Origin of the sequence: Microvirga lenta (genome assembly GCF_020532555.1) — a bacterium.
Lineage (GTDB): Bacteria > Pseudomonadota > Alphaproteobacteria > Rhizobiales > Beijerinckiaceae > Microvirga > Microvirga lenta.
In genome coordinates this window covers 1-114186 of record NZ_JAJBBR010000013.1, presented here as the reverse complement: position 1 = coordinate 114186, position 114186 = coordinate 1, and the positions used below count along the sequence as shown (strand labels likewise).

Sequence of the window (114186 nt, the reverse complement as noted above, 5' to 3'; positions counted from 1 at the left end):
TCGGGACAGCTGCAGGCGGGCCTGCTCCAGGTGGTTCAGGTAGAGATGGGCGTCGCCGAAGGAATGGACGAAGTCGCCGGGCTGCAGCCCGGAGGCCTGGGCCATCATGTGCGTGAGCAGCGCATAGGACGCGATGTTGAACGGCACGCCGAGGAACACGTCCGCCGAGCGTTGATAGAGCTGGCAGGACAGGCGTCCCTCGGCCACGTAGAATTGGAACAGGCAGTGGCAGGGTGCGAGGGCCATCTTGTCGAGATCGGCCGGGTTCCAGGCGGAGACGATCAGGCGCCGGGAATCCGGATTGCGGCGGATCTCGTCGAGCACCCACTGGATCTGGTCGACCGTGCCGCCATCGGGCTTCGCCCAGGAGCGCCACTGCTTGCCGTAGACCGGCCCGAGGTCGCCGTTCTCGTCGGCCCATTCGTCCCAGATCGAGACGCCGTTCTCCTTCAGGTATCCGATATTCGTATCGCCCTTCAGGAACCAGAGAAGCTCGTGAACGATGGATCTCAGATGCAGCTTCTTGGTGGTGACGAGAGGAAAGCCCTCGCTCAGATCGAAACGCATCTGATGGCCGAAGACGGAGATCGTCCCGGTTCCCGTCCGGTCGTCCTTGCGGACGCCTTCGTCCAAGATGCGGCGTAACAGATCGTGATAGGCTTGCATGACAGGCTCCTCGCCCCATCATAATGTGGTGGGCACTCCCGTTCCGAGAGGCAATATCGCTGTTTCGCGAACTTGTCCCCGGTCTTTCAAATTCCGTCGGCCTTTCCTATACTGTCGCGGCCGGCCGCAAGGCTGGAAATGTCCATGCTGCTCCGGCGTCGGGACCTGCCTCGGCAGGGCTTGAAACCGGATCAAGACCCTGGCAGTTGACTGCCGGGCGGGTTCGGAGGCCTCTGGCGACAGAAGTCTCCATTTTTCTTTTTTCAAGGGCTTTCATATGGCCGTCAAAGACCTGATCCGTTACGATCTCCTGGTTCAGGACGCCCTCCGGGGCGTCGTGCGCAAGGTTTTGGTCGATACCGCGAAGGACGGCCTTCCGGGCGAGCATCACTTCTACATCTCTTTCCGCACCGACTTCCCCGGCGTGCGCCTGTCGAACCGCCTGCGCGAAAAGTATCCGCAGGAGATGACGATCGTCCTCCAGCATCAGTTCTGGGATCTCGGGGTGACCGAACATGCCTTCGAGATCGGGTTGTCGTTTTCCGGCGTTCCCGAGCGCCTGCTCGTCCCGTTCGATTCTCTCACGGGCTTCTTCGATCCCTCGGTCCAGTTCGGATTGAAATTCGACAGCCCGGACGACGAGGAGGAGGAAATCGTGGAGGCCCCGCCCGCTCCGGTGCCGGCCCGCAGCAGCGACTCGCCTCCCGTCGAACTCAAGCAGCCTCGCAAGCCTGCGGCCGAGAAGAAGCCCGCCGCCGACAAGCCTGAACCGGGCGCCCCGCAGGAGCAGCCTGCGGCACAGGGGCAGACGGGCGAGGCTCAGAAGGAAGCGACCGAGCCCGGCCAGACCGGCAGCGCCGAAGTGGTCAGCCTCGACGCCTTCCGGAAGAAGAGCTGATCCCTTCCGACCGACCGCTCCCGCCGTTCCGGCATGTCAGCCTTTGCGCCTCGTCAGGCGCATCGGCAGGCCGTCGCGCGGCCTGAGGGTGATTCGGTGCAGCGGCACCACCTCGTGGCCCTCCACGAGATCGAGCCTGACGGTCCGGACGATGCTCGCCAGCACGATCACCGCCTCCTGCAACGAAAAGCTCGCGCCGATGCAGACCCGGGGACCCGCCCCGAAGGGAAGATAGGCGAAGCGGTCGATGCGTCCGCGCTCCTCAGGCAGGAAGCGCTCGGGGCGGAAAGCGTCGGGGTGGTCCCACAAGGTTCGGTGCCGGTGGAGGACGTAGGGCGCGACCGTCACGATGGATCCGGCAGGAATATGCAGATCCCCGATCTGGTCGTCCTCGACGGCCGCGCGGCTCAGGAACGGCGCGGGAGGGTAGAGGCGCATCGCCTCGTCGAGAACCGCGCGGGTATAGACCAGCCCTTCCAGATGGTGCGGTTCGAAGGGCCCCTCCCCCAGGACCTCGTCCACCTCCTGCTCGATCCGGCTGCGGGCCCGCTCGTCCTGGGACAGCAGATAGAGCGACCATGACAGGGCATTGGCGGTGGTCTCGTGCCCGGCGCCGATGAAGGTGACGATGTTGGCGCGCAGCTCGATATCGCTCAACCCCTTGCCGGTCTCCGGGTCCGCCGCCTCCAGGAGGAGCGTCAGCAGGTCCCGCGGTGCCGGATCGCCCCGGGCGAGCAGCGCCCGTCTTCCTTCGATCAGTTCCCCGACCAGCTCCTCGAAGAAACGGATGGCCGGCTTTGCCCGCCAGCGCCCGACACGGGGAATCCAGGCGGGAAGCCCGAAGATGTCCACGGGATCGACCCGCCCCAGTCCTTCGAAGTAGCGGGTAATGGCGCGTCCGAGGGCATCGGGATCGCGGGCGACGCCCTGGGTGAAGATCGTCCGCTCCAGCACGTCCAGGGTCACGCGGGTCATCTCGACGGAGGCGTCGACGATTCTGCCGTCGGGCCGCCGCAGCCAGCGCCGGATGAGCCGCTCGGCCGATCCGACCATGGCGGGGAAGAAGCTGCCCACGGTGCGCGGCGTGAACAGGGGCGAGATGGTGCGGCGCTGGAGCTTCCACTCATCCCCTTCCGCCGTGAGGAGCCCGCGGCCGAGGCCCGGAGCCAAAACCCGCAACTGGAGATCGTCTTTTCGGTAGTTGGCTGCGTTATCCAGGAGGATGTGGCGAATGACGGCGGGGTCGTTCACCACCGTGATGCGGCCCAGGACACCCTCTCCGGACAGGACCGGCTCTTCGAAATGCCGTTCGGTCCAGGTGGTGAGCGGATTGCGGCGCAGGGCCAGCAGGAAGGACAGAAGGCCGGGCGGTTCGGAGAGCGGCGTCGGCGCCGGCGGGCGGAAAAGAGGCACTTCGAGGGTTCCGGTCATCGGATTTTGCAAGGCCTCCATGCTGGTTCGCTGTTGCGGGCGCACAACTTTGAGATAAGAACACGAAACTCCATCGAAAGAGGTCAGGATGTCGCCCGCTACCCGTATCGAAACAGATACCTTCGGCCCCATCGAAGTTCCCGCCGACAAGCTCTGGGGTGCCCAGACGCAGCGTTCGATCCAGAATTTCCGCATCGGCGCCGACCGCATGCCCCTTCCCCTGGTCCATGCTCTGGCCATCGTGAAGCAGGCCGCGGCCCTGGTGAACAAGGATCTCGGCAAGCTCGATCCCCGCCTGGCCGATGCCATCGCGGATGCTGCGGCCGACGTGGTTCAGGGCAAGCACGACGACGAGTTTCCCCTGGTGATCTACCAGACGGGCTCGGGCACCCAGTCCAACATGAACATGAACGAGGTTCTGTCGAACCTCGCCATCGAGCGCCTTGGCGGCGAGCGCGGCAGCAAGAAGCCCGTTCACCCCAACGACCACGTGAATATGGGCCAGTCCTCGAACGACAGCTTCCCGACCGCCATGCACATTGCGGTCGCGCGGGAGATCAACGACCGGCTGCTGCCCGCCCTCCGCCACCTGCACAAGGCGCTGGACGCGAAGGCCGATGCCTTCAAGGACATCGTCAAGATCGGACGCACGCACCTGCAGGATGCGACGCCCGTCACGCTCGGGCAGGAATTCTCCGGCTATGCCATGCAGATCCAGCTCGGCATCGCCCGGATCGAGGCGACGCTCCCCGGCATCTATGCCCTCGCCCAGGGCGGCACCGCGGTCGGCACCGGCCTCAATGCCCATCCGGAATTCGCGGACCGCTTCGCCCAGAAGGTCGTGGAACTCACCGCCCTGCCCTTCACCTCGGCGGCGAACAAATTCGAGGCGCTCGCCTCGCACGACGCGCTCGTCTTCACCCACGGCGCCCTGGCCAGCCTCTCGGCCGGCCTGTTCAAGATCGCCAACGACATCCGCCTGATGGGCTCCGGCCCGCGCTCGGGTCTCGGCGAGATCTCCTTGCCTGAGAACGAGCCCGGCTCCTCCATCATGCCCGGCAAGGTCAACCCGACCCAGGCCGAGGCCATGACGATGCTGTGCGCGCAGGTGGCCGGCAATCAGACCACGGTCACCTTCGCGGGCAGCCAGGGCCATTTCGAGCTCAACGTGTTCAAGCCTGTGATCGCCAATGCGGTGCTGCAGTCGATCCGCCTGCTGGCGGACGGCGCCATCAGCTTCACCGATCACTGCGTGGTCGGCATCGAGCCCAACCACGAGCGCATCGGCGACCTGATGCAGCGTTCCCTCATGCTCGTGACGGCTCTCGCCCCGTCCATCGGCTACGACAAGGCGGCCGCCATCGCGAAATCGGCGCACAAGAACGGCACGACCCTGAAGGAAGAGGCCCTCAAGGCCGGTGTCGCGGAGGATCACTTCCACGCCGTCGTGCGGCCCGAGACCATGCTTTCTCCGGGCGAGTAAAGCCTTAGACGAGGCGCCATGGCCGAGATCATCAACCTGCGCCAGGCGCGCAAACGGAAGGCGCGGGCCGACAAGGAGGCCCGCGCCGCCGAAAACCGCATCGCTTTCGGCCGCACCAAGGTCGAACGGGAGCTGACCAAGGCCGAGCAGGAGCTGGCGAAGCGCCAGCTCGACTCCCACAAGCGCGACGACGAGACGTCGTGAATGGGCCAGGGCATCGCAAAGCGCTCCGTCGCCATTGCGGGCCACCGCACGAGCGTTTCGCTTGAAGAGCCGTTCTGGGAGGCTCTGCGGGAGATCGCGGAGCGCGACTCCACCTCCGTTCAGGCCCTGATCGGCCGCATCGACGCCGAGCGCGGCGAACAGAACCTCTCATCCGCCATCCGGGTCTACGTTCTGGCGAGATTGCGGGACATGCCCGGACCTGTTTCCGACAAGGACGATCCCGCTCGAGGCTAGCCGCCGGGCGCCCCCTGGACGGCCGGCGGGGCTCCGAGTTCGACGGGCGGAGAGAGCGGCGGCATGGCGAACGGCGCCGGCTGATCCTCGTTATTCTGGTTCTGCTGCTGCGATTGGATCCGCTCCGCCTCGATGCGGGCGCGCTCCGCCTCCTCGCGCTGCCGGGCCTGTCGGGCGGCCTCCTCGGCCGCCGCCCGCGCCCGCTGGCGCTCCGCCTCCCGCTGGGCCTCGATCTGGCGCTGGCGCTCCGCGGCCGCGCGTTCGAACGCCTCGATCTTCTCGAGTTCGCGCCGAAGCACGATGGCGGCCAGTCCGTTGCGGAACGGATCGGCGTCGATCTCCCTGACCGGCGCGGCCAAAGAGCCGCGCCAGCCCAGACCTATCGAGGGCGGCGCGCCCGTCCATTCGGGCGGCGCGGCCTTGGCCGTCAAGGCTCCGCGCGCATCCAGCGCCAGGGTCTTCAGGTCATAGCCGACGGCGCCCGTCCAGACGGCGGGACCGCCGTCCAGGACGAAGGGCGACAGACGCAAGGAGCCGCCGACCAGCGCGGCCGAAGTCGTTACCGAGGCGGCCGTGAGCTGCCCTCGTGCCAGCTCGGCGGCCATGAGGGCCTCCACCTTGCCCTTCACCAACGGATCTTCGTCCGCGAGGGCCTGCTGCAGCACCCGCGCAAAGGCCGAAGGATCCGCATTCGGCACCTTGAGATTGGTCAGGCGCCAATCGCCGGCGCCGCCGAGGCTGGAGACCAGGCCGGACAGGCTCTCGGCCGCCGTGCCGAACTTGAGGGAGCCCGACAGGACCGCGTTGAACGGCGTCGCTCCGACCAGCGCCGACAGGGGAACGTCGAGGATGGCGCCTTCGCCGACGATGGTGGCGAGCGCGCCTTGGCGGGTGATCGTGGTCGAGCCGGTCAGCGTTCCGGTGCCGATCATGGCGTCGAGGTTGCGGATCGAGATGCCGTCGGGCATCGCCTCCAGCGTGAAGCTCGCCCGCGTTCCCTGAAGGCCGCGGCCGAGGTCGAGCGTCCGGGCCCGGAAGAGCACCTGACCGCCGGTCACGAGGCGTCCGCTCTGGCCGAAGCGCGCCGTGGACCAGAGAGCGGTGGCGTTCGGATCGCCGGGAGGGACGTTGAGAGCCAATGTCGTCACGAGCCACGGCAGGGACAGTCGCTCCACGGAGACTTCGCCGCCGATCTCGGAGCGGGACCGCACGGTGAGCTTTGCCTGGACCGGGTTGTTCGAGACTTCCCCGGAAATGTCGAGCAGCGTCGCGTCCCGCGCCCGTCCGAGCGTGATGCGCGCCTTGACCGGCACCGGAGGGTTCACGCCCGCGCCGTCGCCGAGGAGAAGCAGGAAGGGCGTGATGTCCAGGGTCGCGATTTCCATCTCGCCGCTGTCCACCACGTCGTCGCCTGCGCTCAGGGCGAAGGGACGGGTGGTGTTGATGAGAACCCCGCCGATCTCGCCTGCGACGGTGATGTTGAAGACCCCGGAGCCCACCCGGGTCCCGCGCAGCTCCACCTTCGAGGGACGGTTCAGGGAGTTGAGATTGGCCCTTTCGACCCACCGTCCGGTATTCGGCGTCGCGAGGGTGACGTTGAGGCTTTCGGTCCGCCCGTCCACGGACGTGACCTGACCTTCGAAGGTGCCGCCGGCAGCGGTGCCCCGCGCGGTCGTCTGCAGGCGCAGCTCCGGTCCGCCGGCCGCCGGCGCGACCCGCTCCGTCACCACGTCGAGATCGAGCGCTCCCTCGCGCAGGAAATGCGGTACGAGCTTGGAGATGCCGCCGACCCAGACGCTGCCCAGGAGGTCGACCAGCGGGGCGGCCCGCTGGGCGGTGACTTTGCCGGCGATGCGGCCGGTGCCGTCCGGCGCGATGCGGCCGCTGACCCGGGCATTGGCCCCGGCAAGATCCACGATTTCGAGGGATTCGACCAGGAGGGCCGGTCCGTCGGAGAGGATTCGGGCGGAGATCCGGCCGGATCCCGAGCGGTTGCCCGCGCTGACATTGCGCGCATCCAGGATGAAGCCGACATCGAGGTTCTCGGTCGCGTCGAAGATGCTGGAGACCTGGGGCAGTTGATCCAGGTTCAGGTTCTGGATGGCGACCTGGGCCTCCAGCTTGCCGCGGGCATTCGCCTCGGGCGCGGTGTAGCGCAGATTGCCCGTCATCACGGCATCGCCGGTCTTCACCCGCAGCCGGTTGAAAGAGAGCACCGGATTGGCGAAGGCAATGTCGGAGGACGCCTCGAAGGGGCGCCCGTCGAGAACCTTCAGGAAGGGCGAGCGGATGTTCAGCCGCTCGAGATAGCGGGCGAAGCGGTCGGACTGGTTCGAGGCCAGGGCGACCTTGCCGTTGATGCCGCCCTGGGTGGTGAGCCCCAGTTCGCCCTCCATGGCGACGCGGGTTTCCCCCGGAGCCGTGAACTCGATGCGATCGAGCCGTGCGCGGCCCTTTTCCAGGGACAGGCGCAGATTGGCATTCGTCAGATCGTCCTGGCCGAGCCCGATGCTGTCGATGCTCAGATCGAGATCGATGGGAACCGCGACCGACGGGATCGACCATTGCGCCAGGCGGCTTTTGAAATCCTGGCCGTTCGAGGACAGGATGAAGCTGTCCGCATCGAGCCGGCGCCCTTCGAGCTTGAGGGAGATCCGGGGATCGTCGAGCCGGATGCGGCCCTCCCCCGTCATGCGCAGGCTCGCGCCGCCCTCGCCCGCCTCGATGTTGACCGGGCTGAGCTCGACGGCGCCCGGCGTGGTCTTGAATTCGGTTTCGACGGTGATCGGGATCGGGATGCCGGCAGCCGCCACCTGCGCCGGCGGGCCGAACAGAACCCGGGCCTTGCCCGCAACGTCCGGGACCATCGTTCCGTCGCTCAGCCCCTCCAGGCCGACCTTCGCGTCCAGATCGAACCGGGGATAGATGTCGCCGCCGCCCGAAAGCTTGACCTGTATGCTCTTGTCGGGGGCAAGCTCCCCGGTGACGAGCCGGAAGGGAACGCCCGCCGTCACGCCCTCCACACGCCAGGGGCCGATGAGCTTCTGCCCTTCGATACGGACGTTCTCCGCAAAGACCTGATCCGTGCGGCCCGTGCTCGGCATCTGGGTCGTGACGAGGAACTGGCCGATGAACAGGTTGTCGATGGCCCATTCGCGGCCCCTGCCGCTCCCGGACACGAGGTCGGGCGGCAGGCGCCAGCTCCCGCTCCCCGAAACCGGGACGCGGATGTCCGCCCGGCCGATCCGGGTTTCGGTGACCCGGACATCGCCTTGCAGGAGCGGCATCAGGGCGACCTCGGCCCAGATCCGGTCGGCCGTGAGACTCGGCGAATCCGTTGCCGCGCCGCCGAGGCGCAGGCGCTCGATCCGGACCTTCGGCGACGGAAGGAAGCGGATGCTGATCTCCCCTTCCGTCCGGGCCTGCGTCCCCGAGGCGCGCGAGATCATCGCATCGATGGTGTCCCGGTGGGCTTCCCAATCGATAAAAGGCGGCGCCGCGACGGCGACCGCCAAGATGAGGATCACAATAGAGGCGATGATCGTCAGGATATCGCGCAAGTGGCCGCCTTCTGTTCGTTTCGTGGCACGGTGTTTAGCTCAAGACCAACGAGAGCGGGAGCGCAACGACATTTCCTTCCACTGTCAAAGCGCAACAATTTTACCCGGATTCATGATGTTGTGCGGGTCGATGGCCCGTTTCAAGACGCGCATGAGCCCGAGAGCGGCCGGTCCGTGCTCGATTTCGAGATATTTCATCTTCTTTTGACCCACGCCATGCTCGCCCGTGCAGGTGCCCTCCATGGCCAGGGCGCGCTTCACCAGCCGGTCGACGAAGGCCTCGCAGGCAGCGACCTCCGCCGGGTCGTCGATGTTCACGAGCGGCTGAACATGGAAATTGCCGTCGCCTACATGTCCGACAATCGGCGCGATCAGGCCATTTTCCACAATGTCGCGCTTCGTTTCGTCCACGCACTCCGCGAGCCGGGAGATCGGCACGCACACATCGGTCGCGATCGACTGGGCTCCTGGCCGGAGACCCTTGGCCGCCCAGTAGGCATCGTGACGGGCCTGCCAGAGCTTCGACCGCTCCTCGGGCTTGGTGGCCCACTCGAACGGTCCGCCGCCGAACTCGGCGGCAATCTCGCCGAAGCGCTCGGCCTGCTCCTGAACGCCGGCATCGGTGCCGTGGAACTCCAGGAGAAGAAGGGGGCTGTCCGGCAGGGCCAGCTTGGCATGAAGGTTGACCGCCCGCACCTGGACCTCGTCCAGAAGCTCGATCCGGGCCATCGGAATGCCCGACTGGATCGTCATGATCACCGCATCGCAGGCCGCCTTGACCGACGGGAACGGGCAGATGCCCGCCGATATCGCCTCCGGAATGCCGTGAAGCTTCAGGGTGATCTCGGTGACGACCCCGAGCGTCCCCTCCGATCCGATGAGGAGGCGGGTCAGGTCATAGCCTGCCGAGCTCTTCCTGGCCCGGCTCGACGTCTTCACGATCTCGCCGTCCGGCAGCACGACCGTAAGGGCGAGGACCGCGTCCTTCATCGTCCCGTAGCGAACCGCGTTGGTGCCGGAAGCCCGTGTGGCGACCATGCCGCCGATGGAAGCATCGGCGCCGGGATCGATGGGGAAGAACAGGCCCTTGTCGCGCAGGTGCTCGTTGAGCTCCTTGCGGGTCACGCCCGCCTCGACCACGCAGTCCAGGTCCTCCTCATGGACGGCGATGATGTTCTTCATCAGGCTCATGTCGATGGAGACGCCGCCGTAGGGGGCGTTGATATGGCCTTCGAGGGACGTGCCCGTGCCGAACGGGATGACCGGAACCTCGCGCGCGGCGCACAGTTTCACGATTTCCGACACCTCCTCCGTCGTTCGCGGATACACCACGATGTCCGGCGGCTGGTTCTTCACCCAGGTGAGCGAGTGCCCGTGCTGCTCGCGCACCGCGGCGGAGACGACGAAACGGTCGCCGAAGCGGCTGAAGAGCTCTTCCGAGAGGGAGGCGATGACGGCCTCCGAGGGGGTCGAACGGAGGGATGTGCGGGGAGCGTTCATGAAGCTTTCAGGTCAAAATGATGTTCCTGATGCCATACGTAGCAAAAGGATTGCAAAGGCGACACTCCGCATGAAAAACTTGGATCACCCCCCATGCATGATCTTTTGAAGCGTGCTAACGTTTCCTTTGGGCAAGGAGCGGGTAATCTTGTGATCGTCAACAGGCTTGAGCGCTGACCATGGAGATGCGTGTCCCGGTCTTCTTCTTTGCCCCGTTCGTCTCCTCGACGATGCGGGTGATCCCGGCTTGGATCGATTATAACGGGCACATGAACATGGCCTATTACCATGTGCTCTTCGACCGGGCGGTGGAGGAAGGCTTCGGCCTGGTCGGCCTGGGCCACGAATACCTCGAGGAACGCAAGGCTTCCTTCTTCGCGGCCGAAATCCACACGACCTACAAGCGCGAGCTCAAGGTCCATGACGACGTCCGCGTCACGCTCCAGCTCGTGGATTTCGACGAGAAGCGCATCCACTACTATCTGGAGATCCGCCACGCGGCCGAAGGGTGGGTCGCGGCGACCATGGAAGGGCTTTCCCTGCACATGGACATGGAGACCCGCAAGGTTTCCCCCTTCCCGGACGACATCGCGGCGAACCTAGCCGTCATGAAGGCGGCCCATGCGCGTCTGGCGAGGCCGGCCGCCCTCGGCCGGGTGATCGGGATCCCGGCCCGATCGGCCAACCAGCAACCGATGCTGGTCTCGGGCACGCGCCATTAGCAGCCGATCGAACCCGCAGGGCATGTCCCGATCCGCGCCGGAGGCGACGGGTTGGACAGGTTGTAGCGGCGGTCCAGGCTCTGCCGCAGCTGGTTGGTGTCGATCTGGATCTGCTCCTGCCTCCTGAGCTGGCGCCCCTCCTGCAGGATGGACCGGTTGATCTCCTCCGCCTGCCGCTCCGCCGGACTGGTGCGGGGCAGGCGCGACTGGGCCGCTGCCGGCACGGCGAAGCTCAGCAGAAGGGCGGCCGTCAGGATAGCGCGCATCCAAGTTTCCTTTCGAATTCTCTTGCCATCATATGGTTTGCGACGCCGATCCGTTCAACGAAGTTCCGCCCTGCGGCAAGCTCGCCGCCATTTACGGCCTCGACGCCGTTCGCCTTTTGATCCATGGTCGCGCCGATGAATCAGCCTGACACACGACCCGAGCCCCAGGACGACCTCGCGCACGAGCCCAGATCCGGCTCCCTGAGCGCCCGCGCCCGCGCGGCGGTCGCGCCCCAGTCCCCCTATCTCTCCGGCCTCAACCCGGAGCAGCGCGCCGCCGTGGAGGCCACGGAAGGGCCTGTCCTCGTGCTGGCCGGAGCCGGCACGGGCAAGACCCGCGTGCTCACCACCCGCATCGCCCACCTGATTGCGACCCAAAAGGCCTATCCCTCCCAGATCCTCGCCGTGACCTTCACCAACAAGGCCGCGCGGGAGATGCGCGAGCGCGTGGCGGCCGTGATCGGCGACATGGCCGAAGGGATGCAGTGGCTCGGCACCTTCCACTCCATCGGCACCAAGATCCTGCGCCGCCATGCGGAGCTGGTGGGCCTGCGCTCCGACTTCACGATCCTGGGAACGGACGATCAGCTTCGCCTGATGAAGCAGGTGATCGAGGCCGAGGGCATCGACGAGAAGCGCTGGCCCGCCCGGCAGCTCGCCTCCGTGATCGACGGCTGGAAGAACCGGGGCCTCGGCCCCCAGCAGATCCCGGCCGGAGAGGCCGGCGCCTTCGCCAATGGCCGGGGCGGCCGGCTCTATACCGCCTATCAGGACCGGCTGAAGGTCTTGAACGCCGTCGATTTCGGCGACCTCCTGCTCGAATGCCTGCGCCTGTGGCGCGAGCATCCGGACGTGCTGGAGCAGTACCAGAACCGCTTCCGCTACATGCTGGTGGACGAGTACCAGGACACCAACGTGGCCCAGTACCTCTGGCTGCGGCTCCTCGCCCAGGCGCGCAAGAACCTGTGCTGCGTCGGCGACGACGACCAGTCCATCTATGGCTGGCGCGGTGCGGAGGTCGACAACATCCTGCGCTTCGAGCACGATTTCCCCGGTGCGACCGTGATCCGCCTGGAACGCAACTACCGCTCGACCGCCCACATCCTGTCGGCCGCCTCGGTCCTCATTTCCAAGAACCAGGGCCGCCTCGGCAAGACCCTGCGCACCGAGGACGAGCCCGGCGAAAAGGTGACGATTACCGGCGCCTGGGACTCCGAGGACGAGGCCCGGCTGATCGGCGAGGAGATCGAGGCCCTCCACGCCAAGAAGCATTCCCTGTCCGAAATCGCGATCCTGGTGCGCATCTCGGCCCAGATGCGCGAAATCGAAGACCGGCTCGTCCAGCTCGGCGTTCCCTACCGGGTCATCGGCGGCCCGCGCTTCTACGAGCGGGCGGAAATCCGCGATGCCCTGGCCTATCTCCGCGTGGTCAACCAGCCCGCCGACGATCTCGCCTTCGAGCGCATCGTCAACGTGCCGAAGCGGGGCCTGGGCGACGCCACGATCCAGGTTCTGCACAACCACGCCCGTGCAGCCCGTGTGCCTTTGGTGGAAGCCGCGCGCTTCATCGTCGAGACCGACGAGCTGAAGCCGAAGCCCCGCGCCACGCTGCGGGACCTCCTCATCTCCTTCGGGCGCTGGTCGAAGCTCTCCGAGACCATGACCCAGTCGGAGGTGGCGCAGACCGTGCTGGAGGAATCCGGCTACACGGACATGTGGCAGAAGGACAAATCCGCCGATGCGGCCGGGCGTCTGGAAAACCTGAAGGAGCTGGTGCGCTCCATGGAGGATTTCCCGGACCTCCAGAGCTTCCTGGAGCACGTCTCCCTCGTGATGGAAGCCAACGAGAGCGACACCACCGAGCGCGTGAGCCTGATGACGCTCCATGCCGCCAAGGGCCTGGAATTCGACACCGTGTTCCTGCCCGGCTGGGAGGAAGGTCTGTTTCCCAACCAGCGCGCCCTCGACGAGAGCGGCCGCGCCGGTCTGGAGGAAGAGCGTCGCCTCGCCCATGTGGGCCTCACCCGCGCCAGAAAGCGGGCGAAGATCTACTTCGCGTCGAACCGGCGCATCCACGGCCTGTGGAACTCCACCGTCCCGAGCCGTTTCATCGACGATCTGCCCGAAGCGAATGTGGAGGTCGTCGAGGCCCCGGCGAACTTCTCCTATGGCGGCGGCTACGGCGGGGGCTCCCGCTTCGACCGCATGGCGCCCTTCAGCGGATCCTCCTATCAGACCCCCGGCTGGCAGCGCGCCCAGGCGCATCGCTCCGGCACCGGCGACGGCGGTTATTCCGCCCGCCGCAGCGGCGACCGGCGCGGGCCGATGATGATCGAAGGCGAACTGGTGGCGAAATCGACGGGCGCCGCTTCCGGCTTCAAGGTCGGCGGGCGCGTCCTGCATTCCAAGTTCGGCCCCGGCACCATCGAGGCCGTGGACGGCAACAAGCTCACCGTCGAGTTCGACAAGGCCGGACGGAAGATGGTGCTGGACAGCTTCGTCGAGTCAATGGACTGAGCTTTCGAAACAGGCCGTCTGAGACATCATCCAGAATGGAAAATGCCCGGCACTCGGCCGGGCATGACGACATCAGGGCGAATGCGCCCTGCTCGGGGATCACTCCGCCGCGGTCGGCGGAACGGGCGCCGGAGGCGTGCCGTAGGTCCGCGGATCGACCGGGTTCAGCATGCCCTCGTCCTCGGTATAGGCCGGCGGACGCTCCACATAGGTGAACGTGCCCTTGCCGTCCGGAGACGGTCCCTTGGCCCAGCGGCCCTGCTGGCTCTCAGTACCCTCGGAATGGTTGAGGAATTGATAGGCGACTTCGGACTTCTCGAGATGCTGCGGGAAGTTCGAGGGCACCGGGGTCATTTCGAGACCGTCCTCCTCCAGTTCACGGATCGCCGCGAGCCACTGGTTCTGGTGCATGGTGTCGCGAGCGATCAGGAAGGCCAGCATGTCGCGCACGCCGGGGTCCTGAGTCATGTTGTAGAGGCGGCAGACCTGGAGCCGGCCCTGGCTTTCCGCCGTGACGTTGAACCGGAAGTCGGCGAGCAGGTTGCCGCTCGCGATCGTGAAGCCGGCCGTCCAGAAGTTGCCGACGCTGTCGGTCGGCCGGGAGCCGGATCCGGCAACGATCACATGCTGCGGGTTCATGCCCGCGACGATCGCATCCTCGACCCGGGCGCCGCCCATGACGGCGCCGATCACGGAGTTCTTCGCCATGTCTTCCTGCTGCTCGACCGGGGAGGTCTCGAGCAGACGCGCGATCATCGTCGCAAGCATCTCCACATGCCCGATCTCCTCCGTCCCGATATCCATGATCATGTCTTTGTACTTCTCGGGACCGCGGCAGTTCCAGCCCTGGAAGAGATAGGTCATCATGACGCTCATCTCGCCCCACTGGCCGCCGAGCACTTCCTGAAGCTGCTTGGCAAAGATCGGATCGGGCCTTTCAGGCTTGGCGTGATACTGCAATTGTCGCTGACGGAAGAACATTGTCTTCTCCTGTGATGTGTCGGAGGGTGAGACTCCCAGCCCTGCAAGAGTCCCGATTTCAACAAGAGCGACTCGCCGTTGTTCCCAAAATGGGCTGAGTTTCCTGTAGTTTAGATTTGTTCTGAGCTGCAGGTTCTGCCGCATTACCGCCGTTCGTCAGCTTCGACCCACCCTCTCCGGAGGGGCAGCCGCACAAGCAGGCAAAATCACTCTTGCAGGGACGCAAACGGCTCTAGCCACCCGCCCGCAACTGTGGAACGATCCTGCTTCGTCGACGAGATCGGAAGAGGTACTCATGTTCCCCCTGTCCCACATGCTGAGATCCTTCGTGCGGACCGGTACGCTGAAAGTCATCGATGCCGATGGCGGGGTGCATCTCTTCGAAGGCGCTCCGGGCCCGAAGGTCACCATGCGCCTGACGGACCGTTCGCTCTATCGCAAGCTCTTCCTCAATCCTGAGCTCCATGCGGGCGAGGCCTACATGGACGGCCGCATGACCTTCGAGGACGGCTCGACGCTTCGGGACTTCCTGATGCTGTTCTCGGTCAACCGTTCGTCGCTGGCAAACTATCCGCTCCAGAACGTGCTCAAGCGGATCTCGCGCGGGGTGAAGCGCTTTCAGCAGGCGAACCCGGTCGGCAAGGCGCAGAAGAACGTGGCGCACCACTACGATCTCGGGAACGACTTCTACAAGCTCTTCCTCGACAAGGGGATGCAGTATTCCTGCGCCTACTTCCAGAGCGACGACGACACGCTCGAAGAGGCGCAGCAGAACAAGCTCCGGCTCATTGCCTCCAAGCTGCAGCTCAAGCCGGGCCTGAAGATCCTCGACATCGGCAGCGGCTGGGGCGATCTCGCGCTCTATCTCGCGGCGATGGAGGATGTCGACGTCACCGGCGTGACCCTTTCGAAGGAACAGCATGCGCTCGCCAACGAAAAGGCGCGGCGCGCCGGACTTTCGCACCGGGTGCGGTTCGAGCTGCAGGATTATCGCCACGTGGAGAGCCGCTTCGACCGCATCGTCTCGGTCGGCATGTTCGAGCATGTGGGCGTGCACCATTACGGCGAGTTCTTCGCCAAGATCAACGCGCTCCTCGACGACGACGGCCTCATGGTCCTGCACTCCATCGGCAAGATGAGCCCGCCCGGAACCGCGAGTCCGTGGCTTCGCAAGTATATCTTCCCGGGCGCCTATTCCCCTGCCCTGTCGGAGGTGTTTCCCGTCGTCGAACAGGCGCAGCTCTGGGTGACCGATCTCGAATTCCTTCGCCTTCACTATGCCAAGACGCTGAACCATTGGCATCGGCGCTTCGAGGCGAACCGCGAGAAGATCGCGCAGATGTACGACGAGCGCTTCTGCCGCATGTTCGAGTTCTACCTGATCAGCGCGGAATCCATGTTCCTCACCGGCAGTCAGCTCGTGTTCCACATGCAGCTCGCGCGCAGGCGCGATGCCGCGCCCATCGTGCGCGACTACATCACGGACCTGCAGCGCGAGTACAAGGCGAAGGAGCCCGAGCGCCTGAAGGTGCTGAAGGGGGCCGCCGAGGTGACGCCGGCCTGATCGTACCGGCGTCGAGCTCCGTGTCGGGCGGCAGGGCTCAGGTAATCGTCTCGTAGTCCTTGTTCTTCAAGCCATCATGCGAGTGACGCGTCGGGAGCGTGCCCTGCGGCTGCTTCTTGAAGTGCGAGGAGGCCTTGGCTCCCATCGGTCCCTTGGAGATGGTGATGCCGCCATCCACCTCGTACAGCGCACCGGTGATGAAGCTCGCCTCGTCCGACGCCAGGAAGCAGAAGACATTGGCGACCTCTTCCGGCGTGCCGCGCCGGCCCATGGGCGTCGCCTGCGTGATCATGGTTGCGAGCTCCGTATCCATGGGGCCCGTGGACTTGTGGGTCCAGGCCGTATCGATGGGTCCCGGGCACACGCAGTTGGCGCGCACGCCGTGGGCCGCCTGCTCACCGGCGATGCCCTGGATGAAGGAGTGGATGAAGGCCTTGGTGCCGCCATAGGGCGCGTTCTTCGGATGACCGATCATCCCGGCCTCGGAGCCGGTGGCGACGATGTTGCCGTAGGTCTTCTGGAGATGAGGCAGGGCGAACTTGGTCATGAGGAAAACCGAGCGAACGTTGGAGCGCAGGGTCTCGTCGAACTTGTCGATGGGGTAGTCCTGGGTCTCGGCCACCGCCAGGAACACGCCAGCATTGTTGACGAGGATGTCGATCCGCCCATAGGCGCTGAGGCAGGCCTCGACGGCCGCTTCGGCATGACGCTCCTCGGCGATGTCGCCCAGATACACTTCCGCATAGCCGCCGGCGCCGTTGATGAGCCGCGCCACGTCTTCCACCGGATCGTCGGGCAGGCCCACGAGAAGGAGGCGCGCGCCCTCCTTGGCGAATTTCAGCGCGATGGCCTCACCGATGCCGGTCCCGGCTCCGGTAACGATGGCGACTTTGTCGAAGAGACGGCCAGACATGTGGATTCCCCATGAGATGACCGCCTGCAGCAAAAAGCAGGCGGTTCAGGTCGGATGAATTCACAACGGGGCCTCCTCCGGACGGTTCCGGATCGCGATGGCTGCAACGTCCGGCATTAAGCACTCGGGGAGATTCCCGCACCGGATGGTGGGGCATCTGTTGACGTTTCCAAGGCAAAGTCGGAATCCGAACGACAGGAATAAAGAGGCCGCCGGAACGGCTTCGAACAGGGGCGCATCGTCATGAAGAGAATGGAGCATCTGTCGCTGCGCCGGCAGATCACGATTCTGGTCGGCGTCCTCTGCCTCGTGCTCGTCTGCTCCGCCGCCGCCGGGGCCGCCCTCATCGCCCACATGCGAACCAAGCAGCTTGTGATGGCCGATGCCGCCGACACCGCCGCCACCATGGCGGCCATGTTGGATCGTGACATGTTCGAACGCTTCCGGGAGGCGCAGAACGTCGCGCAGATGCAGCCTCTGCAGGACATCTGGACCGGCGACCCGGCCAGGATCCGCCAGGTCCTCAACCAGCTCCAATCCTCGTTTCCCGACTACGCCTGGATCGGCTACGCCACGCCCGACGGCACCGTCAGGGCCGCCACGCGGGGCATGCTGGAAGGGCAGTCCGTTCAGGCGAGACCCTGGTTCCAGGACGGCCTGAAGGCCCCCGCGGTCGGGGACGTGCACGAGGCCAAGCTTCTGGCCGGCCTGCTCGGTCCGGGTCCCAACAACGAGCCCTTCCGGTTCGTCGACGTCGCGGCTCCGGTCCGGGACCGTGACGGGACCGTGATCGGGGTGCTGGGCGCTCATCTGAGCTGGAGCTGGGCCGACGCGAGGCGCCGCGCCCTCCTGGCGCAGCCGGGCCGGACCGGCAACGACGCTCTTTGGGTGCTGGCCGAGGACGGAACGGTTCTGCTCGGGCCCGAGATCGGCGACAAGCCCTTTTCTGCGGAGCGGATCCAGGCCATGCGCCGGGAGCGCACGGGCGCCTTCGAGGACGAAACGGGCCCGGAACCGATCCTGACGGGCTTCGCGGTCGCATCCGGGCATCGGAGCTATCCGGGACTTGGCTGGATCGTGGTCTCGCGCCAGCCGGACGACGTGGCTTTCGCCGCCGCGAGAAGCATCGCATGGACGATTCTCGGGCTCGGGCTCGCGCTGGCGCTCGCGGGGCTGGTCTTCGCTCACTTCATTGCCCGCGGCGTGGCGCGCCCGCTGCAGATCATCACGGCCGCCGCGGACAGGATCGGCCGAGACCCCGATACCCTGGTGCTGCCTCGCATCGGCGGCTCGGCGGAGGTCATCCGCCTCTCGGCCGCGCTGCGTTCCCTCCTTCGCCGCGTCGGAAGCGCGGAGAAGCGGATCTCGGAGGTCTCCTCCCGCCACGAGAAGGACCTCACCGACCTTCGCCACCTTGCGGAGACGGACGCCTTGTCGGGCCTGCTCAACCGCCGCGGCTTCGACCTCCTGGCCGAAGACGCGTTCGATCAGTTCACGCGCTCGGGCCGGGGCTTTGCCGTTCTGCTGGTGGACATCGACCTCTTCAAATCGGTCAACGACACCTACGGGCATGTGGCCGGCGACGAGGTCATCAAGGTCATCGGAGCGACGCTCACCGCCGCTCTGCGCCCCACCGACAAGGTGGCCCGGTTCGGAGGCGAGGAATTCGTCATCCTGGTCCGGGATATCGGGCGCGGCGGCATCATGACGGTCGCACAGAAAATCCGCCGGGCCGTGGAGGCCGCATCGATCCGCCACCACGAGCACGCGATCTCCGTCACGGTGAGCGTGGGCGGCGCGATCTCCCAGGACGGCGACCGGGACGTGCAGGACGTGATCGAGCGCGCCGATACCGCCCTCTATTCGGCAAAAGCCGCCGGCCGGAACCGTGCGGTCATCGCCGGCCTGCAGCTGCAGCTCGCGACTTCCGCCGCGTGACCCAAAGCGGGCGTGACCTCCGGCGCGACCGGTGCTAAGCGAAATTCATGCTTGAAGGACTGCACCCCAATCGCCCGACCCACGTTTTTCGGATCACCACCGACGAACGCTCCGCCCGCGCCATGACCGAGCTGATCGGCGAGATCTTCGATCCGGCCGAGACCGCGGTGGCGGCCTTCGAGACGGAGGAGGACGGCCCCTGGCTGCTGGAGGCCTATTTCGCCATGGAGCCGGACGAGGGCGCGATCCGCGACCTTCTACGCCCCGTCGTCGGGTCCGAGGCCGACAAAGGTGTCTTCGTTCCCCTGGAACAGCAGGATTGGGTGAAGGCATCCCTGGAAGGGCTGAATCCGGTCCGGGCGGGCCGGATCCTCGTCCATGGCTCCCATGACCGCGAGCAGCGGCGGCCGAACGACGTCGCCATCGAGATCGAGGCGGCGCTCGCCTTCGGCACCGGCCATCACGGCACGACGAAAGGCTGTCTCCTCGCCTTCGTGGACGAGCTCAAGCTGCGCCAGCCGCGCCATGTTCTGGATGTTGGGACGGGAACGGGAATCCTGGCCTTCGCAGCCGCCAAGACGCTGAAGCGCCCGGTCGTGGCCGGCGATATCGACCCGGAGGCGGTGCGCGTGGCCCGCGAGAACGCGCGGCTGAACGGGATCGACGCCTGGATGAAGCTCTATGTGGGCCCTGGCGTCCGCAACGCGATGGCCGACAGGCCCGGGCATTTCGATCTGGTCTTCGCCAACATTCTGGCGAAGCCCCTGCGCATCCTGGCGCCGTCCATAACGCGTGTCGCGACGGACGACGGGGCCCTGATCCTGTCGGGCCTTCTGATCAAGGACGTCCCAGGCGTGCTCTCGGCCTATGCGGCCCAGGGATGGCGCCTGCAGCGCCGCTACGACCTGGAAGGGTGGGTGGCGCTGGTGCTGAAGCGGGGCGGCGCACATCCGCGGCCCCGCCGCCGGGAATCCATGTCCTGATCAGTCCATCAGGACGCGCGGATAGCGCTTGGCGAGCATCCGGCGGAGTTCGACGGCTTCCACGTACACGTCGCGGATGGCCTTCATCAGGGTGACGATGATCATAGCAAATTCCTCAGGTTAGATACGTTAGATCTTGAAAGGCAGAAGGTCGTCGTCCTGGGCCAGGAACAGGGGCGAATGGTCCTGTCTGCGGCCGAGGTCGCGAATGAAGGCCTCGTGACGGCGCAGTTCCAACTCGGCGGCCCTGACCCGGCTTGCCACGAGGGCATTCACGATGCGCTTGGCGAGGCCGGAAAAGTTCGACGACACGTTGCCGGTGCCAACCGGAACAGTGGGGGCAAAAGCGGCTGTGGCCATGGGTTCATCTCCAAAAATCTGGCTTGATGACCTTCAGCGTTCCTCGTTTTATCATTACCAATAAGGTAAGTGCTTCTGACCTTTTTTAGGAGAGGCATTTAAGCATAAAAGCCATGCATCCCGTGCAGCGCATGGAGCCATCCTGCCATCTTTCAGGCAGCAGCTGCATAGTGCTGAGGCACGACGTGCATAGCGGAGCAGCCGATGTGAAGCAGGACAGTTGCAGGCTTGCGCCCCCGGGCCTAGCGTGGCGCGCCTCACCTCTCTGACCTTGGTTTGCATCCGAATGGCCCGCTTCCAGAACTTCGACGATTCCACCTCCCCCGCCCAAGGCCCCGAACGCATCGCGAAGCTGCGCGCGGAGTTGGCGCGCCGCGGCTTCGAGGGCTTCGTCGTGCCTCGCGCGGACGAGCACCAGGGCGAGTACGTCCCGAAGAGCGCGGAGCGCCTCGCCTGGCTGACGGGCTTCACCGGTTCCGCCGGCACCGCGGTGATTCTCCAGAGCGAGGCGGCCCTCGTGGTGGATGGGCGCTATACGGTCCAGGCCGCGGAGCAGGTGGACACCTCGGTGATCACCCCGGTCCAGATGGCGGAGACCTCGGCGGAGGACTGGATCGCCGCCCACCTGCCTCCCGGGGGAGTCCTGGCCTACGATCCCTGGCTTCACACCAGTGACGGCCTCAAGCGTCTGGAGAAGGCGGTCGCCCGTGCGGGCGGAAGCCTGGCCCCGGTGGACATCAATCTGGTCGACGTGATCTGGGTCGACCGGCCGGCCCCGCCGCAGGCCCCGGTGCGGCCCCACCCGGGCGATTATGCGGGCGAGGACGCCTCCTCGAAGCTCGAGCGCATCCGCCGGAAGATGGCGGAGGCGAAAGTCGATGCCCTCGTGATTTCCGACCCGCACAATCTCGCCTGGTCGTTCAACCTGCGCGGCGGGGATGTGGGCCACACGCCCCTGCCCCTGGGCTATGCGATCATTCCTCTCGAGGGCCCCGCGAGCCTCTTCTTCGACCCGGCCAAGATGACCAACGAGGCCGGCGCGGCCGTCGGGGATCTCGCCGAGTTCGTGCCGATCAGCGGCTTCCAGGGCGCCCTGGAGGAACTCGGGCACGAGGGCCGGAAGGTCCGCATCGATTCCGCCACCGGAGCGGTCGCCCTGATCCGACGCATCGAGTCCGCGGGCGGCAAGGTCGATGTGGGCGCGGACCCGGTTTCGCTGATGAAGGCGGTCAAGAATCAGGCCGAGATCGCCGGCTCGCGCTCCGCCCATCTGCGGGACGGGATCGCCGTTGCCCGCTTCCTCGCCTGGCTCGACCGGGAGGCCCCCACGGGCAAGCTGACCGAGATCGACGCCGTGGAGGCCCTGGAGGCTTTCCGCATCGAGACAGGGGACCTCAAGAACGTCTCCTTCCCGAGCATCTCGGGCGCCGGCCCCAATGCCGCCCTGCCCCATTACCGGGTGACCGGCTCCAGCAACCGCCCCATCGAGCGCAACCAGATCTTCCTCATCGATTCCGGAGCGCAGTACGAGGACGGCACGACCGACATCACCCGCACCATCGTGGTCGGCGAGCCGACGCCTGAGATGAAGGACCGCTTCACCCGGGTCCTGAAGGGCCATATCGCCATCGCCCAGGCGGTCTTTCCCAAGGGCACGACGGGCGCGCAGCTCGACAGCTTCGCCCGCCAGCCCCTGTGGCAGGCCGGGCTCGACTTCGACCACGGCACCGGCCACGGCATCGGCAGCTATCTCTCGGTCCACGAGGGCCCGCAGCGGATCGCCAAGACCGGCCATACCCCGCTCGAAATCGGCATGATGCTGTCGAACGAGCCGGGCTACTACAAGCCGGGCGCCTACGGCATCCGCATCGAGAACCTGATCCTCGTCGAGCCGCGGACCATCCCCGGCGGCGACCGCGAGATGTTCGGCTTCGAAACCCTCACCTTCTCGCCCATCGACCTGCGCCTCGTGGAGCCGTCGATCATGACCGAGGGCGAGATCGCATGGCTGAACGACTATCACGCCCAGGTCCGGGAGAAGTTCGCAACCGAGCTCGATGCCGAGACGCTGGCATGGCTGGAACAGGCGACGCGGCCCGTGGCGTAAACCTTCGTCATTCCGGGGCGAGCGTTAGCGAGAGCCCGGAACCCATAAACGCTGACGGTTCAGGATAGAGCGGTACGCTGATCGCTTTCTTCTGAGACTATGGTGTTTATGGGTTCCGGGCTCCGCCTTTGGCGGCCCCGGAATGACGGCTGAGCCTGTCAGATCACGGTCCGCAGCACCACCACCGATGCCACGCCGACCGCGACGGTTGCGAGCAGCGGCAGGCGGAATGCCGCGAAGGCCGTGATGGCCGCCGCTGCCGCCTCGGCCCATCCGGTCGTGAGCGCCGTCGGGGCGATGACGGCCACCAGTACGGCGGGAGGAATGGCGTCGAAAGCCGCCTTGGCGCGGCCGGTCAGCACCAGCCGGTCGGCCACGAAAAGACCGGCGATGCGGGTGACATAGGTCACCGCGGCCATGGCCAGGATGGCGAGAAGGGTGGTCGTGTCCACGCTCATGCCCGTGCTCCTTCGGGGGCCGCCAGATAGGCGGCCGCGATGCCGGCCATCGCCCCGCAGGCCACATGCCAGGGCGCGCCGACGAAGTGGTGGACCAGGGCCGCTACGGTCGCGCTGACGGCGACGGTGACCAGGGTTACGCGGCTGCGGCCGAAGCCCGCGATGAGGCCGATGAAGAGCGCCGTGAAGGCGAAATCCGCTCCGAGCCGCGCCGGATCGCCCAGGAAGGAGCCGAGAACGGCCCCGACGGCCGTGGACGCGACCCAGTTCACGTAGAGAGCCGCCGCCATGGCCGCCCAATAGGCCCCGGTCACAGGACGGTCGAGGGCGCGCCGTTCGGACAGCGCCCAGGACTCGTCGGTCATGAAGTAGAAGGCGAAGAACTCCTGGGCCCGCGAGAGCCGTATCTTGGGCGAGAGCGAAGCGCCCATGAGCACGTGCCGCACGTTGATGAGGAAGGTCGCGAAGGCCAGCGCCGCGATGGGCGCCGGATGCACCCAGGTCTCGATGGCCGCGAACTGCGCCCCGCCCGCGAAGACGAGGGCGGACATCAGCGCGATCTCCGCCGGAGACAGCCCCTTGGCGACCGCGACCGCGCCGAAGAGAAGGCCGATGGGAATGGCCGCGATGGCGGCCGGCGCGATGTCGCGCAGGCCGGCGCGGAACTCGCGCCCGAAATCGGTCCTGTAGGGATTTGCTTGGTCCATGGTCATGCTCGCTTTCCGGCGTTATGCAGGACCGGCGAGATGCCGTCTTGGATGAAAGTGCTGTTTCAGACGGCGCGGTAGATCCCCGGCGTCACGCCCATGCGGGCCTTGAAGACCCGGTTGAGGTGGCTCTGGTCGAAGAAGCCGCAGGCGGCGGCCACGTCGCCCGGAGCCTCGCCCTGCCCGAGCAGCCGGGTCGCGGCGCGGAAGCGGCGGTCGAGCAGATAGGCATGGGGCGTGAGGCCCGTCTCGTTGCGGAAAGCCCGGATGAAGTGGCTGCGCGACAATCCGGCGATCCGGGCCAGCTGCGCGAGTTCCGCCTCCTCGCCGAGATGGGCGTCGAGATAGTCGCGCACCCGGGCAATTCCCTTCGAGCAGCCGCGGGCGGGCGGCAGGCCGTCGAGATCGGCCCAGCGGGCAATCAGGCGGGCGAGGTAGTCGATCAGGCGCGTGTCCTGCTCCATTTCGGAGGTCCAGCCGTCGTCGACGCACAGGCAGGCATGGAGCTGGGCATGGGCCCAGGCGAGTTCGGGATCGTCCATCACCGAGCGCCGGAACCAGGGCGGGCGCGAGAGCGGGCGCCCCGCGACCTCCTCGGCGATCTCGTGCATCAGCTCGGGCGAGGGATAGAAGGTGCGGTATTCGAAGCCCCCGCCATAGGGCTCCCCGTCATGGATCTCGTCCGGACAGACGACCGCGATGGTGCCGGGACCCGCATAATGCTGCTCGCCCCGGTGGAAGAAGGTCTCGCATCCGGCGACGATGGCCGCGACCGCATAGGTGTCGTGGGTGTGGCGGGCATAGGCGTGACGGCGGAAGGTCGCGCGCAGGCAATCGAGGCCGTGGTGCCGCGGCACCCGCCAGAAATGCGTCACGTCGCCCGCGTCCCTCTGGTCGGGATCGAGCGAAACCTCAGGCTTCATCACCGTCATGGCCGGCATCATGGCACATCAGGCGCGGTCCGTCTTGCACAGGAGTCTCACCCCCGGCCGACAAGGGCGAACCAGCCGTCCTCGTCCATGACCTGGACGTCGAACTCCTTCGCCTTGTTGAGCTTCGAGCCCGCCCCCGGCCCCGCGACGACGATATCGGTCTTCTTCGACACCGAGCCCACCACCTTGGCGCCCAGGCGCTCGGCCATGGCCTTGGCCTCCTCCCGGGTCATCTGTTCGAGGGAGCCGGTGAAGACCACGGTCTTGCCCGCCACGGGAGAATTGGCGGCAGCGACCGTCTCGACGGGCTCCGTCGTGACCTGCGCGAGAAGCGCATCGAGCATCTCCTCGTTGTGCTTCTCCTTGAAGAACTCGATGATGGCCTCGGCCACCACCGGCCCGATGCCGCCGATGGAGGTGAGGTCCGCATGGGCCTCGGAGGCCGGATCGGCCGCGGCCTTCGCGGTTTCGCGCAGGGCCTCGAAGGTGCCGAAATGGCGCGCCAGCAGACGGGCCGAGGTTTCGCCCACATGCGGGATGCCGAGCGCGAAGATGAAGCGGTTGAGCGCGATGTTGCGGCGCGCCTCGATGGCGTCGAACAGGTTCCGGGCACTGGTCGCGCCCCAGCCCTCCCGGTTCTCCAGCCGCTTGAGGCTGCGCTCGTTGCGGGCCTGGAGGGTGAAGATATCCTGCGGGCGCTGGACCAGCCCCTCGGCATAGAACTCCTCGATGCGCTGCTCGCCCATGCCCTCGATGTCGAAGGCGTTGCGCGAGACGAAATGCTTGAGCCGCTCGCGGGCCTGCGCCGGGCAGATGAGACCGCCGGTGCAGCGGCGCACCGCATCCTCCTTGCCGGTGCGGGGATTGACCTCGCGCACCGCATGGCTGCCGCAGGCGGGGCACTGGGTCGGGAACTCGTAGGGTTTGGCGTCGGCCGGGCGCTTGTCGAGCACCACGTCGAGCACCTTGGGGATCACGTCGCCCGCCCGCAGGACCACCACCGTGTCGCCGATGCGGATGTCGATTCCGTTGCGGATCTTCTCGCCGTTGCCGCCGATGCCGCGGATGTAGTCCTCGTTGTGCAGGGTCGCGTTCGAGACCACGACGCCGCCCACCGTCACGGGCTTGAGCTTGGCGATGGGGTTGAGCGAGCCCGTGCGGCCCACATTGATCTCGATGTCCTCCAGCACAGTCACGGCCTGCTGGGCCGGGAACTTGTGCGCCAGCGCCCATCGCGGCGAGCGGGACACGAAGCCCAGGCGCTGCTGCAGGGAGAGATCGTCCACCTTGTAGACGACGCCGTCGATGTCGTAGCCGAGATTGGCCCGGTCGGTCTCGATGGCGTGGTAATGCTCCAGCAGCTCCGCGACGCTGCCGAGCCGCCGCGTCAGCGGATTGGTCTGGAAGCCGAAGACCTTGAAGCACTCGATCATGCCGAACTGGGTCGTCGCCGGCATGGCGCTGACCTCGCCCCAGGCATAGGCGAAGAACCTCAACGGACGCGAGGCGGTGATGGCCGGGTCGAGCTGGCGCAGGCTGCCCGCCGCCGCGTTGCGCGGATTGGCGAAGAGCTGCTTGCCCGCTGCCGCCTGCCGCTCGTTGATGGCGGCGAAATCGGCGTGCGAAAGATAGACCTCCCCCCTCACCTCCAGGACGTCCGGAACGTCCTTGCCTTTGAGCACCTGCGGAATGTCGCCGACCGTGCGGGCATTCGCCGTCACGTCCTCGCCCACGGCGCCGTCGCCCCGGGTGGCCGCCGTGACGAGCCTGCCGTTCTCGTAGCGCAGGCTCAGGGACAGCCCGTCGATCTTGGGCTCCGCCGTGAAGAAGAGCGGCGTGTCCGGCTTGATCTGCAGGAAGCGGCGGATGCGTTCGACGAACTCCTCCACATCCTCGTCGGCGAAGCCGTTGGCGAGCGACAGCATCGGCACCCGATGCCGGACCTTGGAGAACTTTTCCGAAGCCTTGGCGCCGACCTTCTGCGTCAGGCTTTCCGTCGTCCTGAACTCGGGAAAGCGCTCCTCGATGGCCTCGTAGCGCCGGCGCAGGGCGTCGTATTCCGCATCCGAAACCGTCGGCGCGTCCTCCTCGTAGTAGCGCTGATCGTGCTCGGCGATTTCCCGTCCCAGCGCATCATGCTCGGCACGCGCCTCCTCGGGGGTGAGCTGGTCGACGGCGGTTTCGGGAGAAGCTTTTTGTGCGGGCATGGTCGAATCGGGTTTGAGGTTGCTTGAACCATAGCGTTCCCGACGAGACTCTCCAGTGCAGGAGGGAGACGGTCGCCGGATTTGAACGGGCGCGCGTAATCGGGCTCCGGGCGTGCTGCGCGGAACCGTGCGGGATCGAGGGGTCGCGAGGAGCGAACCGGCTCGAAGGGTGGTGGTGGAGAGGGAAGAGCCGGATGGCCCCTCGCGCACGGTTCTTTTCAGGCGTTCAGGCGGCGCTGGTCCGTGAACGGCCGCAGGCGGACGCCGCACGCCTGGTGCGGCCGGGCCTGCGACCCGCTCCGGCCCCAGGGCTTGTGCCTGGGCCTCCTGCCGCACGGGGTAGCGTCGCCCCGTGCGCAGGACCGTGTCCGGTCCCACAGTCACGACGCCTCGCGAGCGCGCCCCTCGGTGGACCGGACAGGAACGATATAGCTTAGCTTGCACCAACAGTCAAGAACAAAGTAGGAACACGATCCGCCGTCCACCAGACGCCCCGCCGTCATCCCGGTGCGGGAAGTGCGGGAAGGGGATCCATTCTTCGGCTGGTGCGATCGGTGGATTCCCTTCCCCTCCGCTGCGCTCCGGCCGGGAATGACAAAGGTGTGCGTTGCCGTCATTCCGGGGCCGCGCAGCGGAGCCCGGAACCCATAAACTCGACAGGTTCAAGAAAAGATTGTGAGCGCTTCGCTTCATCCTGCGCCGTCAGCGGCTATGGGTTCCGGGCTCGGCTCTAGCGAGCCGCCCCGGAATGACGGCGTGGAGGCCCCAACGCTGCATGAAGGCGTGGATGGCCGGGACGGGCCCGGCCATGACGGGAGTGGTGCCGACCGGCTCTCCTCCCCCACGGCGGGCCTCGCTGGAAACGCCAACCTGCTCTCCTCCCCCTTGTGGGGAGGAGGTGGAGGTGGGGGTGTGGGCGCCATCCTGGTTCCAGTCCTGCGCTCACACCCCCACGCTGACCCTCCCCACAAGGGGGAGGGAATGAGGTCGCGCCAGACACCGCCTCATCCGGCAGCCTTGCACTCCCTCATCCGGCAGCCTTGCCCCCTCACCCGGACCTGCGGTCCGGCCTCTCCCCATGGGAGAGGCGAAGGGCTCCGTCCCGCCGTGCCGTCGGGCTTCCCCGGCGAGGGTGTCGGCCCCGGCGGTGCGGGAGGGGCATCCGCCGGCCCGCTTTGCCCGTCCCCGCGCCTCATGCTAAGCCTGACCCTAGAGCCGGACGCATCCGGCTTCGGGGCGTGAGAACCCCATCAGGGCGGCGCAAGCATCCGCCGCAACGATGCCTTCCCAGCCTATGGCCGGGGAGGCGCTGTCGCATGTCCAGGGCGAAAGCCTAAAGGGCAGCGCGGTCGTCCCTGACGGCTTCTCAACTCCCCGACCACCAGGGCTCCTGGTGGTCGTTTGTCTCAAGGGGAGTTTGACGATGGACCAGCCCTACAGCGTCGTGGCCGATTGGCTCTCGAAGTTTCACACCTGGCCGATGCTCATCCAGGCGCTTTGGCTCGTCGCCGGGCCGGTGACTGTGCTCGGCCTCGCCTGGATCGCCGCCCGAACCTGGCGCGACATCGCCGCCCTGCGCCACGGCGACGGACCTCTCTACGGCCTGCCGCGCGAATGGGAGGGCCCGCTGCTCACCTATCGCGGCGGCCGCCTCGCCATTGCGCAGGATCAGGAAGGCCGGGAGATCCCCGACACCTTCCGTCAGGCCGCGCAGCCGGGACAGGGGCCATACGGCGGCGGGCAGGCATGAAGGCACGTGCCGCTCACCCGTCATTCCGGGGCCGCGCAGCGGAGCCCGGCCGCGACACCGTTGCGGCCGGGCGTTCTCCGGCTACTGCGACTTCCGGGGATCGTCCGCCGGATTCACGTAAGTGATCCCCCAAGGACCCCGCGTGCTCAGCTGCACGACCGTTTCCCGGTCGGTCTGCACGTAGTGCTGCGTTCCCGGCGGCATTGCGATGACGCCGCCGGTTTCGATGGTTTTCATTGCCGCCGGGTCGAACTCGGTTCCCATGCCGATGCCGAACTCGCCGTCCACGACGGTGACCACCTCATGGGCCGGATGGGTGTGGGGCGGAATCCTGTAATCGGCCGGGAACTTGAGCCGCATCACGAACATCTCCTCCTTCGCCGGGTCCCCGTAGAGAACCGACATCTGCGCCCCCTTCGGAAGGGACGGAGGACCGTCCTTCCAGGTGACCTCACCTGGATTGACCATGGTGTGCTGGTGCTGCTGGGCGAAGGCCGGCGCCAGGACGAGCAGAAAGGCTGAAACGCAAGTTGTGGCTGGAAGCATGAACGACTGCATCGCGACCTCCCGAAATGGGGTGAGTTGGCGGACGCAAACGAGGCGGTCAGGAAAACATCATCTGCCGCCGGACCGAGGCTCTTCCTTTCGCACCCGGTTGTCAAGAAAATGCAGGGCAAGAGCTCCTGCACGGGTTCCTGCCCGTCAATATTCGCCGCCAGGGCAGCATCGCCGGGCAAGCTTAGCTTCGTCCATACGCAGTCTTACGTAATACCAAGGGAGAGCGAATTCGCTTAGACCCGCTTCCATTGAAGAAGCAATTCTCTCGACATTCACCAAGGACATAATCGACAACTGCTGTGTTGCGGGGGCAAACACAGTCGTAAGCCGCGTGCGCAGCGACGAGCTGAGCCGCGGCTTTTCTTTTGACCGGACGGGCTTCAGTGGGCCGCCGCCTCCAGCAGGCGCGCGGCGGCGGCGCGGGCCTCTTCGGTGATCGTCGCGCCGGCGAGCATCCGGGCGATCTCCTCGCGGCGGGGCGCGGCGTCGAGCGGCACGACCCGGGTTGCGACCCGGTCGGACCCGCGCACGCCCTCCTTGGCGATGAGGAAGTGGCTCTCCGCCCGGGCGGCCACCTGCGGCGCATGGGTGACGGCCATGACCTGGACCCGCTGCGACAGGCGCGCCAGGCGCTGGCCGATGGCATCGGCCACCGCGCCGCCGACGCCCGTGTCGATTTCGTCGAACACCAGGGTGGGCGCGGAGCCCTTGTCCGCCAGCACCACCTTCAGGGCCAGCATGAAGCGCGAAAGCTCGCCGCCCGAGGCCACCTTCATGAGGGGACCGCCCCGGGTGCCGGGGTTCGTCTGGGCCCAGAACTCGACCCGCTCGAAACCGGCCGGGTCGCGGCTGTTCTCGTCGGTCTGGATCTCGGTGATGAAGCGCGCCCGCTCCAGCTTGAGGGGCGGCAACTCGGCCTGGACGGCGGCATCCAGCGCCTGGGCGGCCTTCTTGCGGCCCGCCGACAGGGCCCTGGCGGCAGCGATATAGACCTTGTCGGCCTCCTTCACGGCGGCTTCGAGCGCGGCGAGCTTCTCCTCGCCCGCGTCGATGGCCGCCACGTCTTCCAGGAAGCGCTCGCGCAGGGCGGCGAGTTCGTCGGCCGGAACGTCGTATTTGCGGGCGGCGGCCCGGAGGGCGAACAGGCGCTCCTCGGTCTGCTCCAGCTCGCGCGGGTCGTATTCGGTGGCGCGGATGGCCTCTTCCAGCGCCGCCCGCGCTTCGTCGATGGCCACGAGGGCGGCATCGAGCGCCCTGACGCTCGGCTCCACCAGGGCCGGCGCCTGCGCGCTGCGGCGTTCGAGCTTGCGCACGGCCGCCGAGAGTTCGGGAACGGGGGAGGAATTGCCGGCAACCGCCTCGTAGGCTTCGTTGAGGTCCTGCGCGACCTTCTCGGACTGCATCATGACGATGCGGCGCTCGGCGAGGCTCTCCTCCTCCCCGGCGAGAGGCGCGAGCTTGTCCAGCTCCTCCACCGCGTGGCGCAGGAAATCGGATTCCTTGCGGGCCTTGTCGATCCGGGCGCGATGCTCCTGCAGGGCCGCGCGGGCGTCTCGCACCCGGCGCGCGGCCTCGCCCACGGCCTGGACCTCGTTGGAAAGGCCCCCGAAGGCGTCGAGGATCGCCCGGTGGGTGACGGGATCGACGAGAGCCCGGTCGTCGTGCTGGCCGTGGATCTCGACCAGGGCCGCGCCGATGCTCTTGAGAACCTGCACGCTGACCGGCTGGTCGTTGACGAAGGCGCGCGTCCGGCCGTCGGCCACCTGGACGCGGCGCAGGATCAGGTCGCCCTCGGTGTCGATCTCCGCATCCGCGGCGATCCTGCGGGCGGGATGATCCAGGGGACAGTCGAAGACCGCCGTCACCTGGCCTTGCGTTTCCCCGTGCCGCACGAGGCTTCCGTCGCCTCGTCCGCCCAGAGCCAATGCGAACGCATCGAGCAGAATGGACTTGCCGGCCCCGGTCTCTCCCGTGAGGACGCTGAGGCCCTCACGGAAATGGAGCTCAAGCTTGTCGATCAGGACAATGTCGCGAATCGCGAGCTGGATCAGCATGGAAGGTGGGGTTTTAAGCCCTCTTCTGCCCGACCTGGGGAACGCCGCGGAACGCCTTGCTGATCCACGACTGGGAATCCTCGCGCGGCTCGAGGCCGCCCTTGGTCAGCAGGGCATGGGCGTCCTTGTACCAAGGACTGTCGGGGAAGTTGTGACCGAGAACGGCGGCGGCCGTCTGCGCCTCGTTGACGATGCCCATGGCCATGTAGGCCTCGGTGAGACGCTCGAGAGCCTCTTCCACGTGGCGGGTCGTCTGGTAGCGCGAGACCACGGTGCGGAAGCGGTTGATGGCGCCCGCGTAGTTGCGCTTCTGGAGATAGAAGCGGCCGACTTCGAGCTCCTTGCCGGCGAGCTGATCGCTCGCGACCTGGATCTTCTTTCTCGCGTCGGCGACGTACTCGGAATTCGGGTAGCGCTCGACCAGCTCCTGAAGGGCCAGGATGGCGCGCTCCGACTTCTCCTGATCGCGGGTGATGTCCGGGATCTGGTCGTAGTAGGACGACGCCATCAGGTACTGGGCATAGGCCGCATCCGACGTGTTGGGATGCTGCTGCAGGTAGCGACGGGACGCCGTGATGGCCTCCTCATAGAGCCCGCCCTCGTAATTGGCGTAGGCCTCCATGATCATGCCCTTCCGCGACCACTCCGAATAGGGGTACTGGCGGTCGAGGCTGTTGAACTTCTTGGCCGCGCCCTCGAAGTCCCGCTTCTGAATGCGCGCCAACCCGTCGTTGTAGATCTGCTCGGCCGGAACGTCGGCCACGATCTCGGGCTTGTAGGTCTCGCTCTTATCGAACGGGTTGATCGATGAAAGGGTGTCGCAGCCCGCGAGCACGAGGCCGCACGCTCCGATGACGAGAGCGCGACCGGCAACGCCCGTCAGACCCAAATAAACCTTCGCGAAAGGCATGTTTCGCGGTCCTCCGATAAAACCGTGCTCGATATTTTCAACGATGCACCGCAGGTTCTTTACCCTATGCGCGCGCAAAGCGCCAACCCCCATCCGACAGGCTATGCCCAAGGGATAAGGGGGAGTTGTGGCGAAGCGATGCGGCCAAACGGCGCTCGGCCCGGGAACCGGGCCGGCCAGACTGCGGCTCAGTGCACTTCCGGAGCGAAGGCCGGCATGGCGATGCCGTTGCCGAGCTCGGCGTAGCCCGTCTCGCGGCGGATGCCGGCATCGACGATGGCGTAGTTCGCGCGGCTCGAGAACAGGGCCTCGAGCACCGAGAAGTTCAGGCGGTGGCCGCCGCAATAGGAGCGGTAGGTGCCCAGGAGCGGAAGGCCCGCGAGGGAGAGGTCGCCGACGGCGTCGAGGATCTTGTGCCGCACGAACTCGTCGGCATAGCGCAGGCCCTCGGGGTTCATGATGCCGTCCTCGCCGATGGCGACGGTGTTCTCGAGCGAGGCGCCCAGGGCGAAACCGGCGCTCCACAGCTTCTCGACGTCGCGCATGAAGCCGAAGGTGCGGGCGCGGGAGATGTCGCGGCGGAAGACGGTGGGGGACAGGTCGATGGCCTTGCGCTGGCGGCCGATGACCGGGGTCGGGAAATCGATTTCCACGTCGAGGCGGAAGGCGCGCTCGTTGGGGAGGAGCTCGGCGAAGGCCTTGCCCTGGGTCACGCGGACGGGCTTGAGGACCTTCAGGTAGCGGCGGCTGGCGCTCAGGACCGTCAGGCCGACCTGGTCGATGGCGTCGATGAAGGGAGCCGAGCTGCCGTCGAGGATCGGAACCTCGGGACCGTCGATCTCCACGAGGACGTTGTCGACGCCCAGGCCCGCGAAGGCCGCCATCAGGTGCTCGATGGTCGCCACGGCCCCGCTGTCGCGGTCGCCGATGACGGTGCAGAGCTCGGTGGCGGTCACGGTGAGGTGCCGGGCATCGATCAGCCGGTCGAGGCCACCGGGAAGGCCGGTCCGGAGAAAGGCAATGCCATGGTTCGCTTCAGCCGGGTGGAGGATCATCTTCACCTCGTCGCCGGAGTGAACTCCGACACCGAGGAGCGTGATGGCTGCGCGAAGCGTGGTTTGCTGGCTTTGTTTCATTATTCTCGGACCTCGTACGCCACAAACTCAGCAGGCAAACGGCCTGGCAGGGATGAAGACGTCCGCTGTTGTTCTTGAAAGACCGGCCGGTTCCCCTTGAATCCCGCCGATCGACTGGAGGCAACATAGTCCTAGAGCCAGGCTAGGCCAAATCACGCTTTCTTACGGTCTGTTACAATCTCGACAATTCGCAAACCCTTGAAAAACAAGAGGTTTACAAATGGTTAAGCCCACGGCCGCGTCTCGGCCGTGGGCTTTCGTTAACACCTTGCGTTAGGTCAGTTTGCCTGACGGCGCAGGAAGGCGGGAATCTCCAGCTGGTCGTCTTCCGCCGTCCGCTGCGGAGGGGTCACCCGGCCCTGGGGGTCGAGCTGTCCTTGAGTCGGACGGTAGCCCTGCGCACCCGCCGCCGGACGCTTGGCGTATTCGGCGTGGACGGAGGACATGGGCTGGCGGGGCGCCTCCTGCTGCACCGGACGCTGGGCGGCCGGCTCCGCCGGAGCCGTCTCGTCCCGGCGGCCGAAGCCCACGGTGGCGAGACGCTGGATCAGCGACATGCGCTTCGTCTCGGGAGCCTGATCGGCCTCGCCGCGGCTGGCGCGGATCTGGTTCTGGACCGGCATCGGCAGTTCGTCGATCCGCGGCATGCGGGCCGGGCGCATGGCCCGCTCGGCCTGCGGCGGAATGAACGCGGACTGCTCGACCGGCTCGTCGCGATAGACCGGCTGGGCCGCGACCGGAGCCTCGAAGGCAGGCTTCGGCTGCGCCGGGGTGAGGACGACGTCGTCGCGGATCACCGGCTGGGGAGCGGGCTCCACCGGGGTCGCGAGGGACGCATAGGACGGGGCCGGAGCGGCCGGGGCCACGGGGGCCGGCGCCGCGACGGGCTCGGGTGACGTTCCGACCGCCTTCACCGGTTCGGCTTGGGCGGCGGAGCGAAAGGTGGAGGTGGGCTGAGCCTGTGTGGCGCGGGCCCGGGCCTCGGCCCGAAGACGCTCGGCGACCTCGGAGATGCGCTGCTCGGTCGAGGCGATGTCGTTGGTGTTGCCGATCAGGGCCTGATCGATGCCGGTCGCCACCACGGAGACGCGGATGATGCCTTCCAGGCTCTCGTCGAAGGTCGCGCCGAGGATGATGTTGGCATCCTGGTCCACTTCCTCGCGGATGCGGGTCGCGGCTTCGTCGAGTTCGTAGAGGGTGAGGTCGTTGCCGCCCGTGATCGAGATCAGCAGGCCGCGGGCGCCCTTCATCGACACCTCGTCGAGGAGCGGGTTGGCGATGGCGGCTTCGGCCGCGCGGATCGCGCGCTTCTCGCCGGAGGCCTCGCCGGTGCCCATCATCGCCTTGCCCATGCCGCGCATGACCGAGCGGACGTCGGCGAAGTCGAGGTTGATGAGGCCTTCCTTCACCATCAGGTCGGTGATGCAGGCCACGCCGGAATAGAGCACCTGGTCGGCCATGGCGAAGGCGTCCGCGAAGGTCGTCTTCTCCGTGGCGACGCGGAAGAGGTTCTGGTTGGGAATGACGATCAGGGTGTCGACCGCCTGCTGGAGCTCCGCGATGCCGGCCTCGGCCAGACGCATGCGGCGGATGCCCTCGAACTGGAACGGCTTCGTGACGACGCCGACAGTGAGTATACCGAGCTCACGGGCCGCGCGGGCCACGACCGGGGCAGCGCCCGTTCCCGTGCCGCCGCCCATGCCGGCGGTGATGAAGACCATGTGGGAGCCGGAGAGCTGATCGCGGATCTCGTCGATCACCTCCTCCGCGGCGGCCCGGCCGACCTCGGGCTGGGAGCCGGCGCCGAGACCCTCGGTCACCTGAACGCCCATCTGGATCACGCGCTGGGCCCGCGACGAGGCCAGAGCCTGCGCGTCGGTGTTCGACACCACGAACTCGACGCCCTCCAGACCGGACTCGATCATGTTGTTCACGGCGTTGCCGCCAGCGCCGCCGACGCCGAAAACGGTGATGTGCGGCTTGAGTTCCCGGATATCCGGAGCATGCAGATTGATTGCCATGACCTGTTGCCTCTTTGGCCTTTGTATCGACAGCGCTTGGCGGACGCTTACCCTTGGTTGACTTGTACTCAGAGCGATGACCGCCGCGCCACCGCTTTACGCGTTAAAAACTCTCGCGAATCCAACGGCCCACCCGCGAGATGTAGCCATCGGTTCCCGTACTCTGAAACAAGCCGCCGGAACGCGGCTCGAAATACTCGATATGCGCCACCTGCGGATAAACCAGCAGGCCGACCACCGCCGAGAAGGCGGGACCCTTGGCGGCTTCGGGCAGACCCTTGATGCCGAGCGGACGCCCGACCCGGACCTGTCCCTGCAGAATGCGCCGTGCCGTTTCCGGCAGGCCCACGAGTTGGCTTGCGCCGCCCGTCAGCACCACGCGCCGTCCGGCCTGGGCCGCGAAGCCCGCGCCCTTCAGCCGGTCGCGCACCAGTTCGAGAACCTCCTCGACGCGCGGCTTGATGATGCGCACGAGGTGCGATTTCGGCAGGTGATTCGGCACGTCGCGCTCGTCCTCGTCGACCTGCGGCACCGCGATCATGTCGCGGTCGTCCGCGCTCGAAGCGATGGCCGAGCCGTAGAGGGTCTTGAGGCGCTCGGCCGCGGAGACGCGGGTCGTAAGGCCGCGGGCGATGTCCATGGTCACGTGATGCCCGCCGACCGCGATGGCGTCGCTGTGCACCAGATGGCCGTTGGAGAAGATGCCGACGCTGGTCGTGCCGCCGCCCATGTCCACCACGGCGCAGCCCATCTCCGCCTCGTCGTCCACGAGAGCCGACAGACCGGCCGCGTAGGGCGTGGCGATCACGGCCTCGACGCCGAGGTGGCAGCGCTCGACCGCCAGCATCAGGTTGCGGGCCGCCGCCGCTTCCGACGTGACCACGTGCAGGTCCACGCCGAGGCGCTCGCCGATCATGCCGGTGGGATCGACGATGTGGCTCTGCGCGTCGAGGGAGTAGCCCGTCGGCAGCGCGTGCAGCACGGTGCGCCCGCGGCGCATGTCGTAGTTGCTCGCGATGTCGAGCACGCGATGGATGTCGCCCTGCCCGACCGCGCCGCGCACGGGCACATGCGCCTCGAAATGCTCGGAGCTGAGACGTCCGCCCGTGAGGTTGACGATCACCGACTGGATTTCGACCTTCGCCATCCGCTCGGCGGCATGGACCGCCTGACGGATCGAGGATTCGGCCGCTTCCAGATCGACGATGACGCCGCCCTTGAGGCCGACGGAGCGCTGATGGCCGATGCCGAGAATGCGCGCCAGATGCGTGCGGCCCCTCAGGGACTCGATCTCGTCGACCGGCTTCAGCTCGGCCACGATGCACACGACCTTGCTCGTGCCGATGTCGAGAACCGAGAGAATGGCGCCCTTGCGCGCAGACAGCGGCTTCAGGCGTGGCGTCAAACCATGACCTGAGACACTCATGTATCAACCCCCTTGCCGCGCATAGGCTTCTTCTTGAGAGCATCGGCCCGCGCCGACGCCGCTTCTTCGGTGAGACGAACGACGACCCGGTCGGCCATGCGCAGGTCGATGGCCAGCACATCCTTCTCCAGGATCTTCTGTTCGCGTTCGAGCTTGACGAGCCGGGCCAGCGCATCGGCGGCCCCGAGCTCCGGCAGGCGCACGTCCATGCCGTTATCCATCTTGAGGGTCCAGCGGCGCCCGGAGACGAGGCTTCCGGCGCGGATCCGCTCCTTCAGCGGACCTGCGGCCTCCAGCAGCGCCAGGTAATCCTTGCTGCGCATGTTGGCGCCCTCGCCCACCACCAGCGGCAGATCGACGAATCGCTCGTCCTGCATGAGGTCGATCACGGTACCGTCGGCCGCGATGACGAAGAGCTCGCCGTTGAGCTGCCAGATGGCATGGGGCTCGCGCTCCGTGAGCGTGATGACCAGTTCGTTGGGATAGAGCTTGCGGACGGCGGCGCTCTTGATCATCGGAACGCGCTCGAGACGCTCGCGCAGGTCGTTCACGTCCAGGAACGCGAGGGAGAGCTTGTCGTGCAGCCCTCCGGCCGCCAGCACTTCGTTCTCGCGGATCTGGGAGATGCCGGAAATGGTGATGCGGTCGAGGCCGAGGCCGAACGCGCTGGCGAGGGCGTGATGCGGCTCGCCGTGGTTGCGCATGATCTCGTCGAGATGACCGCCCTGCCAGAGGCCGGTGACGGTGACGGCGCCGAAGAAGCCGAGGGCCAGGCCCGTCCCGAGGAAGCGCGGCACGCGGCGCTCGATCGGGAGGCTGACGGAGCGCCGGCGGGTGCCCCGGGAGGGGCGGAAGACGTTAAGAAATCCGAAACGGGAAGAGCTGGGCCTCCGGGGTTCGAAGGTCGCAGCGCGCGCAACCGCAGCGTCGGCCGGGTAGGCCGTCATCGGTTGCAGGTAGCGTCCTCCACCATCCATTGCACAAGCTCGCCAAACGTATAGCCCGCATGGGCTGCAAGTTCTGGCACCAAGCTTGTCTCGGTCATGCCGGGTTGCGTGTTGACCTCGAGAACCACGAGTTCCCCGGTTCCTCCGGGCGTGTCGTCGTACCTGAAGTCGGCGCGGCTGATTCCCCGACAGCCGAGCGCTTGATGCGCCGTTAACGCCAACTCTTGGACCTTTTGGTAAATATTCGGTTTAATTTCTGCCGGTAGCACGTGAATGGACCCGCCCTTCGCGTACTTTGCGTCATAATCGTAGAACACCCCCGTCGCGGGGCGGATGTCGATGACGCCGAGGGGCCTGTCGCCCATGACCGCGCAGGTCAGTTCACGGCCCGCAACATATGATTCGACAAGGACTTTTTCGCCGAAGGCCCAGTCCTCGCGCAGCAGTTCCTGCGGCGGATGGGAGCGATCCTCGCGCACGATGATGACCCCGACGGAAGAGCCTTCATCGACCGGTTTGACCACGTAGGGAGCCGGAAGAACGTGGTTTCTGGCCGCTTCCGATCTGTTAACGACCTTCCCCTGCGGCACAGGGACGCCGGCCGCCTGCATGACCATCTTCGCCTTGTCCTTCTGCATGGCGAGGGCCGAAGCGAGAACGCCCGAATGGGTGTAGGGAATCCGGAGGATTTCCAGCAGGCCCTGGATCGTGCCGTCCTCGCCGACGCGGCCGTGGAGGGCGTTGAACACCACGTCCGGGTTCGTGGCCTGGAGCACGGTGGCGATGTCGGGCTGCACGTCGATGGGGGTGACCCGGTAGCCCATCTCCTCCAGCGCCTTGCAGCAGGACCGGCCGGTCGACAGACTGACCTGGCGCTCGGCGGACCATCCGCCCAGAAGGACGGCAACGTGCTTGGCCATGTTGTGCTCTCCTTAAGAGCCCCGCCGTTCGCGCCGGACCGGGGACGGATGCTTGATTCGCCTCAGGCCCGAGAGAGGCCGACGCGTTTGATTTCCCATTCGAGCTCGATTCCGGAATTCTCCCGAACCCGGCGGCGAACCTCCTCGCCCAGCCCCTCGATGTCGGCCGCCGAGGCGGAGCCGTGGTTGATGAGGAAGTTGCAGTGCATCTCGGAGACCTGGGCCTCGCCGATTCGCAGGCCCCGGCATCCGGCCGCGTCCACCAGTTCCCAGGCCTTGCGGCCGGGCGGGTTCTTGAAGGTGGAGCCGCCCGTGCGGGTGTTGACCGGCTGGGTCGAGGAGCGCGCCTCGGTGATGGCGTTCATCTCGGCCAGAATCGCCTCGGGATCCCCGGGACGTCCCTCGAAAAGGGCTTCCGTGAAGATCACGTCCTCCGGCACGCTCGAATGGCGATAGGTGAAGCCCATCTGCCGGTTGGTGAAGGCGACCTTCTCGCCCGCGCGGGTGATGCCTCTCGCCTCGACCAGCACGTCCTTCGTCTCGCCACCATAGGCGCCGCCGTTCATGCGCAGGGCGCCGCCGATGGTGCCGGGAATGCCGCGCAGGAACGACAGGCCGGCGATGCCCGCCTCCGCGGCCGTGCGGGCGACCTTCACGTCGGCCGCGCCCGCGCCCGCCCGGATCCGCTGCCCCGGCTCGATGGCGATGTCGGCGAAGCCCTTGCCGAGGCGGATCACCACGCCCTCCCAGCCTCCGTCCCGGATCAGCAGGTTGGAGCCGAGGCCGACCACGAGAACCGGCATGGCCGGGTCGAGGCGGGCCAGGAAATAGGCGAGGTCGTCCTCGTCGGCGGGCGAGAACAGGACCTGCGCCGGCCCGCCGGTGCGGAACCAGGACAGGGGCGCCGTGGGTGCGTTGGCCTCGAGCTTGCCGCGCAGGTCGGGCATCCGCTCCCTGAGGTCGGCGGTCACATCCGGAAACATCAAGCCGCCTTCTCGCTCAGCGCCTCGAGCTCTCCCGGCAGGGCATAGGCCCATTGGGTGATGTTGCCCGCGCCCAAGCAGATCACGTAATCGCCGGGCTTGGCGATGCCCTTGACGAGCCCGGCGAGATCCTCGGACTTCTCGAGCGCCATCGCGTTGCGGTGGCCGCGGGCCTTGAGGCCGGAGACGAGGCTGTCGCGATCCGCTCCCGGGATCGGCTGCTCGCCCGCCGCATAGACCGGCGACACGATGACCGCATCCGCATCGTTGAAGCAGGTGCAGAACTGGTCGAACAGGGACGACAGGCGCGAATAGCGGTGCGGCTGCACCACGGCGATGACCTGTCCGTCCGTCGAGGCGCGGGCGGCCTTGAGAACGGCCGCGATCTCGATGGGATGGTGGCCGTAATCGTCGAAGATCGTCACGCCGTTCCAGTCGCCGGTGCGGGTGAAGCGGCGCTTTACGCCGCCGAAGCCTGCGAGGGCCTTGCGGATGGCGTCCGGCGACACGCCGAGCTCGTGGGCGACGGCAATCGCCGCCGTGGCGTTGAGGGCATTGTGGGCGCCGGGCATCGGCAGGACGAGGTCGCCGAGTTCCTGGCGGAAGCCGGGGCGGCGGTCGCGGATCATGACGCGGAAGCGGTTCTGGCCGCCGCGCGAATCGACGTCCATCAGGCGCACGTCCGCCTGCGGGTTCTCGCCGTAGGTGATGATGCGCCGGTCCTCGATGCGGCCCACCAGGTCCTGCACGGTGGGATGGTCGATGCACATCACGGCGAAGCCGTAGAAGGGGATCGAATCGATGAAGGAGCGGAAGGCGTCCTTGATCGCGTCGAAGGTGCCGAAATGATCGAGGTGCTCGGCATCGATGTTGGTCACGATGGCCACGTCGGCCGGAAGCTTGAGGAAGGTGCCGTCGGATTCGTCCGCCTCCACCACCATCCACTGGCCGTCGCCCATGCGGGCATTGGTGCCGTAGGCGTTGATGATGCCGCCGTTGATGACCGTCGGGTCGAGGCCGCCCGCGTCGAGCAGGGTCGCCACGAGGGAGGTGGTCGTCGTCTTGCCGTGGGTTCCGGCGACGGCGACGCAGGACTTGAAGCGCATCAGCTCAGCCAGCATCTCGGCGCGGCGGACGACGGGAAGGCGCTTCTCGCGGGCCGTGGTCAATTCCGGGTTGTCGCGCTTGATCGCGGTGGAGACCACGACGATCTCGGCGCCCTCCACGTTCTCGGCCCGGTGGCCGATGAAGGTCTTGATGCCCTTCTCGTTGAGGCGCTTGACGTTGTAGTTGTCGGAGGCGTCCGAGCCCTGAACCGTATAGCCGAGATTGTGCATGACCTCGGCGATGCCAGACATGCCGATGCCGCCGATACCGATGAAATGAATGGGACCTAGCTTCGGCGGCAGTTTCATGGGTTTTTTCCGTTTTTGTTAGAGGCCAATGCGAGAACCGCCTGAGCCAAGCGCTCGGCGGCATCCGTTATGCTGGCGCTATGTGCAGCGGCAGCGGCCCGGGTCAAGCGGTCGGGCTGCTCGATGAACGTGCGCAGCTCGGCCGCGAGGCGCTCGGGCGTGAATTCCGCCTGGGGCAGAACGACCGCCGCGCCGATATCGCCCAGGGTCTTGGCGTTGGCGGCCTGGTCCTGATCGAGCGCCCCCGGCAGGGGCACCAGGATCGAGGGGCGGCCGATCACCGCCAGTTCCGCCACCGTCGAGGCGCCGGAGCGGGAAATGACGAGATGCGCCCGGGCGAGCCGCTGGGGCAGGTCCTTGAAGAAGGGCTCGGCCTCGAAATTCAGGCCAAGTTCTTGATAATGCGACCGAACGCGCTCCAGATCCTCTCCCCTCGCCTGCTGGCAGACGACGAGGCGGGAGCGGATCTCGGCGGGCAGGAGTTCGAGGGCCGGCGGGACCACGTCGCTCATCACCCGGGCGCCCTGGCTGCCGCCGACCACGAGAAGGCTGAACGGCCCGCCCTCCGGCAGGGCCGGATAGGGCTGCCGCGCCGCGTCGAGCACCGCCGGACGGATGGGATTGCCGGTCTGGACCGTCTTGCCCGGAATATTGGCCGGGATGCCCCTGACGGCGGCGAAGCCCGTCGCGATCAGGGAGGCCCGACGGGCCAGCAGCCGGTTGGCGCGGCCCATGACGCCGTTCGCCTCATGAATCACCGTCGGCACCCGCAGGAGCGAGGCCGCCACCACCGGCGGAACGGTGGGATAGCCGCCGAACCCGACGACGACGGCGGGTTTCAGGCGCCGGATGGCCGGGATGGCCCTGAACGTGCCCTGGGCCAGCACGAGGGCCGCCTTCGCGATCTGGGGAACCGAGCGGCCGGAGGGCGTGGCGGAGGGAATCTCGACGATCTCGTCGGCGGGAAACGAGCCGGCATAGGCGTTGGCGCGCTTGTCGGTGGCGAGCGCGACGCGGGCGCCCGACGCCTTGAGGGCATTGGCGAGCGCCTCGGCCGGGAACAGGTGTCCGCCCGTGCCGCCGGCCGTCAGGAGGATGAGGGGAGCACTCATCCGCGCACCCCCTCCTGCCCGAAATGGCTCATCATCTCGGCACGGGGGCGGCGGCGGGTGAGCGCGACGAGGAAGCCCATCCCGAGCGCCAGCGACAGAAGCGAGGAGCCGCCGTAGGAGATGAAGGGAAGCGTCATGCCCTTGGCCGGCATGAGGTGGACGTTCACCATCATGTTGATCGAGGCCTGCAGGCCGAACATGAGCACCAGGCCCGTCGCCGCGAGGCGGCAGAACGTGTCCTCACTGCGCCGCGCGAGAGACAGGCCGCGCAGGACGATGAAGGCGAAGAGCATCAGCAGACCCAGGCACACAACGATGCCGAACTCCTCCGCCGTAACGGCGAAGATGAAGTCGGTATGCGCGTCGGGAAGGATGCGCTTCACCGAGCCCTCGCCCGGCCCCCGGCCGAACCATCCGCCGCGGGAGAAGGATTCCATGGCGGTGTCGACCTGGAAGGTATCGCCCGACTCCTTGTCCAGGAAGCGCTCGATGCGGGCGCGCACGTGCGGCAAGAACTCGTAGGCCGCCACGATGCCCACGAGGCCGGCGCCGCCCAGCCCCATGACCCAGAACCAGTGCAGGCCCGCGATGAAGAACAGGCCGCACCACACGATGGTGACGAGCATGGTCTGGCCGAAATCGGGCTGGAGGATGAGCGGGACGATGGTGGCCGGCAGGATCAGGAAGGCGAGCAGCGTGCCCGGCACGTCGCTGCGCCTCGACCCTTCGGAGAAGGCCCAGGCGGCCAGCACGACGAAGGCGGGCTTCACGAATTCCGAGGGTTGGATTCCCAGCGGCCCGATCATGATCCAGCGGTGGGCGCCCTTGATCTCCGGCCCGTACTGGAAGGCCAGGAGGATGAGGGCCATTCCGACCAGATAGACCAGCAGCGCGAGCCGTCGCACGTGGCGCAGGGACAGGAAGGAGACCGGGATCAGGATGAGGAGCGCCGGCACGAGGAACAGCACCTGCCGGTTGACGAAATGGAACGTGGACAGCCCGAGACGCTCCGCCACGGGCGGGCCGCCCGCCATGAGGAAGACGAGGCCCGCCACGACGAGGATCGCCAGGGCCGCCAGCAGCAGCCGGTCGACGGTCCACCACCAGTCGCTGAAGGGCGAGCGTTCCGCGCGTGACACCATGGATTTCAGGCTCCCATCGTGGGGTTGATGCCGGGCAAGGCTTTGACGAGGTCGCGGAAGTGGTTCCCGCGTACCTCGAAGTTCGGGTACTGGTCGTAGGAGGCGCAGGCCGGGGACAGCAGAACCACCGTCCCGTCCTCACGCGCTGCCGCGTCCTGCGCCGCCTTCTCGACCGCTTTGTCGAGAGTCCCACAAAACTCGTAAGGAACCGTATCTCCCAAGGTCGCCGCAAACTGCTCCGACGCGGCACCGATCAGGTAGGCCTTGCGGATCTTCGGGAAGTACGGCCGCAGATCCTCGATGCCGCCCTCCTTCGCCTTGCCGCCGAGAATCCAGAGGATGTCGTCGAAGGACTTCAGGGCCTTCTCGGTGGAATCCGCGTTCGTGGCCTTCGAGTCGTTGATGAAGAGCGCCTTCCCGCGCTGGGCCACCTCCTCCATGCGGTGAGGCAGGCCGGGGAAGCTGCGCAGGGCGCGCTGGATGGTCTGCGGGTCCACGCTGCACAGGATGGCGACGGCGACGGCCGCGGCCGCGTTCTGGGCGTTGTGATCCCCCCGCAGGGAGCGGATGTCCGCGAGGCTCGCGACCTCGAAGACATGACCGTCGCGGTTCGACACGATCATGCCGCCCTTCGCGAAGATGCTTCCGCTCTCCCGGTCAGAAAGGCCGACGCGGACGACGCCGCCTTTCGCGGTATTCCGCCCGATGATCGCGCGGCTCGGGGCGTCGTCGGCTCCGATGACCGCCTGCTCGGCGTTGGCGACGAGGCGCCCCTTGATCGCCGCATAGTTCTCCATGGTCCCATGACGGTCGAGATGATCCGGAGAGATGTTCAACATCACGCCGATGGAGGGCGCGAGCGACGGCGCGAGGTCGATCTGGAACGAGGAACACTCGATCACGTGGATCCGGTTGTCGGCGGGCGGATCGAGCGAGAGGATCGCGGTGCCGATATTGCCGCCCATCTGCACGTCGTGCCCCGCCTCGCGCAGGATATGCGCGACGAGCGCCGTGGTGGTCGACTTGCCGTTGGTGCCCGTGATGGCGATGAAGGGCGATTGCGGCGCGATCTTCGCCCGCTCGCGGCAGAACAGCTCGATGTCGCCGATGATCTCGATGCCCGCCGCCGTCGCGAGCTTGGCGGACCAGTGCGGCTCCGGATGGGTCAAGGGCACGCCGGGCGACAGGATGAGCGCGGAGAAGCGCGACCAGTCGGCCTCGCGCAGGTCGCCGGTCGCGATGCCTTTCGCCCCCGCTTCAGCCATCTTCGCCGGATTGTCGTCGCAGGCCACCACATGCGCCCCGCCCTCCTTCAGGGCGAGCGCCGTCACCAGACCCGACCCGCCCAGGCCGAAGAGCGCGACCGTTTTTCCGGAGAACGTGGTGACGGGGGTCATCGGATCACCGCAGCTTCAGGGTCGCGAGACCGATCAGGGCCAGCACCACGGACACGATCCAGAACCGGATCACCACCTGCGGCTCGGTCCAGCCGAGCTGCTCGAAATGGTGGTGGATCGGCGCCATCTTGAACACGCGCTTGCCCGTGAGCTTGAACGACGTGACCTGGATGATGACCGAGAAGATCTCCAGCACGAAGAGGCCGCCGACGATGGCGAGAACGATCTCGTGCTTGGTGGCGACCGCGATGGTGCCGAGAAGGCCGCCGAGCGCCAGGGAGCCCGTGTCGCCCATGAAGATCTGGGCCGGAGGCGCGTTGAACCACAGGAAGCCGAGGCCCGCCCCGATGAGCGCGCCGCAGATCACGGCCAGTTCGCCCGTGCCGGGCACGAAGTGGATCTGCAGGTAGTTGGCGAAGACCGCGTTGCCCACGAGATAGGCGATGAACCCGAAGGTGCCCGCCGCGATCATCACCGGAACGATGGCGAGACCGTCGAGGCCGTCCGTGATGTTGACCGCATTGCCCGCGCCGACGATGACGAAGGCCGCGAACACGATGTAGAACCAGCCGAGATTGAAGATCAGGTCCTTGGAGAAGGGCAGCGCCAGCTTGTTGGTGAGGCCCGGGGCGTCCACATAGGAAATGACGATGCACGCGATGGCGGCGATCACGGCCTCGATGGCGAGGCGCGAGCGGCCCGAGAAGCCCTTGTGCGACTGCTTCGTCACCTTCAGGAAATCGTCGTAGAAGCCGATGGCGCCGAAACCGACCGTGACGAAGATCACGACCCATACGTAAGGATTGGTCAGGTTGGCCCAGAGCAGGGTCGAGACCAGCACGCCGGCCATGATCATCAACCCGCCCATGGTGGGCGTGCCGCGCTTCGTCAGCAGGTGGGACTGGGGTCCGTCCTCGCGGATCGGCTGGCCCTTGCCCTGGCGCACGCGCAGGAGCGAGATGATCGACGGGCCGAACAGGAACACGAAAAGAAGGCCGGTCGCCGTGGCGCCACCGGTTCGAAAAGTGATGTATCGGAAAATGTTGAGGGGGCTGAAATAGGGGCTGAGCTCAGCCAACCAGGTGAACATAGACTATCCTTTCAGCGCGTGCGCCATCTGGGCCGCGCCGTAACGTTCTTTCAAGGCTTTGACAACCAGAGCCATCTTCATGCTGAGGGAGCCCTTGACCATGACGGCGTCGCCGGGGCCGACCGCGGCGCAGACCGCCTCGACCAGCTCGGCCGACGTCTCGGCATGGGCCGAGACCTTGGCTTTCGGCAGCGCATCCACGAGGTTGCGCATCAGCGGCCCGGCGGCGAAGACCATGTCGATGGCGTTGGCCGCGACCGCTTCCGCGAGTTCCTCGTGCAGGCGCGGGCCCTCTTCCCCCAATTCCTTCATGTCGCCCAGTACGGCAATGCGTCGCCCCCGGCGGTCGAGCTCGACCGCGCCCAGATTGGCGAGCGCCGCCCGCATGGAAGCCGGGTTGGCGTTGTAGCTCTCGTCGATCAGGAGGGCCTCGCCGCCCCCGACCGACAGCATGGTGCGCTCGCCGCGCCCGACCGGCGGCTTCAGCTCGGACAGGGAAAGGGCCACGTGCGTCACGTCCGCGCCCAGGGCATGGGCCGCGGCCAGGACGCTCAGGGAGTTCAGCGCGATGTGCCGTCCGGGCATGCCGATGCGGTAGGTCAGGGGCTGGCCGAAGATCCGGGCCTCGACCAGGGACTGATCCGGCTTCACGACGATGCGCTCGGCACGGATATCGGCCGCCTCATGCTCGCCGAAGGTCAGGATGCGCCCGGCATCGGAGGCCAGGGCATGGGCGCGAACCCGCTCGAAGTAAGGATTGTCGCGGTTGACGACCGCGGTGCCGCCGGGCTCCAGGCCCGAAAAGATCTCGCCCTTCGCATCCGCGATTCCCCACATGGAGGGGAAGAACTCGATATGGACCGGCTCGATGGTCGTGATCACGGCCACATGCGGGCGGACCATCCCAGTCAGGGGCAGGATTTCGCCGGCATGGTTCATGCCGATCTCGAAGACCCCGAAGGTGCTCTCGCGCGGCAGGCGAGCCAGGGTGAGCGGCACGCCCCAATGGTTGTTGTAGGACGCCACGGAGGCATGGGTGGAGCCCTGGCGGGACAGGGCGAGGCGCATCGCCTCCTTCGTGCCGGTCTTGCCGACGGAACCGGTGATGGCAACGATCCGGGCCCGGCTGCGCCTGCGGGCAGCCGTTCCGAGCTGCCGCATGGCTTCGAGGACGTCCGGCACCACGATCAGCCTGTCGGAACCCGGGAAATCCCCGGCCTTCGCCTCGGAGACGACGGCGGCCGAAGCGCCCTTCTCCAGGGCCGCGGGCACGAAATCGTGCCCGTCATGCACGTCGCCCCTGATGGCGAAGTAAAGGTCGCCGGGCTCTAGCGTACGCGTGTCGATGGAGGCCCCGGACGCGTGCGTGAAGCCGCTCCCGACGCGGGCGCCGGTGGCGGCAACGATCTCGTCCAAGGTCCATAAGGGCGCGTTCATCCCTGCCTCTCCGCAATGGCCGCCCTCACCTCGTCGTGATCCGAGAACGGCAGGGTCCGGTCGCCGATGATTTGGCCCGTTTCATGGCCCTTGCCCGCCACGACCAGCAGGTCGCCGGGGCGAAGGTCCCTGACGGCCATGCGAATGGCCAGGGCGCGATCACCGATTTCTTGGGCGCCGGGCGCGCCTTTCAAGACCTCGGCCCGAATGGCGGCCGGGTCCTCGGAGCGGGGATTGTCGTCGGTGACGATGACCACGTCGGCCTTTTCCGCCGCGATCTGCCCCATGAGCGGGCGCTTGCCGCGGTCCCGGTCCCCGCCGCAGCCGACGATGCAGACCAGGCGGCCCGTCGTGAACGGACGCAGGGCATCGAGCACATGGGACAGAGCATCGGGCTTGTGGGCATAGTCGACGATGCAGATGGCGCCGTCGACCTCGCCGACCTGCTCCAGGCGGCCGGAAACCCCTTTCAGGCCCGAGAAACCCTCCAGAACCTCGGCCGCCCTCTCCTCGCCCTCGACCGCGAGGACGAGGCCTGCGGCCAGGAGGGCGTTCTCGACCTGGAAGGCCCCGAGGAGCGGCAGCATGGTCCTGACCGTCCGTCCGAAGGCCTCGACCGTCAGCGCCTGCCGGAAGCCCTCCGGGCGCGCTTCGACGAGCCGAACGGTCTCGCCGGTGCGTCCCGTGGTGAGGAGCCGGAGACCGCGCTCCTTCACCCCCTGGAGGAATACATCCGCGAAGGGGCCGTCCGTGTTGATGACCGCCGGAGCATCCTCGGGCAGCAGGGTCTCGAACAGGCGCAGCTTGGCCTTGGCATAGGCCTCGGTGGTGCCGTGATAGTCCAGGTGATCGCGCCCGAGATTGGTGAAACCGGCCGCCCCCAGGCGCACCCCGTCGAGCCGCCGCTGCTCGATGCCGTGCGACGAGGCTTCCATCGCGAGACGGGTCACCCCGTCCCCCGCGAGCCTGTCGAGGGTTTCGTGCAGGGAAATCGGATCGGGCGTGGTCAGCGAACCGTAGGCGGCACCGTCCGACGTGATGACGCCGAGGGTGCCCAGGCTCGCGGATTTATGGCCCAGGACCGCGAAGAGCTGGCGGGTAAAATCCGCCACCGAACTCTTTCCGCTGGTGCCGGTGACGGCCACCACCTTGTCCGGCTGGCGCGGGTGGAGGCGCATCGCCGCGAGCGCGAGGGCGCGGCGCACGTCGGGGACCTTGACGTAGGAGATTCCGGCATCGAGGCCGGAAGGACGCTCGGCCTCTCCGACGATGGCGACGGCCCCCGCGGCGACCGCCTGCGGCACGAAGCTCATCCCGTCGGCCTTGGTGCCGGGCACGGCGAAGAACACGCTGCCCTTGCCGACCTTGCGGCTGTCGGAGGCGATCTTCTCGACCGGAAGGCCCGCGTCGCGGCCCTGCACGTCGGGAAGGAGGTCGCCCAGCTGGACGCTTCCGGCGCTCATGGCTTGGATCCCCAGGCGCCGAGGCGCGACATCAGCGGGAACGGTTCCACCGGCGGCTCGAACCGGGGCGGAATGCCCAGAAGGGGCGCCACGCGCTCGATGACGTTGCCGGTGACGGGACCGGCGTTCCAGCCGGCCGTCGAGAAGCCGTAGGTGCCCTCCACCGCCTGAGGCTCGTCCATGATGGTCAGGAAGACGTATTTCGGCTTGTCGGCGGGCACTACGGCGGTGAACGTGGTGAAGTTCTTGTTCTTCGAATAGCGGCCGTTGATGACCTTCTCGGCGGTGCCGGTCTTGCCCCCGACGTAGAAGCCCGCGATGGCGGCGGAGGACGCGGAGCCCTGCGGGACCGACGCGTTGAGGCGCAGCACGTAGCGCATCGCCTCGCTGGTCTCGGGCTTGAGAACCTGCATCGCGTCCTTGCGCGCTTCGGTCTCGTCCCGCTTGAGGAAGGTGGGCTTGATGAGCACGCCGCCGTTGACGAGCGCGCCCACGGCCATGAGCGCCTGAAGCGGCGCCACCGCGAGGCCGTGGCCGAAGGCGATGGTCATGGTGTTGAGTTCGCCCCAGCGCGGCGGAACGATCGGCGCCGCGTTCTCCGGCAGTTCCGTCTCGAGGCGCGCGAGCTGGCCCATCTTGCGCAGGAAGGCCTTGTGACCCTCGACGCCGATGCCGAGCGCCATGCGCGCGGTGCCGATGTTGGAGGAGTGAACGAAGACTTCCGGCGTGGTGAGGACGCGGCGGGTCGGATGATAGTCGCCGATGGTGAAGCGGCCGTAGCGCAGACCCGACCGGGCGTCGAAGCTCGAATTGATGTTGTACTTGCCGGAGTCGAGGGCCATCGCGACCGTGAGCGCCTTGAAGGTGGAGCCCATCTCGAAGACGCCGACATTGATGCGGTTGATCTTGTCGTCCTGGAGCGCATCGACCGGATTGTTGGGGTCGTAGTCGGGCAGCGACACGAGGGCGATGATCTCGCCCGTGTTCACGTCCATGATGGCGCCGGCCGTCGCCTTGGCCTTGAACTTCGCCATGCCCTTCTGAAGCTCGTCGCGCAGCGCGTGCTGCACGCGCAGATCGAGCGAGAGCTGAACCGGCTTCAGGTCCGCCGCCGTGATGGCGAAGCCGGCCCCGTTGAGATCCTGCAGGCCCTGGCTGTCGATGTATTTCTCGATGCCGGCGATGCCGACATTGTCCACGTTGGCGAAGCCCAGCACGTGGGCCGCCGCCACCGCGTTGGGGTAGACGCGCTTGTTCTCGGGCAGGAAGCCGACGCCCGGAATGCCGAGCCGATGGACCTCGGCCTGCTGACGCGGCGTGATCTCGCGCTTGACCCAGACGAAGCCTCTCTTGGTGCCGAGCTTGTTGCGGAGTTCGGTGGCGTTGAGATCGGGCAGGACGGCCGTCAGGAGTTCGACCGCCTCGTCCTTGTCGACGATGTTGCGCGGCTCGGCGAAGACCGACACCATCTTCACGTCGGTGGCCAGGATCTCGCCGTTGCGGTCGACGATATCCGGACGCGCGGCCGAGATTTCCGACGATGCCGCGCGCCGGACGGCGCTCGTGTTGTCGCTCGTCACCGCGAGATAGACGAGACGTCCGCCGATGAGGCTGAACAGCCCCACGAAGCAGAGCGAGGCCAGGCGCACGCGCGCCGTGCTCTTGTCGACGCGCAGGCGGAACAACTCGCGGGCATGGGTCAGAAGACCTCTCTGCGGCGGAGCGATCTGACCCTGCGGTTCGATGTCGGGTTGCTGCAACACGGGCATCACCGTTTCGGAGTTTGTGTCGTCGGAGTGCGGGATTCGCCGTTCTTGTCCTTCGGAGTCGTGGTCGGCCCGAAGAGCCCGAGCGCCTCGAGCTTGCGGCCGATCTCATCCTCGCGTTCGGGACGGGCGGGAAGTTCGGACAGGCGGGCCAGCTGCTGGATCTTCATGGGCTGGAGATCGAGGTGCTGGTCGGCCGCCTCCTGGAGACGGTCGGGACGGTCGAGATACTGCCACTCCGCCCGCAGGACCGCGATGATGTCGCGCTCGCGCTGCACCTTGGATTTGAGCTTCGCCACCTGCTCCACGTAGTAGAGCGTCTCGTACTTGACCGAGTAGGCGTAAGCCGCCGAGGCGATCAGGGCCGTGATGGCGATGATGTGAAGCAATCGGATCACCGGCGCCCTCCCCTTTTTTCAGCCGTTTGCGGCAATTCCGCCAGCATCTCGATGGCACTCAGCGGTTCCTGGGCCGGAGCGTCCGTGCGTGCGCCCGCCCGGAGCTTCGCGGAGCGCGCCCTCGGATTGCGGGACACTTCTTCGTCGCTCGGTCCGACAGGACCCTTCGTGACGGCCTCGAATGTCGGTGCCGCCGACGCGCTCGCGGGCAGATGCCGCGAGCCGCCCGGCGCCCGGCCGGTGCGGGCCGCGAAGAACTGCTTCACGATTCGGTCTTCCAGCGAATGGAAGGTGACGACGACGAGGCGTCCGCCGGGCTTCAGGATGCGTTCGGCCGCATGCAGCGCGCGCACCAGTTCGCCCAGCTCGTCGTTGACCGCGATGCGCAGCCCCTGGAACACGCGCGTGGCCGGATGGATGCCGTTCGGCTCCTGCCTGATGAGCGAGGCCACGAGATCCGCGAGCTGCCGCGTCGTCTCGATGGGCTGCCGGCGCCGCGCCTCGATGACCGCACGCGCCACGGCGCGGGCGCGCCGCTCTTCGCCGTAGTGATAGAAGATGTCCGCCAGTTCGGCTTCCGACGACTCGTTGACGAGATCCGCCGCGCTCGGGCCGGCCTGCTCCATGCGCATGTCGAGAGGGCCGTCGTTGCGGAACGAGAAGCCGCGCTCGGCCTGGTCGAGCTGCATCGACGACACGCCGATGTCGAGCACGACGCCGTCGACGCTCTCGGCGCCCTGCGCCTTCGCGATGTCGTCCAGATCTCCGAAGCGTCCCGCCACGAGCGTGAGACGCTTCTTCGCCTTCGCGACGAGAGCGGCGCCTCCCTCGATCGCGGCGGGATCGCGGTCGATGGCGATGACCGTGTTGCGGGGATGGGCATCGATGATGGCGCGCGTGTATCCGCCTGCGCCGAACGTGCCGTCTATGAAAATGCCGCCGCGCTTGACATCAAGCGCCGTGCAGACCTCTCCCAGGAGCACGGGAACGTGACGGGTCGGTCCGCCAGCGGCTCCGGCTTCTGGGCCGTCGCCGCGTCCCATCATCGCTCCCGTACTCCTGGTGAGGCGTCTTGCACCATACGTGGCTCCAAAACCCGGTTGCCCAAGACCTTCTTCAGATCCCGCACCTTCGCGCGTGCCCCCTCCAGATGCGCGCGAAACTGCTCCGGCTCCCAAATCTGGAACTTGTGACCGAGCCCGACGAACGTCACCGTATCGCGGATCCCGGCATGTACTTTCACTGAGTCCGTCAGGATGACACGCCCCTCCGGATCGACTTTCAGGATTTCGCTGGTTCCGAACAACGCCGTCGACAACTGATCCCGCTCGTCCGAATAGGGAGACATCGTCGACAAGAACGCGTCGATTTCGTTCAGAAGCACGTTGCCGCCCGCGTCCAAAGCCGGCGCATCCAGCGCCGGATGCACGTACAGCCCCTCGAACCCATCCCTGGCGAGAACCGCCCGAAAGGATGCTGGGATCGACACCCGACCCTTCGAATCCAACTTGTTGGTGAAATTGGACACGAAGCGGTTCATGGGCCGCAGCTTGCGCACTCCCGATTGTCAGCCCCCCGGCGGATCGGATCGATCCGCCGCCGCCCGCAGCCGGCAGTAACGCCTCTTTCCGAAGGTGGTTTCCATCGCTTTTCGAGCGATTGGCGGCCCCTTCGGAAGACACCGTCAACGGGATGATTTGGGATAACATGGGATAGTATGGTCGTCAACGGAACGGGGATGGGCTGCAGACCGGTTGGCCGGCAATCCACATCAGAATCGTTTAGGGTTAATGAACCGTAAGCGTCGCAACGGTTTGCGCTCGCTGTTGCAAAATTCTCGGGAGATTTTCGGGAAGAAGAAGAGGTGTCAGCTGGCCTGTAAGCCGGGTTCTGTAGGGCCCAAGTCACCTTGGACGTGGCGGCCATTCCTCTGGGACGATCATTGCTGACCGCCTCTAGCAACCAACCCGGACGACCGGCCTGGAAACGGGCCTGGCGCGAGCGCCTGTCGTCCCTATTCGGTTTTGCTCCTGGTGGGGTTTACCCTGCCGTCCGCATTACTGCGTCCGCGGTGCGCTCTTACCGCACCCTTTCACCCTTACCTCGCATGCGAGGCGGTTTGCTTTCTGTGGCACTTTCCCTGGGGTCGCCCCCGCCGGACGTTATCCGGCACCGTGCTTCCATGGAGCCCGGACTTTCCTCCTCGAGCGAACTCGAAGCGGCCGCCCGGCCAGCTGACAGCCCGGATGTGGTGCACAATGCACGCCTACGTCAAGGCTCAATCCCATGCGGCGTGACGAGCGACCGCGTTTCGGAGCCGGAGACCGTGCCTACTCGGCGGCCGCGATGATGGTCTTGACCTTGGAGCAATAGACGCGGGAGGCTTTCGTCATCGTTTGGGTGCGGTGCCCGAACTGGTAGCGCAGGATGGTGCCGCAGGTATCGCCGCCCGCGAGCTGATAGGCCTGGGCGAGGTATTTCAGGCCATAGCGAAGATTGGTCTCGGCATCGAAGAGACCCGCCGCACTGCCCTTGTATCCCAAGGACTGCGCCGTCCGGAAATTCACCTGGGTCAGGCCGAGATTGGGTCCGTTGCGCGCTCCCGCATTGTAGCGGCTCTCGAGGCGCACCACCGCATCGGCCAGCTCGAACGGCAGATTGTTCTCGGACGCATACCGGGCAATCAGCGGCTTCAGGGCGGCCGCGCGGACGGCATCCGAGGAGGAGGTCCTGGACGACCTGGCCTGAACCGGCGCAAGGGCCGAGGTCTGCTCGACGAGCGCCTCCTCGCCGGGGACCGTCTGCGACGCCTTGCCGGCAATCTTTTTCGAAGACTTTTCCGCCGGAGCCGATTCCGTCTCCGCAGCCGTCTCCTCCGAGGGGGCCGATTCGGCCGCCGCGGCTGCGGCCTGCTGCATCGCCTCGAACTGGTCGGGGAGGATGATGCTGGGGCCGTCCCCGCCTTCCGCCTTGGCTTGCGTAGCAAAGGCAAGTGCAGCGACACTCAATGCAGCGACGACCGTCGTCTTCGAGAAATTCTGCCAAGTCATACTACAGCCCCGCTTTGTTGATCGTCGCGCAGCCCGGTGGGTGATGGCCAAATCGGGCGAAGATGTGGCAGATCAAGTCGCAAATATGTTCGAGCCTTTTGAAGCTAGACCGTATTATTCTTCGAACAAACTGCGCCGCTGCCGGTTTTACATGGACGGGATTTCGGAAAATTTTCTAGGGACGAAGCTCCCGCAGGGGAACCGATTTGAACCTGGAGAGTTGGCGAGATCGTAAGGCCAAGCTAAGTAGGGCTGGGCGGCCTACAGCCCGCAAATACAGGGAAGCTTCCATGAAGAAGATCATCACAGCGATTGCCGCCGGTGCGCTCACCCTCTCGATGGCAGCCTGCAACACCCCCGGCGAGCGTGCCGTTGGCGGCGCAGCGATCGGCGGCCTTGCCGGCGCGGCGATCGGCGGCGCGGCGACCGGTCGTGCGGGCGGCGCTCTGGCCGGTGCGGCCATCGGTGCGGCCGGTGGTGCTATCGTCGGCGCCGGCACGGCCCCGCGCGGCCCGGCATGCCCCTACGGCACCTATCAGGACGTCTACGGCAACGTCTATTGCCGCTAATCGCCACCTGACGCGAATTTTAGGGGCCGGGATTTCTCTCGGCCCTTTTCTTTTGCCTGCTCTTGAGCGTACCACTCACTCATCATGATTCAGTCGATTTGGGGCAAGTTGAGCGGCGCCGGCATCGGGCTTGCGCTCGGGGGACCGATCGGCGCCCTCCTGGGCGGCGTGGCCGGCCATATGCTCGTCGATCGCGAAGGCTCGCTGTTCGGGCGCCCGCCGCGCGACGTCATGTTCACGATGGGTCTCGTCGCCCTCGCGGCCAAGATGGCGAAGGCCGACGGCATCGTGGTCGACCGGGAGGTCAAGGCCTTCGAGCAGGTCGTGGACGTGCCGCCCGAGGAGCATGAGCGCGTGACGCGCCTGTTTCGCCTCGCCATGGAAACGACCGAGGGGTTCGAGGCCTATGCGCGCCAGATCGGCGACGCCTTCAAGGACGAGCCCGCGCTTCTGGAGGACGTGCTCGACGGCCTGTTCCACGTCGCCAAGGCCGACGAAGCGGTGCACGAGGCGGAATTCGCCTATGTGCGGGACGTGGCGACGATCTTCGAGTTCAGCCAGACGGATTTCGAGCGCATCGCCGCGCGCCACGTCAGGCTCGCTGACGATCCCTATCTCATCCTCAAGGCCGACCGGGACATGAGCGACGACGAGTTGAAGCGCCACTACCGCAAGCTCGTCGCGGAAAACCATCCCGACCGGGAAATCGCGCGCGGCCTTCCCCCGGAGGCCGTGAAGATCGCGACGGAACGTCTGGCCGCCATCAACGCCGCGTGGGAGCGCGTCGCCGCCGAGCGGAACCTGAGGTGACCGGATGAGCCCCTCCCTTTCTCCCGAAAGTCCCGTTGCCGCGAAGGTCTTCCCCTCGCCCAACCATGGGGAGAGGAAGGACGGTCAGCATCCCTCGATGATCATCCTGCACTACACCGGAATGCCGGATGCGGGCGAAGCCCTGCAATGGTTGTGCAATCCGGTCTCGCAGGTCTCCGCGCACTATTTCGTCTTCGAGGACGGACGGGTCCTGCAGATGGTGCCCGAGGCGCGGCGGGCCTGGCACGCGGGCGTCTCCTCCTGGAATGGGGAAAGCGACATCAACTCCCGCTCCATCGGCATCGAGATCGCCAATCCCGGGCATCCGGGAGGTCTGCCGCCCTTCCCCGATGCGCAGATGGAAAGCGTCGTCGCCCTGACCAAGGACATCGTGACCCGCTGGCGCATTCCGGCGGTGCGGGTCCTCGCCCATTCGGACGTGGCGCCGGGCCGCAAGCTCGATCCCGGCGAGGGCTTTCCGTGGGAGCGGCTCCATCGCGCGGGCGTCGGCCACCGGGTCGCCCCCGCCCCCATCCGCGACGGGCGCTTCTTCTCGCGCGGGGACCAGGGCATGCCCATCGAGGCGCTTCAGGCAATGCTCGCCATGTACGGCTACGGCCTGAGGATCAACGGCACCTTCGACGAGGACACCGAGAAGGTGGTCACGGCCTTCCAGCGCCACTTCCGGCCCGAGCGGGTGGATGGGGTGGCCGACGCCTCGACCATCACCACGCTCCGGGACCTGATCGCGACGCGGCCGGCGAACCCCACAGCATGACAAAGAGTTAACTCGAATTCGGGTAAGAATTCAGCCACAATCCGCGCTCATGGACGTCATGTCTTGAGGGGTGCTCCGGTGCGGCGGGTTTGGTTCTGGGTGATTGGCGTTCTGGCGGTGGCCGGAGCCGCAGGCTTCTTCGTGTGGAAGCCTGCCGGCGGGAATGCGTCCGATGTCGCCTATCGCCTCGCCGCCGCCGACCGCGGCCCCGTCGTCGCGAGCGTACGCGCCACCGGCACCCTGAACCCCGTCACCACGGTCCTCGTAGGCTCCCAGCTCTCGGGACAGGTCGTGGAGATCCTCGCCGACTACAACACCGCCGTGAAGGAGGGGCAGGTCGTTGCCCGCCTGAACTCCGAACAGATCGAATCCCGCCGCGATGCCGCCCAGGCCGATCTCGCACAAGCCAGGGCCGACCGTGAAACCAAGGGCGCGCAGGTGGACAAGGCCAGATCCGCCCTTCAGCGGTCCGAAGCGATCGCCCTCGACCTTGCGGCCCAGCGGGACCGCGCCCGGGCGCAGCTTGCGGAGGCGGAGCGCAATCTCGAACGTCAGAAGACCCTGAGCGCCCGCGCGGTCGGAACCCAGAGCGCCCTCGAGCAGGCGCAGACCCAGGTCGAGATCCAGAAGGCGGCTCTCGCATCCGCCGAAGCCCAGATCGCCTCCAACAAGGCCGAGGCGACGGGCCTCAGGGCCGATATCGCCCTTGCGGAAGCGGGACTGAAATCCGCGGATGCCGTCATCCTGCAGCGTCAGGCCAAGCTGAAGGATATCGAGATCGATCTCGGCCGCACGGACATCCGCTCGCCCGTGGACGGCGTCGTGGTGAAGCGCGACATCGAACTCGGCCAGACCGTGGCCGCCTCGCTTTCCGCGCCGACCCTCTTCACCATCGCGCAGGATCTGCGGGAGATCGACATCCATGCCAATATCGACGAGGCGGATGTGGGGCGCCTGAAGCCGGACCAGGCGGTCAGCTTCACGGTGAACGCCTATCCCAATCGCACCTTCGAAGGCACGGTGCGCATGGTCCGCCTCGGCTCGCAGACGGTGCAGAACGTGGTGACCTATACGGCCGTGATCGGCGTGGACAACCGCGACCTCGCGCTTCTGCCCGGCATGACCGCCAACCTTCAGATCGTGACCGACGAGCGCGAGGATGTTCTGCGCGTTCCCAACGCAGCCCTGCGCTTCCGCCCTGCCGTCACCCCCGCCTCCACGGGCAGGAGGGGCGCCGCGGAGGCGGGAACCGCCGGGCCGCAGCGCGGCCCTCGCCGGTCCACGGATGAGGGAACGGGCGGGCGCATCTACCGGCTCGGGCCGGACGGTGCGCCGCAGGCCGTGCCCGTGCGCCTCGGCGTGACGGACGGGAGTGTGACCGAGGTGCTGAGCGGAGAGCTGCAGGAAGGCGACGCCGTGATCGTCGGCGGTCCGCGCGGCGGCGCTGCCGACGCTTCCGCCGGACCGGGCCAGCGCTCACGCCCGCGCCCTCCCCGCATGTTCTGAGGAAGCGGCCATGGCCCTCATCGAAACGCGGGATCTCGGACGCACCTACGAACTCGACGCAGGACGCGTCGTCGCGCTCGACCGCGTCTCCCTCGACATCGAGGAAGGCGACTTCGTGGCGGTCATGGGACCGTCCGGCTCCGGCAAGTCCACCTTCATGAACCTGATCGGCTGCCTCGACAGGCCGACCCACGGTCATTACCGGCTGGCCGGCACGGCCGTCGAAAGCCTCGACGCGAACGGTCTCGCGCGGTTGCGCAACAGCGAGATCGGCTTCGTCTTCCAGCAGTTCAATCTTCTTCCGCGGGTGGACGCCCTGAACAACGTGGCCCTGCCGATGATCTATGCCGGCACGGACCGCAGGACGCGCCAGGAGCGCGCCCTCCAGGCCCTCGGCCGCGTCGGCTTGGCCGAACGCGCCCATCACCGTCCCATGCAGCTCTCGGGCGGGCAGCAGCAGCGCGTCGCCATCGCGCGCGCCCTCGTGAACAATCCGAGCCTGCTTCTGGCCGACGAGCCGACCGGCGCGCTCGACAGCCGGACGGCGGCCGAGATCCTGAGCCTCTTCCAGGAGCTGAACCGCGAGGGCGTCACCATCGTTCTCGTGACCCACGATGCCGATGTGGGCCGCCATGCGCGCCGCCTCGTCCGCTTCAAGGACGGTCGCGTCATCGAGGACTTGCGTCAGACACCCCTCGATGCGCGCGACCTCGTGGCGGCGGAGACCGCCGCATGAGACTGATCGAAGCGATCCGCTCCGCGCTTTCCGCGATTTTGGCGAACGCCCTGCGCAGCCTGCTGACCATGCTCGGCATCGTCATCGGCGTCGCCGCCGTCATCGCCATGGTGGCCATCGGCTCCGGCGCCCGCAACCTCGTCGATCAGCAGATCCGGTCGCTGGGCGCGAACCTCGTCATCGTCACGCCGGGCAACGTCACGCAAGGCGGCGCGCGGCTGGGCGCGGGCGCGGCCTCCACCCTGACCGACGAGGATGCGGAGGCGATCAGGAACGAGATCGACGGCGTGGTGGCGGCCGCCCCGTTCGTGCAGGGCGGCGCCCAGGTGGTCGCCGGCGGCAGCAACTGGGGCACGCGGATCTACGGCGTCGATCTCGACTGGTTCTCGGCCCGCGAGTGGGACGTCGCCACGGGCCGGACCTTCGACCCGGAGGAAATTCGCCGGGGCGACATCGCCGTCATTCTCGGCCAGACGGTGGCGAGGAACCTGTTCGGCGACGAGGATCCCGTCGATCAGATCGTGCGGGTGCGCAACGTTCCATTCCGGGTCATCGGCGTCATGGCGCCGAAAGGCCAGTCGGCCTTCGGCCAGGACCAGGACGACGTGATCTTCGTCCCGCTCGATGCGGGCCGCCGCCGCGTCATCGGCCGTAACTATGCGAAGGACGGCTCCGTCGGCTCGATCTTCGTGAAGTTCGCCAATGAGGAGGACATCGAGACCGGCATCGAGAGCATGACGTCGCTCCTCAGACAGCGGCACCGCATCCTGGGCGAACAGGAGGACGATTTCTCCATCCGCAACCTGACGGAGATCGCCAACACCGCGTCGGCCTCGGCCAATACGCTGTCCATGCTGCTGGCGGCCGTGGCCGCCGTCTCGCTGCTCGTGGGAGGCATCGGCATCATGAACATCATGCTGGTCTCGGTGACCGAGCGGACGCGGGAAATCGGCCTGCGTCTCGCGGTCGGGGCGCGGCCACGGGACATCCTGAGCCAGTTCCTGATCGAGGCGACGACGCTCTCCACCATCGGCGGAGCGCTGGGCGTCGGGTTGGGTGCAGGCGCCGCCTATCTCGTGGCGCAGCTCGCCGGATGGCCCTCGCTGGTTTCGACGAACGCCATTCTCCTGGCGGTCGGCTTCTCCGCGCTGGTGGGGATCTTCTTCGGCTTCTACCCGGCGCAGCGAGCCGCGAGGCTCGACCCCATCGAGGCCCTGCGGAGGGAGTGACCGGAGGTCACTCCGCCGCCATCGCCCGGTAGCGCGCCGGATCGTAGTTGAGGATCGGCGAGAGCCAGCGCTCCACTTCCGGAATGCTCATGCCCTTGCGGGCAGCATAATCCTCCACCTGATCGCGCTCCACCTTGGCGACGCCGAAATAGTAGGCGTCCGGATGGGACAGGTAGAGACCGGAGACCGATGAGCCCGGCCACATGGCATAGGACTCGGTCAGCGTCACGCCGATGCGGCGCTCGGCCTCCAGCAGGCTGAACAGGGTCGCCTTCTCCGTGTGATCGGGCTGGGCCGGATAACCCGGAGCCGGACGAATGCCCTGGTACTCCTCGCGGATCAGGTCCTCGTTGGAATAGGCCTCGTCCGGCGCATAGGCCCAGAACTCCTTGCGCACGCGCTGGTGCATGCGCTCCGCAAAGGCTTCCGCCAGGCGATCGGCCAGGGCCTTCACCAGGATCGACTGGTAATCGTCGTTCGCCCGCTCGAAGCGCTCGGCGATGCGGACCTCCTCGATGCCCGAGGTCACGACGAAGCCGCCGACGTAATCGGCCTTGCCGCTCTCGACCGGGGCCACGAAGTCCGACAGGCAGAGATTGGGCTTGCCGTCGCGCTTGGAGAGCTGCTGGCGCAGTCCGTGGAACGTGGCGAGCTGTTCGGAGCGGCTCTCGCCCGTGAACAGCCGGATATCGTCGCCGACCGCGTTCGCGGGCCAGAAGCCGATGACCGCCTTTGGATTGAACCAGCGCTCGTCCACGAGGCGCTTGAGCATGGCCTGGGCATCCTCGAAGAGCTGGCGTGCCGCCTCGCCCTGTTCGGGGTCGTCGAGAATGGCCGGGAAACGGCCCTTCAGCTCCCAGGTCTGGAAGAACGGCGTCCAGTCGATATACGGCACCAGTTCCCCGACATCGTAGCTGCGGAACACCCGGGCGCCGGTGAAGGTGGGCTTGGGCGGCTGATAGGCCGACCAGTCGATCCTCAGCGCATTGGAGCGCGCCTTTTCGAGCGGCAGGCGCTGCTTGTCCGCCTCGGAACGGGCATGGGCGTCGGCGACCTTGCGGTACTCGGCCTGTACCGTCTCCACATAGCCCGGCTTCATCTCGGGCGAGAGCAGCGAGGACACCACGCCGACGGCGCGGCTCGCGTCCGTGACGTAGACGGCCTGCCCCTTGTTGTAGTTCGGGTGGATCTTCACCGCAGTATGAACCCGGCTCGTGGTGGCTCCTCCGATCAGCAGCGGAATGTCGAAACCCTCGCGCTCCATCTCGCTCGCCACATGGACCATCTCGTCCAGGGAGGGCGTGATGAGGCCGGAAAGGCCGATCACGTCCACGTTCTCCTTGCGGGCCGTCTCCAGGATCTTCTGGGCAGGCACCATGACGCCGAGGTCGATCACCTCGTAGTTGTTGCAGGCCAGAACCACGCCGACGATGTTCTTGCCGATGTCGTGCACGTCCCCCTTTACGGTCGCCATCAGCACCTTGCCGGCGGCGGAGCGCGCAGCCGCTCCGGATTTCTCCTTCTCCGCCTCCATGTAGGGCATGAGGTAGGCCACCGCCTGCTTCATCACGCGGGCGGATTTCACCACCTGGGGCAGGAACATCTTGCCGGCGCCGAACAGGTCGCCGACCACGTTCATGCCCGCCATGAGCGGCCCTTCGATGACGTGCAGCGGACGTTCGGCGGCTTGACGGGCCTCCTCCGTGTCCTGCTCGATGAACTCGGTGATGCCGTTGACGAGCGCATGTTCCAGGCGCTTCTCGACCGGCCAGCCGCGCCATTCGAGGTCGACGGTCTTGGCCGCCCCCGCGCCGTCGCCCTTGAAGCGGGGCGCCGCATCCAGCAGGCGCTCCGTCGCGTCGGGCCGGCGGTTGAGGACGACGTCCTCGCACAGTTCGCGCAGCTCCGGATCGATCTGCTCGTAGACGGCGAGCTGACCGGCGTTCACGATGCCCATATCCATGCCGACCTTGATGGCGTGGAACAGGAAGACCGAGTGCATCGCCTCGCGCACCGGCTCGTTGCCGCGGAACGAGAACGAGAGGTTCGACACGCCGCCCGAGATATGGGCGTGCGGCAGCGTCTCGCGGATGATCCGCGTCGCCTCGATGAAGGCAACGCCGTAACCGTTGTGCTCCTCGATGCCGGTGGCGACCGCGAACACGTTGGGATCGAAGATGATGTCCTCCGGCGGGAACCCGACCTCCTCGGTGAGAATCCTGTAGGCGCGGGTGCAGATCTCGACCTTGCGCTCCAGGGTATCCGCCTGCCCCTGTTCGTCGAAGGCCATCACCACGACGGCGGCGCCGTAGGAACGGCAGATCCTGGCCTGCTCGACGAAGGCGTCCACGCCCTCCTTCATGGAGATCGAGTTCACGATGGCCTTGCCCTGAATGCATTTCAGGCCGGCCTCGATCACGTGGAACTTGGACGAGTCCACCATCACGGGCACGCGGGCGATGTCGGGCTCCCCGGCCACGAGATTCAGGAACTCCACCATGGCCTTCTCGGAATCGAGCAGGCCCTCGTCCATGTTCACGTCGATGATCTGCGCGCCGTTCGCCACCTGGTCGCGCGCCACGTCGAGAGCCGCCGCATAATCGCCGTTGGTGATGAGTTTGCGGAACTTGGCGGAGCCGGTGACGTTCGTGCGCTCGCCCACGTTCACGAAGGGAATGTCGGAGGTGAGAACGAAGGGTTCGAGCCCCGAAAGGCGCATGAGCGGCTTGACCTCGGGCACCTGCCTCGGGGCCTTGCCCGCAACCGCATCCGCAATGGCGCGGATATGGTCCGGCGTCGTGCCGCAACAGCCGCCGACCACGTTCACGAGGCCCGCATCGGCGAACTCGGCCAGCATTCCCGCGGTCGCTTCGGGACGCTCGTCGTAGAGGCCGAACTCGTTGGGCAGGCCCGCATTCGGATAGGCGCACACGAGCGTATCCGCGACCTTGCTGATCTCCTGGATATGCGCCCGCATCTCGCGCGCACCGAGCGCGCAGTTGAGGCCGATGGAAAAGGGATCGGCATGACGCACGGAATGCCAGAACGCCGTCGGCGTCTGGCCGGAGAGCGTGCGTCCGGACAGGTCCGTGATGGTGCCCGAGATCATGATCGGGAGCCTGACGCCCTTCTCGGCGAAGACCCGATGCGTCGCGACGATGGCCGCCTTGGCGTTGAGAGTGTCGAAGATGGTCTCGATGAGGATGATCTCGGATCCGCCGTCGATGAGCCCCCTCACCTGCTCGGCATAAGAATCGCGCACCTCGTCGAAGGTCACGGCGCGATAGCCGGGATTGTTCACGTCGGGAGAAATCGACAGCGTCCGGTTCGTCGGACCGATGGCGCCGGCCACGAAGCGGCGGCGGCCATCCTCCTTCTGCGCCAGGAGCGCGGCCTCGCGCGCAAGGCGGGCGCCCTCGAAGTTCAGGTCGTAGACGATCTCCTCCATGCCGTAATCGGCCTGGGCGATGGAGGTGCCGGAAAAGGTGTTGGTCTCGACGATGTCGGCGCCTGCGCGGAAATAGTTGAGATGCACGTCCCGCACCGCGTCCGGCTGGGTCAGGATCAGGAGGTCGTTGTTGCCCTTGACGTCCTGCTTCCAGTCCTTGAACCGCTCGCCCCTGAAATCCTCCTCGGAGAAGCGGTAGCTCTGGAGCTCGGTTCCCATCGCGCCGTCGAGCACGAGAATGCGCTTCGATGCGGCTTCGCGAAGGGCCTTCAGAATATCGGCACCGTCGGCAGGACAAGGAGTGAAAGTCGTCATTTTCTTTTCTTTCGCCATGACCGCACGGTCCGGCACGTCGCAGAATGATCAGGCTGCCACTTTCACGGCGTGGTCGCGCAATCCCAGCAGGTGGCAGATCGCGTAGACCAGGTCCGCGCGGTTCATGGTGTAGAAGTGGAACTCGCTGACGCCCCGGTCCACGAGATCGATCACCTGCTCGGCGGCGACGGCGGCGGCGATGAGCTTCCGCGTGTCCACGTCGTTGTCGAGACCGTCGAACCGCGCAGCGAGCCATGCCGGAATGGTGGCGCCCGCCTTGGCGGCGAAATTCGCGGTCTGCTTGAAGTTCTGGACGGGAACGATGCCGGGAACGATGGGAATGTCGATGCCCCGCGCCCGGACGCGGTCGAGATAGCGGAAGTAGTGGTCGTTATCGAAGAAGAACTGCGTGATCGCGCGGTCGGCGCCGCAATCGACCTTGGCCTTCAGGGCGTCGATGTCGGCATCGAGGGACGAAGCCTCGGGATGCTTCTCCGGATAGGCCGAGACCGACACCTCGAAGTCGCCGATGGATTTGATCGCCGACACGAGGTCGCAGGCCTGCTGATAACCGCCCGGATGGGGCACGTAAGTCGTGCCGAGCCCGCCGACCGGGTCGCCGCGCAGGGCCACGACATGGCGGACGCCTGCCTCCCAATAGGAGCGGACGACGTCGTTCACCTCTTCCTTGGTGGCCGCCACGCAGGTGAGGTGCGCGGCGGGCTTCAGCGCCGTTTCGCGCACGAGGCGGGACACCGTGGCGTGGGTCCGCTCGCGGGTCGAGCCGCCGGCGCCGTACGTGACGGAGACGAATTGCGGATCGAGGGGGCCAGACGCTCGATGGAGGACCAGAGCGTGGCCTCCATCTCCGGAGTCTTGGGCGGGAAGAACTCGAACGAGACTCGGATCGAACAGGTGTCCTGCCGGCTGGGGCGGAGCGTGAGCGGCGACATCAGGCAACCTCTTTGTTGGATTCGATCAGAGGCCAATCCGTCGCCACGCGGCGATCCTGGCCGAGCCAAAGGGAAACGACCAGCTGCTCGCCGGCCTTCTTTTGCGGCGCGACATCCCGCGTGAGCGTGCAGTCGAGGCCCGATTCATCGAGCCAGGTGGAGACCTGCTCGGGCGCAAAGCCGAGACGGCGGTGGGCCTGAGCCTCGCGCAGGAACTCGAGATTGTGGGGCGCGAAATCCACTACCAGGATGCGCCCGCCGGGAGCGACGAGACGGGCCGCCTCGCGGATCGCCCGGGCCGGATCGTCGAGATAGTGCAGCACCTGATGGATGACGACGAGATCGAACGTGTCGCGCGGGAACGGAGGCGCATAGATGTCCCCCTGCCGGAGTTCGATCCGCGAGAGCCCGGCCTTTTCCAGGTTCGCCCGCGCCACGGAAAGCATGGCGTGGCTGGCATCGAGCCCGACTGTCCGCAGCGCGCGCGGCGCCAGCAGCTGCAGCATTCGGCCGGTGCCGGTGCCGAGATCGACGAGATTGACGATCGGCTTCGACCCGAGGGCGTCCACCACGGCCGCCTCGACAACCGCCTCGGGAGCATGGAGCGACCGGATGCGGTCCCAATCGGGAGCAAGGCGGGAGAAGAAGGCCTGAGCCGCCTGGGCACGCTGCTCGCGAACGGTCTGCAGCCGGGTGCGGTCCTCCAGCAGTTGCGGATCCGATCGGTCGAGGCTGTCCAGCATCGGGCGGAGGATGCTCAGGGCCGGTCCCCGGTCCGTCAAGCGGAAGAAGGCCCAGGCCCCTTCGCGGTGGCGCTCCACGAGGCCGGCCTCGACTAGAAGCTTCAGATGACGGGAAATCCTGGGCTGGGACTGGCCGAGGATATCGGTGAGGTCCGACACCGAAAGCTCGCCCTCCGTGAGAAGAGCCAGGATCCGCATGCGCGTTTCCTCGGCCGCAGCCCGCAGCACGTTCAGGGTCGTATCAAGAGACGGGGACGCAGAATCGGTCACAGCCAAATCTCGCTCTCACATATAAAGATATGTTTATATCTTCATCGTAAGCGCGCGGCAAGCGGATCCTCACCCCTTTCTGCGGACCACCTTGGCCCGTTGCGCCATCAGGACCAGGACGAACACCCCGGTGGCGACGAGCCACGCTGTCGGCTCGATGGGCTCCCGGTTGAGAAGCGCCGCGAAGATCAGGGTGATGAAGGTCTGCAGCAGCTGAACCTGGCTCACATGGGCAATCCCGCCGAGGGCCAGGCCGGCGTTCCAGGCAAAGAAGCCGAGATACTGGCTCATGAGCGCGACGTAGGCGAAGCCGATCCAGCTCCAGGCCGGAACGGCCGCAGGCGTGGCCGGCATGGTCCAGAGGGCCAGGGGAATCGTGGCCGGAAGGGCCACCACGAGAACCCAGGAAATGACCTCCCATCCGGCATAGCCGCTGCGGACGAGCTTTCCGGACAGGACGTAGCCGAGGGCGGAGGTCAGGGCGGCTGCCAGAAGGTAGAGGTCGCCCTTCCCCAGGGAGCCGCCTCCCTCGTACAGCGTGAACCCGACGACCAGGGCCGCACCGGCCACGGCGGCTGCCCAGAAGGCCGGGCTCGGCCGCTCCCCGGCGATGAGGGCGCTGATGGCGGAGGTGGCGAGCGGCAGGATGCCCAGGACGACGCCCCCATGCGAGGCGGGCACGCTCTGCATCGCAAGCGCAGTGAATCCCGGGAAGCCTCCGACGAGGCACAAGGCGACGAGCGCCAGCGTCCCCACCTGTCTTCTCTCCGGCCAGGGCTTGCGCAGAAGCAGCAGCGTCGTCCCGGCCAGAAGCCCCGCCACCGCCGCCCGGCCGGCCGTCACGAAAAGCGGGCTGAGAAACTCGACGGCGAGATGGGTGAAGGGGAGCGTGCCGGCGAAGATGCACACGCCCACGAAGCCCAGGAGCAGGCCCGAGGTTTCACGCGACATGGTGGGCCATCAGCGGAAGGGCGGCTCGTCGAAGCTCCGCAGTTTTCGGGAATGGAGCGAGCCGCGCTGGCCCCGGAGATTGTCCAGGGCGGCAAGTCCGATCATGAGGTGCTCCCCCACAGCGCGCTCGTAGAACGCATTCGCCGCGCCCGGCAGCTTGATCTCGCCGTGAAGGGGCTTGTCGGACACGCAGAGCAGCGTCCCATAGGGAACGCGCAGGCGATAGCCCTGAGCCGCGATGGTGCCGCTTTCCATGTCCACGGCGATGGCGCGGGACAAGTTGATCTGCCGCCGCTCCTGGCTCCAGCGAAGCTCCCAGTTGCGGTCGTCGTAGGTCACGACCGTGCCGGTGCGCAGGCGCCGCTTCAGGTCGTCGCCCCGGTCGCCGGTGACCTGGGCCGCCGCCTCCTGCAGGGCGACCTGGACCTCGGCCAGGGCGGGAATCGGGATTTCCGGCGGCACGGCACCGTCGAGAATGCGGTCGCGCCGGAGATAGCCGTGGGCCAGCACGTAATCGCCGATGGTCTGGGACTGCCGCAGGCCGCCGCAATGGCCGACCATGAGCCAGCAATGAGGACGCATCACCGCCAGGTGGTCCGTGATGTTCTTCGCGTTGGAGGGCCCGACCCCGATATTCACCAGGGTGACGCCGTGTCCGTTGCGGTGGATCAGGTGATAGGCCGGCATCTGGAACCGGTGCCAGGGGGAGGATGCCACGAGTTCGGCGACGGCGGAGCCCTTCAGTCCCCGCTCCACCACGATCCCGCCCGGCAGGACCAGCCTCTCGAACTCGCTGTCCTCCTTCGCCAGTTCACCGACCGCCCACTGGACGAACTGGTCCACGTAGCGGTGATAGTTGGTCAGCAGGATCCAGGGTTGAACGGACCGCCAGTCGCTGCCTGTATAGTGCACGAGGCGCCGGAGCGAATAGTCAACCCGGGCGGCGTCGAACAGCGCCAGCGGCCGCGGATCGCCCTCCCGGAAGATCCAGGTGCCGTCGGCGATCTCGTCGCCGACCTTCGCCAGCAGCGGTGTCGGGAAATGCTGCGCCAGCTCCGCAGCGGAATGGGCGCCCCGGCCCAGCTCGTCGCCACGCTCGAAAACGTAAGGGTACGGGATCTCCTGATCGCTGACGCCAACCTCGAGGGTCGCGCCGTAGTCGCGCACGAGATAGTTCAGCTGCTCCAGGAGGTAGCTCTTGAAAAAGGTGGGCTGGGTGATCGTCGTCGCATAGACGCCGGGCCCCTGGAACTTGGCATAGGCGCGCTGCTTGACCGGCGGCAGGGATGTGGCCCGATAGGTCAGCCGCAATTCCGGATAGCGAAAGCGGGCCCTCTCGCTGGCGGTGGGGGCGGTCCCGGTGGAGAAGAAGTGCTCCAGCGCATGGCGCTGCGCCTCGATGGCCGTGTCGTAGAGGTGAATGAGCCGATCGACGGCTTCTTCAGGAGTCGCAACGGTTTGAAAGGCTGGAATCTGATCGGCTGGCACGGGGACGTCTCATGTCATGTCTCGTGCCTCAAGGGTCATACACCCTTTCGAACAGGAACCCAACCGCCTTGTGAATTAGAACGGGAGGCGCATTCCCTGCCAATCGAAGAAGCCTCCGGTCTCCTCCAGTGTCAGCCTATCGATGAGCCGTACTATCCCGCCCGCGCTTTCCTCAACGGAAATATCGGCACCTGAGCCACCCATTTCCGTCTGAACCCAACCCGGATGCACGGAAACAACTGTGATGTCATCATTTCGAAGATCGGTGGCCAGGCCTTGCATGACCTTGTTCACGGCAGCCTTCGATGCCCGATAGGCGATCCGGTCGGACTTCGCATAGGACAGAGACCCCATGCGGCTGCTGATTGTGACGATCCTACCCGAGGATGCCCGCCGCAGATGCGGGAGAAAAGCCTGGATGACCCGCAGGGGTCCGAGGGTGTTGACCGCTAGAGTGTCGAGAAACCCGTCGAAATCCATGTTGAGAGTCGACTGGCGCTCAGGCCCGATGATGCCAGCATTGTTGACGAGCACGTCAATCGGCCCGCTCACAATCATCGCGGCTTCAGCAATGGAGCGTCCGTCCCGGACGTCGAGCGAGAGCACGTCAAGTTGTCCACCATCCTTGAATGGCGCCCATTCCGGGGGACAGCGCGATAAATCGCGAACGGTGCCAATCACATAGTCGCCGCGGGCAAGCAGAACGCGGACGAGCTCTCGCCCGATCCCGCGGCCTGCACCAGTAATGAGATATGTTCCCACGCTGCGAACTACCGCGCGAACTTCTTGTACTTGATCCGGTGCGGAATCGTGGAATCCGTACCGAGGCGGCGCTTCTTGTCCTCCTCGTAATCGGCGAAGTTGCCCTCGAACCACTCCACGTGGCTGTCGCCCTCGAAGGCGAGGATGTGGGTGGCGATGCGGTCCAGGAACCAGCGATCGTGGCTGATGATCACGGCGCAGCCCGCATAATCCTCCAGCGCCTCTTCGAGGGCGCGCAGGGTGTCGACGTCGAGGTCGTTGGTCGGCTCGTCGAGAAGCAGGACGTTCGAGCCCGACTTCAGGATCTTGGCGAGATGCACGCGGTTGCGCTCGCCGCCCGAGAGCACGCCCACCTTCTTCTGCTGGTCCGACCCCTTGAAGTTGAAGGCGGAGCAATAGGCGCGGGCATTGATCTCGCGCTTGCCGAGATAGAGCACCTCGTTGCCGCCGGAGATCTCCTCGTAGAGGGTCTTGTTGGCATCGAGCGAATCGCGGCTCTGGTCGACGTAGCCGAGCTTGACGCTCTCGCCGATCTGGATCGAGCCCTCGTCCGGCTGCTCCTGCCCCGTGATCATGCGGAACAGGGTGGTCTTGCCGGCGCCGTTCGGGCCGATGACGCCCACGATGCCGCCCGGAGGCAGCTTGAAGGACAGGCCGTCGATGAGCAGCTTGTCGCCGAAGGCCTTCTTGAGGTTGTCGAACTCGATGACGTTGTTGCCCAGGCGCTCGGCGATGGGAATGATGATCTGCGCCGTGGTCGGCCCCTTCTCGGCCGCCTTGGCGACGAGATCCTCGTAGCGCTGGATACGGGCCTTGGACTTGGCCTGACGGGCCTTGGGCGAGGCCGAGACCCATTCGCGCTCGCGCTCGATGGTGCGCTGGCGCGCCTCTTCCTCGCGGCCTTCCTGGGCCAGGCGCTTCTGCTTCTGTTCCAGCCAGGACGAGTAATTGCCCTCGTAGGGGATGCCCCGGCCGCGGTCGAGCTCGAGGATCCAGCCGGTCACGTTGTCGAGGAAGTAGCGGTCGTGGGTGACGATCAGGATGGCGCCCGGATAGGTCCGCAGATGGCCTTCGAGCCAGGCGGTGGTCTCGGCGTCCAGGTGGTTGGTGGGCTCGTCGAGGAGGAGCAGTTCCGGCTGCTCCAGGAGGAGCTTGCACAGCGCCACGCGACGGCGCTCGCCGCCCGAGAGCTTGTCCACGGACCAGTCGTCCGGCGGGCAGCGCAGGGCGTCCATGGCCTGATCCACCTGGGAATCCAGGTCCCACAGGCCCTTCGCCTCGATCTCGTCCTGGAGGCGGGTCATCTCGTCCGCCGTCTCCTCGGAGTAGTTCATGGCGAGCTCGTTGTAGCGGTCGAGGATCGCCTTCTTGGCGGCCACGCCCTCCATCACGTTCTCGCGGACGTTCTTGGTCGGGTCGAGCTGCGGCTCCTGCGGCAGATAGCCCACCCGCGCGCCTTCGGCCACCCAACCTTCGCCGTTCCAGTCCTTGTCGATGCCGGCCATGATCCGGAGCAGGGTCGACTTACCGGCGCCGTTGACGCCGAGCACGCCGATCTTGGCGTCCGGGTAGAAGGACAGGTGGATGTTGTCCAAGACCTTCTTGCCGTTCGGGTAGGTCTTGGTGAGACCACGCATGTGGTAGATGAACTGACGGGACACGGCAAAAACCCTGCTGAATGGTGAACGCGATGAATGGATTGCGCGTCAGTTAGCAGGGGGAGCCAAGACCGGCAAGGGTTTGGGATCAGAGACCGAAGGGATAGGTCTCCGGCATTCCCTTCCCGTGGGCATGGGTGAGCGGCGTCACGGCCCTGGTCTCGTCGAACCACACGAAGGCATCGAACTGCTCGGCCATGACGGCCTCGAAATAGTGGCTGTAGAGCTCGGTCTCGGGCCGGTAGATCACCCCGATGGCCCGTTCCAGGCGTGGCCGCGACAAGGCTTCCTTCAGATCCTGCTGTCCGTTTTCCCGCCAGTCGGTCAGGAAACAGCCGAGCCCGGCATCGCGGAAGATCCGCTCGTGGCTGTCGGGCCTCGCCGGCCGGACGTCCTTGACCTCCATGGGGCCGTCCCAGTCGCTGGCGGCGGCGACCGTGCCGCGGTCGGTGCCGAACCCGATCAGCACCGCCTCGCCGCGATAGGCCGTGCGGCAGAGCTCACCAATATTGAACTCCCCCTGCCAGCCCATGGCCGTCGCCGAGGCGTTGCCGATATGGGAGTTGTGCGCCCAGATCACCGCCTTGGCGTTCTCGCGCCGGGCCAGGAGGCTCTGGAGCGTATCGAACATGTGCCGGTCGCGCAGGTTCCAGGACTCCGTCGAGCCCTCGTACATGATGCGGTAGTAATGCTCCGCCGCATGGACGATCTTAGCGTTCTGCACCGCGTCGAAGAATGCCTCGCCGCCATCGGCCTTCAGGTATTCCAGCCTCCGGTCGAGCATGGATTGGAGCTGGTCGAGCAAGGTCTGGTCGCAGGGCCGTTTGCGGCCCGTGAGGACGGCTCGCCCGTAGAGGGCGGGATCCGACTGCCAGGGGCTGAGGCAGCCATATCGTCCCCGGGCCTCATCGACACCCTCGGGATCCACCTTCTCCAGATATTTCAGCACCGACTGAATGGACGAGTGCAGGCTGTAGACGTCGAGGCCCCGGAACTCGGCGCGCTCAGCCTCCGGCCGGTCACGGTTGTGGTCGCGCATCCAGTTGACGAAATCCGCCACCTCGTCATTGCGCCACATCCAGGTGGGAAAACGCTCGAAAGCGGCATCGTCCGTGTCCGGAACCTTGCGATGCCGCACATAGGCGTCGATCCTGGCGGCGTCCGGCCAATCGGCCTCGACGGCCACGATGTTGAAGCCGTGCTCCTCGATCAGGCGCCGGGTGATCGCGGCCCGCGCCCTGTAGAATTCCGACGTGCCGTGGGTCGCCTCGCCGAGCAGAACGACCTTGGCGTCGGAAAAGCGGTCGAACATGGAACCGAACGCGGTTGCATCCGAAATCGGAGGCAATGTCTCGCCATGCTCGCGCACGACCTCGACAGCCTCACGGATGCCCGCCTCGTTCTCTTTCTGCTTCCATGACAATCCGGCCATCGCAACACCTCGTGAAGCCCAGAGACAACGCTTCTGCGGTGCTCCACTAACGATGGGGAGGTTGTCCTGTTCCGGGTGATCAGGATGCCCTGGCTTGCGGCTCGTCCGTTTTCGACATGCTCTCCAGCGCGGTCAGCGCGGCGGCTCTTGCCGCCTCCGGATGCTCGACGCCCGGCGGCATTTGGACGATGACCTGAGGACGGGCGAACTGAATTCCCTCACGAGCGAAGGCGTCGCGAACGCGCTGGTACACCTCACGCTGCAGCCCCCATTGCTCGCCGGGCTTGGCCGTGAACTTGACTCCGACGACGATGCCGTACTGCTCCATGCGTCGGACGCCCTGGAACTTCAGCGGCTGGAGCAGATGGGAGCCGAACTCCTCGTCCCCGTCCAGCTCGGCGGCGATCTGCTTCACGATCTTCTTCGCTTTGACGAGATCGGTGTCGAACGCGATCGTGAATTCGATCTTCACGATGGTGTAGTCGCGGCTGAAATTGGTGATCTGGCGGATTTCGCCGAACGGCACCGTATAGAGCTGACCGCGCGGATGCCTCAGCCGCAGGGAACGGATCGACATTTTCTCGACGGTGCCCTTGGCATTGCCGATCTCGACGAACTCACCGAGCCGAAAGGCGTCGTCCGCCAGGAAGAACAATCCGGAGATCACGTCCTTCACCAGGGTCTGCGACCCGAAGCCGATGGCGATGCCCAGCACGCCCGCTCCGGCGAGCATGGGCGCGATGTTGATCCCCATCGCCATCAGGATCACCATGCCGGCGACCGAAAAGATGAAGATCGCCGTCGCCGCCCGCAGGAGCGGCAGAAAGGTCTGCAGGCGCGTCGCCGCCAGGATGTGCCCTTGATCGTCGGAGCGGGTGATGTCCGCATGAGCGGCAGGGGCGTAGGAATCCAAGGCCGTGCGGGCGAGTTCCCACAGCATGAGCGCAAGCGCGCAGGCGATGCCGATATCGATGACGGCCCGGGCGAAAGGCTCGCCCAGTCGATCCGTCGCCAGAGCCAACGGATTGATGTTCCAGATCAGGGCGAAGCCGATCCCGTAGCCGGCGAAAGCCGCGAGACGGGCACTGCGCCGCAGCGCCAACCGCCACGCCTTCACCTCCTCCGCCGCGACGGAAGGCTTCGCGAACAGAAAGGCGAGAACGATGCCAAGAAGCAGAACGCTCGCGGCCCCCTTCGAGAATGCCGCACCCTGATGATGAACGGATGCCACCACCGTCACGACGCCGGTCAGGCTCAGCATGAGAACGGAGACGCCATACCAGTGGGGCCTGATATACCGGACGATCACGTCTCCCGCTTCGTAGGGCCTTCCCCAGTCCTGCGGAAGAGCGCTCCGAAAGGCGCCGAGGGCGCCGAAACCCGCGCCGAGAAAGCCGAGCCAAAGCAGGGTCGCGAGGGCGAGCCGAGGCTCCGCCTCGACGCCGGCGAGCCTCAACAGACCGAGGAAAACGTAACCGAACGCGAGGATGCCGAGCCCCGAACGAATGCGGTGCAGCGGCTTGCGGATCGTCTCTTCCCGATCCCGGCCGGCAAGCAGCCGCAGGAATGTATCCACCACATGCATGAAGCCCCAGGCGAGGCTGAGGGCGAGCGCTGCGGACCGGATCGGAGATCCCTTGAACGCGAGGACGATCAGCGTCGGCAGAGGGAACAGGAGCGCGGCGAGCAAGGCCCCGGCCCTGTGCGTGAGAGCGAAGTGCCAGGACCGCCGGACAATCCCTTCCAGCAGGTACCCTGCCAGAACGGCCGCAGCCATGGCGGCAAGCAAGAGCAGGAGCGACTGAGGCATGGAGCGGCCGCTCGCCAGCCAGGCAAGCATCTGGCCCAGCGCCTCCGGAATAGCTCCGATTCCTGTGCCCACCGCCTCGGCATGGGCGGCCATTCGCTCCGCCGCCCGTTCGGAGGCGGCAACGAGGGCGGCGGCATCCTCCTGGGCCAGCGCCGTCCCGGTGAGCGCCGGAAAGGCACCCGCCGATGCGCCGATAGAGCCAACCCGCAACATGATCCGATCCCTCGCGTGCAGCCGCCCGGGCGCCGAATGCCCGGACGGCTCCCTCATGAGATACGACAGGATGGATTGACGCAACGCTAAGGCCAGGAAAGCCTTAAACGGACGCTACCGCCAGATCTTCCGCCATGTCCGCCATCATGGCGGCAAATGCCTCCTCGGCGGCCAGAACGGTGGTCATCTGCACCGTATGGGCGAAGCGGTAGGGCTCGCCGTAGATCGTCTCGTCCGGAAACTCCGTGATCAGCGTGAGCGGCGTCGGATAGCGCTCGTCGGCCGTCAGCAGGCACGGCACGTCGTTGATGATCTCGTAAGGCGTCCCGCCGGAATGGATCGCACAGATCTCGATCTGGCGCCGGTTGAACTCGGGCAGGCCCGGAACGGCCGAAAGGCGCTTCGTCACGGCCTCGACCAGCCTGCGCGCCTGCTCCGCCCAGGAGGGCTTGTGCCGCATGACCAGGAAGAAGCCCTTCGGGATCGACCAGAGTTCGAACCCGCGCGGCAGATAGCCGGTGAAGGGCCGCGTCCATTCATGGGCCGGATAGCCGTGCAGATTGACGTGGAGCTGCGCGCCCGACATCTGCAGCGCCTGGATCCGCGCCCCCTTCTCGTAGGTCGGGCTGCCCCGGTCGTATTCCAGATCGTTGCCGAGGGAAGTGTAGCGCGCCGCATGGTGCATGTGGCGCGGATTGCCCTCGCAGAGACGACCATGCAGCGCGTAGCCGTCCGGGTTCTCCACGGGGATGAGGGCGATGTTCGCCTCGGGATCGGCAAGCAGGTGCCTGGCCGCCCTCAGGGCGCCTACCGGCGCCGAGGTCTCGTTGGCGTGCTGGCCGCCGGTGACGAGCACCGCCGGACGCGAGCCCGACCGGTAGAGGCCACGCACCGGCCGCCCTTCGCGGGACAGGCCTTCGAACGTCTCGCCCGGAAGTTCCGCCAGCTCCCGGTGGATCTGCGCCAATCCGGGGGCCGCATCCGCAGCGTCGAGGTCCTGTTCCGCCCGGTGCGGATCCTCGGGAGCGCCGAAGGAGCGCAGTTCCACGCGCACATGCGCGTCCCCGTCCCCTTCGCGGATGTCGGGCACGATCTGGCCCGGCTGCAACCCGCGATCCTCCGGGGGGCGGCCCGACCTGTGCTTGAAGAACTCGAGCAGCGAGAAATAGAAATCCTCGTGCAGCGCCTCACGGGTGCTCATCACCTCGTCGTCGTAGCCCAGGGATCTTTCGATCCCGGGGATCGTCACATCGATCGCAAGGGTCTCCGCATAGGGCTCCGCCGCAGGCCATTCATGGGCTGCGACCGCTTCCATGACTTTCCGGAAGACGATTTCGATCTCCGTTTCGAGCGCCCGGTCGATGTCGGGCGCATTTCCGGGAAGCCCCGTGACCTTGAGCCAGCCTGTCGGCGTCAGGTCGACCTGTTCGAGATGGTTCGTGCGCAGGCGGTTCGGAGCGAACACCTCGTGCTCCGCCGCACGCCCATCGGTGTATTCCACGCGCACCCGGTAGGTCAGGTCGGCCTCGCCGGGCTCGAAGACGGTTTCGACGCCGTCGAGCAGGGCGGCGAGCGGATAGGCCTCCGACAGGAAGCGCATGGGATCCGCCTCCTCGTGCACGGGATAGCAGACGGCGACCCGCTTCAGGTCCGCCATGTCGATGTCTTCGAGGAAGGCATGAACGAGAGGCTTGTAGGCACTGTGCAGCCGCGCCGAAATGCCCGCCTCCGCGAGAGTCCGCTCCGCCTCGCGGCGCGCGGGCTCATCCTCGAAGAGCCAGGCCTCGAGACGAGCCCCGCGGCGGGTTTCACCGGTCCACTCGCGCAGGAGAGTGTCGAGGGTACGGGGGACCCGCTCATTGAGTAGAATCGTCATTTTCCTGTCTGTCCTGTCGGATCCAAGAGGTCGCGCAGCCAATCGCCCAGGAGGTTGAGGCCGAGCACGGTGAACATGATGGCGAGGCCCGGGAAGACGCTGACCCACCAGGCCGACTGCAGGTAGGTGCGCCCGTCGGCCAGCATGCCGCCCCAGCTCGGGATCAGCGGATCGACGCCAAGCCCGAGGAAGGTGAGGCTGCTCTCGAGCAGGATGTTGTTGGCGACGTTCAGCGTCATGAGAATGACGATGGGGCCGAGCACGTTGGGCAGGATATGGGTGAAGATGATGCGTCCGTTGCCGACGCCGATGGCACGGGCCGACAGGATGAACTCCCGGTCCCGCAGGGCCAGGACGGAGCCGCGCACCAGACGGGCATACTGCACCCATTGCGCGACGATCATGAAGAAGATCACCTTGTCGACGCCGGTTCCGAGAATGGCCAGGAACATGATGGCGATCAGGATGAACGGCAGGGCGAGCTGGATGTCGGCGAAGCGCATCAGCAGCACCTCGGCGATGCCGCGGTAATAGCCCGCCACGAGGCCGACGAGCGTGCCGAGCACCACCGCCCCGAGCACCGACAGAATGCCCACCGTCAGGGAGATCTTGCCGCCGACGATGACGCGCGCCAGCACGTCCCGCCCCAGCGGATCGGTGCCGAGGATGTGCGCCGGATCCTGGAAGGGCGGGATCAGGCGGGCCATCAGGTCCATGCTCTCGCCGCCATCCGGAAACAGGAAGCCGGAGAACAGGACCGCCAGGCACATGCCGCCTGTGAGAGTGATGCCGAGGGCGAATTCCAGCGAGCGGAAACGCCGGCGGTTCGGGGATACGGCCTGAGCTCCTGCCATGGGATCACTCCGTCCGGATGCGCGGGTCGATCAGCCCGTAGGCGATGTCGACCAGAAGGTTGATGAGAACGATGAACAGGGCGAGCACCGTGATGGTGCCCTGCAGCACCGGATAGTCGCGGCCCGAGATCGCGTCGAAGGCCAGCGTGCCCATGCCGGGCCAGTTGAACACGCGCTCCACGATCACGATGCCGCCGATCAGGCCGCCGAACTGCAGGCCGATATAGGTCACGAGCGGAATCGCGGAGTTGCGCAGGGCGTGCTTGTAGAGGACGACGCGATCCGCCAGACCCTTGGAGCGGGCCACCATGATGTATTGCTGCGACAGCGTTTCCAGCATGGAGGTGCGCACGAGGCGGACGTTGGTGGCCGTGAGAATGATCGCCATGGTCAGGGCCGGCATGATGAAGCTCTCGGGCCCCTCCATGCCGCTCGGCGGCAGAATGCCGAGCACGATGGAGAACAAGAGCACCATCATGATGGCGAGCCAGAAATTCGGGAAGGACAGGCCCACGAGGGACAGGATGCGGATCAGCTGATCCGGCCAGCGGCCGCGATTGACCGCCGCATAGACGCCGAGCGGAACCGACAGGGCAATCGACACCAGAAGCGAGGTGAAGGCGAGGAGAAGCGTCGAGGGAAGGGCCTGCGCGATCAGCGTGGAGACGGGCGTCCCCCCCATGAAGCTGCGCCCGAAATCTCCCACGAAGATCCCTTGCAGGAAGCTGAAATACTGGACGAAGAAGGGGCGTTCCAGGCCCAGAGCCTGCCGGATGTTCTGCAGATCCTCCTCGGTGACGTTGCCGCCGCCGCCCATGAGCATGATGGCGGGATCTCCCGACAGCCTGACCGCGAACGAGACGATCAAGGTGACGGCCAGGACCACGAATATGGCCTGCAGCAGTCGTTTGAGGATGAAGCCCGCCATGCGGTGAACCTTCCTGGTCTTGGAAAAACGGCCCCGCTTTCGCGGGGCCTTTCTGAAAGTATCGGCCCCGGGCGCTCTCTCGGCGAAAGCACCCGGAAACGCAGATTAGTCGACGCTCGTTTCCGTGAAGCGGAAGCGACGATCCGCCGGAGCATCGAAGTTCTTGACCCGCTTGTTCACGCCATAGATCGTGTTCTGGTTGTAGAGCGGGATTTCGAGCGCCTTGTCGGCCACATAGCGGGCGATTTCCTGCAGAAGGTTCTCACGCTCCTTCACGTCGTAGATCGTGCGCTGCTTCTCGAGCATCTCGTTGAGCTTGGGATCATTGTCGTACGGGTTCCACTTCTCGCCCGTGTGGTACATCAGGTAAGCGGTGTTGTCGTAGTCGAACGTCCAGCCGCCCCAGGCCTGGTGCCAGGCCTCTCCGGTCTTGCCGTTCGGGATGATGTCGTTGAGCAGGACCGGCGGCTCGTAGGGCTGCAGCGACGGCTTCAGGCCCAGGGCCTGCAGGAAGCCTGCGGCGGCCTGCGCCACCTCGCGGAAGGTGGCGTCGTTGCCGCGGAAGTCGATCTTCACCGGAGCGCCCGCCGGCACCTTGGCCTGCTGCAGCATCTGCTTCGCCTTGGCGAGGTCGAAGGGCAGCGGCTTCAGGTTCGGATCGTGGCCGAAGGACAGTTCGGACTGGAAGCTCGCGATGGGCTTGGCATGGCCGAGGAGCACGGCCTTGATGATCGCATCGCGGTCGATGCCCATGATCAGCGCCTTGCGGACGTTCTGGTCCTTCGTGATGCCTTCCTTGGTGTTCAGGCGCAGCGAGACCACCGTCGGGCCGGTGATGCTGATGAGATCGAGGTTCGGGCTCTTCTCGACGGTCGGCGCGAGGCCGAACGGGATCAGCGTCGCCACGTCGATGCGGCCGGCCTGGAGCTCGGCAACCTGCGTGTTGGCCTCGGAGATGAAACGCGTCACCACCTTGTCGAGCTTGGGCGCGCCGCCCCAGTGCTCGGGATTGGCCTCGAGGGTCAGGCTGACTTTCGGGTTGTACTCGACGAACTTGAACGGGCCTGTGCCGACGGGATGGGTGTTGAAGTGATCGTCGCCCTTCTCCTGGATGTATTTGGGCGGGACGATCATGGCGCCATAGCCGGCGAGCTTCGTCAGCAGAACCGGATCGGGCTGCTTCATGACGAAATCGACCGTGTGGTCGTCGACCACCTCGACATGGTCGATGGTGTTGTAGTTCGACTGCTGCGGACCCTTCTTGCCCTCGGCGCCGAGCAGGCGATCGAAGGTGAACTTCACGGCCTGAGCATTGAAGGGCTCACCGTTGTGGAACTTCACGTTCTCGCGCAGCTTGAAGCGGATGCGGCTGTTGTTGTCGAGGAATTCCCAGCTGGTCGCGAGGCCGGGCTTCAGCTTCATGTCGGCGCCGCGCGCGGTCAGGCCGTCATAGATGTTATTGGCGGCCGAGGACCAGTCGACCAGGAAGGTGTCAATGGGGTCCCAGCTGCCGGGATCGATGGCGACGGCAACGGTCATGGTTCCGGCCGCCTGAGCACCCGACGCCATCAGCGGCGCCAAGGCTGTCGCAACCGTGAGGCCCAAGGCCTTCAAGGTTCGTGAAAGTCTCATCTGTAATCTCCCTCTGAGTAGAGTCTATGCGGCGCCGCGGAGCCGTTCGGGCTCGATGGCGACCCAATGGCCGGGCTCGACCTCCCGCATCTGGTGAATCGCCGGCTCCTGTCCGACCGGCCGCACCGGGCTCGGGATTTCGCCCTCGATCCGGGTCTGCGCGCGCTCGCGCTCCGGATCGGCGATCGGAACGGCCGAAAGCAGCTTGCGGGTGTAGGAATGCTGCGGGTTCTCGAACACCGCCTGCCGCGTGCCGATCTCGACGATCTGGCCGAGATACATGACCGCGACGCGATGACTGATCTTCTCCACCACGGCCATGTCGTGGGTGATGAAGAGATAGGACAGATGCCTGCGCTCCTGCAGCTCCATGAGCAGATTGACGATCTGCGCCTGGATCGACACGTCGAGCGCGGAGACGGATTCGTCGGCGATGATCAGCTTGGGATCACTCGCGAGCGCGCGGGCGATGCAGACGCGCTGGCGCTGACCGCCCGAGAATTCATGCGGGTAGCGCTTGGCATGCTGGGGCTGCAGGCCGACCTGCTCCAGCAATTCCTGCACGCGCCGGTCGATCGCCTTGCGATCCCTGATCAGGCCGTGGACGATGATCGGCTCCGCGATGCTGTAGCCGACCGTATGGCGCGGATCGAGCGAGGCGAAGGGATCCTGGAAGATGTACTGGATCTCCTGCCGCAGACGGCGGCGATCCGCCTGGCTCATGGCCGCCATGTCGCGCCCGTTGAAGCGCACCGTGCCGCCGGTCGGCTCCACAAGCTGCTGCAGCGTGCGCCCGATGGTGGATTTTCCACTGCCGGATTCACCCACCAGAGCAAGGGTTTCGCCGGGATAGATGTCGAAGCTCACCTCCTCGACCGCGTGCACCCGGTGGGTCACCCGACCGAAGAAGGTCTTGCCGACGTCGAAACGGGTCGTCAGCTTGCCCACCTGGAGAATGGGCTTCGTGTAGTCTGCCGTATTCTGGATGTGCGTCTCGCCGACCTGCTTCGGCTCGCCGCCATCCATGACGATGACGGGGGTGCGCTTCGGGAGCGGCTGGCCCGTGAGGCTTCCCAAGCGCGGCACGGCGGAGAGCAGCGCACGCGTATAGGGGTGCTTCGGCGCCGCGAAGATCTCCCGCACCGGCCCCTGTTCGACCTTTTCGCCTTTCCACATCACCACCACGTCGTCGGCCATCTCGGCGACCACGCCCATGTCGTGGGTAATGAAGATGACGGCGGTCCCCATCTCCTGCTGCAGGTCGCGCACGATGTTCAGGATCTGCGCCTGGATCGTCACGTCGAGGGCGGTCGTAGGCTCGTCGGCGATGAGGAGCTTCGGGTTGCAGGCGAGCGCCATCGCGATCATCACGCGCTGGCGCATCCCGCCGGAGAGTTGGTGCGGGTAGCGGTCGAGGAGCTTCTCCGCGTCCGGAAGCCGTACCTTCTGCAGCAATTCCTTCGCCCGCGTGCGGGCATCTCGGGTGTTCAGCCCCTCGTGGAGAGTGAGCGTCTCCGCGATCTGATTGCCGATGGTGAAGACAGGATTGAGCGACGTCATCGGCTCCTGGAAGATCATGGCGATGTCGTTGCCGCGGATTTCCCGGAGCTTCGCATCGGACGCCTCGACCAGATTCAGCGCCTCGGTCCCATCGGGGCGGAACAGGACCTCACCGCCGACAATGCGCCCGCCCGTGTAGTCGGTGAGGCGCATGATCGCGAGCGACGTCACGGATTTTCCCGAACCGGACTCGCCGACGACCGCCAGCGTCCGGCCTGGCTGCACGTCGAAGCTGACGTCCTTGACCGCCCGGAAGGCACCTCCGCCTGTCCCGAACTCGACGGACAGCGAGCGGACGGACAAAAGGGGCGCGCTGGCCGAGTCGGGCTTGGCTTTGTTGTCGGACATCAATCAATAACTCATGATGAGGTGACCGCCTGACGCAATGTCAGAACGAAACCTCTTTAATACCTGTCACAAAACACAGCTTGACGGGGCTCAGGTCAAGCCCCGTTCATATGTTGTTAATGCATTAGAGAGATGCGGCCCAAGCAGCAATGCTGTCGTCTGCCGCACCCTGTCGCTATGGAGTTACCCACTCACCTTTGCGCATGAGCGGCTCCGCCTGCCCGTTTGCCGTAACACCATCCACATCCACTTGATCGGACCCGATCATCCAGTCGATATGGATCAGGCTGCGGTTCGACCCACGGGCGGCGAGTTCCTCCTCGCTCATCGAGCCGCCGTCCCGGATGCACTTGCTGTAGGCCTGTCCCAGGGCGATGTGGCTGGAAGCGTTCTCGTCGAAGAGCGTGTTGTAGAACAGAAGGCCGCTCTGCGAGATCGGCGAGGAATAGGGAACCAGCGCCACCTCGCCGAGGTGACGCGCGCCCTCGTCGGTGTCCAGAACCTTGTTGAGCACGGCCTCGCCGGTGCGTGCGCGGCTCTCGACGATCCGTCCGCTCTCGAAGGTGACCTGAATGTCCTGGATCAGGGTTCCCTGGTACGACAGCGGCTTGGTGCTGGTCACGTAGCCTTCCACCCGGTCCCTGTGGGGCGTCGTGAAAACCTCCTCGGTCGGGATGTTCGCATTACAGACAACGCCGTTCTTGGCCTTGGTCGAGCCGCCGTTCCACTCATGCCCGTCCGCAAGGCCGACACGCAGGTCGGTGCCCGGGCCGCGGAAGTGGAGAGCGGCGTAGTTCTTCTCGTTCAGCATGCGCGTGCGGGCCTGGAGGTTCGCGTTGTGCTCGGCCCAGTTCGCGATGGGGTCCGGCGTATCGGCCCGCGAGGCGGAGAAGATGGCGCTCCAGAGCTTGGCGACGGCGACATCCTCGGGATCGTTCGGGAAGACGGCCTTCGCCCAGGCCGGTGTTGCGGCGGAGACGATGGTCCAGTTTGTGTCGAAGCCGGCGATCAGGTTGAGCGCAGGCATATAGGCCTTGGAGCGCGCGCGGTTGGCGCGGGAGACCTTTTCCGGGTCCTCCTTGGCGAGGAGGGACGGATCCTCACCGACGATGGCGAGACGGGCGGCCCCGTTCCTGTAGGCCGTCGCCATGCCCTCGTACAGCCACGCTGCGGCGGTATCGAAGCCCTCGTCCCGCCCATGGCGGAAGCGCATCAGGGTGGCCTCCTCGTCGGAGAACATCGTGGTGACGAGGGAGGCTCCCGCCCTGTAGGCATGCTCCGTGATGCGCCGCGTCAGGGGAACGGCGTCGAGCGGCGCCGTTATGACGACCTCCTGCCCCGGCTTCAGCCCGAGTCCGACGCGTACGGCAACCTCGGCCAGACGGTCGAGAAGAGTCGCATGGGACGTGGTCTCGGACGGATTCCGGAATTGGTCGTTCATGATCCTGCCTTTCGGATGAAGAGGTGGAGGGTCAAGCTACACACCCCGACAGGGCGCGCAAGCCTTGTGAACGCTGTCTCATCCCCCGTTCCTGGGCGCTTGGACGAGAACCTCCGGATCGAAGGCGATGCTCTTGATGACGGCATGAACGGGAAGACCGGGCGCAAGGCCGAGACCCTCGACGGACTTCCGCGTCAGCCGGGCCACAAGCCTGTCCCCGGCACAGTCGACTGCAACGTCGACGCCGGCACCGTCGGGCGCGTCGATTCCGAAGATCGTTCCAGGCAAGACGTTCAAGGCGCTCAGGCCCTCCGGGGCCTTCAGGGAGAGCATGATGTCGCGGGCCCTAAGCCGAACCCGCAGAGGCGCGCCGACCGGGAGGTCGAGCCGGGGCACGGTCAGGATGCCGGCCTTGGCCTGAAGCGTCGTCAGATCATAGACATCCTCGTGCCGGAGCACATGCGTGTCGATCAGAGCCCCAACCTCCAACCGCTCCGCGTGCGGGAAGAGGCTGGCATGGGTCAGAATATCCGCCGCAGGCCCGGAGGCCTTCACCCGTCCGTCCGAGAGAACGACGATGGATGTGGCAAGCCGCGCGATCTCCGAGACGGAATGGCTGACCAGCACGATGGGCACGTCGCCCTCGTCGCGAAGCCGCTCGATATAGGGATAGATCTCCGCCTTTCGCGCCTCGTCGAGGGAGGCCAGCGGTTCGTCCATGAGGAGAAGCTGAGGATCGGTCAGGAGCGCCCGCCCGATGGCGACCCGCTGCTTTTCGCCTCCCGAGAGGGTCGAGGGCTGGCGGGTCAGCAGATGCCCTATGCCGAGCAGCCCTACGATCCCGTCGAAACTCGCCCGCCGCTCGGCCCGCGGGGTGAACCAGCGCCCGAACAGCAGGTTCTGACGCACGTTCAGGTGGGGAAAGAGCCGCCCCTCCTGGAAGACATAGCCGACCCGACGCCGGTGCTTGGGCACGAAGGTTCCGACACGGGTATCGACGAGCACGCGCCCATTCACGACGATCCGTCCCTCGGAGGGACGGACGAGACCGCCGATGGTGTTGACCAGGGTCGTCTTGCCCGAGCCGGACTGGCCGAACAGAGCGGTCAGGCGCCCCTCGGAACGGAAGCATGCCTGAAGCGTGAAGGCGCCCTGCCGATGGCGGATGTCGACGTCCAGACTCATCGGGCAAGAAGCCTCCGCCGCACCCGCCGCGCCATCCATTCCGATACCCAGAGCGCACCGACCGAAATCGCGACAGAGACGAGGGTCAGCCGCAATGCGCCCCCCTCGCCTCCGGGCACCTGCGTCAGGGTGTAGATGGCGGAAGGGATCGTCTGTGTCTCTCCGGGTATGTTGGAGACGAAGGTGATGGTCGCTCCGAACTCTCCCATGGCCTTGGCGAAGGAAAGGACCATGCCGGCCAGGATGCCGGGAAGGATCAACGGCAGGGTCACGACGAGGAACACCCACACAGGATGAGCCCCCAGCGTTCCCGCCGCATCCTCGAGCTTCCGGTCCACCGCCTCGATGGACAGGCGAACGGCGCGGACGAGGAGAGGAAAGCCCATGACCGCGCAGGCCAGCGCGGCGCCGGTCCAGCGAAAGGAAAGCACGATCCCGAGGTGATCGGCCAAGAACGCTCCGATCGGCCCTCGTCGCCCGAAACCAAGCAGGAGGGCATAGCCGACGACGACCGGGGGCAGAACCAGGGGCAGATGCACGAGCACATCGAGCGCCTGCCGCCCCCAGAAGCGACCCCGCTCCAGAAGCAGCGCCACGGCGATCCCGGGCACCACGCTTGCGGCCATGGCCGTCAGAGCAACCTTGAGGCTGAGCCTCACCGCCGTCCATTCCTCGGGAGACAGCCAGTCGCTCACGAGGCGGACGCCATTTTGTCGATGACGGTGAATCCGTGACGCTCGAACAGGGATTTCGCCTCGTCCGAGCGAAGGAAATCCAGAAAGGCGCCTGCATCGGGATTGTTCGATGCCCGTGTCAGAGCAACCGGATAGATGATCGGAGGGTGAGCGCCATCCGGAAAGGTGTCGACGACCCTGACATTCGGGTCGGACGCCGCATCGGTGCGATAGACGATCCCGAGCGGCACCTCCTCGCGGGAGACGAGAAGGAGCGCTGCACGCACGCTTTCGGTCTGAACCAGCTTGTCCTTCACGGCGGCCCAGGCCCCGAAGGCTTCCAGGGCGGCTCTGCCATACTTCCCGGCGGGGACGGCCTCGACATTGCCCATGGCGAGCCTGCCCGTGCCGAGCGCCTTGGAGAGGTCCAGGCCATGTCGAACGGCGAGATCCAGGGACGAGCCCTTGGGGGCAACGAGAACGAGCGCATTGCCGAGCAGGTTCACCCGCGTCTCGTTCCGGATGAGGTTCCGGGAGGCGGCGTAATCCATCCAGTCCAGATCGGCCGGGAAGAAGATGTCGGCAGGAGCGCCGGCGTCGATCTGCCTCGCCAGGGCATTGCTGGCCGCGTAGGAGATCACGACCTTCTTGCCGGTTTCGCGCATCCAGGCAGCCCCGATATCGTCCAGGGCGTTCCTCAGGCTTGCGGCGGCGAAGACGAGAACGGGACGGGATTCGGCCCGCAGATCGAGGGAGCCCGGTCCAAGCACCATCGCGAACACGAGCGCCCAGATCGCAAGGGCCCAGGTGTGATGCGCTCGATGCATATTCACTCCAGCTTGGCGAGGCTCGGATCGGATCGGCCAAGCCGGCATCCTACCGGAGCCGGCCCCGGCTTCAAGCGGGACGTCGTTTCGGAGAGGCGCGCCTGCCGACGGAGCGCACGAGGCGGTAGCCCAACAGCGCCACAACGATCGCCGTGTAGACCAGGGGTTCCGGCGGCCAGGACTTCACGACGAGGAGGTAATGCAGCACCGCGCCGATGGCCGCCAAGTAGACCAGGCGGTGCAGCCGCGCCCAGGCCTGTCCGCCGAGACGCTTGATGGCGGCGTTGTTGGACGTGAGCGCCAGAGGGATGAGAATGACGAAAGTGGCCATTCCGATCGTGATGTAGGGACGCTTCACGATGTCGGCCCAGATCGCCGCGGCATCGAGCCCCTGATCGAGAACCAGATAGGTCAGAAGATGCAGGGCGGCATAGTAGAAGGCGAGCAAACCCAGCGCCCGGCGATAGCGCAGCAGGTTGATGTTGAGGACCTGCCGCAACGGCGTGACGGCGAGGCTGGCGATGAGGAAGCGCAGGGCCCATAGGCCGAGGGCCTGCTCCAGATAGCGCATCGGATCGGCGCCGAGCCGATCGTTGACGCCCTCATAGAACAACCACACCGCCGGGACGAAGCCGACGATATAGACGGCGATCTTGGGAATCTGGGGCACAGCGAAGCCCCGCTTCGCCCCGTGTACTGTCGTTCTTCCGGCCATCAATAGAACTTCTTCAGGTCCATGCCGGCGTAAAGCTGCGCCACTTGGTCGGCATAGCCGTTGAACAGCAGGGTCGGCCGCCTCTTCGCGAAAAGACCGCCCTCCCCGATCCGCCGCTCGGTCGCCTGACTCCAGCGGGGATGGTCCACGCTCGGGTTGACGTTGGCATAGAACCCGTACTCGTCGGGCGCCTGCTTGTTCCAGGAGGTTTCCGGCTGCTTCTCGACGAAGCTGATGCGCACAATCGACTTGATGCCCTTGAATCCGTATTTCCACGGCACCACGAGCCGGATGGGCGCGCCGTTCTGGTTGGGCAGGGTTTCGCCGTAAAGGCCGACGGCCAGGATGGTGAGAGGGTGCATCGCCTCGTCCATCCGCAGCCCCTCCACGTAGGGCCAGTCGAGTACGGGGAAGAACGTGTCCGTGCCGGGCATCTCGTCGGGCCGATAGGCCGTTTCGAAAGCCACATACTTGGCGCTGCCCAGCGGCTCCACCCGTCTGATGAGATCCGCCAGCGGAAAGCCGACCCACGGGATCACCATGGACCAGCCCTCCACGCAGCGCATGCGATAGATGCGCTCCTCGAGCGTCACGGGCTTGAGCAGGTCCTCCAAGGCATAGTCTGCGGGCTTGGCGACCAGCCCATCGACCTTGACCGTCCATGGCGATGTCCTGAGCGTGTGGGCCTTGGCGGCGGGCGAAGCCTTGTCCGTGCCGAACTCGTAGAAGTTGTTGTAGGTCGTGATGTCCTCGCGACTCGTCAGCTTCTCGTCGGTCGCGGAAAGAGGGCTCTTGGCGGCCGGAAGCGGCGCAGCCCCGAGGGAACCGGGCAGACCCGCGGCCAGGGCGAGGCCGGCGGCGGCGGTCATCCATTGCCGCCGGTTGAGATAGACCTCCCGAGGGGTGATCTCGGATGGAAGAATGTCGGCAGGGCGTCGGATCAACACGGTAGCACCTCGTCTGAAATCCATTCTGGAATGGGTACACCTCCAAGGGCGCGGTGTGCTCTCACGTTCGTGTTATAATCTCCCAAAATATCCGCCAATCGGACGCTCCCCAAGGTAAGCCGCTCGGCCGTCCCTGTCAGACGGAGGCGATGCGCCGCCCCCTCTCGTCGAAGAGGTGCGACTGGTGCGAAACGGGCCGGAGGGCGATGGCCTCGCCAGGCTTCAGAGAGCATCGCTCCCGCAGCAGGACGGTGAGGCTGCCGCCCTCGACCTTGACCATCAGGGTCGTATCGGACCCGGTCGGCTCGACGACGGCGACCGTTGCAGGAATGGAATCGGGCTCACCGGGGGACATGACCTGAAGGTGCTCGGGCCGGATGCCGTAGGTCAGCTTGGCCCCCACCGGCACGGGAGGCTGGGCGCCCAAGGACAGGACCGCGCCACTCGCCAAGGTGAAACCCGCCTTCTCCAGGCGCCCGTCGATGAAGTTCATGGCCGGGGAGCCGATGAAGCCGGCCACGAAACGGTTCGCCGGGCGGTCGTAGAGCTCCAGCGGCGCGCCGACCTGCTCGACGATGCCGTCATGCATCACCACGATCTTGTCGGCCATGGTCATGGCCTCGATCTGGTCGTGCGTCACATAGACCGTCGTGGTCTTCAGGCGCTGATGCAGTTCCTTGATCTCGGCTCTCATGGCCACGCGCAGCTTGGCATCGAGGTTGGAGAGGGGCTCGTCGAACAGGAAGACCTGAGGATCGCGCACGATGGCGCGGCCCATGGCGACGCGCTGGCGCTGGCCGCCCGAGAGCTGGCGCGGATAGCGGTCCAGAAGCTGCGTCAGACCGAGCGATGCGGCCGCTTCCTGCACCCGCTTGCCCTGCTCGGCCTTGGGCACGCCCTTGAGCCTGAGCGAGAACGCCATGTTCTCGGCCACGGTCATGTGCGGATAGAGGGCGTAGCTCTGGAACACCATGGCGATGTCCCGGTCCTTCGGCGGAATGTCGTTGACCACTCGCGAGCCGATACGGATCTCGCCGTCCGTGATGTCCTCGAGGCCTGCGATCATGCGCAGGAGCGTCGACTTCCCGCAGCCGGACGGACCGACCAGGATGACGAACTCGCCATCCTGAATATCGACATCCACTCCCTTGATGATCGAGACGGGCCCGAAGGACTTGCGCACATCGCGGATCGATACATTCGCCATCTCAAACTCCGTCCTGTGACAGATGGGCTCTCCCTCCGGGAGGTGCCGATGTTCCGTTGTCTGCCCAGAACTCGGCGGCCTGGGCGAATTTCCTGGTGATCTCGCGCGGATTGGTGATCGCGGTTCCGACCACCACCGCATGAGCCCCACGCTCGAAGGCGGCCGTGACCAGATCGGGCGTGTCGAAGCGCCCCTCTGCGATCACCGGGACCGGCACAGCGCCGACAAGGGCCGACAGGAGGTCCAGATCCGGACCTGCGGCCCTTCTCTCGATGGTCTCGTCCGTATAGCCGGACAGAGTCGTGGCGACGTAGGTTGCCCCATAGGCATGAGCCGCCCGCCCCTCTTCCAGCGTTGCGATGTCGGCGAAAACCTCTCTGCCGAGTTCGCCGCGAATCCGCGCGATCAGGCGCTCGACAGACTCGCCGTTGCGCGGACGCGGCGTGGCATCGATGCCGATGACGTCGGCGCCAGCCCGGGCGACCGCGGCCGCATTCTCGAAATCCGGCGTGATGTAGACCGGATAACGATCATCCCAGACCTTCGAGATTCCGATGATCGGCAGCCGCGTCACGGCACGGATCGCCGCCACGTCGTCGGGTCCGTTGGCGCGGATGGCCCTTGCGCCGCCGGCCTCCGCCGCACGGGCCATGGCGGCCATGTGAACAGGCCCATGAAGCGGGTTGTCGGCGCGGGCCTGACACGAAACGACGAGCGCACCTTTCGGAATCAGCACGTTCGTCTCCTACTTGACCGCGCCGGCGGTCATACCCTGGATGAACTGACGGGACAGGGCGATGTAGAGGAGCGTGATGGGAGCGGCCGCGATGGTGAGGCCGGCGAACAGCATGCCCCAATCCGTGGTGTACTCGCCCATGAAGGTGGTAAGCCCCTGCGGCAGGGTCTTGTAGTCGTCCGTCTGAATGAACACGAGCGGGAAGAAGAAGTCGTTCCAGATCGGCACCGCATTCTGGATAGCCGCAATCGCCATGGGCGGGCGGGCCAGGGGCAGCATGACCGACCACATGATGCGCGGCTCCGATGCCCCGTCGATGCGGGCGGCATCCTCGAGTTCGGACGGAAGCGAGCGCAGGAAGCCGGCCATGATGAACACCGCCGACGGAAGGCCGATGGCGGTATAGGTGACGATCAGGCTCCAGCGGCTGTCGAGGAGATTCAGGTCGCGCAGCAGGATGAAGAGCGGGATCACCGCGAGCTTCAAGGGCAACATCAGGCCTGCCAGGAAGAACAGCAGGATGAAGGTGTTGGTGCGCGACTCGTAGCGGGCTACCGCATAGCCCGCCATGGTGCCGAGAACGAGGATCAGAACGATCGAGGTTCCGGTCACGATGATGGAGTTCACGAAGTAGGTCGGCATGGACGTTTCGCCGAGAACCCGCGTGAAATTCTGAACCTGCGTGAAATCGGGCAGCGCGAAGGGATGTTCGAAGATCTCGCCCGTGGACTTGAAGGCCGAGAAGACCATGACCACGACCGGGTAGAGCATGATGAACGAGTTCATGATCAGAATGATCTGAGCCAGGAACGCGAACGAGATGGGCCTCGGCGGAGCCGGGGAATACATGGCCTTGGTGGTCAAAACTGGATCTCCCGGCGGCGCAGCCAAAGCGTGAGCATCGAGGCGAAGACCACGATGAAGAGGAAGATCACCGTGGCGAGCGCGGAGCCTTGGCCGAAATTCTGGATGCTGGCGCTCTGATTGCCGAAGGCGGTTCGGTAGAACACGAGGCCCAACACGTCGGTCGAACCGAAGGGCGAGCCGTCGAGGCCGGCCATGACGTACGGGATCTCGAACCAGTTGAAGGCCCCGATGAAGAGCAGGGTGAAGAGGATGGTGGTGCTCGGCGCGACGAGCGGCCAGATCACGTTCGTGAGCAACTGCCATTCGTTGGTGCCGTCGAGACGTGCGGCCTCGATGATCTCGGAGGGAATGCGCTGCATGCCCGCGAGATAGACGAGCGTCGGAAAGCCTATGAAATGCCAGGCATTGGCCAGGATCAGCGCGCCCAGCGCGGTCGAGGAATCGCCGAGCCAGGGCTTGGCCCAGGAATCGAGGCCCAGCGCATAAAGCGCCTGGTTCACGATGCCGAAATTCGGATTGAGAAAAAGCTTCCAGAGAAACCCGACGATGATGGTCGAAAGCACGACGGGCACGAAGACCGCCAGGCGGTGGAAGCGGAAACCGAACGGCTCCTTGTAGAGAAGCCAGGCGAGGAGGAACCCGCCGCCGTTCTGGATGATCATCAGCGCGACGAGGGCATAGACGTTGTGCAGGAAGGCGTTCCACACGACCGGCGCCATTGTGGGCCCGAAGAGGACCTCCCTGAAGTTCTCCAGTCCGACGAACTCGCCGCGCGCCAGTCCCTGCCACTCGTAGAAGGCATAGGCGAAAGCCGACAGGATGGGATAGACCACGAAGAGCGACATGAAGACCACAGGCGGCACGATGAGGAATGCCACCCAGCTGCGATGCTTCAGGGTCCGGGCCTGCTTGGGAGAGACGGGCATGGGAAAACTCTCATGGAAAGAGCGGCGGGCTTCATCGCCCGCCGCTCCCTTGTCGAAGCCTTACTTCTGGAACGGCTTGTAGTAGGTCGCGATGCCCTTGTTGATCTCGGCGGCAGCCTGTTCGGGCGTCTGCTGACCGGCGAGCATCTTCTGCACGTTGGACTGCAGGAGAACCGAACCGCTCGGCTCCTGATAGCGGAAGCGCACGAGCATCAGATAGGACATGGCCCCTTCCGCCAGCTTCGCGATGCCTTGAGTCAACGGGTCCTCGATCTTGATGCCCTTGATCGGGGACAGGTTCTTCAACTCGTTGGTGAAGAGCGTGCCGTATTCGGGGGTGGCGAGGAAGCGCACGAACTTGATCGCGGCATCCTTCTTGTCCGTCTTCGCATTCACGGCATAGCCGCCGTCATAGTAGCGGGCCACCAAGCGCTCGTCGCTGGGCTTTTCCACCGGAGAGGCGAACACGCCGAGTTCGAGGGTCGGGTTCTGCTTCTTGAAATTCGCCACCTCGAAGGAACCGCCCGCGAACATGGCCGCGCGGCCGGCCACGAAGAGCTGCTGCGAGGAGGCGTAATCGACGCCTGTGAAGTTCGGCGCGAAATACTGGCTGATATCCTTGAGCTTGGCCAACGCGTTGACGAAACGCGGATCGGTGAAGTTGGCCTTGCCGGAAACGATGTCCTCCTCGAACTGCTTGCCGAGCATGGAGGAGAGCAGTGCAGCAACGATGGTCTCGTTCTGCCACGCCGTAGACGTGCCGTTCGCAAACGGGGTGATGTTCTTGGATTTGAGGGTCTGGGCGAGCTTCATCATCTCGTCCCAGGTCTGGGGCGGCTGGACGCCCGCATCCTTGAAGATCTTGTTGTTGTAGATCACCAGCATCGTCTGGGTGGCGAAAGGCACCGCATAGACCTTGCCGTCCGCGCGCAGCGTCTCGGCGGCGAGCGCCGCATCCGGGAAGTTCGCCAGTTCCGGAACGGTCTGCTTGTCGAGGGCGAGCAGGTAGCCCGGAGCCGCAATCGTCTCCAGGTTGCCGTAGGCGCGAACCTGGATCACGTCCGGTCCGCGTCCGGCGGCGAGCGCCGTGGAGAGGATCGTCTGATAGTTCTCAGGAGCGAAGGTCTCGAACTTCACCGAGATATCGGGTTCCTTCTCCTGGAATTTCTTGATGATGTCGTTGTAGAAAGCCTTGTCTTCCTGCCGCCAGCTCCAGAAGGTCAGCTCCGTCTTGGCCATGGCGGCGCCCGCCGAGAGCAGATAGCCGCCTGCGGCCACACCGAGCAGAAGTCGTCTTGTCAGTTTCATCTTGAGTTCCCTCTTCATTGAAGTCTCGTCCTCCCTCCGCAAAGCCCGTCCCGGGGACGGATCTTGCGGAATCCCTTCAGCCGTATGGTTCGGCCGCGATCACGAGAACCGTAGCATCATCGTGGATTTTGACACGAGGGTAGACGCCCGCCTTGGGGTCGCTCCGCTCCAGTTCACGCAACTCCTGCATCAAATCCTCGCCTTCGCCCGCGGCAAGGCGGGCATGAAGGGAGGCATCGGAATAGGCCCCGAACACGTCGACAAGCCGCATGAAGCCATCCGTCGCGAGGACGATGGGCTCATCCGGAGCAGCCTCCGTCTCGAACCTCAATTCCCGACCCGCCCAGGGACGGGTCGGATGCACGACCCAGTAGCCTTCGGGACGATTGAGCTGTTCGCGGTTCTCGAGGATCTGCCGTCTGACGGCTTCGGGAATCTGTCCCGGCTCATGCCCTCCAGGGGCGAGCGCTGCCAGCGTGCGCCGCTCGAACGGCTTCGCCCGCTCGTCCGTCCACCGGACCACACCGTTCGCGGAGGGAACCAGAGCGACCACATCGCCCAGAAACCCGCCCTCCAGGAGAAGCTTTCCGTTCGCCCTTGCGCAAACCCTCAGGAGGCCGAGGCACGCCGAGGGACCATGCCCCTCGCTATCGGCTGTCTGAACGGCCTCCTCGGCGAAGGCGTCCCTGACGCCTGTTTCAAGCCAATCGAATACCTCCCCCACATCTGCGGATGAGGCGACGCCACCGAGTTTCTGCCCGATCGTGCGGGCGAGCCAGGCGGCATCGGTCGCCCCGGCGGTCAGCCGCCCGCCGGAGAGGCCTGTCGCCCCGTCGACGATCCAGGCATAGGATCCGTGCAGCCCGGCCTCGTCCTCGTTGATGCGGGAGCCAGGCAAGGACTGCCGGTACAGCGACCGGAAGCGGGATTGAGGGCGAGTATCGTTCACGCCCTAACTGGTCTCATATTGGTCGCGCTCTGTCCATACTGGTCTCAAGCGCTGTTCACACCCTGCCTCCGGCTTCGGGAGGCGCGCGACTGCGCCTTAGAAGGGGAGCCCGGTGTAGTTCTCGGCCAGGGACCGGGACGCCGCCTCGGAGCTGACGAGATAGTCGAACTCGGTTCTCTGCATCCTGCGCCCGAAGGCATCCGTATCCGGGAAGGTGTGGAGGATGGAGGTCATCCACCAGGAGAAGCGTTCCGCCTTCCACACCCTGGTGAGGGCCCGGGCGGAATAGGCGTCGATCCCGGCGGACGAACGCTCTTCATAGTATTCGATCAACGCTTCGGCGAGATAGCGGACGTCGCTGGCTGCAAGATTCAGGCCCTTCGCTCCGGTCGGGGGCACGATGTGAGCGGCATCGCCGGCAAGGAAAAGGCGGCCGAACCGGAGGGGCTCGGCCACGAAGCTCCTCAGGGGAGCGATCGACTTCTCGATCGACGGGCCGGTCAGGAGCCTGCCGGCGGTCTCGTCGTTCAGGCGGCGGCGAAGCTCGTCCCAGAAGCGGTCGTCGGACCAATCCTCGACCTTCTCATCCGTCGAGACCTGCACATAGTAACGGCTGCGGGTGGGAGAGCGCATGGAGCAGAGCGCGAAGCCGCGGCTGTGGTGGGCATAGATCAATTCGTCCGCAACCGGCGGCCGGTCGACGAGAATGCCGAGCCAGCCGAAGGGATAGACCCGTTCAAACGTCCTGAGCGCATTCTCCGGCACGCTGGCACGGGACACCCCGTGGTAGCCGTCGCATCCGGCGATGAAATCGCACGAGATTTCGTGCTCTGTTCCATCCTTCAGGTAGGTCACCCGCGGCTTGTCACCGTCGAAAGCGTGGAGGGCGACGTTCTCGGCCTCGTAGATCGTCGTCGCGCCCGAGGCGTCGCGGGCCAGCATCAGGTCGCGCGTGACCTCCGTCTGCCCGTAGACCATGACCGTCCGTCCGACGAGTTCACGAAAGTCGAAGCGGTGCGCGTCTCCATCGAAGGAGAGCTCGACCCCATCGTGGATCAGGCCCTCCGCCTGCATTCTCCCGCTGACGCCTGCCTGCTCCAGCAGCTCGACGGTTCCCTGTTCGAGAACGCCGGCACGGATGCGGCCCAGCACGTAATCCCGGCTGCGGCGCTCCAGGATGACGGTCTCGATGCCCTGGTTTTCGAGCAGACGCCCCAGCAGAAGGCCAGCCGGGCCGGCGCCGATGATGACAACCTTGGTGCGCATGCGTCTCCTCCCGGCGGCTCAGGCCGCATCTCATATGGCAGGAAGATGCGCGGGAGGCCTCCATCGGCCAATGGACAATCCGCGCAAAGACCTGGACAATTCGGACATCTCACTCCGAATTTCCCAGGACCGGCGCTTTTCGATGGCAGGCATTCCAACCTACTCACTCTATGGAGAATTCAAGGAGGATACGCAGTCGGACTGGATCCATTGCGAAACGATCCAGGCGCGCAGCCGCTTGCACAATTACGAGATCCAGCCGCACCGACACGAAAGTCTTTTCCAGATCCTCCACTTGGAATGCGGCCAAGCGGAACTCGTCCTCGACGGGAGGCGCAACCGTCTCGATGCCCCCTGCATCGTCACATTGCCCGCCATGGTGGTGCACGGCTACACATTCTCACCCGATGTGGAAGGTACCGTGCTGACCCTGTTCGAGGGACGTCTGCCCCATGTCCTTCGATCCGCAGGCGGAACCGAGAACAGCTTCCGCGAGGTGCAGCTCCTGCCGCTGTCCGAGCACCCGACGATGGCCCGGTCCATCGCTGCGGACATTGCGGAAATCGCTACCGAATTCGAGGCTCAGGCCCCATGCCGCCTCGGAGCGATCGAGGCCCGCCTTGCGCTTGTGCTCATCGCAGTCCATCGAATGAGCGGCCTAGCGCTCCAAACCTCCCATGGCCCAGGCAGCCGGTCGCTCCAGCACGCCCTGCGCTTCCGCCAACTCGTCGATCGGGATTATCGCACCCATCAGCCGCTCGACACCTACGCCCGCAGGCTCGGCGTCACCCCGACCCACCTCAACCGCATCTGCCGGGAGCATCTCGGCGACACGGCCTTGGGCATCATCCACCAGCGGATCGTCATCGAGGCGAAACGGTACCTGACCTTCAGCTCCCTGAGCGCTAAGGAGATTGCACTGGCACTGGCATTCGACGACCCGGCCTACTTCACGCGTTTCTTCAAAAATCGCACCGGTCTTTCGCCGCTCGAATTCCGCCATCGCCAGCGAAGCACGGCGGCCTGAACCGTCCCGCCCCTCCCCGCGTTCCCCAGGAGTTGAGGAGAATGCCGATGGCTGACACGAAACGGAAAAACCCCGGCGACGAGGATGTGCCTGGAACGGCGCAGACCGGCGACGACATCTGCCCCACCTGCAACGGCTCCGGCGAGGTCGGGCGTAAAGCCTGTCCGGATTGCGGCGGCAGCGGGAAAATCACCGTGATCGTCGGCGACGCCTGACGCGCCGGCTATCTTCCGGTTTCCGACGGCAGGAACGTGAGTCCCTCGATGAGCCCCCGGGCCATGTTCAGGCCTGCCCCGCACGCCACCAGCATCTGAGGCAGCACGAGCCATTCAAGGGTCCAGGCGGCTCCCGAGCGCTCATTTTCGTGGACGAGGGCCTGATGGAGCGTGCCGAGCAGGCCTGCATTGAAGCGGGCGAGCGTGACGAGCACCTCGGCGGAAACCGGGTTGGACTTGTGAGGCATGGCGGACGAGCCTCCGCCAACTGCGAGGCGCACCTCTCTCACCTCGTTCTGCGCCATCAGGGCAACGTCCTGTCCGATCTTGCCCAATGTCCCTGAGAGGAGAGAGAGCCAGGAGGCGAACTCGCCGATCCGATCCCGCTGCGAATGCCACGCGGGAACGGAGCCGAGTCCGAGCTGCCTCGCCATGGCGTCGGCAATGGCAGCGCCATGCCCCTTCAGCTCGGCGCGGGTGCCGACCGGACCGCCGAGCTGAAGCACCAGCAGACGCGGCATGAGCGCCTGCAGCGTCTCCCGATGCCTTTCGAGGGGGCTGAGCCAGGTCTCGATCTTGTCGGCGGCCGTGAAGGGCAGTGCCTGCTGCATCCGCGTATGGGCCATGAGACGCACGGCACCGTCGCGAACCTTGAGCACCTGCATCGCCTGGATGAGATGTTCGAGACGGCGCAGGTACAACTCCATGATGTTCTTGAGCCGCAGGATCAGAGCCGTGTCGATGACGTCCTGGCTCGTTGCCCCCACATGCACCGATTTCGCATGAGGCTCGCCGACTGCGGAACGCAGCTGCCTCACGAACTCGGGAACGACAACGCCATCCTGAGCCAGCCCACGCGACAGTCCCTTCCAATCCGGCTCGAATACGGCGCAGATTTCCGAGATCCGGTCCGCCGCCCCTCGTTCGATGAGACCGGCCTCCGCCTCCGCCGAAGCCAGGGCCGCTTCCACCCGAAGCATGGCCCGGAGCTCGGCCTCACCGGAAAGAAGCGCCTCGATCTCGTCGTCTCCGACGAGGGATTGGAGCAGGGAGGACGGTTGCATGGGCGCGATCATCGACGAAGCTTAGACAGCCTCGAGGGCGATGGAAATGCCCTGCCCCACGCCCACGCACATGGTCGCCAATGCGCGCTTCTTCCCCTTGAGCTTCAGCTCGAGTGCGGCCGTGCCAGTGATGCGTGCGCCGGACATGCCTAGCGGATGCCCCAGGGCGATGGCTCCGCCATTGGGATTCACGTGATCCGCATCCTCCGGGATGCCCAGGTCGCGCAGAACGGCGATTCCCTGGCTGGCGAAGGCTTCGTTCAGCTCGATCACATCGAAATCCGAGGGCTTGAGCCCGAGGCGGGCGCAGAGCTTCTTCGTGGACGGCGCCGGACCGATCCCCATGATGCGTGGCGGGACACCGGCGGTGGCCCCGCCGACGACACGCGCAATCGGTTCGAGACCGAACCTCCTCATGGCCTCCTCCGAGGCGATGATCAGCGCGGCAGCGCCGTCGTTCACGCCGGATGCGTTGCCCGCGGTCACCGATCCGTCCTTGCGGAACGGCGTCGAAAGCTTGGCGAGGCCTTCCAGGGTCGTGTCGCCACGGGGATGCTCGTCCTTGTCGACGACCACCGGATCCCCTTTCCGCCGAGGGACTGTGACCGGCACGATTTCCTTGGCAAGACGCCCGTTCTCCTGCGCCGCAGCAGCTTTCTTCTGCGAGCGCAGCGCAAAAGCATCCTGGTCGGCGCGCGAGATCTGGAACTCTTCGGCCACGTTCTCGCCGGTCTCCGGCATCGAGTCGATGCCGTACTGGCTCTTCATCAGCGGATTGACGAAGCGCCAACCGATGGTGGTGTCGTAAATCTCGGTGGCTCGGGAGAAAGCCGCGTCAGCCTTCGGCATGACGAAAGGCGCACGAGACATGGACTCGACACCACCCGCGATCATCAGATCCGCTTCGCCCGCTTTGATGGCCCGTGCAGCCGCAATGACCGCATCGATGCCCGACCCGCACAACCGGTTGATGGTCGTGCCCGAGACGGAGCCGGGCAGGCCTGCAAGAAGCACCGCCATGCGGGCGACATTGCGGTTATCCTCCCCTGCCTGATTGGCGCAACCATAGATCACGTCGTCGACCGCCTCGAAATCGACGTTCGGATAGCGCTCCATCAAGGCCTTCAGCGGGACGGCGCCGAGATCGTCGGCACGAACGCTCGAGAGCGAACCGGCGTAACGGCCGATCGGGGTGCGCACATAGGCGCAGATATAAGCCTCGCGCATCCTCAGGCTCCCTTCTTGCCGCCATGGGCCTTTTCCGTGCGCGCCTGCAGCTCGCGCAGGGTCGTGAGCTCGAGCTCCGTCGGCGGAGGCGTTTCCTCGACATCGTCGGCGAAGCGAACCTTCCAGCCGCAGGTCTCCTGAACCTGCTCACGCGTCACGCCGGGATGCATCGACACGACGGTGAACTCCTTCGTCTCCGGATCGGGCTTCCAAACGGCCAGATCCGTGATCAGCAGCGTCGGGCCCTTGGTCGTGATGCCGAGACGCTCGCGGTGATCGCCGCCCTCCCCATGGCCGAAGGACGTGTAGAAATCGATCTTCTCCACCATGCCGCGGGTGGACTGCTTCATGGTGATGTACACCTCCTTGCAGGAGGTCGCGATTTCGGGGGCTCCGCCGCCCCCTGGCAGGCGCACCTTCGGGTGCTGGTAATCGCCGATGACGGTGGTGTTGATGTTGCCGAACCGGTCCAGCTGCGCCGCGCCCAGGAAGCCGATGGAGATGCGCCCGCCCTGAAGCCAATAGCGGAACATCTCGGGCACCGACACGGTCGACACCGCCGTCTCGCACAGCACGCCGTCGCCGATGGAAAGCGGAAGCACCTCGGGAGCCGTGCCGATGGTGCCGCTCTCATAGATCAGGGTGATGTCGGGCGCGTGGGTCAGCCGCGCCACGTTGCAGGCGGCCGAGGGAGCGCCGATGCCGACGAAGCACACATCCTCGCTGGAAAGGGCGCGGGCGGCCGCGATGGTCATCATCTCGTTAGGGGTGAAACCGTTCATGGCTCTATCTCTCACAGTCCCTGCACGCGAGCGGCGAAGACCTCTGGCCCCACAGCGAGCACGTTCTCGTTCATCCACTGGGTGAACAGATCCCGGTCGGCGGAGATCTTGTCCCATTCGAGATAGGCGGCGTTGTCACGATCATAATAGCCGTGGGCGTAGGACGGGTGCGCGCCACCCGGCACATGCACGACGGAGGTCACGGTCCAATGAGGAAGGATGCACAGGTTCGGGTGCATCCCGTCGAAATCCTCCACGATCTCCTCGACGGTCACCACGGCGCGCTTGGCGGCCAGGACCGCCTCCTTCTGCACGCCGACGATGCCTTCGATGAGGATGTCCCCGCGCCTGCTGGCCTTCTGCGCATGGATGAAGGCGACATCCGGCCGGTGGGCGGGCACAGCTGCCAACTGCTCGCCGGTGAAGGGACAGGTCACGCTCTTAATGGAGGGATTGACCTCCTTGAGACCGGCACCGAGATAGCCCCGGAACACGGCGCAGGGCAGCCCGGCAGCACCCGCCTCGTAGGCATTCGCCATAGCGGCATGGCTGTGTTCTTCGGTTTCGATGGAGCGCGGCCAGCCGTTCTCGATGGCGTCGCGCATCCGGCGCAGGAGACCGACGCCCGGATTGCCCGCGTAGGAGAAGATCACCTTCTTGACGAGCCCCATGCCGACCATCTGATCGTAGATGATGTCAGGGGTCATGCGGATCAGCGTGAGGTCCTTGCGCTCCTGGCGGATGACCTCGTGGGCCGCGGCATGGGGAATGAGGTGTGTGAAACCCTCGAAGGCGACCGTATCGCCGTCGCGCAGGTTCTCGGCAACGGCTTCCTGCAGGCTTTGAAACTTGGCCATAGTACACTTTCAGATGACGATCAGATATCGAAGAAAACGGTTTCCTTCTCACCCTGCAGATGGATGTCGAAGGTGTAGGTCGGCAACCCGTTCTCCTCGCCGCGAGTGGCGATCAGCGTGGGCACGCGCGCCTTGTGGGCGATCCTGCCGAGAACCGGGCATTCCGCATTGGCGGCCTCCTCATCGCTGAAATACATGCGCGTATGGAGACCGGTATTGATCCCGCGCGCCACGATCCAGAACGTGATGTGAGGCGCCATGAGGCGTCCGTCGCTATAGGGTACCCGGCCGGGCTTGATCGTCTCGAAACGGTACTCGCCCGTCGTGCCGTCGGCCGGCTGGCGTCCCCATCCCACGAAATGCGGGTCGGCGCGTCCGCGCCGCTCCTGCGGGCTGTTGTAGAGCCCCTCCGCATCGGCCTGCCAGATCTCGATGAGCGCGTCCTTGAGAGGATCCCCGGCACCGTCGTAGACGTGCCCCTTGATGATGACGCGCTCCCCCTTCGTCTCGGGAGCCACGAGCACGAGGCCGAGGTCTTCCTTCCAGACCCCCGTGATCTCGACCCAGTTCGGATTGGTGCCGATATGGACGTACGGCCCCGCCGTTTGGGAGGGCGATTCCTTCAAGAATCCGAGTTTCTGGACCATCAGTTCCCCTCCATCCGGTTTTCGAACATGGTCGAGCGGCGGCCGCGCAGAACGATGTCGAACTTGTAGGCGAGCGCATCCATCGGAAGCGTGTTCTGCCGGTCGAGCGCCGCGATCAGCTGCTCGATCCCGGCCTTGTCGGGGATCGTCATCACGATGGGATCCTGCCAGATCATCGGGTCCCCTTCGAAATACATCTGGGTGATCAGCCTCTGTGCGAAGGCGTGGCCGAAGACCGAGAAATGGATGTGGGCCGGCCGCCAGTCATTGACGCCGTTCGGCCAGGGATAGGCCCCCGGCTTGACGGTTCTGAACCAGTAGCGCCCGTCCTCGTCCGTGATCGTGCGTCCGCAGCCGCCGAAATTCGGATCAATGGCCGCGAGATAGGTTTCCTTCTTGTGCCGGTAGCGGCCGCCGGCATTGGCCTGCCAGAACTCCAGAAGGGCTCCGGGAACGGGGCGGCCATTCTCGTCGAGGACACGGCCATAGACGACGATCCGCTGACCGATCGGGTCTCCGGTCTTTGCGAAGTTACGCAGGAGGTCGTTGTCGAGCGGGCCAATCCTGTCGTGCCCGAAGACAGGGCCCGTCATTTCCGAAATCGTGTTGTCGAGCGACAGGAGCGCCTGCTGCGGCGAGCGGAGCACGGATGTCTTGTAGTTCGGCGTGAAAGCGGGCGGATGCCAGCTCCGGTCGCGATGATAGAAGGGGCCTTGATCAACCATGTTTTCTACCCATTGAAATTGTGCTGAAGCAAAGAACGCAAGCTCGGCTCGCTCCTGCTATCGGCCGGCATCCGCTTCCATCTCGGCATAGGCCTTCTTGACGATCTTGAAGGCGTGGTTGGCGGCCGGCACGCCGGCATAGACCGCCACATGCAAAAGCGCCTCCTTGATGTCCTCCTTGGTTGCCCCGGTGTTGCGCGTTGCCCGCACATGCATCGCAACCTCCTCGTCCTGGCCGAGAGCGGCGAGAAGGGCGATGGTGACGATGGACCGCTCGCGCCTGGTGAAGCCCGGGCGGGACCAGACCGAACCCCATGCTCCCTCCGTGATGAAGGTCTGGAAATCCTCGTCGAACTTGGTCATCTGGGCGGTGGCCCGGTCCACATGGGCGTCGCCGAGGACCTGCCGGCGAACCGCCATTCCGGCCTCGAACCGCTCGCTACGCGCTTTCTCAGACAAGTCCCGCCTCCTGAAGGTGTTGACCGATGAGTCTGGACAGCACGACGGGCTGCTCGACGCATGGAATGTGACCTGCCGGCTCGATGAGTTCGAACCGCGCATCTGGAATGAGTTCGGCCGTGCGCCGCACGATGTCGGGCGGCGTGGAGCCGTCCTGATCTCCGGCGACGCAGAGCGTCGGCACCGCGATCCGGCCCGCATCGACCGTCAGGTCGGCATCGCGGATGGCCGCGCAGGTACCGGCATAGCCATGGACCGGCGTGCGGACCAGCATGTTGCGCCAGCCTGCGCATTCATCGGCGCGGGAGCGGCGAAATTCGGCGGTGAACCAGCGCTCCAGAACGTTGCCGACAATCGACTCGAGACCGTTCTTCTCGACGGCAGCGATCCGGTCCACCCAGGTTTCGGACGTACCGATCTTGGCCGCCGTGCAGCACAGGGTCAGGGACTGAACGCGATCGGGCACGCGGACCGCCATCCGCTGCGCAATCATGCCGCCCACGGACAATCCCACGAGAGACGCACGCCCGATACCAAGGATGTCGAGAAGCGCGAGGAGATCGTCGACGTGATCGTCCATGGTGTAGGGCGCGGGAGGGGCATCGGACAGGCCGTGGCCGCGCTTGTCGTAGAGAACGACCTGGAAACGGTCGAGGAAAGCCGGCACGACCTCCTGCCAGATCCGGAAGTCGCTGCCCAGGGAGTTCACGAACACGAGGGTGGGACCGCCGGCGCGGCCGAGCACCTGGTGATGGAGGACGATCCCGTTTGCGCGTACGAATGCCATAGCCAACCTCAGTGCAGGGACCCGACGCCGATATAGCGCTCGACCAGGTCGTGATCGGAACGCAGGGTCTCGCTCGTTCCCTGCCAGACGATCCGCCCCCGTTCAAGGATCATGACGGAATCGGCGAAGTCCAGAGCACTCTCGAGCCGCTGCTCCACGAGGAGGATCGTCATCTCGCCGCTCGCCGCAAGTCGCGTGAAGGCGACCATGAGTTCGTCGCAGATGACGGGAGCCAGCCCTTCGAGGGGCTCGTCGAGCAGAAGCACCGACGGGCGCCCGAGAATGGTGCGGGCAGTAGACAGCATCTGCTGCTCGCCGCCGGACAGCTGCCAGCCGAGATTGCGCCGCCGCTCCTTCAGCCGGGGGAACATGTCGTAGGCTTCCTCGATCACGCTGCGCGGTCGGTCCTTGATGCCGACCAGAAGATTCTCCTCCACCGTTAAGGAGCGGAAAATGTCCCGCGTCTGCGGCACGAGCCCGATGCCCTTCATCGCACGGTCCGAGCTCTTCGCACCCGAGACGTCGATGCCGTCGATCCTGATCTCCCCGTTGTAGCGGCGGGTCATCCCCATGAGGCTCGCCAGGAGCGTGGTCTTGCCCATGCCGTTTCGGCCCAGGATGGAGAGACGAGACCCTGCGGGAACGGAGAAGGAGAGGTCTTCCAGAACCACGGTCGGGCCGTAGCCGGCACTCAATCCTTCGACTTCAAGCGACGCTGCGGGCATTGGCGTAGTTCCCCAGATAAGCCTCGCGAACCTTTGCGTTGGCCGCGACTTCGGATGGAAGTCCCTCGAAGATGATCTCGCCCGCCGCCAGCACGACCACCCGTTTGGCGAACCGGAAGACGAGATCCATGTCGTGCTCGATCATGAGCACTGCGAGGCTCGGCGGAAGTCGCTCCAGAGCCTGTTCGATGCGCGGCGTTTCGCTCGATGGTACGCCGGCCGCGGGCTCGTCGAGAAGCAGCACCTTGGGCTTGAGCGCGAGCGCAATGCCGATTTCGAGCAGCCGCTGCTGACCGTAGGCGATTTCCCCGACCCTGCGGCGGGCAACCTCTATGAGGCCTAGCGTGCCGAGGATACCCTCGACTTCCTCCGCTACTTCCGAATTGCCGTGGAAGCGGGCGAGGATTCTGGCAGCCTTTCCTTCCCGCTGCAGGATGGTGAGCGTGATATGCTCCTCGGGAGTCATGTCGGAGAAGAGGCGCGTGACCTGGAAGGTGCGCACCAGTCCTTGGCGAACCCTGCGGACGGCACCGAGCTCCGTCACGTCCTCGCCGTTCAGCACGACGCGCCCGGCGCTCGGCCTGATCTGCCCCGTGACAAGGTTGACGAATGTCGTCTTGCCTGCCCCGTTCGGCCCGATCAAAGCAAGCCTTTCGCCGGCCGGCATGGCGAGCGAGATGTTCCGGCTGACGGCGAGGCCGCCGAACGATTTGGAGAGCCCTTCGACGCGGAAGAGATCGCTCATGCTCTTCCTCCCCTATTCCGCTGTCTGGAGGGAAGGACCCTGTCGGCAAGGCCGCTGAGACCGCCCGGCGCCGCCAGCACGACGGCAATCAGCAACGCCCCGACCATCGTCATCCAGTGGAAGGGGTTGATGGCGGAGACCACGTGCTCGAAGCCCATGAAGATAACGGTGCCGACGAGTGCCCCATAGAGGCTTCCCAGGCCGCCGAGAACCAGCATGACCAGAGCATTGGCGGACAACTCGAAGCTGAGGCTGTCCAGTCCGACGACCTGGGTGGAGATTGCCGCCAAAGCGCCGCCGATGCCAGCCACGGCTCCTGAGATGACGAACATCTTGAGCAGAACGGGGAACACGAAGGCTCCCATGGCGCCGATGCGGATCGGATCCTCCTTGATCCCGCGGCACAGCATGCCGAAGGGCGAAGAGACGACGAACTTCAACACGATGAAGATGACGACGAGCAGAGCAAGGCCGAAGAGATAGGCCGTCTGCCCCCAGAGATCGAACTCGAACACACCGAAGAGCGGGCCCACCATCAGGCCGGCCAGTCCATCGCTGCCGCCCGTGTACGCAGAGGCCTTGTTGGCCGCCTCGTGAAAGAGCTGCACGATCGCAATCGAGAGAACGAGTTGCGCCAGACCGTGAGCCCTCAGCATGATCGTCCCCATGAGAAGCCCCGCCACCGCCCCCGCCACGGCTCCGATCAGGATCAGGGTCAGCGGCTCGGTCACGCCGTTCACGCAGGCAATCCCGGCAGCATAGGCCCCCGCTCCGAAGAGCGCCGCCTGTCCGAGAGTGGCAACACCGCAATAGCCGACGACGAGATCGATGGAGAGGACGAGGAGCGCCACGGCGATCACACGAGTGAGAAGCGCCAGATTGTCCGGAAACAACCAGAACCCGGCGAGCCCGGCGGCGATGATCAAGATCACGCCCACCACATCGCGGACAGCCCGCGAGCCGGGGATAGGCGCCGCCGCAAGCTTCTCGGTTTGGGCCATGGTCGGCATGCTACTGGGCCTTTCCGAAGAAACCGCGCGGGAAGATGCAGACGATCGCGATGACGGCGGCGTAGAAGAAGAAGTTACCGAACTCGGGCATGAGATACCGGCCTGTCGTGTCCACGGCGCCGAGCACGAGACATGCGATCACCGCCCCAAGAATGGACCCAGCGCCACCCACGGACACGACCACCAGGAAAGTGACCATATAGCGAAGAGCGTAATAGGGCTCGATCGGAAGAAACTCCGCCCCCACGACTCCGCCGAAGGCAGCCAGCCCGATCGCGATGGCGAAGCTGACGGCGTAGACGACCTGTGTGCGGACCCCCAGGGCGTCGGCCATGGCGGCATTGTCGACCGTCGCACGCAGCCTGATGCCGAAAGCCGTCCGTTCGATCAGATACCAGAGGCCGGCGGCAACGACGAGCCCGCACGTCATCACGAAGAGCCGGTGGGCTGCAATTGTCTTGAAGCCGACATCGACCGGCTGCGCCAGACTCTCCGGGAGAGGAATGGTCTTCAGGGTCGGCCCGAAGAAGTAGTTGGTGATGCCGATCACGCAGAAAGTGATGCCGATGGTCATCAGCACCTGGGTGAGCTCGGAACTGCCGTAGATGCGTCGGAAAAGGAACCTCTCTAGGGGAATGGAGAGGATGATCGTTCCGATGATCGCGAGGAAGATCGCAATCGCATAACCCAGCCCGAGATCGCGGGCGGCGTAGGAGGCGATGTAGCCGGCGATCATCGCAAAGGCGCCGTGGGCGAGATTGACCACCCGCATCAAGCCCATCGTGAGCGACAGGCCGATGCAGATGATGAAGAGCGCCATGCCGTACGCGAAGGCGTCGATCCCGATGCTGAGGATGGTCTGCATGTGAGCATCTCAATCAGCCGTGAGGCTGAAGATGGGGCGTAAGACGCGGTCTCGGCTGAGACCGCGCTCTCTGATAGCCTCGGACCGCACCCTTACTGGGTTGCGAGGCCCGGGTCTTTCTGGTTGGGGAAGGTCTCGATCTCTTTGTTGATGAGCTTGCCGTCCGGCCCCTTCACGACTTCCCGCAGGTAGATGTTCTGGGTCACGTGCCGGGTTTCCGAATCGATGCTGACGGGACCGCGCGGACTGGTCCAGGCAAGGCCCTTTACGGCGTCGACCGCCTTCTGCGCATCCTGCTTCCCATCCGTAGCCTCGATCATCTTGTAGATGACGTGCATCCCGTCATAGGCCCCGACGGAGGGGAAGGAGAGCTGCTCGGGCGAACCGATGGCCTTCGTCGCCGCTTCGACGAAGCGCTTGTTCTCCGGCGAGTCGTGCGAGACGGCATAGTGGAAGGTGGTGAGAAGACCCAAGGCTCCTTCGCCGAGAGCCGGCAGGTCCGATTCCTGTGTCAGGTCGCCCGGCGCGAAGAACTTGATGCCGGCCTGCTTGAGGCCGGTCTCGTTGTAGGCCTTCACGAAGCCCAGCGTCGTGGGTCCCGACGGCAAGAAAGCGAACACGGCCTCGGCGCCGGAGTCGCGGACGCGCTGCATGATCGGGCTGAAATCGGTGGTGTTGAGCGGCATCCTGATAGTCTCGACCACCTGCCCGCCGGCCGCCTCGAAAGATTTCTTGAATGCGGCCTCGGCATCGACGCCCGGGCCATAATCGCTGACGGCCGAGATCACCTTCTTGACGCCGCGGTCGGTGGCGATCTTACCGAGAGGCGTCGTCGTCTGAGCCGTGGTGAAGGACGTCCGCACGACGAGCGGCGACTGGTTCATGATGGCGGATGTGGCCGCATTGAAGATCACGAGCGGCGTATTGGCCTGCTTGAGGAGCGGCGTGATCGCCAGCGCATCCGGCGTGAAATAGACGCCGCCGAGATACTGGACCTTCTCCTTGACGACCAACTCCTGGGCCAGGGCGCGGGATTGTGCCGGGTTGGCGGCCGGAAGATCGCGATAGATGACCTCGATGTCGTGGCCCTTCACGCTCTTGCCGTTGAGAGCCATGTAGGCCTCGACGCCCGCCTGGAAGTTCTTGCCCTGCAAGGCGAACGGGCCGGAGAAGGGCCCGATGATGCCGACCCTGATGGTGTCGGCAGCCGCGGAGACGGAGCCCGCGAGCAGGACGCCGGCAGCGGCACTGAGAAGCTTCTTCATAGATGGCATGTCTTTCCTCCCTAGAGGCCTTATTCGGCAGGACCTGCGGTCTCTTAGCCTTTGGTCTCATCTTTTGTTCGCACTGCGAACATTGATTACCATAGCGAACATGAAGTACAAATATCGAGCTGGTGTCAAGGCTACCAAAGTCCAGCACAGGCTCTGTCGGGAGGTCTCATGGCGAATTCGGATATGGACGAGAGCACCGGAGGAGACCGGGAAATCGTTGCGAGCCTAGAGAAAGGCCTGGCCGTGATCGAGGCCTTCGACGGAACCCGCCCGCGGCTGACGCTGTCGGAAGTGGCCAAGCTGACCGGGATCACGCGTGCCGGCGCACGCCGCTACCTGCGCACGCTCACCAAGCTGAACTATGCCGATTTCGACGGGCGCTATTTCAGCCTGAGCCCCCGCATTCTGAGATTGGGCTACGCTTATCTCTCATCCGCGTCGGACTCCGCCCGCCTGCAGCCCTTCCTCGAAAGGATCTCCGAACAGACGGGGGAATCGAGTTCGGCCGCCGTGCTCGACGGTGACGAGATCGTCTATATCGCACGTTCCGCCACGAGACGCATCATGTCGATAGGGCTCGGCGTCGGCAGCCGGCTTCCGGCCTATTGCACATCCCTGGGGCGGGCCATTCTCGCCTATCAGCCGCCTGCGGAGCTCGACGCCTATCTCGAACGGGTCCGGCTCGAGCCAAGGACCCCGAAGACGATCACGGATAGGACGCAACTGCGTGCCGCCCTGGAGGCTGTCCGCGCTCAGGGCTTCGCGATGGTCAGCGAGGAGCTCGAATTCGGCCTGAGGTCCATCGCCGTTCCGCTGATCCAGAAGAACGGCAAGGTCACGATCGCCCTGAACATCAGCGCGCAGGTGGCCCACGCCTCCCCGGCGGAGATGGAGGAGCGCTTTCTTCCGTCCCTGAGAGAGGCGAGCGAAGCGCTTCGCTACACGTTCTAGCAGGCGTGACGGAGCGCCTTTCCGCCGCTCGGAAGATTAGATCCCATCGAGGAAAGCCGGCCCTCTCATGGATCCATGAAGGCTCCAAACTTGACTCGCGCAGCGGGCCACATTCAGTCTGAGGTTTCTGCCGTCCGCTCGTCCTGAGGCCCCCTTGCTCAGCCATCCCATTGCGTCGCTCGACCTTTCCGGACGCTCTTTTCTGAAGATGCACGGCCTCGGCAACGATTTCGTCGTTGTCGACGGACGAACGAAACCCTTTGCTCCGCCTCCCGATGTGATCCGCCTGATCTGCAACCGCCATACCGGAGTGGGTGGCGACCAGCTTCTCGTCGTCGAGCCGCCGACGGTTGCCGGCGCAGATGCGCGCATGCGCATCTACAACGTGGATGGCACGGAAGCACAGACTTGCCTGAACGCGACCCGATGCGTCGGATGGCTTCTTCTGAAGGAGAGCGGGGGCAAACGCCTCCGGCTCGAAACCTTGGGAGGGATCATCGACGCGTCCGATCCGGGGGAGAATGAACTGACGCTTCGCCTCGGCTCTCCCCGATGGGACTGGCGAAGCATCCCCCTCGCCTCCCCCGCCGACACCCTCATGCTCGACCTGTCCTCAGGCCCGCTTTCGCAGCCGACCGCCGTCAATGTAGGCAACCCGCATCTCGTCTGCTTCGTGGAGCAGCGGGATGCCGTCGATGTTCCGCGCTGGGCGGCGCCCATGCAGAACCATCCCATGCTACCGGAAGGTGCCAATATCGGCGTCGCCGAGGTCGTCGGGCCGGACCGCCTGCGCCTCGTCGTCTGGGAACGCCCTGGAATCCTGACCCAGGCCTGCGGCAGCGGCGCCTGTGCCGCCGTCCTTGCCGCCCGCCGCCGGGGCCTGACCGACGAGAGGTGCATCACGGTGGAAATGCCCGGCGGGACGCTGAGGATCGAGGTCGACGACGACGAGAGCCTCACCCTGACCGGCCCCGTCGCCGTCGCGTTCTCCGGGCGGCTCCCTCCTTGGGTTTGATCCGTGGCCGTCCTCTGCGACAATCGTTCATGCGCATCCGCCCCGCAAAACCCTTACACCTCGGCCCCATCTTAGAGCCCGAACAATTCCGCGAGCGAAAAAGCCTTTTCCGATGAACTACCTTGTCCTCGACCTGGAGACGGCCAATCCCGATTGCGCCTCCATCTGCCAAATCGGGATCGTGAAGGTCGAGAGCGGCGAGACCACCGCGACGATCTCCCATCTGATCGATCCGCAGGACAGGTTCGATCACTGGAACATCAAGGTGCATGGCATTCAGCCCCACCATGTCGTGGGCTGCCCCAGTTTCTGCGAGCTCCTTCCCGAGCTGATGCCCCTGCTCGAAGGTCAGATCATCGTGACGCACGGATCGTTCGACAGGGTGGCGATCACGAAGGCCTGTCAGAAGTACGGGCTTCCCGCCGTGGAGGCGACCTGGCTCGACAACCAGACTGTCGTGCGCCGGACCTGGCCCCAGTTCTCCCGTAAGGGCTATTCGCTCGGAAACCTGGCCAATCACTTCGGAATTGAGTTCCAGCACCACGATGCTCTCGAAGATGCCATTGCAACGGCTCACATTTTCCGGAGAGCTTTGGCGGAGAGCGGGCGGACGGCCAGCCAGTGGGTCTCCGCCATGGGGCAGCGCGGCCCGCACCAGGGGGCGATCCTGCAGCACGGTTCAAGCGATGGCCCCTTCGCAGGCAAAACCGTCGTCTTCACCGGACGTATGCAGATAACCCGCCAGGAGGCTGCCCGACGCGCAGCCGCCCTCGGGTTCACGGTCGCGGCCGCCGTCTCGCCGACCACCACCCTTCTCTGCGTCGGAGACGACAGGAACAGGGTCGGCAAGAGTTCCAAGGAACGGGACGCAGAGCGCCTTCTTCTGGCCGGCCATCCGATCTCGATCATGGCCGAGCACGAATTCTGGCGGCTGCTGTCGGCATGATCCACGGGACCGAGGAGCGCGCGGTCGTCTATACCGATGGGGCCTGCATGGGCCGCGGCAGGCTGCGTCCGGGCGGCTATGCAGCCATCATCCTCCTCGGAAGCCGGGAAGACATCATCACCGGCCGAAGCTTGGCCACGACCAATACGGCGATGGAACTCATGGGGGTCGTCGAGGCTCTGGAGGCCCTTCCGCCGTCCATCCCGGTCGAGATCTACAGTGATAGCCACTACGTCATCATGGGAGCCACCAGGCATCTGCCATGGTGGCGGTCGCGGGGCTGGCGGATCGTGAAAGGCGGCAAGGTCGCGAACAAGAACCTCTGGCAGCGTCTCTCCCTTCATCTGAGCGGGCGCTCCGTGACCTGGAACTGGGTCAAGGGCCACTCGGGCGACCTCCACAACGAGCGTGCCCATGCCCTGGCCTATCAGGAGGCGCAGGGCGCCGCCCGCGGAATCCTCCGGGATCCGGGCAAAAATGATCGAATTCCTGGGATGGGCGTTAGTGGAGTGGAATGACCCTGCCCCGACAAAGGAAAAGCCATGATTACGCTCGAGATCGCCGGGAAGGCCGTAGCCGTCACCAACGCGGACGAGGATCAAGCCCGGGAACTGTTTCTCAGCGAGAGCTTCAAAGATGACCTGATGTCGTTTAAGAGCGAGGGCCGCCCCCTTTGGGACGGATCGGCTGCCTTGACGACCAGGGCCTCATCGGAAGACGAAATCGACGCTTTCACTGAGGCTCTGGATGAAGAGGACGAGGACGAAGACGACGACCTCGGCGACGATGACCTTGATATCGATGTTGTTTTCCTGGTCTCGATCGACGAAATAGACGATAGCGCCGCCTCAGGCTGATGATTTTACCGGAGCTAACCACTGCTCCTCAGAAAACGGTTCAGCCGCAAACCCATGCCCTTCCCTAGAACGAATTCCAGCCTCGAGCGCGCTCTCGCCGATAAAGGCTACAATGAGCCCACTCCCGTCCAGGCGGCCGTGCTTCAGCCCGACGTCCTGGACCGCGACCTTCTCGTCTCCGCCCAGACCGGCTCGGGCAAGACCGTCGCCTATGGCCTCGCCCTCGCGTCCACCCTGCTCGGCGACGCCGAGCGGTTTGGCGCGCCGGCCGAGCCCCTGGCCCTCATCATCGCCCCGACCCGTGAACTGGCCCTGCAGGTCAACCGGGAGCTCATCTGGCTTTACGGGCCCGCGGGTGCGCGGGTGGCATCCTGCGTCGGCGGAATGGATGTCCGCCGGGAGCAGCGCGCCCTCGCGGATGGCTGCCACATCGTGGTCGGCACTCCGGGGCGCTTGCGCGACCATCTGGAACGGGGCCGGCTCGACACCTCGAAACTCCAGGCCGTGGTGCTCGACGAAGCCGACGAGATGCTGGATCTGGGCTTCCGCGAGGACCTCGAATTCATCCTGGATGCGACGCCTGCCGAACGGCGGACGCTCCTTTTCTCCGCGACGATCCCGAAGAACATCGCAGCGATGGCGCGGCGCTACCAGCGCGACGCTGCCCGAATCGACACCCTGGTGCAGAACCAGCCGCACGGCGACATCGAGTACAGAGCCGTGAGGATCGCGCCGAACGAGATCGAACACGGCGTCGTGAACGTGCTGCGCTTCTACGAAAGCCGCGGCGCCATGGTGTTCTGCCATACCCGCGAGGCCGTCAGGCACCTGCAGGCAAGCCTGCTGGAGCGCGGCTTCTCGGCCGTCGCCCTTTCGGGCGAGCTCAGCCAGAGCGAGCGCACCCATGCCCTTCAGGCACTCCGCGACGGCCGCGCGCGGGTCTGTGTCGCAACGGACGTCGCGGCGCGCGGCATCGATCTTCCGGATCTCGGCCTGGTCATCCATGCGGATTTGCCGAACGACCACGAGACGCTCCTGCACCGAAGCGGACGCACGGGCCGCGCCGGCCGGAAGGGTGTCTGCGTCCTCCTCGTTCCCTATACCCGCCGCAGAAAGGCCGAGAGGCTTGTGGATGCGGCCGGTGTGGATGTCACATGGGGCGGCCCGCCATCGGCCGACGAAATCCGCCTGAAGGATCAGGAGCGGCTGCTGAAGGATCCGGTCTTCTCCGAGGAGTCGACGGAGGAGGACCTCGCGATGGCGCGGGCGCTCCTCGAGGGCCGCTCGGCTGAGGACATTGCGGCGGCTCTGGTTCGATCCTACCGCATGCGCCTCCCGGCCCCGGAGGAGATCTTCGATTCCGGATCGGATCGAGGCGAGCGTCCCCGCAGGGAAAAGCGCGAATTCAGGGAAGAGGGCGACGGTCGCCGCGGTTCTCGCCGTGGAGACGGAGCAGAGGACGACCGCCGCAGCCCGGGGGACATGGTGTGGTTCCGCATGAGCGTGGGTCGCCGCAACAATGCCGATCCGCGCTGGCTCGTCCCCATCATCTGCCGCCTGGGGCACGTGACCAAGAAGGAAATCGGCGTCATCCGCATCTTCGATCAAGAGACGAAGTTCGAGATCGCCAAGTCACACGCTGCGAAATTCGCCGCTGCCGCCCGCAAGACCAACGACGAGGATATCCAGATCGCCCCGGCGGATGGCGATCGCCCCCACCAAAAGGCCGAAGGGAACAAGGGCTCGAAGGATCGCGGCCCCTCGAAGGACCGCGGTCCCAAGAGCGGCAAGAAGCCGCCCTTCAAGCAAAAGCCCAAGGAAGGGTTCTCCAAGAAGCGCAAGCGGGACTGAGCGTCCCATCCGAAGGGTAAGGGGAAGCGGCACGACGGCTGCTGCTTCCCGCCCTCCCGATCAGCGAACAGCGGTTAGGCGCATTGGAGCTGCCGTTTCGGAAGCCGCCTTCGCATAGAGACCCCGATTGACCGGATCGGGAGACAGAGCCTCCGTCAGGCCGATCACCGTTTCCGCCGCTCCCAGGAGCAGCGCGCCGTCTGGCGCCATGGTGTTCGCCAGGCGATGCAGCACGTCCGTTTTCGTGGGCTTGTCGAAATAGATGAGCACGTTGCGGCAGTAGATGATGTCGAATGTGCCGAGGTGGCCAAACTCCTTGATCAGATTGAGGGGCCGGTAGTCCACCATGGCGCGTATCTGCGGCGAGATCTGCCACTGATCCCCGTTCTGCTTGAAGTACTTCACCAGAAGCTGGATCGGGAGCCCCCGCTGCACCTCGAACTGGTTGTAGAGTCCGGCCTTGGCCTTCTCCAGGACCTCGGTCGAGATGTCCGTGGCCACGATGTCGACATGCCAGCCGGCAAGCCGCGCCGACGCCTCGTTGAGCAACATGGCCAGCGAGTAAGGCTCCTGCCCTGTCGACGCCGCAGCGCACCAGATGCGCAGCCGGCGTGTGGAGGCGCGCGCTGCGAGATAGCGCGGCAACAGCACGTCCTTGAAGAGATCGAAGGGCCCCTTGTCTCGGAAGAAGAAGGTTTCGTTCGTCGTCATGGCCTCGACGACGGCCTTTTCGAGACCGGAGTTCCGCCCGCTCTTGAGAACGGTCACCATCTGCGAGAGCGTTTCCAGCTCGAAACGGCGGCAGATCGGGCTGAGGCGGCTTTCCACGAGGTAGCGTTTCTCCGCCGTCAAGGCGAGCCCGGATCGAGCCTTCAGGAAACCGCGTAGGAATTCGAAGTCGAGTTCGGTCATGGTGTCGACCCGGTGATATGGCCCTTGAGAACAGGGCCGATGGATTCGAGAGGAAGGATGTCCTGAGCGAGCCCTGCCTTGGCCACACTGCCGGGCATGCCCCACACAGTGCTGGTCGCCTCGTCCTGGGCGAGAACGGTGCCCCCGGCCTGAACGATCGACCGTGAGCCGCCCGTGCCGTCCGAGCCCATGCCCGTCAGGATGACGGCGAGAGCGGAGTTGCCGAAGATGGCGGCCGCATCGCGGAACAGCACATCGACGGCCGGCCGGCAGAAGTTCTCCGGTGGCCCGTCGTCGAGGCGGATGACCGGGTTTCCTGACCCGCCCGAGAGTCCCATGTGACGCCCGCCGGGTGCGATGAAGATCGTTCCCGGCACCAGCGGCTCACCGTCGGCGGGCTCGCAGGCCCGCACGCCGAACTGGGCGCGCAGATGATCGGCGAACACCGCCGTGAACATCGGCGGCATGTGCTGCACGATCAGCACCGGAACCCTGTGAATGGCGGGGCCGAGGCCGATGAGGACCTGCTCGACCGCACGCGGCCCTCCGGTGGACGCTCCGATCAGAAGAACCTTGGGTCGGGACATGATCGGCTTCACGGTCGGGCGGGATACGCTCGCGGCGATCCGCACGGGACGGGCGCGGGATCCGGCATGGGTCTTCAGCTTCTCGATCAGGTCGCGGCGGAAGTCGTCGGAGGTGGACTTTTCGCGCTGCGACTCCGGTTTGGCGAGGTAGTCCACGGCGCCGAGGGACAGGCACTTCACCGAGATCTCGGCATTGCGCCGGGTCAGGGTGGAGACGACGATCACCTTGACCCCCGGCCTGCGCTTGAGGATGAGCGGCAATGCCGCGACGCCGTCCATCTCGGGCATCTCGAGGTCGAGCAGGACGATGTCGGGTTCGAAGCGCTCCAGCGCGTCGACGGCAATGCGGCCGTTAGCGGCGGTCGTGACGACGTCGAAGGCCCCGGTCTCGGTGATCCATCGGGCCACGAGGCCACGGACGACCACGCTGTCGTCGACGACCATCACGCGTGTCCGCGTAGACCCGGCGGGCAGTGTCTGGGAGGCGGACTCTGCAGGCATGAATGAAACTCAGATCAAAAACAAAGATGAGGATTGGAGCCGCGGATGGAAATCATCCGTGGCCTAGATGATGCCGGCTTCCTGAAATTTGGCTGCCACGATGTCCTTGTCGAACGGCTTCATGATGTACTCGTTCGCCCCGGCCTCGAGGGCGCGGGAGATGTGGGCAATATCGTTCTCGGTGGTGCAGAAGATGATCTTCGGCTCGCCTCCACCGGGCATCTGGCGGACCTGCGTCAGGAACTCGTATCCGTCCATGACGGGCATGTTCCAGTCCAGCAGAACCACGTCCGGCATTTCCGATTGGCATGTAATCAGCGCCTTCTCCCCGTTTTCGGCTTCGGAGACACGGAACCCCATGTCTTCCAGAATACGCCGGGAGACTTTGCGGATGACCGTGGAATCATCGACGACCAGGCAATGCATCATGGTCTCAAACTCCTGAAAATTTACGCAGCTTTTTGGATATCGAATTGAAGGACTTGATCGACGTTTAGGATGATGAGGAGTTTTGACTGGAGCTGGTGGACGCCCTGGGACAGGCTGGCCCAGCGCGGGTCCATGTGCACGGGGTTGGGCTGCAGGTTGTCCGGATCGAGCTTGAGCACCTCGC

100 protein-coding genes, 1 other RNA gene and 1 pseudogene (1 of these 102 only partly in view) are annotated in these 114186 nt (G+C 65.8%); 25 read left to right on the top strand and 77 right to left on the bottom strand.

Translation table 11 applies throughout. The annotated features are described in order from the left end of the window. Positions 1-666, bottom strand: partial view of a thymidylate synthase gene (locus LGR44_RS18470; protein WP_226742187.1) — the 5' portion only. Its footprint begins 129 nt before the window's first position; only the first 666 of its 795 coding nucleotides appear in the window; its start codon is at positions 664-666; the stop codon falls past the left edge of the window. A gap of 277 nt (positions 667-943) precedes the next feature. Here LGR44_RS18470 and LGR44_RS18465 point away from each other — a divergent pair, with 277 nt between their 5' ends. After that, a complete protein-coding gene (locus LGR44_RS18465; protein ID WP_226742186.1) occupies positions 944-1564 on the top strand; it encodes an SspB family protein in 621 nt (206 codons plus the stop codon). 36 nt (positions 1565-1600) lie between these two features. On the opposite strand, the gene LGR44_RS18460 is transcribed toward LGR44_RS18465, so the two are convergent. Next, positions 1601-2995 carry a cytochrome P450 gene (locus tag LGR44_RS18460; RefSeq protein WP_226742185.1) on the bottom strand — a complete coding sequence of 465 codons (1395 nt, stop codon included), beginning with the start codon at positions 2993-2995 and terminating at the stop codon, positions 1601-1603. 88 nt (positions 2996-3083) lie between these two features. Between LGR44_RS18460 and fumC the strand changes: the two genes are divergently transcribed. The 3 genes from fumC to LGR44_RS18445 are packed head-to-tail and all read left to right on the top strand — an operon-like array spanning position 3084 to position 4937. Then, positions 3084-4478 (top strand): class II fumarate hydratase, encoded by a 1395-nt coding sequence (fumC, locus tag LGR44_RS18455; RefSeq protein ID WP_226742184.1) that lies wholly within the window; start codon positions 3084-3086, stop codon positions 4476-4478. A gap of 18 nt (positions 4479-4496) precedes the next feature. Next, positions 4497-4682: a DUF4169 family protein gene (locus LGR44_RS18450; RefSeq protein WP_226742183.1), complete on the top strand. Its 186-nt coding sequence runs from the start codon at positions 4497-4499 to the stop codon at positions 4680-4682. Then, positions 4683-4937, top strand: coding sequence for a ribbon-helix-helix domain-containing protein (locus LGR44_RS18445; protein WP_226742182.1), 255 nt, complete (start codon positions 4683-4685; stop codon positions 4935-4937). On the opposite strand, the gene LGR44_RS18440 is transcribed toward LGR44_RS18445, so the two are convergent. Together LGR44_RS18440 and LGR44_RS18435 are read right to left on the bottom strand one after the other, a co-directional pair. After that, positions 4934-8497 (bottom strand): AsmA family protein, encoded by a 3564-nt coding sequence (locus tag LGR44_RS18440; RefSeq protein ID WP_226742181.1) that lies wholly within the window; start codon positions 8495-8497, stop codon positions 4934-4936. The two genes, LGR44_RS18445 and LGR44_RS18440, sit on opposite strands and share 4 nt — an antisense overlap. 84 nt (positions 8498-8581) lie before the next feature. Beyond that, entirely contained in the window at positions 8582-9997 is a 1416-nt protein-coding gene (locus LGR44_RS18435) for an FAD-binding oxidoreductase (protein ID WP_226742180.1), read from the bottom strand. A 179-nt stretch (positions 9998-10176) separates the two neighbouring features. Between LGR44_RS18435 and LGR44_RS18430 the strand changes: the two genes are divergently transcribed. Continuing rightward, a complete protein-coding gene (locus tag LGR44_RS18430; protein ID WP_226742179.1) occupies positions 10177-10719 on the top strand; it encodes a thioesterase family protein in 543 nt (180 codons plus the stop codon). On the opposite strand, the gene LGR44_RS18425 is transcribed toward LGR44_RS18430, so the two are convergent. Next, the gene (locus LGR44_RS18425) at positions 10716-10985 is read right to left on the bottom strand and encodes a hypothetical protein (RefSeq protein ID WP_226742178.1); all 270 of its coding nucleotides are present in this window, start codon (positions 10983-10985) and stop codon (positions 10716-10718) included. The genes LGR44_RS18430 and LGR44_RS18425 overlap by 4 nt on opposite strands. 135 nt (positions 10986-11120) lie before the next feature. On the opposite strand from LGR44_RS18425, the gene LGR44_RS18420 reads away from it, so the two are divergent. After that, positions 11121-13502: an ATP-dependent helicase gene (locus LGR44_RS18420; RefSeq protein WP_226742177.1), complete on the top strand. Its 2382-nt coding sequence runs from the start codon at positions 11121-11123 to the stop codon at positions 13500-13502. Positions 13503-13601: 99 nt separating this feature from the next. Here LGR44_RS18420 and LGR44_RS18415 read toward each other — a convergent pair whose 3' ends face one another. After that, positions 13602-14483, bottom strand: coding sequence for a manganese catalase family protein (locus LGR44_RS18415; RefSeq protein WP_226742176.1), 882 nt, complete (start codon positions 14481-14483; stop codon positions 13602-13604). A 295-nt stretch (positions 14484-14778) separates the two neighbouring features. On the opposite strand from LGR44_RS18415, the gene LGR44_RS18410 reads away from it, so the two are divergent. Beyond that, complete coding sequence (locus LGR44_RS18410) at positions 14779-16047, top strand: SAM-dependent methyltransferase (protein ID WP_226742175.1); 1269 nt, start codon at positions 14779-14781, stop codon at positions 16045-16047. A gap of 37 nt (positions 16048-16084) precedes the next feature. Here the strand turns inward: LGR44_RS18410 and LGR44_RS18405 are convergent, their stop codons facing one another. Then, entirely contained in the window at positions 16085-16960 is an 876-nt protein-coding gene (locus LGR44_RS18405; RefSeq protein WP_226742174.1) for an SDR family NAD(P)-dependent oxidoreductase, read from the bottom strand. A 243-nt stretch (positions 16961-17203) separates the two neighbouring features. On the opposite strand from LGR44_RS18405, the gene LGR44_RS18400 reads away from it, so the two are divergent. Both LGR44_RS18400 and LGR44_RS18395 read left to right on the top strand, forming a co-directional pair. Beyond that, the gene (locus LGR44_RS18400; protein ID WP_226742173.1) at positions 17204-18898 is read left to right on the top strand and encodes a sensor domain-containing diguanylate cyclase; all 1695 of its coding nucleotides are present in this window, start codon (positions 17204-17206) and stop codon (positions 18896-18898) included. A 47-nt stretch (positions 18899-18945) separates the two neighbouring features. Then, entirely contained in the window at positions 18946-19881 is a 936-nt protein-coding gene (locus tag LGR44_RS18395) for a 50S ribosomal protein L11 methyltransferase (RefSeq protein WP_226742172.1), read from the top strand. A gap of 129 nt (positions 19882-20010) precedes the next feature. Here the strand turns inward: LGR44_RS18395 and LGR44_RS18390 are convergent, their stop codons facing one another. Beyond that, entirely contained in the window at positions 20011-20241 is a 231-nt protein-coding gene (locus LGR44_RS18390; protein ID WP_226742171.1) for a hypothetical protein, read from the bottom strand. Between the two features lie 286 nt (positions 20242-20527). Between LGR44_RS18390 and LGR44_RS18385 the strand changes: the two genes are divergently transcribed. Then, the gene (locus LGR44_RS18385) at positions 20528-22348 is read left to right on the top strand and encodes an aminopeptidase P family protein (RefSeq protein WP_226742170.1); all 1821 of its coding nucleotides are present in this window, start codon (positions 20528-20530) and stop codon (positions 22346-22348) included. Positions 22349-22506: 158 nt separating this feature from the next. On the opposite strand, the gene LGR44_RS18380 is transcribed toward LGR44_RS18385, so the two are convergent. The 4 genes from LGR44_RS18380 to ligA are packed head-to-tail and all read right to left on the bottom strand — an operon-like array spanning position 22507 to position 26652. After that, positions 22507-22806 carry an AzlD family protein gene (locus tag LGR44_RS18380; protein ID WP_226742169.1) on the bottom strand — a complete coding sequence of 100 codons (300 nt, stop codon included), beginning with the start codon at positions 22804-22806 and terminating at the stop codon, positions 22507-22509. Continuing rightward, positions 22803-23519, bottom strand: coding sequence for an AzlC family ABC transporter permease (locus tag LGR44_RS18375; protein WP_319004867.1), 717 nt, complete (start codon positions 23517-23519; stop codon positions 22803-22805). The genes LGR44_RS18380 and LGR44_RS18375 overlap by 4 nt, the downstream gene beginning before the upstream one ends. 59 nt (positions 23520-23578) lie before the next feature. Then, the gene (locus LGR44_RS18370) at positions 23579-24445 is read right to left on the bottom strand and encodes a helix-turn-helix transcriptional regulator (protein ID WP_226742168.1); all 867 of its coding nucleotides are present in this window, start codon (positions 24443-24445) and stop codon (positions 23579-23581) included. A gap of 47 nt (positions 24446-24492) precedes the next feature. Continuing rightward, on the bottom strand, positions 24493-26652 hold the full coding sequence (gene ligA / locus LGR44_RS18365; protein WP_226742167.1) for an NAD-dependent DNA ligase LigA: 2160 nt from the start codon (positions 26650-26652) through the stop codon (positions 24493-24495). A 1423-nt stretch (positions 26653-28075) separates the two neighbouring features. On the opposite strand from ligA, the gene LGR44_RS18360 reads away from it, so the two are divergent. Next, on the top strand, positions 28076-28402 hold the full coding sequence (locus LGR44_RS18360) for a hypothetical protein (protein WP_226742166.1): 327 nt from the start codon (positions 28076-28078) through the stop codon (positions 28400-28402). An 81-nt stretch (positions 28403-28483) separates the two neighbouring features. Here the strand turns inward: LGR44_RS18360 and LGR44_RS18355 are convergent, their stop codons facing one another. The 22 genes from LGR44_RS18355 to LGR44_RS18250 form a co-directional block, all read right to left on the bottom strand. Beyond that, on the bottom strand, positions 28484-28960 hold the full coding sequence (locus tag LGR44_RS18355) for a cupin domain-containing protein (protein WP_226742165.1): 477 nt from the start codon (positions 28958-28960) through the stop codon (positions 28484-28486). 380 nt (positions 28961-29340) lie between these two features. Further along, complete coding sequence (gene recN, locus LGR44_RS18350; protein WP_226742164.1) at positions 29341-31014, bottom strand: DNA repair protein RecN; 1674 nt, start codon at positions 31012-31014, stop codon at positions 29341-29343. Between the two features lie 13 nt (positions 31015-31027). Continuing rightward, the gene (locus LGR44_RS18345) at positions 31028-31924 is read right to left on the bottom strand and encodes an outer membrane protein assembly factor BamD (RefSeq protein WP_226742163.1); all 897 of its coding nucleotides are present in this window, start codon (positions 31922-31924) and stop codon (positions 31028-31030) included. 188 nt (positions 31925-32112) lie between these two features. After that, positions 32113-33060, bottom strand: coding sequence for a UDP-3-O-acyl-N-acetylglucosamine deacetylase (gene lpxC / locus LGR44_RS18340; RefSeq protein WP_226742162.1), 948 nt, complete (start codon positions 33058-33060; stop codon positions 32113-32115). Positions 33061-33338: 278 nt separating this feature from the next. Beyond that, a complete protein-coding gene (gene ftsZ, locus LGR44_RS18335; RefSeq protein ID WP_226742161.1) occupies positions 33339-35081 on the bottom strand; it encodes a cell division protein FtsZ in 1743 nt (580 codons plus the stop codon). A gap of 103 nt (positions 35082-35184) precedes the next feature. Beyond that, positions 35185-36507: a cell division protein FtsA gene (gene ftsA, locus LGR44_RS18330; RefSeq protein ID WP_226742160.1), complete on the bottom strand. Its 1323-nt coding sequence runs from the start codon at positions 36505-36507 to the stop codon at positions 35185-35187. After that, the gene (locus LGR44_RS18325; RefSeq protein WP_226742159.1) at positions 36504-37484 is read right to left on the bottom strand and encodes a cell division protein FtsQ/DivIB; all 981 of its coding nucleotides are present in this window, start codon (positions 37482-37484) and stop codon (positions 36504-36506) included. The genes ftsA and LGR44_RS18325 overlap by 4 nt, the downstream gene beginning before the upstream one ends. Beyond that, positions 37451-38374 (bottom strand): D-alanine--D-alanine ligase, encoded by a 924-nt coding sequence (locus tag LGR44_RS18320; protein ID WP_226742158.1) that lies wholly within the window; start codon positions 38372-38374, stop codon positions 37451-37453. Before LGR44_RS18320 ends, LGR44_RS18325 begins: the two co-directional genes overlap by 34 nt. 62 nt (positions 38375-38436) lie before the next feature. Continuing rightward, complete coding sequence (gene murB, locus LGR44_RS18315; protein ID WP_226742157.1) at positions 38437-39357, bottom strand: UDP-N-acetylmuramate dehydrogenase; 921 nt, start codon at positions 39355-39357, stop codon at positions 38437-38439. Further along, positions 39357-40772: a UDP-N-acetylmuramate--L-alanine ligase gene (gene murC, locus LGR44_RS18310; RefSeq protein WP_226742156.1), complete on the bottom strand. Its 1416-nt coding sequence runs from the start codon at positions 40770-40772 to the stop codon at positions 39357-39359. The genes murB and murC overlap by 1 nt, the downstream gene beginning before the upstream one ends. Then, on the bottom strand, positions 40769-41884 hold the full coding sequence (gene murG / locus LGR44_RS18305) for an undecaprenyldiphospho-muramoylpentapeptide beta-N-acetylglucosaminyltransferase (protein WP_226742155.1): 1116 nt from the start codon (positions 41882-41884) through the stop codon (positions 40769-40771). The genes murC and murG overlap by 4 nt, the downstream gene beginning before the upstream one ends. Continuing rightward, on the bottom strand, positions 41881-43026 hold the full coding sequence (locus LGR44_RS18300) for an FtsW/RodA/SpoVE family cell cycle protein (RefSeq protein ID WP_226742154.1): 1146 nt from the start codon (positions 43024-43026) through the stop codon (positions 41881-41883). The genes murG and LGR44_RS18300 overlap by 4 nt, the downstream gene beginning before the upstream one ends. Positions 43027-43031: 5 nt before the next feature. Continuing rightward, positions 43032-44423, bottom strand: coding sequence for a UDP-N-acetylmuramoyl-L-alanine--D-glutamate ligase (gene murD, locus LGR44_RS18295; protein WP_226742153.1), 1392 nt, complete (start codon positions 44421-44423; stop codon positions 43032-43034). A 4-nt stretch (positions 44424-44427) separates the two neighbouring features. After that, entirely contained in the window at positions 44428-45513 is a 1086-nt protein-coding gene (gene mraY / locus LGR44_RS18290) for a phospho-N-acetylmuramoyl-pentapeptide-transferase (protein ID WP_226742152.1), read from the bottom strand. Between the two features lie 3 nt (positions 45514-45516). Then, complete coding sequence (locus tag LGR44_RS18285) at positions 45517-46950, bottom strand: UDP-N-acetylmuramoylalanyl-D-glutamyl-2,6-diaminopimelate--D-alanyl-D-alanine ligase (protein ID WP_226742151.1); 1434 nt, start codon at positions 46948-46950, stop codon at positions 45517-45519. Then, the gene (locus LGR44_RS18280; protein WP_226742150.1) at positions 46947-48413 is read right to left on the bottom strand and encodes a UDP-N-acetylmuramoyl-L-alanyl-D-glutamate--2,6-diaminopimelate ligase; all 1467 of its coding nucleotides are present in this window, start codon (positions 48411-48413) and stop codon (positions 46947-46949) included. Before LGR44_RS18280 ends, LGR44_RS18285 begins: the two co-directional genes overlap by 4 nt. After that, entirely contained in the window at positions 48410-50182 is a 1773-nt protein-coding gene (locus tag LGR44_RS18275) for a peptidoglycan D,D-transpeptidase FtsI family protein (RefSeq protein WP_226742149.1), read from the bottom strand. Before LGR44_RS18275 ends, LGR44_RS18280 begins: the two co-directional genes overlap by 4 nt. Further along, positions 50182-50577 carry a cell division protein FtsL gene (gene ftsL, locus LGR44_RS18270; protein WP_226742148.1) on the bottom strand — a complete coding sequence of 132 codons (396 nt, stop codon included), beginning with the start codon at positions 50575-50577 and terminating at the stop codon, positions 50182-50184. Before ftsL ends, LGR44_RS18275 begins: the two co-directional genes overlap by 1 nt. Continuing rightward, positions 50574-51623 (bottom strand): 16S rRNA (cytosine(1402)-N(4))-methyltransferase RsmH, encoded by a 1050-nt coding sequence (rsmH, locus tag LGR44_RS18265; protein WP_226742147.1) that lies wholly within the window; start codon positions 51621-51623, stop codon positions 50574-50576. The genes ftsL and rsmH overlap by 4 nt, the downstream gene beginning before the upstream one ends. Then, positions 51620-52117, bottom strand: coding sequence for a division/cell wall cluster transcriptional repressor MraZ (mraZ, locus tag LGR44_RS18260; RefSeq protein WP_226742146.1), 498 nt, complete (start codon positions 52115-52117; stop codon positions 51620-51622). The genes rsmH and mraZ overlap by 4 nt, the downstream gene beginning before the upstream one ends. A 323-nt stretch (positions 52118-52440) precedes the next feature. Beyond that, positions 52441-52815, bottom strand: an RNA gene (gene rnpB, locus LGR44_RS18255) — RNase P RNA component class A. A 92-nt stretch (positions 52816-52907) separates the two neighbouring features. Next, on the bottom strand, positions 52908-53627 hold the full coding sequence (locus tag LGR44_RS18250; RefSeq protein WP_226742145.1) for a lytic transglycosylase domain-containing protein: 720 nt from the start codon (positions 53625-53627) through the stop codon (positions 52908-52910). 290 nt (positions 53628-53917) lie between these two features. On the opposite strand from LGR44_RS18250, the gene LGR44_RS18245 reads away from it, so the two are divergent. From LGR44_RS18245 to LGR44_RS18220, 6 genes are all read left to right on the top strand, one after another. Then, positions 53918-54196: a hypothetical protein gene (locus LGR44_RS18245; RefSeq protein WP_226742144.1), complete on the top strand. Its 279-nt coding sequence runs from the start codon at positions 53918-53920 to the stop codon at positions 54194-54196. Positions 54197-54280: 84 nt separating this feature from the next. Next, the gene (locus LGR44_RS18240; RefSeq protein WP_226742143.1) at positions 54281-55006 is read left to right on the top strand and encodes a TerB family tellurite resistance protein; all 726 of its coding nucleotides are present in this window, start codon (positions 54281-54283) and stop codon (positions 55004-55006) included. Between the two features lie 4 nt (positions 55007-55010). Further along, positions 55011-55784 (top strand): N-acetylmuramoyl-L-alanine amidase, encoded by a 774-nt coding sequence (locus LGR44_RS18235; protein ID WP_226742142.1) that lies wholly within the window; start codon positions 55011-55013, stop codon positions 55782-55784. Between the two features lie 78 nt (positions 55785-55862). Then, the gene (locus tag LGR44_RS18230) at positions 55863-57290 is read left to right on the top strand and encodes an efflux RND transporter periplasmic adaptor subunit (protein ID WP_226742141.1); all 1428 of its coding nucleotides are present in this window, start codon (positions 55863-55865) and stop codon (positions 57288-57290) included. 10 nt (positions 57291-57300) lie between these two features. Further along, positions 57301-58026 (top strand): ABC transporter ATP-binding protein, encoded by a 726-nt coding sequence (locus LGR44_RS18225; RefSeq protein ID WP_226742140.1) that lies wholly within the window; start codon positions 57301-57303, stop codon positions 58024-58026. Next, positions 58023-59255: an ABC transporter permease gene (locus tag LGR44_RS18220; RefSeq protein ID WP_226742139.1), complete on the top strand. Its 1233-nt coding sequence runs from the start codon at positions 58023-58025 to the stop codon at positions 59253-59255. The genes LGR44_RS18225 and LGR44_RS18220 overlap by 4 nt, the downstream gene beginning before the upstream one ends. Positions 59256-59262: 7 nt before the next feature. Here the strand turns inward: LGR44_RS18220 and metH are convergent, their stop codons facing one another. The 27 genes and pseudogenes from metH to pobA all read right to left on the bottom strand — a co-directional run bounded on the left by metH (position 59263) and on the right by pobA (position 93544). Further along, positions 59263-63018 (bottom strand): methionine synthase, encoded by a 3756-nt coding sequence (metH, locus tag LGR44_RS18215; RefSeq protein WP_226742138.1) that lies wholly within the window; start codon positions 63016-63018, stop codon positions 59263-59265. A 48-nt stretch (positions 63019-63066) separates the two neighbouring features. Further along, a pseudogene (gene metF, locus LGR44_RS18210) lies at positions 63067-63971 on the bottom strand (methylenetetrahydrofolate reductase [NAD(P)H]). Further along, a complete protein-coding gene (locus LGR44_RS18205) occupies positions 63971-64984 on the bottom strand; it encodes an ArsR/SmtB family transcription factor (protein ID WP_226742137.1) in 1014 nt (337 codons plus the stop codon). The pseudogene metF and the gene LGR44_RS18205 overlap by 1 nt, the downstream one beginning before the upstream one ends. A 69-nt stretch (positions 64985-65053) precedes the next feature. Further along, on the bottom strand, positions 65054-65935 hold the full coding sequence (locus LGR44_RS18200) for a DMT family transporter (protein WP_226742136.1): 882 nt from the start codon (positions 65933-65935) through the stop codon (positions 65054-65056). A 9-nt stretch (positions 65936-65944) separates the two neighbouring features. Then, positions 65945-67423, bottom strand: coding sequence for an AMP nucleosidase (locus tag LGR44_RS18195; RefSeq protein WP_226742135.1), 1479 nt, complete (start codon positions 67421-67423; stop codon positions 65945-65947). 75 nt (positions 67424-67498) lie between these two features. Continuing rightward, complete coding sequence (locus tag LGR44_RS18190) at positions 67499-68185, bottom strand: SDR family oxidoreductase (protein WP_226742134.1); 687 nt, start codon at positions 68183-68185, stop codon at positions 67499-67501. 8 nt (positions 68186-68193) lie between these two features. Then, positions 68194-69846 carry an energy-dependent translational throttle protein EttA gene (ettA, locus tag LGR44_RS18185; RefSeq protein ID WP_226742133.1) on the bottom strand — a complete coding sequence of 551 codons (1653 nt, stop codon included), beginning with the start codon at positions 69844-69846 and terminating at the stop codon, positions 68194-68196. 85 nt (positions 69847-69931) lie between these two features. Continuing rightward, on the bottom strand, positions 69932-71275 hold the full coding sequence (locus tag LGR44_RS18180; RefSeq protein ID WP_226742132.1) for an erythromycin esterase family protein: 1344 nt from the start codon (positions 71273-71275) through the stop codon (positions 69932-69934). Positions 71276-71354: 79 nt separating this feature from the next. Continuing rightward, positions 71355-73298, bottom strand: coding sequence for a mechanosensitive ion channel family protein (locus tag LGR44_RS18175; protein ID WP_226742131.1), 1944 nt, complete (start codon positions 73296-73298; stop codon positions 71355-71357). Between the two features lie 103 nt (positions 73299-73401). After that, positions 73402-75174: a M14 family zinc carboxypeptidase gene (locus tag LGR44_RS18170; RefSeq protein WP_226742130.1), complete on the bottom strand. Its 1773-nt coding sequence runs from the start codon at positions 75172-75174 to the stop codon at positions 73402-73404. After that, complete coding sequence (locus LGR44_RS18165) at positions 75171-76028, bottom strand: ABC transporter permease (RefSeq protein WP_226742129.1); 858 nt, start codon at positions 76026-76028, stop codon at positions 75171-75173. Before LGR44_RS18165 ends, LGR44_RS18170 begins: the two co-directional genes overlap by 4 nt. Before the next feature lie 4 nt (positions 76029-76032). Beyond that, positions 76033-76956 (bottom strand): ABC transporter permease, encoded by a 924-nt coding sequence (locus tag LGR44_RS18160; RefSeq protein ID WP_226742128.1) that lies wholly within the window; start codon positions 76954-76956, stop codon positions 76033-76035. Between the two features lie 105 nt (positions 76957-77061). Next, a complete protein-coding gene (locus LGR44_RS18155) occupies positions 77062-78588 on the bottom strand; it encodes an ABC transporter substrate-binding protein (protein ID WP_226742127.1) in 1527 nt (508 codons plus the stop codon). 24 nt (positions 78589-78612) lie between these two features. Then, positions 78613-80496 (bottom strand): ABC transporter ATP-binding protein, encoded by a 1884-nt coding sequence (locus LGR44_RS18150; protein WP_226742126.1) that lies wholly within the window; start codon positions 80494-80496, stop codon positions 78613-78615. A gap of 175 nt (positions 80497-80671) precedes the next feature. Further along, on the bottom strand, positions 80672-81937 hold the full coding sequence (locus LGR44_RS18145) for an aminopeptidase (RefSeq protein ID WP_226742125.1): 1266 nt from the start codon (positions 81935-81937) through the stop codon (positions 80672-80674). A 78-nt stretch (positions 81938-82015) separates the two neighbouring features. Then, positions 82016-83122 carry a molybdenum ABC transporter ATP-binding protein gene (gene modC / locus LGR44_RS18140; RefSeq protein ID WP_226742124.1) on the bottom strand — a complete coding sequence of 369 codons (1107 nt, stop codon included), beginning with the start codon at positions 83120-83122 and terminating at the stop codon, positions 82016-82018. Then, complete coding sequence (gene modB / locus LGR44_RS18135) at positions 83119-83817, bottom strand: molybdate ABC transporter permease subunit (RefSeq protein WP_226742123.1); 699 nt, start codon at positions 83815-83817, stop codon at positions 83119-83121. The genes modC and modB overlap by 4 nt, the downstream gene beginning before the upstream one ends. After that, positions 83814-84623, bottom strand: a complete 810-nt coding sequence (gene modA / locus LGR44_RS18130) for a molybdate ABC transporter substrate-binding protein (protein WP_404809950.1) — start codon at positions 84621-84623, stop codon at positions 83814-83816. The genes modB and modA overlap by 4 nt, the downstream gene beginning before the upstream one ends. A gap of 70 nt (positions 84624-84693) precedes the next feature. Further along, positions 84694-85338 (bottom strand): protein-methionine-sulfoxide reductase heme-binding subunit MsrQ, encoded by a 645-nt coding sequence (msrQ, locus tag LGR44_RS18125; RefSeq protein ID WP_226742122.1) that lies wholly within the window; start codon positions 85336-85338, stop codon positions 84694-84696. Then, positions 85338-86309, bottom strand: coding sequence for a protein-methionine-sulfoxide reductase catalytic subunit MsrP (gene msrP, locus LGR44_RS18120; RefSeq protein ID WP_226742121.1), 972 nt, complete (start codon positions 86307-86309; stop codon positions 85338-85340). The genes msrQ and msrP overlap by 1 nt, the downstream gene beginning before the upstream one ends. 112 nt (positions 86310-86421) lie before the next feature. Further along, entirely contained in the window at positions 86422-87492 is a 1071-nt protein-coding gene (locus tag LGR44_RS18115; RefSeq protein ID WP_226742120.1) for an ABC transporter ATP-binding protein, read from the bottom strand. 1 nt (position 87493) lies between these two features. Next, complete coding sequence (locus tag LGR44_RS18110; protein ID WP_226742119.1) at positions 87494-88228, bottom strand: N-acetylmannosamine-6-phosphate 2-epimerase; 735 nt, start codon at positions 88226-88228, stop codon at positions 87494-87496. Positions 88229-88237: 9 nt separating this feature from the next. Next, the gene (locus LGR44_RS18105) at positions 88238-89092 is read right to left on the bottom strand and encodes a carbohydrate ABC transporter permease (protein ID WP_226742118.1); all 855 of its coding nucleotides are present in this window, start codon (positions 89090-89092) and stop codon (positions 88238-88240) included. After that, positions 89089-90021 (bottom strand): carbohydrate ABC transporter permease, encoded by a 933-nt coding sequence (locus tag LGR44_RS18100; RefSeq protein ID WP_226742117.1) that lies wholly within the window; start codon positions 90019-90021, stop codon positions 89089-89091. Before LGR44_RS18100 ends, LGR44_RS18105 begins: the two co-directional genes overlap by 4 nt. Before the next feature lie 60 nt (positions 90022-90081). Further along, positions 90082-91329, bottom strand: a complete 1248-nt coding sequence (locus LGR44_RS18095) for an extracellular solute-binding protein (RefSeq protein WP_226742116.1) — start codon at positions 91327-91329, stop codon at positions 90082-90084. A 76-nt stretch (positions 91330-91405) separates the two neighbouring features. Further along, on the bottom strand, positions 91406-92278 hold the full coding sequence (locus LGR44_RS18090; RefSeq protein ID WP_226742115.1) for a hypothetical protein: 873 nt from the start codon (positions 92276-92278) through the stop codon (positions 91406-91408). Between the two features lie 96 nt (positions 92279-92374). Next, positions 92375-93544 carry a 4-hydroxybenzoate 3-monooxygenase gene (gene pobA / locus LGR44_RS18085; protein WP_226742114.1) on the bottom strand — a complete coding sequence of 390 codons (1170 nt, stop codon included), beginning with the start codon at positions 93542-93544 and terminating at the stop codon, positions 92375-92377. 142 nt (positions 93545-93686) lie between these two features. Between pobA and LGR44_RS18080 the strand changes: the two genes are divergently transcribed. Together LGR44_RS18080 and LGR44_RS18075 are read left to right on the top strand one after the other, a co-directional pair. Next, a complete protein-coding gene (locus LGR44_RS18080; protein ID WP_226742113.1) occupies positions 93687-94571 on the top strand; it encodes a helix-turn-helix domain-containing protein in 885 nt (294 codons plus the stop codon). A 47-nt stretch (positions 94572-94618) separates the two neighbouring features. Then, a complete protein-coding gene (locus LGR44_RS18075) occupies positions 94619-94786 on the top strand; it encodes a hypothetical protein (RefSeq protein ID WP_226742112.1) in 168 nt (55 codons plus the stop codon). A gap of 8 nt (positions 94787-94794) precedes the next feature. Here the strand turns inward: LGR44_RS18075 and LGR44_RS18070 are convergent, their stop codons facing one another. The 13 genes from LGR44_RS18070 to LGR44_RS18010 form a co-directional block, all read right to left on the bottom strand. Next, complete coding sequence (locus tag LGR44_RS18070; protein WP_226742111.1) at positions 94795-95850, bottom strand: 3-carboxy-cis,cis-muconate cycloisomerase; 1056 nt, start codon at positions 95848-95850, stop codon at positions 94795-94797. A 21-nt stretch (positions 95851-95871) separates the two neighbouring features. Further along, positions 95872-97077 carry a 3-oxoadipyl-CoA thiolase gene (gene pcaF / locus LGR44_RS18065; protein ID WP_226742110.1) on the bottom strand — a complete coding sequence of 402 codons (1206 nt, stop codon included), beginning with the start codon at positions 97075-97077 and terminating at the stop codon, positions 95872-95874. 2 nt (positions 97078-97079) lie between these two features. Then, positions 97080-97859 carry a CoA-transferase subunit beta gene (locus tag LGR44_RS18060; RefSeq protein WP_226742109.1) on the bottom strand — a complete coding sequence of 260 codons (780 nt, stop codon included), beginning with the start codon at positions 97857-97859 and terminating at the stop codon, positions 97080-97082. 11 nt (positions 97860-97870) lie between these two features. Then, positions 97871-98716 (bottom strand): CoA transferase subunit A, encoded by an 846-nt coding sequence (locus LGR44_RS18055; protein WP_226742108.1) that lies wholly within the window; start codon positions 98714-98716, stop codon positions 97871-97873. Positions 98717-98736: 20 nt separating this feature from the next. Continuing rightward, positions 98737-99363 carry a protocatechuate 3,4-dioxygenase subunit alpha gene (gene pcaG, locus LGR44_RS18050; RefSeq protein ID WP_226742107.1) on the bottom strand — a complete coding sequence of 209 codons (627 nt, stop codon included), beginning with the start codon at positions 99361-99363 and terminating at the stop codon, positions 98737-98739. Beyond that, positions 99363-100088 (bottom strand): protocatechuate 3,4-dioxygenase subunit beta, encoded by a 726-nt coding sequence (gene pcaH, locus LGR44_RS18045; protein ID WP_226742106.1) that lies wholly within the window; start codon positions 100086-100088, stop codon positions 99363-99365. The genes pcaG and pcaH overlap by 1 nt, the downstream gene beginning before the upstream one ends. 57 nt (positions 100089-100145) lie before the next feature. Beyond that, entirely contained in the window at positions 100146-100547 is a 402-nt protein-coding gene (gene pcaC / locus LGR44_RS18040; protein WP_226742105.1) for a 4-carboxymuconolactone decarboxylase, read from the bottom strand. Beyond that, the gene (gene pcaD / locus LGR44_RS18035; RefSeq protein WP_226742104.1) at positions 100540-101334 is read right to left on the bottom strand and encodes a 3-oxoadipate enol-lactonase; all 795 of its coding nucleotides are present in this window, start codon (positions 101332-101334) and stop codon (positions 100540-100542) included. Before pcaD ends, pcaC begins: the two co-directional genes overlap by 8 nt. Before the next feature lie 8 nt (positions 101335-101342). Continuing rightward, a complete protein-coding gene (locus LGR44_RS18030; RefSeq protein WP_226742103.1) occupies positions 101343-102059 on the bottom strand; it encodes an ABC transporter ATP-binding protein in 717 nt (238 codons plus the stop codon). Further along, complete coding sequence (locus tag LGR44_RS18025) at positions 102040-102804, bottom strand: ABC transporter ATP-binding protein (RefSeq protein WP_226742102.1); 765 nt, start codon at positions 102802-102804, stop codon at positions 102040-102042. The genes LGR44_RS18030 and LGR44_RS18025 overlap by 20 nt, the downstream gene beginning before the upstream one ends. Then, positions 102801-103805 carry a branched-chain amino acid ABC transporter permease gene (locus tag LGR44_RS18020; protein ID WP_226742101.1) on the bottom strand — a complete coding sequence of 335 codons (1005 nt, stop codon included), beginning with the start codon at positions 103803-103805 and terminating at the stop codon, positions 102801-102803. Before LGR44_RS18020 ends, LGR44_RS18025 begins: the two co-directional genes overlap by 4 nt. A gap of 10 nt (positions 103806-103815) precedes the next feature. After that, entirely contained in the window at positions 103816-104679 is an 864-nt protein-coding gene (locus LGR44_RS18015; RefSeq protein ID WP_226742100.1) for a branched-chain amino acid ABC transporter permease, read from the bottom strand. Positions 104680-104771: 92 nt separating this feature from the next. Beyond that, complete coding sequence (locus LGR44_RS18010) at positions 104772-105944, bottom strand: ABC transporter substrate-binding protein (RefSeq protein WP_226742234.1); 1173 nt, start codon at positions 105942-105944, stop codon at positions 104772-104774. A gap of 177 nt (positions 105945-106121) precedes the next feature. Between LGR44_RS18010 and LGR44_RS18005 the strand changes: the two genes are divergently transcribed. From LGR44_RS18005 to LGR44_RS17980, 6 genes are all read left to right on the top strand, one after another. Continuing rightward, a complete protein-coding gene (locus LGR44_RS18005; protein WP_404809949.1) occupies positions 106122-106904 on the top strand; it encodes an IclR family transcriptional regulator in 783 nt (260 codons plus the stop codon). Positions 106905-107058: 154 nt separating this feature from the next. Next, a complete protein-coding gene (gene dapF / locus LGR44_RS18000) occupies positions 107059-107919 on the top strand; it encodes a diaminopimelate epimerase (RefSeq protein WP_226742099.1) in 861 nt (286 codons plus the stop codon). A gap of 112 nt (positions 107920-108031) precedes the next feature. Next, positions 108032-108865 carry an exonuclease domain-containing protein gene (locus LGR44_RS17995; RefSeq protein ID WP_226742098.1) on the top strand — a complete coding sequence of 278 codons (834 nt, stop codon included), beginning with the start codon at positions 108032-108034 and terminating at the stop codon, positions 108863-108865. Then, positions 108862-109383, top strand: coding sequence for a ribonuclease H family protein (locus LGR44_RS17990; protein ID WP_226742097.1), 522 nt, complete (start codon positions 108862-108864; stop codon positions 109381-109383). The genes LGR44_RS17995 and LGR44_RS17990 overlap by 4 nt, the downstream gene beginning before the upstream one ends. Positions 109384-109407: 24 nt before the next feature. Then, the gene (locus LGR44_RS17985; protein ID WP_226742096.1) at positions 109408-109722 is read left to right on the top strand and encodes a hypothetical protein; all 315 of its coding nucleotides are present in this window, start codon (positions 109408-109410) and stop codon (positions 109720-109722) included. Between the two features lie 54 nt (positions 109723-109776). Continuing rightward, entirely contained in the window at positions 109777-111573 is a 1797-nt protein-coding gene (locus LGR44_RS17980) for a DEAD/DEAH box helicase (RefSeq protein WP_226742095.1), read from the top strand. Positions 111574-111633: 60 nt separating this feature from the next. On the opposite strand, the gene LGR44_RS17975 is transcribed toward LGR44_RS17980, so the two are convergent. The 3 genes from LGR44_RS17975 to LGR44_RS17965 form a co-directional block, all read right to left on the bottom strand. Continuing rightward, positions 111634-112485: a CheR family methyltransferase gene (locus tag LGR44_RS17975; protein ID WP_226742094.1), complete on the bottom strand. Its 852-nt coding sequence runs from the start codon at positions 112483-112485 to the stop codon at positions 111634-111636. Continuing rightward, positions 112482-113573 (bottom strand): protein-glutamate methylesterase/protein-glutamine glutaminase, encoded by a 1092-nt coding sequence (locus LGR44_RS17970; protein WP_226742093.1) that lies wholly within the window; start codon positions 113571-113573, stop codon positions 112482-112484. The genes LGR44_RS17975 and LGR44_RS17970 overlap by 4 nt, the downstream gene beginning before the upstream one ends. Positions 113574-113636: 63 nt before the next feature. Continuing rightward, entirely contained in the window at positions 113637-114002 is a 366-nt protein-coding gene (locus LGR44_RS17965) for a response regulator (protein WP_226742092.1), read from the bottom strand. Between the last annotated feature and the right edge of the window lie 184 nt (positions 114003-114186).

Bases quoted from the DNA above. Each gene is read 5' to 3' on its own strand.
- LGR44_RS18465 (WP_226742186.1), top strand. From the start codon at position 944: ATGGCCGTCAAAGACCTGATCCGTTACGATCTCCTGGTTCAGGACGCC.
- LGR44_RS18460 (WP_226742185.1), bottom strand. From the start codon at position 2,995: ATGACCGGAACCCTCGAAGTGCCTCTTTTCCGCCCGCCGGCGCCGACG.
- fumC (WP_226742184.1), top strand. From the start codon at position 3,084: ATGTCGCCCGCTACCCGTATCGAAACAGATACCTTCGGCCCCATCGAA.
- LGR44_RS18450 (WP_226742183.1), top strand. From the start codon at position 4,497: ATGGCCGAGATCATCAACCTGCGCCAGGCGCGCAAACGGAAGGCGCGG.
- LGR44_RS18445 (WP_226742182.1), top strand. From the start codon at position 4,683: ATGGGCCAGGGCATCGCAAAGCGCTCCGTCGCCATTGCGGGCCACCGC.
- LGR44_RS18435 (WP_226742180.1), bottom strand. From the start codon at position 9,997: ATGAACGCTCCCCGCACATCCCTCCGTTCGACCCCCTCGGAGGCCGTC.
- LGR44_RS18430 (WP_226742179.1), top strand. From the start codon at position 10,177: ATGGAGATGCGTGTCCCGGTCTTCTTCTTTGCCCCGTTCGTCTCCTCG.
- LGR44_RS18425 (WP_226742178.1), bottom strand. From the start codon at position 10,985: ATGCGCGCTATCCTGACGGCCGCCCTTCTGCTGAGCTTCGCCGTGCCG.
- LGR44_RS18420 (WP_226742177.1), top strand. From the start codon at position 11,121: ATGAATCAGCCTGACACACGACCCGAGCCCCAGGACGACCTCGCGCAC.
- LGR44_RS18415 (WP_226742176.1), bottom strand. From the start codon at position 14,483: ATGTTCTTCCGTCAGCGACAATTGCAGTATCACGCCAAGCCTGAAAGG.
- LGR44_RS18410 (WP_226742175.1), top strand. From the start codon at position 14,779: ATGTTCCCCCTGTCCCACATGCTGAGATCCTTCGTGCGGACCGGTACG.
- LGR44_RS18405 (WP_226742174.1), bottom strand. From the start codon at position 16,960: ATGTCTGGCCGTCTCTTCGACAAAGTCGCCATCGTTACCGGAGCCGGG.
- LGR44_RS18400 (WP_226742173.1), top strand. From the start codon at position 17,204: ATGAAGAGAATGGAGCATCTGTCGCTGCGCCGGCAGATCACGATTCTG.
- LGR44_RS18395 (WP_226742172.1), top strand. From the start codon at position 18,946: ATGCTTGAAGGACTGCACCCCAATCGCCCGACCCACGTTTTTCGGATC.
- LGR44_RS18390 (WP_226742171.1), bottom strand. From the start codon at position 20,241: ATGGCCACAGCCGCTTTTGCCCCCACTGTTCCGGTTGGCACCGGCAAC.
- LGR44_RS18385 (WP_226742170.1), top strand. From the start codon at position 20,528: ATGGCCCGCTTCCAGAACTTCGACGATTCCACCTCCCCCGCCCAAGGC.
- LGR44_RS18380 (WP_226742169.1), bottom strand. From the start codon at position 22,806: ATGAGCGTGGACACGACCACCCTTCTCGCCATCCTGGCCATGGCCGCG.
- LGR44_RS18375 (WP_319004867.1), bottom strand. From the start codon at position 23,519: ATGACCATGGACCAAGCAAATCCCTACAGGACCGATTTCGGGCGCGAG.
- LGR44_RS18370 (WP_226742168.1), bottom strand. From the start codon at position 24,445: ATGACGGTGATGAAGCCTGAGGTTTCGCTCGATCCCGACCAGAGGGAC.
- ligA (WP_226742167.1), bottom strand. From the start codon at position 26,652: ATGCCCGCACAAAAAGCTTCTCCCGAAACCGCCGTCGACCAGCTCACC.
- LGR44_RS18360 (WP_226742166.1), top strand. From the start codon at position 28,076: ATGGACCAGCCCTACAGCGTCGTGGCCGATTGGCTCTCGAAGTTTCAC.
- LGR44_RS18355 (WP_226742165.1), bottom strand. From the start codon at position 28,960: ATGCAGTCGTTCATGCTTCCAGCCACAACTTGCGTTTCAGCCTTTCTG.
- recN (WP_226742164.1), bottom strand. From the start codon at position 31,014: ATGCTGATCCAGCTCGCGATTCGCGACATTGTCCTGATCGACAAGCTT.
- LGR44_RS18345 (WP_226742163.1), bottom strand. From the start codon at position 31,924: ATGCCTTTCGCGAAGGTTTATTTGGGTCTGACGGGCGTTGCCGGTCGC.
- lpxC (WP_226742162.1), bottom strand. From the start codon at position 33,060: ATGAAACAAAGCCAGCAAACCACGCTTCGCGCAGCCATCACGCTCCTC.
- ftsZ (WP_226742161.1), bottom strand. From the start codon at position 35,081: ATGGCAATCAATCTGCATGCTCCGGATATCCGGGAACTCAAGCCGCAC.
- ftsA (WP_226742160.1), bottom strand. From the start codon at position 36,507: ATGAGTGTCTCAGGTCATGGTTTGACGCCACGCCTGAAGCCGCTGTCT.
- LGR44_RS18325 (WP_226742159.1), bottom strand. From the start codon at position 37,484: ATGGATGGTGGAGGACGCTACCTGCAACCGATGACGGCCTACCCGGCC.
- LGR44_RS18320 (WP_226742158.1), bottom strand. From the start codon at position 38,374: ATGGCCAAGCACGTTGCCGTCCTTCTGGGCGGATGGTCCGCCGAGCGC.
- murB (WP_226742157.1), bottom strand. From the start codon at position 39,357: ATGTTTCCGGATGTGACCGCCGACCTCAGGGAGCGGATGCCCGACCTG.
- murC (WP_226742156.1), bottom strand. From the start codon at position 40,772: ATGAAACTGCCGCCGAAGCTAGGTCCCATTCATTTCATCGGTATCGGC.
- murG (WP_226742155.1), bottom strand. From the start codon at position 41,884: ATGAGTGCTCCCCTCATCCTCCTGACGGCCGGCGGCACGGGCGGACAC.
- LGR44_RS18300 (WP_226742154.1), bottom strand. From the start codon at position 43,026: ATGGTGTCACGCGCGGAACGCTCGCCCTTCAGCGACTGGTGGTGGACC.
- murD (WP_226742153.1), bottom strand. From the start codon at position 44,423: ATGACCCCCGTCACCACGTTCTCCGGAAAAACGGTCGCGCTCTTCGGC.
- mraY (WP_226742152.1), bottom strand. From the start codon at position 45,513: ATGTTCACCTGGTTGGCTGAGCTCAGCCCCTATTTCAGCCCCCTCAAC.
- LGR44_RS18285 (WP_226742151.1), bottom strand. From the start codon at position 46,950: ATGAACGCGCCCTTATGGACCTTGGACGAGATCGTTGCCGCCACCGGC.
- LGR44_RS18280 (WP_226742150.1), bottom strand. From the start codon at position 48,413: ATGAGCGCCGGAAGCGTCCAGCTGGGCGACCTCCTTCCCGACGTGCAG.
- LGR44_RS18275 (WP_226742149.1), bottom strand. From the start codon at position 50,182: ATGCCCGTGTTGCAGCAACCCGACATCGAACCGCAGGGTCAGATCGCT.
- rsmH (WP_226742147.1), bottom strand. From the start codon at position 51,623: ATGATGGGACGCGGCGACGGCCCAGAAGCCGGAGCCGCTGGCGGACCG.
- mraZ (WP_226742146.1), bottom strand. From the start codon at position 52,117: ATGAACCGCTTCGTGTCCAATTTCACCAACAAGTTGGATTCGAAGGGT.
- LGR44_RS18250 (WP_226742145.1), bottom strand. From the start codon at position 53,627: ATGACTTGGCAGAATTTCTCGAAGACGACGGTCGTCGCTGCATTGAGT.
- LGR44_RS18245 (WP_226742144.1), top strand. From the start codon at position 53,918: ATGAAGAAGATCATCACAGCGATTGCCGCCGGTGCGCTCACCCTCTCG.
- LGR44_RS18240 (WP_226742143.1), top strand. From the start codon at position 54,281: ATGATTCAGTCGATTTGGGGCAAGTTGAGCGGCGCCGGCATCGGGCTT.
- LGR44_RS18235 (WP_226742142.1), top strand. From the start codon at position 55,011: ATGAGCCCCTCCCTTTCTCCCGAAAGTCCCGTTGCCGCGAAGGTCTTC.
- LGR44_RS18225 (WP_226742140.1), top strand. From the start codon at position 57,301: ATGGCCCTCATCGAAACGCGGGATCTCGGACGCACCTACGAACTCGAC.
- LGR44_RS18220 (WP_226742139.1), top strand. From the start codon at position 58,023: ATGAGACTGATCGAAGCGATCCGCTCCGCGCTTTCCGCGATTTTGGCG.
- metH (WP_226742138.1), bottom strand. From the start codon at position 63,018: ATGACGACTTTCACTCCTTGTCCTGCCGACGGTGCCGATATTCTGAAG.
- LGR44_RS18200 (WP_226742136.1), bottom strand. From the start codon at position 65,935: ATGTCGCGTGAAACCTCGGGCCTGCTCCTGGGCTTCGTGGGCGTGTGC.
- LGR44_RS18180 (WP_226742132.1), bottom strand. From the start codon at position 71,275: ATGGCCGGATTGTCATGGAAGCAGAAAGAGAACGAGGCGGGCATCCGT.
- LGR44_RS18175 (WP_226742131.1), bottom strand. From the start codon at position 73,298: ATGTTGCGGGTTGGCTCTATCGGCGCATCGGCGGGTGCCTTTCCGGCG.
- LGR44_RS18170 (WP_226742130.1), bottom strand. From the start codon at position 75,174: ATGACGATTCTACTCAATGAGCGGGTCCCCCGTACCCTCGACACTCTC.
- LGR44_RS18165 (WP_226742129.1), bottom strand. From the start codon at position 76,028: ATGGCAGGAGCTCAGGCCGTATCCCCGAACCGCCGGCGTTTCCGCTCG.
- LGR44_RS18160 (WP_226742128.1), bottom strand. From the start codon at position 76,956: ATGGCGGGCTTCATCCTCAAACGACTGCTGCAGGCCATATTCGTGGTC.
- LGR44_RS18155 (WP_226742127.1), bottom strand. From the start codon at position 78,588: ATGAGACTTTCACGAACCTTGAAGGCCTTGGGCCTCACGGTTGCGACA.
- LGR44_RS18150 (WP_226742126.1), bottom strand. From the start codon at position 80,496: ATGTCCGACAACAAAGCCAAGCCCGACTCGGCCAGCGCGCCCCTTTTG.
- LGR44_RS18145 (WP_226742125.1), bottom strand. From the start codon at position 81,937: ATGAACGACCAATTCCGGAATCCGTCCGAGACCACGTCCCATGCGACT.
- modC (WP_226742124.1), bottom strand. From the start codon at position 83,122: ATGAGTCTGGACGTCGACATCCGCCATCGGCAGGGCGCCTTCACGCTT.
- modA (WP_404809950.1), bottom strand. From the start codon at position 84,623: ATGCATCGAGCGCATCACACCTGGGCCCTTGCGATCTGGGCGCTCGTG.
- msrQ (WP_226742122.1), bottom strand. From the start codon at position 85,338: ATGGCCGGAAGAACGACAGTACACGGGGCGAAGCGGGGCTTCGCTGTG.
- msrP (WP_226742121.1), bottom strand. From the start codon at position 86,309: ATGGATTTCAGACGAGGTGCTACCGTGTTGATCCGACGCCCTGCCGAC.
- LGR44_RS18115 (WP_226742120.1), bottom strand. From the start codon at position 87,492: ATGGCGAATGTATCGATCCGCGATGTGCGCAAGTCCTTCGGGCCCGTC.
- LGR44_RS18100 (WP_226742117.1), bottom strand. From the start codon at position 90,021: ATGCCCGTCTCTCCCAAGCAGGCCCGGACCCTGAAGCATCGCAGCTGG.
- LGR44_RS18095 (WP_226742116.1), bottom strand. From the start codon at position 91,329: ATGAAACTGACAAGACGACTTCTGCTCGGTGTGGCCGCAGGCGGCTAT.
- pobA (WP_226742114.1), bottom strand. From the start codon at position 93,544: ATGCGCACCAAGGTTGTCATCATCGGCGCCGGCCCGGCTGGCCTTCTG.
- LGR44_RS18080 (WP_226742113.1), top strand. From the start codon at position 93,687: ATGGCAGGCATTCCAACCTACTCACTCTATGGAGAATTCAAGGAGGAT.
- LGR44_RS18075 (WP_226742112.1), top strand. From the start codon at position 94,619: ATGGCTGACACGAAACGGAAAAACCCCGGCGACGAGGATGTGCCTGGA.
- LGR44_RS18070 (WP_226742111.1), bottom strand. From the start codon at position 95,850: ATGCAACCGTCCTCCCTGCTCCAATCCCTCGTCGGAGACGACGAGATC.
- pcaF (WP_226742110.1), bottom strand. From the start codon at position 97,077: ATGCGCGAGGCTTATATCTGCGCCTATGTGCGCACCCCGATCGGCCGT.
- LGR44_RS18060 (WP_226742109.1), bottom strand. From the start codon at position 97,859: ATGAACGGTTTCACCCCTAACGAGATGATGACCATCGCGGCCGCCCGC.
- LGR44_RS18055 (WP_226742108.1), bottom strand. From the start codon at position 98,716: ATGGCCAAGTTTCAAAGCCTGCAGGAAGCCGTTGCCGAGAACCTGCGC.
- pcaG (WP_226742107.1), bottom strand. From the start codon at position 99,363: ATGGTCCAGAAACTCGGATTCTTGAAGGAATCGCCCTCCCAAACGGCG.
- pcaH (WP_226742106.1), bottom strand. From the start codon at position 100,088: ATGGTTGATCAAGGCCCCTTCTATCATCGCGACCGGAGCTGGCATCCG.
- pcaD (WP_226742104.1), bottom strand. From the start codon at position 101,334: ATGGCATTCGTACGCGCAAACGGGATCGTCCTCCATCACCAGGTGCTC.
- LGR44_RS18030 (WP_226742103.1), bottom strand. From the start codon at position 102,059: ATGCCCGCAGCGTCGCTTGAAGTCGAAGGATTGAGTGCCGGCTACGGC.
- LGR44_RS18025 (WP_226742102.1), bottom strand. From the start codon at position 102,804: ATGAGCGATCTCTTCCGCGTCGAAGGGCTCTCCAAATCGTTCGGCGGC.
- LGR44_RS18020 (WP_226742101.1), bottom strand. From the start codon at position 103,805: ATGGCCCAAACCGAGAAGCTTGCGGCGGCGCCTATCCCCGGCTCGCGG.
- LGR44_RS18015 (WP_226742100.1), bottom strand. From the start codon at position 104,679: ATGCAGACCATCCTCAGCATCGGGATCGACGCCTTCGCGTACGGCATG.
- LGR44_RS18010 (WP_226742234.1), bottom strand. From the start codon at position 105,944: ATGAAGAAGCTTCTCAGTGCCGCTGCCGGCGTCCTGCTCGCGGGCTCC.
- LGR44_RS18005 (WP_404809949.1), top strand. From the start codon at position 106,122: ATGGCGAATTCGGATATGGACGAGAGCACCGGAGGAGACCGGGAAATC.
- LGR44_RS17995 (WP_226742098.1), top strand. From the start codon at position 108,032: ATGAACTACCTTGTCCTCGACCTGGAGACGGCCAATCCCGATTGCGCC.
- LGR44_RS17990 (WP_226742097.1), top strand. From the start codon at position 108,862: ATGATCCACGGGACCGAGGAGCGCGCGGTCGTCTATACCGATGGGGCC.
- LGR44_RS17985 (WP_226742096.1), top strand. From the start codon at position 109,408: ATGATTACGCTCGAGATCGCCGGGAAGGCCGTAGCCGTCACCAACGCG.
- LGR44_RS17980 (WP_226742095.1), top strand. From the start codon at position 109,777: ATGCCCTTCCCTAGAACGAATTCCAGCCTCGAGCGCGCTCTCGCCGAT.
- LGR44_RS17975 (WP_226742094.1), bottom strand. From the start codon at position 112,485: ATGACCGAACTCGACTTCGAATTCCTACGCGGTTTCCTGAAGGCTCGA.
- LGR44_RS17970 (WP_226742093.1), bottom strand. From the start codon at position 113,573: ATGCCTGCAGAGTCCGCCTCCCAGACACTGCCCGCCGGGTCTACGCGG.
- LGR44_RS17965 (WP_226742092.1), bottom strand. From the start codon at position 114,002: ATGATGCATTGCCTGGTCGTCGATGATTCCACGGTCATCCGCAAAGTC.